Raw genomic sequence first — 115,343 nt, 5'->3', positions numbered from 1 at the left:
GACCGGCTGCCGGGCGCGGAAGCGAGCGAGGAAACGCTGCACGAGGAACTGCAACGCAACCTGATCGTTACCCATGCCGTGTGCGTCGGCGAACCGTTCGCGCCGGAAGTCGTGCGCGCGATGCTGTGCATCCGCATCAACACGCTGATGCGCGGGCACTCCGGCATCCGCGTGGAAATCCTGCAGGCGCTCACGGCGATGCTCAATGCGGGCGTGGTGCCGGTGGTGCCGCAACTCGGCTCGGTCGGCGCCAGCGGCGACCTGGCGCCGCTTTCGCACCTGGCGATCGTGCTGCTGGGCGGTGGCGAGGCCTTCTTCGGAGGCGAACGCCTGCCTGGCGGCGACGCATTGGCGCGCGCCGGACTGTCGCCCGTGAAGCTGTCGTACAAGGAAGGCCTCGCGCTCAACAACGGCACCGCGCAGATGCTCGCCACCGGCGTGCTGGCGCTCGCCAAACTCGAGGCGCTGGTGGAGACCGCGGATCTGGCCGCGGCCATGACCATCGATGCCTTCGCCGGCCGCCTGGGCGCTTTCGCGGAAGAAGTGCACGCACTGCGCCCGCATCCGGGCCAGGTCGAAACCGCCGCGAACCTGCGCTGCCTGCTCGAAGGTTCGACCCTCAGCGACATCGCCTACCACCTCGTGCCGCGTTTCCGCGCCTGGCAGCCGGAAAGCTGGGACACCGCCGAGGCGCAACGACTGCGCTTCGATATCGGCTGGGACTGGGTGCCGTTCACCCAGCGTCACGGTCGCGAGAAGTTCTACCAGCGTTTCCGCCCGTTCCGCGGCGGCAAGAAGCACCAGCCGCAGGACAGCTATTCGCTGCGCTGCATTCCGCAGGTGCACGGCGCGGTGCGCGATGCGCTGGCGCAAGCGGCGCGCGTGCTCGACATCGAGCTCAATGCACTGACCGACAATCCGATCGTGTTCCCGGACGCGAAGGCCGAGCACGTCGAACAGCAGGTGATCTCCGCCGGCCACTTCCACGGCATGCCGCTCGCGCTGGCGATGAGCTACGTGAAGGCCGCAATCCCGGTGCTGGCGAGCATTTCCGAACGCCGCCTCAACAAGCTCGTGGACAGCGCGACGAACGACGGCCTGCCGGGATTCCTGATCGGCAACGAGGACGGCACCGAGTCGGGCTTCATGATCGTGCAATACACGGCGGCGGCGATCGTCAACGACCTGGCCAGCCGGGCCATGCCGGCGTCGGTGTACTCGATTCCGACCAGCGCCAACGCCGAGGACCACGTGTCGATGGGCGCCAACGAGGCACGCCACGTGCTGGCCATGGCCGAGGACCTGGGCAAAGTGCTGGCGCTCGAGCTCTACACCGCCGCGCAGGCGCTGGACCTGCGTCGCGACATGATCAACGCCGCGCGCGCACTGGCGGCGCGCACCGATGCCGAAGGCCTCGCCGCGAAGGTGGCGGGCGCACCGACGCCGGATTCGGCGGATCGCAGCGGTTTCCTCGCCGAAGTCGAAGGACTGCGTGCGGAACTCGCGCAGGCCGAGGCCTTCCATCCGGGCAAGGCAGTGGCGCGCGCCCATGCGGCGATCCGCGAGCAGCTGCCGTTCCTGGCGCGCGACCGCGCGCTCGATGGCGAAGTGGCGACCGCGGTCCGGCTGGTCCGCGACGGCATCGTGCTCGCCGCTGCGCGCGGCTGAGTCAGCGCAGGGCAGGGCGGCTCAGGCCGCCATCACCGCCGACGTCCGCACACAGTCGCGGCCGTCGGCCTTGGCGCGGTACAGCGCGTCGTCGGCGACCTGCAGGACGGCCTCGGCGCCGCCCTTCATGCGCGTATCCACGGCGTGGACGCCGAAACTCGCGGTCACCGCAATGGTGATGCCCTGGTGGCGGAACGGCTCGGCCCGCAACCGCATGCGCAGTTCCTCGGCCACGTGCGCAGCCGCTTCCAGATCCATGCCCGGCAGGGCGACCACGAACTCCTCGCCGCCGAAGCGCGCCAGCAACGCGTTGTGCTGGCGCAATGTCTGCCCGATCACGCCGGCGGCCCAGCGCAGGCACTGGTCGCCGATCAGGTGGCCGTGCCGGTCGTTGATCTGCTTGAAGTGGTCGAGGTCGATCATCAGCAGCGACAGGCTGCGGCCGCTGCGCGCCTGCGACAGAAGGCTCTCGAAACCTTCGTGGAAATAGGTCCGATTGTGCAGTCCGGTCAGGCTGTCGCGCTGGCTGGATTCGCGCAGGCGCGCATGGGCATCGGCCAGCTGGTTCAACGCATTGCTCAGTTCCGAGGTGCGTTGCGCGACCTTCTGCTCGAGCTGGTCACGGGACTCGCGGATGATGCGCTCGTTCTCGCTGCGCAGCGCCGAATAGCGGTAGCCCAGGCCGATCGACAGCAGCAGCATTTCCATCGCCGAGCCGATTTCCTTGCCGTACTCCGTGAAGAAGACCTTGGGCATCAGTCCGAAGGCGACCGCGGCGAACATGCCGGTGCCGAGCAGGAACATCGCCCACGCCAGCAGGAAGATCACCGCCGGCTTGTAGCCCCTGCGCGTGATGACCAGGCCGAGCGTCGCGACCCAGGTGATGCTCAGGAACACCGACGCCGAGGCGATCGGCGTGGAGACATGGTAAGGCAGGCGCGCCGATGCAAATCCGAGAATCAGGTAGAACGCGATGATGCCCAGGCTGATGCGATCGCCCATCCGCCAGCGTTCGTTCAACCCGAGGAAGGTTCGGGTGAACTGCTGCATGCCGATTTGCGACAGGCAGATCGACAGCGGCACTGATTTGTCCGCCAGCCACGTCGACCTCGGCCAGAGATATTCGAAGCCCAGGCCGTTGAGCGTGAACAGCACCAGTCCGAACGCGCTGATGTGCAGCAGATACCAGAAATAGCTGGCATCGCGCAGCGTCAGCCACAGCACCATGTTGTAGAAGAACAGCGCCAGCAGGATGCCGTAATAGACACCCATCCCCAGCTGCGCGTCGCGCGACATCTCGGTGAAGGCCGACTGCGTGTACAGCGTCAGTGGCACCTGCATCGAGCTCTGGCTCTGCACGCGCACGAAGACGTCGACCGGCTGGTCGCGCGGCAGTTCGATGCGGAAGTTGGGATGGCGGTAACGGATGCTGCGTCCTTGCGCGAACGGCATGGCATCGCCGCCCTGCCAGTGTTCGATCCGGCCATCGGCGAAGTGCGCGTAGACGTCGATGTGGTCGCTGAGCGCGTACTGCTGGATGAGCAGCCAGCGTCGTTCGTGCAGCGAGCGATTGAGCAGACGCACGGAAAACCAGTAGGCGCCGCTCTGGAATCCGAACGCCGCGCTTTCGTCGGGCAGGCGCGCGAAGCGGTTGTTCGCGAGCTTGTGCGCCGCGTCCTGCAGCGAATCGCGGGCCGCGGCGTCGTGGTAGTAGAGGACGTAGGGGGTGAGGGCGACCCGGGGCGTCGCGTCGGTCAGCACGACCATCTCGCTCGCCCACGCCGGAAGGGCCGCCAGCAACAACAGCCAGCCGAGGCAGATTCCAGGCAGCGATCGCGCGATCCCCATTCGAGCCCCTCGGCAGCCGCCGCGCGGCTGCGTCCGGCGAGTGTACTTCAGCCGGGGAGGCCGGCCGGGCACGGGCCGGCCGCCTGCACCGCCGGTTGACGCCCTTCGCCCGCGACTGCTAACGTATTAGCGCATTAATACATTAAGAGATCCGACTACCGTGAAACGCCGACCTGCCGATGCCGAACACGCCGGAGACGACCTCGACGAGCTCGCCGCCGTTCTGGTGCGCCTGAATTCGGTCGCGCAGATGCGTGCCTTCCTCGAAGATCTGTGCACACCGGCGGAGCTGGAGGCGATGAGCGATCGCTGGAAGGTCGTGCCGCTGGTGGCCGAGGGCGTGCCGTACCGCGAGATCCACGACCGGACCCTGGTCAGCGTCACGACCATCGGCCGGGTCGCGCGCACGCTGGAGCGCGGCGCTGGCGGTTATGCGGCCGCGCTCAAGCGCCGCGGGTCGCGCTGATATGGCGAAGCTGAATCCCGTGACGCCCGCGCCCGGGCGTGACCGCCTGCGCATCGCGATCCAGAAGTCCGGCCGCCTGGCCGAACCGGCGCGCGCACTGCTGGCTTCGTGCGGCCTGAGCTGGCGCGAGAGCCGCGACCGCCTGTTCTGCTACGGCGAAAGCCTGCCGATCGACCTGCTGCTGGTGCGCGACGACGATATCCCGGGCCTGATCGCCGATGGCGTCTGCGACCTGGGCATCGTCGGTCGCAACGTCCTCGCCGAGCAGGATCTGGCGGGCCGCGCTGACACCGACGGGCCGCGTTTCCGCGAACTGCGCCCGCTCGGCTTCGGTGGCTGCCGCCTGGCCATCGCCGTGCCCGATGCCTGGCAGTGGCGCGAGCCGTCGCAGCTGGCGGGGACGCGCATCGCCACGAGTTACCCGCAACTGCTGTCGCAATGGCTGCAGGGGCAGGGCATCGCGGCGCAGGTCGTGCTGCTCTCCGGATCGGTCGAGATCGCCCCGCGCCTGGGGCAGGCCGATGCGATCTGCGACCTGGTGTCCAGCGGCGCGACGCTCGCCGCCAACCAGCTCAAGCCCGTGCAGACGCTGCTCGACAGCGAGGCCGTGCTCGCCGGCCCCGCGGTCGACTTCGACGACGTGCGCGCCGAACTCATGGAGTTGCTGCTGCGTCGCCTCGACGGCGCGTTGCGCATCCGACGCAGCAAGCTGCTGATGTTCCAGGCCTCGCGCGAATTGCTGCCCACGCTGTTGCCGTTGCTGCCGGATGCGGAGGAGCCGACGGTGATGCGGATCGACGGCGCCGAGCGGCTGGCGTTGCAGGCGCTGTGCCACGGCGCGCTCACCTGGCAGCGGCTGGAGGAACTCAAGCGTGCCGGCGCGCGCGGATTGATGGTGTTGCCGGTCGAGGGGCTGCTCGCATGAGGCGCGTGATCTGGAATGCGATCGGCGCGGATGAGCGCGCCCGCCTGCTGCAACGGCCGTCGCAGGCGACCGCGCCGGAAACCCGCGCGGCCGTGGCGCTCGTGCTCGAAGCCGTGCGGCAGGACGGCGATCGTGCGCTGCGCGACTGCACGCGCCGCTTCGATGCGGTGGAACTCGACGACTTCGCGGTTTCGCGCGCGGAATTCGCCGCGGCCGAAGCGGGCCTGGCCCCTTCGCTGCGCGCCGCGATCGACGAAGCGGCGGTTCGCATCCGCGCCTTCCACGCTGCCGGCATGGCGCGCGAATTCAGCATCGACACGGCCGAAGGCGTGCGCTGCGGCCGCATCCTGCGGCCGATTCCGCGCGTCGGCCTGTACGTGCCGGCCGGTTCCGCGCCGCTGCCGTCTACCGCGCTGATGCTGGGCATTCCCGCCATGCTCGCCGGCTGCGACGACATCGTACTGTGCACGCCGCCGCGTCGCGATGGCACGGCGGATCCTGCGGTCCTGTTCGCGGCGCAGCGCAGCGGCATCGCGCGCGTGTTCAAGCTGGGCGGCGCGCAGGCGATCGCGGCGATGGCGTTCGGCACGGCCTCGGTGCCGCGCTGCGACAAGCTGTTCGGGCCGGGCAATGCCTACGTGACCGAAGCCAAGCGCCAGGTCGCGATGATGGACGGCGGCGCCGGCATCGACATGCCCGCCGGGCCGTCCGAAGTGCTGGTGATCGCCGACGCCGGCGCCACTCCGGCATTCGTGGCCGCGGACCTGCTGTCGCAGGCCGAACACGGACCGGATTCGCAGGTCGTGTTGATCAGCGACGACGCCGCGATGCTCGATGCCGTGGCGGATGCGATGTGGCGTCAGCTGGAAACCCTGCCGCGCGGAAACGTCGCCAGGGCCGCATTGACCGCGTCGCTCGCGATCCGCGCCGATTCGCTGGAACAGGCCTTCGCGATCAGCAACGCGTATGCCCCCGAACACCTCATCCTCGCGCTGCGCGATGCCCGCGCCTGGTTGCCGCGCGTGCGCAGTGCCGGATCGGTGTTCGTCGGCGACTGGGCGCCGGAAGCGCTCGGCGATTACTGCAGCGGCACCAATCACGTGCTGCCGACGAGTGGCGCCGCGCGCTGGTGCAGCGGCCTGGGCGTGTCGAGCTTCCAGACCGCGATCACGGTGCAGGAAGTGGCGCGCGAAGGCATTGCGGGCATCGGCCCGTGCGCAGTCGAACTGGCGAGCGCGGAAGGACTCGATGCGCACCGGTTGGCCGTGCAGTGTCGCCTGGAGGCGCTTGCGGCATGAACGTGCTCGATCTGGTCCGCCCGGACCTGCGCGATTTCGCCGGTTACCGCTCGGCGCGCAGCGACACGCTGCAGGGCACGGTGTGGCTCAACGCCAACGAATCGCCATGGCCCAATCCCGCGGATGCCGATGCGCTGTTGCGCCGCTATCCCGATCCGCAGCCCGCGCGCCTGCGCGAAACACTCGCCGACCTGTACGGATGCCAGCCATCGCAGCTGCTGGCCGGCCGCGGCAGCGACGAGGGCATCGACCTGTTGCTGCGCGCGCTGTGCCGCCCTGGCCTGGACACGGTGATCATCACGACACCGACCTTCGGGATGTACGCGGTCTGCGCGCGGTTGCATGGCACGCGCGTCATCGACGTTCCGCTGCGCGAGGACGATGGCGGCTTCAGTTGCGACTTCGATGCGGTGGCAGACGCGGCGGAGCGGGCGGACGCCAGGATCGTGTTCCTGTGTTCGCCCGGCAACCCCGGCGGCAACCTGTTGCCACTGGAAGCCATCGCCAGCCTGGCCCGACGACTGGCGGGCCGCGCGGCAGTCGTGGTCGACGAGGCCTACATCGAATTCGCCGACGCGCCTTCGGCAACGACGCTGCTCGCATCGCTGCCGAACATCGCCGTGCTGCGCACCCTGTCCAAGGCGCACGCGCTGGCGGCGGCGCGGATCGGTGCGGTGATCGCCGATGCGAAACTGATCGCGGTGCTGCGCCGCTGCCAGGCGCCATATCCCTTGCCCGCGCCGTGCGTCGAAGCCGCGATGGAGGCCTTGGCGCCACCCGCACGCGCCCGCACGAAGGATCGCATCGCCCGAACCATCGGCGAGCGTTCGCGCCTGCAGGATGCGTTGACGAAACTGCCCACGGTGAAGCGCGTGCTGCCCTCGCACGCCAACTTCGTCCTGATCCGCTGCGTCGATGCCGAGAGCGCATTCGCGGCGCTGCTCGCCGCCGGCATCGTCGTCCGCGACCTGCGCGCGCAGCCCGGGCTCGGCGATGCCTTGCGCATCAGCATCGGCACGCCGGAACAGAACGACCGCGTGCTGGCGGCGCTGACTGCGTTGTCCGCGCGCTGCGGAGCGGCGGCATGAGCGCGATCCTGTTCGTCGATCGCGACGGCACGCTGATCGAGGAGCCGGCCGGTTTCCAGGTCGATCGCTTCGACAAGCTGCGCTTCGTGCCGGGCGTGATTCCCGCGATGCTGCGCCTGCGCGATGCCGGCTATGCATTCGTGATGGTCACCAACCAGGACGGCCTGGGCACCGACGCCTTTCCACGCGCGGATTTCGACGGCCCGCACGGGCTGATGCTGCAGGTGTTCGAAAGCCAGGGCATCGTGTTCCGCGACATCCTGATCGACACCAGCTTTCCCGCCGACAACGCGCCCACCCGCAAGCCGGGTCTCGGACTGGTGCAGCCCTACCTGCGCGATCGCGGCATCGACTGGGCGCGCTCGGCGATGGTTGGCGATCGCGATACCGACGTGCAGTTCGCCTGCAACCTGGGCATACGCGCGTTCCAGCTGAAGACCGCACAGTTCGGCGGCGAATGGGATTGGGCCGGCATCGCGCGCGAGCTGCTCACCTCGCCGCGTACCGCGGAGGTGCGTCGCGACACGAAGGAAACGCGCGTCGTCGTCCGCGTCGATCTCGATGCGCACGGCGAGCCCGTCGTCGCCACCGGCCTGGGCTTCTTCGACCACATGCTCGAACAGCTCGGCAAGCACGGCGGCTTCGGCCTGGCGTTGCAGTGCGAGGGCGACCTGCACGTCGACGAACACCACACGGTCGAGGACAGCGGGCTCGCGCTGGGCCAGGCGCTGCGGGAAGCGCTCGGCGACAAGCGTGGCATCGGGCGGTACGGATTCACGCTGCCGATGGATGAAACGCTGGCGAGCGCGGCGCTGGATTTTTCCGGACGCCCGTACTTCGTTTTCGACGGCAGCTTCCGTCGCGAACGGGTCGGCGAACTTCCGACCGAACTGGTCCCGCACTTCTTCCGCTCGCTGTGCGAAGCGGCGGGCCTGAACCTGCATCTGAAGGTCGACGGCGACAACGACCACCACAAGGTCGAGGCCTGTTTCAAGGTCGTGGCGCGTGCGTTGCGCGACGCGGTGCGTCGCGATGGCGTTGCGCTGCCGAGCACCAAGGGCGTGCTGTGATGGAGGCGTCCTGATGGAAGTGGCGCTCATCGATGCGGGCGGGGCGAACATCGGCTCGGTGTGCTACGCGCTCGAACGCCTGGGCGTCGATGCCCGGCTCACCGCTGATGTCGAGGCCATCCGCCGCGCCGATCGCGTGATTCTCCCCGGCGTCGGCGCGGCCGGCGCAGGGATGGCGCGGTTGCGTGCGCTCGGACTGGTCGATGTCGTGCGCGAACTGACGCAGCCGCTCCTGGGGATCTGCCTGGGCATGCAGTTGCTGTTCGAGTCCTCCGAGGAAAACGACACGCAGTGCCTCGGCCTGATGCCCGGACGCGTGCGCCGCTTGTCGGCGGGCGAAGGCGTGCGCGTGCCGCACATGGGCTGGAACCGGCTGCAGTCGCGTCGCGACGATGCGCTGCTGGCGGGGCTGGAAAGCGGCGCGCACGCGTACTTCGTGCACAGCTACGCCGCACCGGTCGGCGAGGACACGCTGGCGACGACGACCCACGGCGAGGAATTCAGCGCGGTGGTGCGGCGCGGACGCTGTTGGGGCGCGCAGTTCCATCCGGAACGCTCGGCCTCGGCGGGCGCGCGCCTGCTGGAGAACTTCCTGTCGGAGCGGCTGGCGTGAGCGGCTTCGCGTTGTATCCGGCGATCGACATGCGCGCAGGCCGCGTGGTGCGACTGCGCCAGGGCGACTACGCCACGGAGACGCAGTACGCCGATGCTCCGCTGGCATTGGCGCAGCGTTATGCCGAAGCCGGCGCGACGTGGCTGCATCTGGTCGATCTCGACGCGGCACGGGAGGGCGGTTACACGCTGGCGCCGCTGCTGGCTCAGATCGCAGCACACACCGCGCTGCGCGTGCAGACCGGCGGTGGCGTGCGCAGTGCGGACGATGTCCGGCGCATCCTCGATGGGGGCGCGACGCGCGTGGTCGTGGGCTCGCTGGCCGTACGCGAACCCGACACGGTGCTGGCCTGGCTGGAGCGCTTCGGCGCCGAGCGCATCACGGTCGCCCTCGACACGCGCCGCGCGGACGGCCAATGGCAGTTGCCAACGGAAGGCTGGACGCAACGCAGCGCCAGCGGGCTCGAAACGCTTCTGCGCCGCTACGCCGCAGCCGGATTGCGCCACTTCCTGTGCACCGACATCGCCCGTGACGGGATGCTGGCGGGCCCCAATCTGGCGCTCTATCGCGACATCGCGACCTTGGCGCCGAACCTGCGCGTGCAAGCCTCCGGTGGCATACGTGACATCGACGACATCGACGCCGCGCGCGCCGCCGGTTGCGCCGGCGCGGTGCTGGGCAAGGCCCTGCTCGAAGGCCGCTTCGACCTGGCGCAGGCCGTGCGCGGAGCCTGCGCATGCTGAGCCGTCGCATCATTCCCTGCCTGGACGTGCGCGACGGTCGCGTCGTGAAAGGCATTCGCTTCCGCGACCACGTCGACATGGGCGACATCCTCGCGCTGGCCCTGCATTATCGCGACTCAGGCGCAGACGAGCTGGTGTTCTACGACATCACGGCCAGCCCGGAAGGACGTCGCGCCGATAGCGCCTGGGTGGAGCGCGTCGCCCGCGCCATCGACATTCCGTTCTGCGTCGCTGGCGGCGTCCGCAGCGTCGAGGACGCACGCGTGCTGCTGCATGCGGGCGCCGACAAGGTGTCGATCAACACGCCTGCGCTGGAGCGGCCTCAGCTCATCACGGAACTGGCCGAGGTCTTCGGCGAGCAGTGCGTCGTCGTCGGCATCGACAGCCTGCGCGACGCGGACGGCGAATGGCGCGTGCGCCAGTACACCGGCGATCCCGATCGCATGCGCGCGGTTCCCCTGCGCACGCTGGATTGGGTGGTCGAAGCACAGCGACGCGGCGCCGGCGAGATCGTGCTCAACTGCATGGGAAGCGACGGCGTGCGCAACGGCTACGACATCGACCAGCTGCGCGCGGTGCGCGCCGTCTGCCGCGTGCCGCTGGTCGCTTCGGGCGGAGCGGGCACCGCCGCGCATTTCGTCGAGGTCTTCGCGCAGGCCGATGTGGACGGTGCGCTGGCCGCGTCGATTTTCCATTCGGGCGCCGTGGCCATTCCGGAACTCAAGCGCGTCCTGCGTGGGCAGGGCATCGAGGTTCGCGATGCAGCCTAGTACCACCCGCCTGCTGCAGGTCGATGCGCTCGCCTGGGAGAAGCAGGACGGCCTGTTGCCGGCCATCGTCCAGGATGCGACCACGCTGCGCGTGCTGATGCTGGGCTACATGGACCGGGCCGCCCTGGATACGACGCTGGCCGAGGGCAAGGTCACCTTCTTCAGCCGCAGTCGGCAGCGACTATGGACCAAGGGCGAGCAGTCCGGCCACGTTCTCCAGCTGGTGTCCATCGAAGCCGATTGCGATGGCGACACGCTGCTGGTGCTCGCGCGTCCGCAGGGCCCGACCTGCCACCTGCAGCGAGTGAGCTGCTTCCCGCAGGCGCCGGGCGGCTTCCTCGCCGAACTCGACGCGCTGGTCGCGACGCGCGAACGCGAGCGACCGGCCGACAGCTACACCACGCGCCTGTTCGAGGGCGGCGTGCGCCGGATCGCGCAGAAGGTGGGCGAGGAGGGCGTCGAAACCGCGCTGGCCGCCGTCGCCCAGGGCGATGCGGAACTGGCGGGCGAGGCGGCCGACCTGCTGTACCACCTGCTGGTGTTGCTGCGGGCGCGTGGCCTGTCGCTGGCCGATGCGCTCGCGGTGCTGCAGGAGCGCCATCGCTGAGCTCGCGCTGGCGCGGCGCCTTGCCGGAAGACGGCATTGGTCCATCGCCTCGTTGCACGGCCATCGCGGCATCGGATAATCCCCGCGACCCGCGGAGACTCCCATGCGTGCATTGATCGCTTCATTCCTGCTGCTGCTCACCACGCCGGCTTTTGCCGCGCCGCCGGAATCCTGCAGCGGCGTCGTGTTCGAGGACCGCAACGGCGACGGGATGCGGAATCCGGGCGAACGCGGACTGCCCGGCATCCGGCTGCATGACGGCGCGCAGTTGCTCGTGACCGGAGCAGACGGTGCCTACACCGCTGCGCTGGTCGAGGGGGAGACGCTGTTCGTGATCAAGCCGGCGGGCTTCCGCTTCCGCGCGCGCGGCGACGGGCTCCCGGACTTCTGGCGCAACACGCGCATCGGAGAAGGACCGGCGCTGAAGTACGGCGGCATCCCGGTGCAGGCGCCGCAATGCCGCGACTTCGCGCTCGTGCCCGATGCCCGGACGCGCACCGACGGACTCGACGTGCTGGTCTTCACCGATCCCCAGGTCAAATCTTCGGTCGATGTCGGCTACTACGAACGCGACATCGTCGACTCCGTGCTCGGCACGCCGTTGCAGCAGGCCGCGCTGGGCATCAGCCTGGGGGACATCGCCCACGACGATCTTTCGCTGTATCCGGCCCTGAACCGCGCCACCGCGCGCATGGGTGTGCCGTGGCTGCATGTCGCCGGCAACCACGACCTGGACTTCGACGCGACGCGCGACGAGGACTCGCTGCTGACGTTCCGCAACAGCTACGGGCCGGACACGTTCGCGTGGGAGGAAGCGGAGGCCGTCTTCATCGGCCTGGACGACGTGGTGTATCGCCCGGGAACGACGCCGGCCTACATCGGCGGATTGCGCGCGGACCAGTTCGCCTTCCTCGAGCAGTACCTGCCGACGGTGCCGCGCGATCGCCTGCTGGTCATCGGCGTGCACATTCCGTTCTTCGACGCGGCGCCCGGCCGCGAGACGTTCCGCCATGCCGATCGCGAACGGCTGTTCGCGTTGCTGCGCGACTTCCCGCACGTGCTGCTGCTCAGTGGCCACAGCCATGCCCAACGCCATGTCTTCCACGACGCCTCGACCGGCTGGCACGGCGCGAAGCCACTGCATGAGTACAACGTGGGCGCGGCATGCGGTTCGTTCTGGTCCGGCGTGAAGGACGCCGATGGCATCCCGGACGCCACGATGGCCGACGGCACGCCCAACGGTTTCGCGACGCTGCATGTCGCGCCGGATCGCGGCTACGCGCTGGCGTGGCATCCGGCGCGCGATGTCGATGCGCAGATTGCCCTGCACGCCCCGCGCGTGCTGCGCCACGGCGCGTGGCCCGGCAACGGCGTCTACGCGAACGTGTTCATGGGGCGCAGCGAAACGCGCGTCGAGTACCGCATCGACGAAGGCGAATGGAAGCCGATGCAGCGCACCGAGCAGGCCGATCCGCGCGTGCTCGCCGAGAACCTGCGGGACGACGAAGCCGGCAACCTGCGCGGCTACGACCGCCTGCCCGAGGCCGCGCCGTCCCCGCATCTGTGGCGCGGAACGCTGCCGACGAACCTCGCACCGGGCGAACATCGCGTGAGCGTGCGTGCGTTTGCCGTCACGCCTGGGTGGCCGTACGACGAAACGAGCACGACGTATCGGCTGGTCGATGCGGAGCCCTGAAGCCGGGCCGTCACGTTGCTTCGGCGACCGGTGAACACGGGCCGCGACCGGCGCGCGCGCTGTGCCGTCGTATCGATGCCACCGGGCCGCTTCGCCTGACGGGCGGTCGCGGCCCGTGGCACCCGCAATGTATTTCTCGCGATTGTCGATCCGGCGCACCCCCATTCGTCGCTTGTGCAAGAGGCCGCCGATCGCGGCTCTCGCCACCACCATCGGAGAACCGCCATGTCCCTGATCCGCCATGCCGCCGCCGCCTTTGCCCTCTTCGCCGCACTGCCGGCCCTGGCCGCGCCGGTGAACTACGAGATCGATCCCGATCACACCTTTCCGAGCTTCGAGGCCGACCACATGGGCATGTCGGTGTGGCGCGGCAAGTTCAACCGCACCACGGGCACGGTGAGCCTGGACAGGGAAGCCGGCACGGGCACGCTGGCGGTCGAGATCGACATGGACAGCATCGATTTCGGCCTGGACGCGCTCAACAAGGAAATGCCGAAGCCGGAATTCTTCGACACCGCCCGTCATCCCAAGGCGACCTACAAGGGCAGGCTCGACGGCTTCGTCGACGGCAAGCCCACGAAAGTCGTGGGCGAACTGACCCTGCGCGGCGTGACCCGGCCGGTCACGCTCGATCTCAAGTCGTTCAAGTGCATGCAACATCCGATGTTCAAGCGCGACTGGTGCGGCGCCGATGCCTACGCGACGATCGACCGCTCTCAGTTCGGCATCGTCGCCGGCAAGGATTGGGGCTTCTCGATGGACGTCGGCCTGCGCATCCAGGTGGAAGCGCTCGCGGCGAAGTAATCCGCAGATGGCGAACCGGAGCGCCCATTGGAGCGCTCCGGATTCGCACGACGAAGTCAGCGATTGACCGCCGGCCCGTTCACGCCCGCATAGCCATTGGCGCAGCCGGTGGTGCAGGTGGTCGCGAGCATGTTGTAGACGATGCGGCCGGCGTTGCTCTTGGAGCGGAAGTGTCCCACGCCGCTGCTGGTGTCGCCGCCGCCCTGGTTGTACGGACTGCCGTCCGACCAGTCCCAGTCGTAGCCGTAGGCACTGCTGCCGAAGCCGATGTCGACCTGCGCCTTCACGTTGCTGCCACCGTTGAAGAGCGCGCCGCTGCTGCAGCCGCCGACGTAGCTGGTGGTGAAGCAGTGGACCTGGTCGTACAGGCCGGCGGTGATCGTGTAGAAGCTGATGGTGGAAAACAGCGCCGGCATCGCCCGCAGGCTGTTGCTGCCGCTGCCGGTCCAGCGATTGTAGCCGTAGTAGACGACCCCGGTGCTCGGGTAGAAGCCGAACGTGTAGTAGTCGTACGGCCACACGTAGGCCTCGGCATTGCAGGTGGGCGCGTACGGCGACTGGTAGCCGGTGGCGTAGCAGGTGTTGAGTCCGCGCAGGCCGCCGCCGATGTTGACGAAGCGGCGCACGCTGCCCTGGTAGCCGTAATAGCGCAGCATGGCCATCGCCATGCTCGAACCCATCGAGTGCGCCACGATGTCCACCTGGCTGCGCCCGGTATACGCCTTCACCTTGTCGATGAAGGTCTTGAGGATCTGGTACTTCGTCGGCTCGTGGTAGTTGAACTGCGGCGTGGCCCGCTCGTCGGCATCGAGGTAGGTGATGCCGAACAGTTCGCAATCGTTGTAGCCGCGGGCCTTGAGTTCGTCGTACACCGAAGCCGTGGGCGTGGTATAGCCGCCGCCCACGCTGCCCGGCGGCATGTCGAAGCTGATCGCGCTGTCGCCGTTTCCGGGGATGAACACGACAGGCGTGCGCGTGGCCGTGCAGTTGCCGCCGCCGAATCCGCCGCTGCCCACGCCGGGATTGAAGCCGCCGGCGTACTGCGTCGCCGTGCCCGTGCACGTGAAGCCGTTGTTGCTGCCGCAAGTGAGCGCGTGCGCGTCGCCCGGCAGCAGCAGGAAGACCGCGCCCAGCGCCGGCAGCGCGAGAGCGAAAGCGGCCGAAGCGATCGTTGCCAGTAAAGCCGGTACCCCTTTGAGCGTGCTGCGGAACATGGCTGCCCCTCCCGGGTGTCAGTTCGACCAGAACGAAGAACGATCGGGGCGATGCTGGTCCCGCTTTTCGGTCGCGGCCATTGCACGAAAGGGCATGACGCGCCGCATCATCCGGGCGTCGCGGTCATCCGTGTTCGTTCGCCGGCCTGTGAGCAGCGTCGGCGCACCCGCTGGCAGAATGGCCGGATGAATGAACTGCGTATGCTGCTGGAGGCGATCGAAGGCGACGCCGCGCTCGCCGCGGCCGAACGCTTCCGCGAGCGGATCGAGGCCCTGGATCGCCTCGATGCGTATCTCCCGCTGATCGATCGCGCCGATACGGAACTCGCGCGTCGCATGCAGGACGCCTGCGCGCAGCTGGAGGCACTCAACGCGGCGCTGTATCGCCGCATCCGCGAGGACATCCGCGCCGACCACGATGGCGGACGCGTCCTCGAGCGCTTTACGGATGTGGACGTGCTGCAGGCGTACGGCCAGGACTACGACCATCTCGACGAGCTCGTCGCCGGCGTCCTGCAGCTCCCCGAGCCCACGCTGCCCACACGCGAACTCGGCGCGGAGATGGTTTTCTACCAGCCCACGCCGGCACGCCACGTTTTCGCGATGATCGCGCGCAGCGGACTGGAGGAGGGCGACGCACTGGTGGACCTGGGCGCGGGCCTCGGCCATGTGCCATTGCTCGCGGCGATCTGCACGCGCACCCGGGCGGTCGGCATCGAACTCGAACCGGCGTACGTGGCCTGCGCGACACAGGCGGCATCGGCCCTGGGACTCGCCAACGCGGCCTTCCTGCAGCAGGACGCGCGCGACGCGGATTTCGCCATCGGCACGGTGTTCTATCTGTACACGCCGTTCCGGGGCACGATCCTGCGCGAGGTACTCGACCGTCTGCGGCACGAGGCGATGTGCCGCGACATCCGCATCTGCACGTTCGGTCCGTGCACGCCGGTCGTCGCTCAGGAGGACTGGCTGGTCGCGGATGTCGCGCCGCAGACGGACCGCGTCGTCGTGTTCCGCCGGCAAATCGCCCAGTCGTGATCAGCGCCGGATCGCGAAGACACCGTCCAGCGCCAGTTCCGCCTTCAGCCCGGCCTTTTCCAGCCGGCGCGCGACTTCGCGCGGCACGTCGCGTCCGCTGGTGAGCGTGTTCGGACTGCCGGTGTAGTGGAACATCCGGCCGCCCTTGCGCAGCACGCGCGCGAGCTGGTCGTAGAACACCTGCGAATACAGCTCGCCGGCGATGCCGAAGCGGGGCGGATCGTGCAGCAGCGCATCCACCGATGCGGACGCAATTCCCGCGATCGCTTCGGACACGTCGCCATGGGCGAGCTGCAGGCGACCGCCGCTCGCGTCGGGATCGGGCGACCATGGGTTGAGCGTGCGCAGCCACAGCACGTCGGCGTTCTTCTCGAACGACCGGATGCGCGCCGCGCCCGCTTCAAGGCAACACGCGGCGAAATATCCCAGGCCGCCGCAGGTATCCAGCACCTGCTTGCCCTGCGGCTGCACCAGCGCGACCTTGCGACGCGCGTCCTCGACGGGCGAAGTCTTCGCCGTGGGCAGCATCTTGATGCCGTCGATCTCGAAAGTGGGCGCGCCCCATTCGGTAGGCACCAGCTTGATCAGCGCGCCGGAATAACGCGATACCGGTTCGAACGCGTCGCCGTCCCAGTAATAGATCGTGCGGTCCCTGAGTTTTTCCGGCCAGGGATAGCGCGCGTTCCGCCATTCCCATGCGTCCGCGTGCAGCCGCGCCTCGCCGCTCGAACGGCCCAGATCGAACGAACTCATGCATGTTTGCGCGCCATCGTTGCGGGCGGCGAGCAACGCTTCGGCAAGCGGTCGGGTAAGCAGTGGACCCTGGTAGTGCGACACGGCGAGCCATCCTTCGGGGGACGGGCAGGGTAAACGCAGCCGGGAGGAATTGCTCGCGCAGCTCGACAGTGGCAGCTGACTCGGGCTATCGATGCCGGCGCGAAACGCCGCCGACGACTGTTTCACCCCGAGTGACGTCTACTGGCCGCGGCCCATACAGGAGGCCGACAGATGATCACTCACCTTCGTTCAACCAAACCGGTGCTGGCGTTCGCGCTGGCATTTGCCTGCGGCGCCGCCGGCCTCGTCACGCCGTCGGCCACCACGCTCGCGGCGGATGCGAGTCCTGCCGTAGCTGGCGTGCCGGCCGCCCCACGCGTCGGCGAGCTGCGCGTCGCCATGCGCACGCTGTGGGAGGACCACATCACCTACACGCGCAACTACATCATCAGCGCCCTGGCCGATCTGCCGGACAAGGACGCCGTCGCCGCGCGCCTGCTCGCCAACCAGGATGCGATCGGCGCCGCCATCAAGCCCTATTACGGCGAAGCGGCAGGCGACAAACTGGCCGGGTTGTTGCGCGATCACATCCTGATCGCGACCAAGGTCGTGGACGCGGCGAAGACCGGCGACGGCGACGCGCTGAGCACGAGGCAGGCCGAGTGGTCCGCCAACGGCAAGGACATTGCCGCGTTCCTGAGCGGCGCCAACCCGAACTGGTCGCGCGCGGAACTGGAAGCCGCATTGCAGAAGCACCTGGACCTCACGACCGGGGAAGTGGTCGCCCGCCTCAACAAGGACTGGGAAGCGGACATCCATTCCTACGACCTCGGACACCAGCACATGCTGATGTTCGCGGACACGCTGACAACCGGCATCGCGAAGCAATTCCCGTCGAAGGTCGGAAAATAGCGGTCGGAATTGCGTAGACCGGGCGACTGGCCCGGCAGCCGGTCGCGTGCGAAGCGCCAAGCATTCCAAAGAGTCCGAAGGACGCGCTGCCTAAACTCCTCCACTGGCCGGGGTTCCGTCGTCTGGAGGTGTCGCGATGTTCTTGCGCGCGATCGTATTGGCCGGAGCGCTTCTGTTGCAGAGCGGCGTCGCCATCGCAGCAGACGCGACTGAAACCGCGAACGTGCCGAAAGCGGGCGCCGCCCACGATGGGCGCCACGACTTCGACTTCGAGTTCGGCACCTGGAACACGCACCTGCGGCGTTTGCGCAGCCCGTTGAGCGGCTCCACGGAATGGGTGGAGTACGAAGGCACGACGGTCGTGCGGAAAGTGCTGGATGGCCGCGCCAACCTGGTGGAACTCGAGGTCGAAGGACCCGCCGGTCGGATCGAGGGGCTGTCGCTGCGCCTGTACAACGTCGAGGCGCGTCAGTGGACGCTCAACTTCGCCAACATCGCCGACGGCCTGCTCACCGTGCCCATGGTGGGCGAATTCCGTGGCGGCCATGGCGAGTTCTACGCGCAGGACACCTTCAAGGGGCGCGCGATCCTGGTGCGCTTCCTGATCGATCCGGTCGGAACCGACGCCTACCGCTTCGAACAGGCCTTCTCGGCCGACGGCGGCAAGAGCTGGGAAGTGAACTGGATCGCCACCGACACCCGGCGTGCCGATCCGGCGCCGTAGCCGCCGGCACTCGCGGTCCACTGACGGGCATCGGAATGTGGGGCGCGACGAAGGCATCCCGTAGCAAGCCCGCGATAGCGTGATCGAGGGCTTCGTGCGCGGCATTCGCGCGGTGAGCAGGAAGTAGCCATGCATCGCAGGGTCCGATGCTAGAGTGCGTATCCCCTTGACCCCGGACGACGAGCAACGCGATGAACGACGACGCCTTTTATCCCATCGGTACGCCGGGTCGCCCCTGGGGCGATGCGGAGAAGGCGGAATGGTTGTCGCGACAGGTCAGACACCGCAGCTACCAGTCCGAAGTGCTCGATACGATCGAGCGCCTGCGCGCGCGCTTCGACGTCGTGGAGTACGGCCGGCTCGAATACGGCGCCGACCGCTATCCGCTGCTGGCGCTCCGCAGCCGCGTCTGGAACGACGCGCTGCCGACCGTGCTGGTGACCGGCGGCGTGCACGGCTACGAAACCAGCGGCGTGCAGGGCGCCCTGCAGTTCGCCGAACAGCGCGCGGCGGACTATGCCGATCGCGTCAACCTGCTCATCGCGCCCTGCGTCAGTCCCTGGGCGTACGAACGCATCCATCGCTGGAACATGCACGCGGTCGATCCCAACCGATCGTTCCGCGAGAACAGCCCCGCGGAAGAATCGGCGGCGCTGCTGCGCCTGGTCGCACCCTTGCGCGATCGCGTGCTCGTGCACATCGACCTGCACGAGACCACCGACAGCGACGAATCCGAATTCCGGCCGGCCCTGGCCGCGCGCGACGGCAAGCCGTTCGAGCCGGACTCGATCCCCGACGGTTTCTACCTCGTCGACGACAGCGAAAATCCGCAGCCTGCCTTCCAGCAGGCGGTGATCGCGGCCGTGGCCAAGGTCACCCACATCGCGCCCGCCGACGCCAACGGCGAAATCATCGGTTCGCCCGTGGTCGCCCCCGGCGTCATCGAATACCCGCTGCGCCAGCTCGGTCTGTGCGCAGGCGTCACCAGCGCGCGTTACAAGACCACCACCGAGGTCTATCCCGACAGTCCGCGCGCCACGCCCGAGCAATGCAACGCTGCGCAGGTTGCCGCGGTGTGCGCCGCGATCGATTACGCATTGGCGCACGAGTAGGCCCCACGTCACCGGCATCGTCATGCGTAGGGTGGGCTCTAGCCCACCCTTGGTGCGAAACGGCGTTGCGCCCACTTCGCGCATCACATGACGCCTCCACCGCCCGGCGGTAAAGTGGCGCCCATGAAAAACCTCCGTGTCTCCCTGATCCAGGGCGAAACCCGCTGGCACGATCCGGCGGGCAACCGCGATTACTACGCGGGTCTGATCGAACCCCTGCACAACACCACCGACCTGGTGATCCTGCCCGAGACCTTCACCAGCGGCTTCAGCAACGACGCCATCGCCGATGCCGAAACGATGGAGGGCCCGACGATCGACTGGCTGCGCCGCCAGGCCGACAGCGTCGATGCGGCGATCTGCGGCAGCGTGCAGATCCGCGACGGGCAGGGCGTGTACAACCGCATGCTGTTCGTCACGCCCGACGGCGAGGTGCGCAGCTACGACAAGCGCCACCTGTTCCGCTACGCGAAGGAACACGAGCGCTACGCCGCCGGCCGCGAGCGCCTGACCGTGGAGTGGAAGGGCTGGCGGATCTGCCCGCTGGTCTGCTACGACCTGCGCTTCCCGGTGTATTCGCGCAACCGCTTCAACGTCGAGCGCGAAGGCGGGCTCGACTACGACCTCCTGATCTACGTCGCCAACTGGCCGTCGGCCCGCAGCTATCCGTGGAAGACGCTGCTGCGCGCGCGTGCGATCGAGAACCTGTGCTACGTCGCCGGCGTCAACCGCGTCGGCACCGATGGCAATGGGCTGCATTATTCGGGCGACAGCGCGATCGTGGATTTCCTCGGCCATCCGCTGACCGAGGCCGCGGACGAGGAAGTGGTGTCGACGATGCTGCTGCAGGCCGCGCCGCTGCTGGAGCACCGCGAGCGGTTCCCGGCGATGCTGGATGGGGACAGCTTCCAGATCCTCTGAGGGCATGGCGACGAGGTGTGCGGCGGGTGAAATCCGCCTTGCGGGCCCAGGCATGCCAGGCGATGGAGGTGCCTACCTCTCGTGGGCGAAACCCGCATCAGGTCTGTGAAGTTCACGGTCTGCGCGAGAGCGCTATCTTGGGGAGGTCGACTGCTCACCTGATCGGGGCGGTGTGTGCCGATCAGGTTGTGAGCGTCCGATCAAGAGCTGTGGGCTCTTTTTGTGCACGGGTTTGCGGATTCGAGTCGAAACTCACACGAGTGCCCGCAATTTCACAACCTATTTACGTCTTCCCACGTCAGCTAGTGGGCGCGGTCATGAGACCGAAGATGAAGGAGGATTGGCATGTTTCCGACCAAGCAACATCTGACGAAGGCGCGTACGCTCATGGCGGTCGTTGCCGCCCTGGGTCTGGCCAGTTGCGCCACTTACGATGACGACTTTGCAAGAGTCAACTCGCGCCTCGATCAGCTCGACATGAAAGTGCAGAACGCGGCGCAGAGCGCCGAGTCCGCCAATCAGTCGGCGCAGCAGGCCAACCAGCGCCTGGATCAACTGGAAGGTCGCGTCCAGCAGCTGGAAACTGCACCGAGTCGCAAGCCGCGCGGCTAGTCGCTTTGCATGGTCGTGAGGAACGGCTTGGGGCCCGGTGGCCTTCGCTGACTGCCGGTCTCCTTTCTTCACCCATTTTTTGTTCGAGGATTCATCCCATCTGCACGTGCAAGTATTCCGCGATCCGGATCACTCCCAAGGCGCTGGTGTTGGCGATCGCGTTCGCGAGCTTCGGCGTGGCCCACGCGGGAGAGCCCGCCGCGCAACCAGTGGCTGCCGTCGATGAACTTCCGCCAGGCCAGGAAGTGTCGCCCACGGTGATCGAACTCGCGGGTTGGGTGGTCGCAAGCAGGGACAGCGAAGGCTACCCCTTCGCGATCATGGACAAGGCCGCCGCACAGATCCTGGTGTTCGGCGGTGACGGTCGGCTTCGCGGCGCGGCGCCTGCGCTCTTTGGCTCGGCGGTTGGCGATCACGTCGCCCCCGGCATCGCCGGTCTTGCGCTTCGCGAGATTCCGGGCCGGGATCGCACGACGCCTGCCGGTCGCTTCGTGGGTGGTTTCGGTCCGTCGATCGATGCCGGGCGCGTGCTGTGGGTGGACTACGACTCCGCGGTTTCCATCCACCCCACCGCTACGGGTGTCCCGGCCGAGCGGCGCGCCGAACGCCTCGCATCGCCTACGCCCGACGACAACCGCATCTCCCATGGCTGCATCAACGTCTCGCCCGAGTTTTACGAGCAGATCATGAGTCCGACGTTCGAACGGGGCGGGGTGTTCTACATCCTGCCGGATGAGATGCCGCTGGCGGAGGTGTTTCCGGAGTTTGCGCAGAGTCGCGCGCATGCGAAGCGTGGTGGAAGGGAGGCACGGGCCGCCCGGAAGTGATGTGCACTGGTGAGTTGTCTCGCGTGCGCGAGGCTGCGCCACGGATTTGATGTTGCTTGTTGGTGCGTGCCAGCGGCGCGCGCCCCTCATCCGCGCTGCCCTCAGCGGGCTATAGCCCGCTTCGACCTTCTCCCCACTCGCGGGGAGAAGGGAAGCTCTGCTGCAGTGGAGAGCTCAACACCGCCGCTTGTGGAAATACACCTGCTCCGCCGCCCAGCGCATCGGCGGCGAATACAGCAGCAGGTCGAACGGCCAGTCGAACTGCAGCCGGTCGTAGGCCCAGCGCAACGCGCGCTTGGTGCGGAAGCGCGGTGCGGCTTCGACGGCGATGCGTTCGGGTGGCGGGCCGCCGTCGCGCAGGTGTGCGGCGATGGCGCGGCCGACGGTCCAGCCGTGTTCCCAGGCCGAATGGATGCCGCCGGCGGTCACCGGCGAGACGATGCCGGCGGCGTCGCCGGTGAGGATCACGCGATCGGCCGCCATGGCATGCATCGGTCCGCTGCACGGAATCAGCCCCGCACGCGTATGCCCGGGCTTCAGGTGGCGCGGCAATCCGCCGGCCACGCCGACGCGCAGGAGGAAGCCGTCGATGTCCGGCACCCGCGCATGCGCCGGATCATGCCGTAATGCCAGGCCCGCCTGGATGCCGGTCGGACTCTGCGCGATCCAGCCGATGTAACCGGGTGCGTAACGCTTGCTGATGAAACAGTGCAGGGCCTCGTCGGCGGTGAGGCGTGCACCGGGGAATTCGTATTCGATGCCGTAGAGGAACTGCCGGACCTGGCCGAGGCCGCAGCGCTCGGCGACGCGCGAACGCGCGCCGTCGGCACCGATGAGGTAACGCGTGCGACCGACGCCCTCCACGCTCCAGCCGCCGTCGATGCGCTCACAGTGGGTGAATGCGGTGCCCAGGCGCAGGTCGACGCCGTGCGTGCGCAGTTGCTCCGCAAGCCAGCGCATCACGCCGGGCGTGTCGGTGGTGAGGAAGTAGTAGCCCGGTGCGGCCAGCGCCACTTGCCGCAGGCTCGGCGCGTACAGGCGCACCTGTTCGATGCGGCGCGTGAGGTGCGCGGGCAGCTGGTTGAGCAGGGTCTGCTCGGCGGCTTCCTTCACGATGATGCCGGTGGTGCGCAGCTTGTCGCCGGCATCGCGCTTGCGTTCGAGCACGCACACGCGCAGGCCGCGCTGCGCCGCGGCGAGCGCGGTGGCCGCGCCTGCGAAGCTCGCGCCCACGATGACGACGTCGAAGTCGAAGAACCCTGCTGTCATGACGCACCCTGTCCGCTGAGGTGCGCAGCTTGGCCCGTCGCGGCGAAGCGGCGAGGGCGTGAATGTGAAGCGGGTGCGAAGCCGCGATGCCGGCGTCAGTGATCGCTTGCAGTGCGGGGTTTGGCCGGACTTCGTCTGGCGCGATCACGACGCCGCCTGCGCGCGGCCCCAGCGCGAGCGTTCCAGCCACCACAGCACCACCGAGACCAGCAGCCATCCGAGGAACCACGGCCACCGTGCGCCCGGTGCCGTGGCGCGTGGTTCGCTTGTGCGCGGCGGTCGCAGGGCGAGGCGGCGCGTGGCTTCGCGATCGGCGTGAGTGGCAACACCCGGCAGTTCATCGCTGTCGCGCACGAAGAAGGTGGCCGTCGCCTTGCCGCTGCGCAGCGTGTGCCAGCCCGTGGTCGCAGGCCAGAAACCCGCGCAATGCGCGGTACCGGTCGCGGGATCGATCGGCAGCGATCTGGCCGCACCGCCTGCGGGCGCAACGGCCGCCTGCGGATCCAGTCCGCACAGCGTCATCCGCGTGCCGCGACGGCCATCGTCGGGAACCGCGAGCTTCGCTGTGGCAACGGGACGCGCGATCTGCGCGATCGCGTCGCTCCACAGGCCCGCATGCAAATCCTCGCGGCCGACCAGCACCAGCTGGTACGTATCCCGCGGCAGCCATGCGGCGACGCGACCCTCGCCGGCGGAATGCCACGCGGCCAGCGCGCGGCCCGCGTCGTCGCGCAGCCACGCGTGCACCTGTGCGCCTTCGATGCGCAGCGACTGTCGCGACAGTTCCGGCAGCCTGGCCGCCGCCACCGTGCTTGCGGTGGGGGCATCGGGGGAACCGGGGCCGAGACGGACGGCCGCGAATTCGTCGTCCGCGCGCGTGGCGAGCCTGAAGGTCGGCGGCAGCGGCGCGCTGGCGATGCGCAGCCCCAATGTTTCCAGCCCCGCGCGCACGCTGGCCGGAACCGGGCCGGTGATGCGCACGAGCAGGCCCAAACCCTTGCGCACGGCATCGGTCAGTGCACGGCGACGTGCGCTGCCCAGCGCATCCCACGTGCGTTCGTCGACGATCACGGCGTCGTACTTCGCAAGCGTGGCGGCGTCGAACGCCACCGGCGCATCGCCCAGCTGCACGCCACCGCCGACCTGGATCTGCGAGGTCAGGCGCACGCCGCTGTCGAGCGCCCAGCGACGCAGGTACTTGAGTTCGGCATCGGGTGCGCCGGCCAGCACCAGCACGCGCAACGGTGTGGGTTCGGCGATGGCGACCGGCAGGTTCGCGTCTTCGACGCGTTCGCCGCGTGGATCGCGCACGCGGACATGGAACGTGGCCAGGCCCGGGCCGCGTGCCGCGCCGGTGAGCCGGAAGCGGCCGTCGGAAGTGAGCGGCTGTCGATCGACGCGTTCTCCGGCCGGATCGAGCAATTCGACGCTGCCTTCGTTCACGGCGTTGACGCGTCCGGTCACGACGAATTCCGCGCCCGCACGCGCCTCGATCCAAGAGGGCAATTCGACCAGACCACGCGGCAGGGGCGCGGCTGCGAAATTGAACGGCAGGCCCTGCACGCTGTCGCGATCGCGTGCGGTGAGGCCGCGGCCGACGATGCGCAGGCGTGCGGTTTGCGGATGGCGGCGCAAGGCGGTGGCGAGATCCGGCACGCGTTCCGCACCGGATACGGCGCCGGCTTCGGGCAGCGCGATCAGGGTTTCGTCCGCTGCCAGTGTCGTCGCGAGTCCACCGGGCGCCTGCGCCGTCGCCACCACGAGCGCGCCGTCGCCGATCGCCACCGGCGGGGGAAACAGCGTGCGATACAGCAGCAGCGCCGAAGCCATCTGCAGCGATAGCAACACGACGATGCGCCACGCGCGCGCACGCGGAACGCGACGCCGCGCGAACCACACCATGCGTGCACTGGCGACGACGACCGCGATCGCGAGCAACGCGATGACCATGTTCTGCAGGTCGCTCATCGCGCCTGCTCCTGCAACGCTTCGAGGTAGGCCTGGCCGCCGCGGTCCGGCTTCGCCCGCGGCGTGGGCGGTGCCGGTGGGCGGCGCAGCAGCGGCCACAGGCGGCTGCGCAGCGTTTCGCGGCACGGCACACATTCGGCATCGTTACGTACGCCGTCGATGGCGGCGATGACGCCGAGCGCATCGGGCACGCGGCGTTCGTTGGCGCGCAGCCAGCGTTCGACGCCGTCGAGATCGAGCGCGGGTGCATCGCGGCCGGGAGGCACTTCCAACGCGCGCCACAGCGTTTCCAGCGGCGGCGAGGACGGCGTGGCGGTGAGGAAGTCGTCGCGCGGGGCGAGGTTGGCGCGCTCGCCGCTGAGCCGGCGGCTCTCGTCGATCGGCGGCAATTCCGAACCCACGCGTGCGAGGTACACGCGGTCGGCCTGCTGCACCTGCTTGATGTAGTCGAGCGCCTTGTACTCGAAGGGCAGGGCCTGGTCGGGACGACCCTGGCGCAGATGCAATTCCGCCTGCCACATCTGGTCGAGCGCGGCCTTGAGCGTGCGCCGCGTTTCCGGATCGAGCAGCGTGGCGGCTTCCGCATCGTCGTGCGTGTGACCGAATTCGCTGAGCACGTCGCCGGCTTCGCCGAACGCCGGCGCCGTGGCGGACTCGCCGTGATCGTGTTCGTCCTGCGGCTTCTGCGTCTGTGCCTGCGCGCGTGCCGCATCGGCTTCGTCCTGCGCATCGGCGGTGGGCAGCAGCGGTTGCGCCGGCGCGTGGTCCTCCTCTTCCGCGATCGGCAGCGCGCGCTTGGGCGAACCTTCGGATTCCTCGCCGAGGAACTGGCCGTAGCGCAGGCGCAGCAGGCGCTGGTCGACGCCGATGCCGTCGGAGCGTTCCAGGAACTTGTCGGTCGACAGTTTGCTGCGCTGAGCGATCAGTGCTTCGCTGTCGATGATGATCTGGCGCTGGCTGCGGAAGTACGCGGGCAGCGCCTTCTTCACCAGGCCGTCGAGGCCGCTGGTTTCGGTCGCTTCCGGTGGCGGCCAGCGCAGGATGTAGCTCGCGCTGCGCGTCGTCTGTGGCCCGGCGGCGCGGTTGTCGGTGACGGCGAGCTGGACGACGAAGTCGCTGCCCGGCGTCAGTCCCAATGCGCCCAGATCGAAGCTGTGCGCGTAACGCCTGCGCGTCGCGTCGCCGGTGCCCGCCAGGGTCAGGCTGCGTTCCTCGAAGCGGATGCTTTCGCCTTCGCCCTGCGCGAGGGTGATGCGCAGGGGTGCGGAAGCCGCGAGCCCGTAATCGTCCTCGGCCTCGAACGACACCGTCCACGCGCGCTGGCCCTCGCGCCGCAAGGTCAGCGTGTCCTCGGGTGCGATGCCGCGCACCTGCGGCGGCTGGTCGGCGACGGCGCCGATGCGATACAGGCGGTCGGGATGCAGCGGCGGCGCATCGTCGAGCACGATGCGATACAGCAGTGGCTTGTCGATGCGGCGCGAAGCGATCCAGCGATCGCCTTCGCGCACGAGCGGCACGCGACGACCATCATGGAAGGCGAGGGCGGCGGAAGCGGGCGCGGGCGACAGCTGCAGCGTCCAGCGGACCTGCGCGCCTTCGGGCACCTTCGCTTCGAAGCCGTTCTCGCCATGTGCCGGCAACCGCGTATAGCCGGGTGGGGCGATGTCGAGGCGCACGCCCGTGACCTGCGTGTGTCCGGGGCGCGACGGCATCGCAGTGGCCTGCAGTTGCACGCGTTGCGCGGCAGGAGCGGCGACACGTTGCGGCCACAACGCGGTGGCCGCGACGACGGCGATGGCGAGCACGCCGCAGGTGATGAATGCGCGCGTGGGCCACGGGGGGCGCAACCCGGGCGGTGTGGCGTGCTGCAGGCGTTGTTCGAGGCGTTGCCGTTGCAACTGCTGCAGCGGCGAGCAATGCGCCGGATCGGCGAACAGCAGCGCGGCGCTGTCTTCCATGCGCGGATCGCGTGCGTCCAGGCGACGCGCGAGCCATGCGGTGTCGATCCTGCGCAGTGCCGTGACGACGGCGAGGGCGCTCGCGACGAAACACAGCGCGAGGACGGCCCAACTCCACGGCGCGCCGCCGAGTCGCGCCGCCAGCGCGGTGGCCGCGATGCCGGCGGGCAGCGCGAACGCGAGTACGCGCGCGAGCACGCGCAGGCGCGACGCACGCAGGAGTCTGGCGAGCAGCGCGTTCATGCCGCGGCCACCTCGCGTCGCCCGCTGGCCAGGCACCGTTCGATGAGGAACAGCGCGGCGATCAGCACCAGCAGCCACGGCTGCAGGTCACGCGGCTGCGGCGGCCAGGCGGGTGCACCGGTGCGCGGCGCGTAGTCGTTCGCATCGATGCGGGTGGGCGCGGGCACGGGCGGCGCGAACAGTGACCACACGTGTTCGGGGAAGTCGGGCTGCAGCAGTTGCGGCGTCGCTTCCGGTGTGAGCGGACGTGTCCACTGGAGGATGCGGCCGCGGCCCTGCCGCAGACCACGGACCAGCACCACGCCATCGTCGTCGCGCCACAGCGGTACGCCTTCGCGCGCCATCGCCGGCACCCGTGCACCGGCATCGACCAGCACGCTGCCGCCGTTGTTCACCCAGTCGAGCAGCGCGGCGGGTAGCGGACCTGTGGCGATCCAGGCGAGAGCACGGTCGGCGGAAGGCAGCGACGCGTCGAGCGGAGCGATGTCGCCTGCAGCGGTGTGCTTCGCGTCAGGCGATGCCGCGCGCCACGCGGCGGCCACGGCGCGCAGGTAACGCAGGCCGGACGCGTCCTTCGCGTCGTGGCGAATCGCGAGCGGCGGCCTTGGTGTAACGGTCTCTGAAGCGATGCCGTTGGTTGCTTCCGCATTGGCGACCACCTGCCACCGCACGCGATGCCGCAACACCGGAGCGGTGGCATCGGCGCCATCGAGTTGTTCGGGAACGATGACGATCAGTTGCGTGTCGTCCGGCAGCGACGCGTCGAGTTCGCGCAGAAGGCTGCCCACGCGCTGCGGTTGCGTGGGCTGGGGCTGCGCGAGTGCGGGAAAACCGGCGGCCAGCCAGCGGCGTTCTTCCGATCGCTTTGGTGGCGGCAGCGACGACAGGTCCGCACCGGGTGCCACCACGAGCCATCGCCGCGTATGCGGCGCGCCGAACAGCAGCGGCTGCGCCAGCAACAGCGCGAACAGCGCGAGCAACAGCAGACGGACGACCAGCAGCGGCCATTCCTCGAAACGCTGACGCGTGCGCGGCTTCGCGCGCGCCGGCAGCCAGTGCAGAGCCGCGAACACGGTGCGCTGCTGCTCGCTGCGCCGGCGCAGGTGGATCAGCAACGGAACCAGCAGCGCGGCGAGTGCGGTCAGGCCGAGGGGCAGTGCGAACACCAGGCTCATGCCGACTCCGTGTCGCCGTGCATTGCAAACAGGCGTCGCAGCGGCGCGTCCAGCGCCTCGTCCAGCACGTATTCGACCTGGCGGATGCCGTTGGCGGCGAGCTGCAGATTCAACGCACGCCGCGCGGCGGTGAAGCGGGCGAGGAAATCGCTGCGCACCGCTGCAGCATCCGCCAGCAGCTCCGCGCCGCTTTCGGCATCGACGAAACGATGACCGCCGCGGAAGGGAAAATCGCGCTCCTCGGTGGTCAGGATGCGGATCGACAGAACCTCGCGGCGCGCCGCGGACAGGCGTTGCGCGAAGGCGGTGGCGTTGTCGTCGAAACCGTCGCCCAGCATCACCACCAGCGCGCCGGGCACGATGCGTTCCCACAGCGGACGGAGCGTCGCTTCCGCGGGCCACGCGCCTTCGGCGTGGATGCCGCGCAGTGCGAGGAGGCAGCGATCGCGGTGTCGCAATCCCGCGCTCGCGGGCACCACGTCCAGGCCGTGGCCGCCGAGCGTGGCGATGCCGAAAGCGTCGCCCTGGCGCAGCGCGACTTCGATCAGGCAGGCGGCGAGGCTGCGTGCGGCATCCAGGCGCGTCCACTGCTTGCGCGCGGCATCGGCCTGCGTCATCGAGGCGGTGGCGTCGATGAGCAGCCACACCGGGATCGGACTCTCGCGTTCGGATTCGCGCACGAAGAAGCGATCGGAGCGCGCGTAGAGCTTCCAGTCGATCTGGCGCAGTTCGTCGCCGGGCTCGTACGCCCGGTACTGCGCGAACTCCAGCCCGGCGCCGCGGCTGGTGCTGCGATGCAGGCCGAAGCCGTGCGTGCCCGCGGCGCGGCGCGGGATCAGGCGCACGTCCTTGAGGCGGGCGCGCACGTCGCGGGGGATGAAGTCGGGAGCCGACATCGCGCAGGATTGCTCGTCAGCGGGATCGTCAGGCGTTGAACGGAACGCTGCGCAGCAGCGCGGCGACGACATCATCGGTGGTCTTCTGCTCGGCCTCCGCTGCGAACGACAGCAGGATGCGATGGCGCAGCACCGGCGCGGCAAGCGCGATGACGTCGTCGCGCGTCGCTGCCAGGCGTCCGTGCAGCAACGCGCGCGCCTTCGACGCGAGCACCAGGGACTGCCCGGCGCGCGGGCCGGCGCCCCATTTCACCCACTGGCGGATATCGGCGGGCGCATCGCTGCCCGGACGCGTGGCGCGCACCACGCGCGTGATCCACGCCAGCAGGTCGTCGCCCAGATGGATGTGGCGCACCAGTGCCTGCAGTTCGAGCACGTCGTCGCCGCTCATCACGCGCGGCACGTCGGCGCTGCGCGTGCCGGTGGTCTGGGCGAGGATGTCGCGCTCCTGCGCTTCGTCCGGATAATCGACGCGCACATGCAAAAGGAAGCGGTCGAGCTGCGCCTCGGGCAGCGGATAGGTGCCGGCCTGTTCGATCGGGTTCTGCGTGGCGAGCACGAAGAACGGCGCGGGCAGGGTATGGGTGACGCCGGCATAGCTCACGGTGCGTTCCTGCATCGCTTCGAGCAGCGCGGCCTGCGTCTTGGGCGGCGTGCGATTGAGCTCGTCGGCCAGCAGCAGGTTGGTGAAGATCGGGCCGGGCTGGAACTTGAAGAGGCGCCGGCCGGTGCCGTGGTCTTCTTCCAGGATCTCGGTGCCGAGGATGTCGCTGGGCATCAGGTCGGGTGTGAACTGCACGCGGCGGAACTGCAGCTCCAGCGCCTGGCCCAGCGAGCGCACCAGCAGCGTCTTGCCCAGGCCGGGAACGCCTTCGAGCAGGCAGTGGCCGCCGGCGAGCAGGCCGATCAGCAGCTGCTCGACCACGGCTTCCTGGCCGACTATGGCCTGCGCGATGGCTTGGCGCAGCGTGGTGATGCGCGCGAGGCGGTCGCGGATGCCGGATTCGGTGAGGGTGTCGTTCATGGGGGTGCCTGGCTCTGCCTTGTTCGTGCCTTGTCTTCTTGCCCGTCATTCCCGCGCAGGCGGGAATCCAGTGTCTTCAAAGCGGAAAGTCGCCGGATCCCCGCCTGCGCGGGGATGACGGCCGGGGACCCGGACCAGATCCGGCGAGCCGAGTCGACCGGAATGTCCGGATCAGTTGTTCAACGCATACATCACGATATTCACCGCGAACTTCGTGTTGTCCTCGGCCAGGAACCGCTTGTTGCGCCAGTCGTAGTCCCACTCGCAACCGTAGTCCTTGTTGCTGTAGAGCACGCCCAGGCGGCCGTCGATATCGATGCCCTTGAGGTATTCGTGGACGAGGTCGTCGCCCCAGCCGTTCAATTCGAGCGCGGTCGCGGGCGGACCGTCGAACTTGAAGAAGCTTCGGTACAGCGGGTGATTACCGGGCAACTTGCGCAACGCCGCGTCTCCGAAGATCGAGCGCATCTGCGCCTCGAACGAGCGTGCGAACATGCCGTCGATGTCGTGGTTGCAGTCGTCGACGAGGACAAAGCCGCCGTTGCGCACGTAGCGTTCGAAATTGCGCCGTTCGGCCGGATTGAACTCGACCAGCTTGTGCCCGGCGAGGTAGCAGAACGGCGCGGCGAAGATCTTCGGATCCGACAGTGCGAGGACGTGTTCCTTCGGATCCACGCGCAGGTTGGTGTAGTCGATCAGCGCGGTGATCAGGTTCGACGGCATGCGCTGGTCGACGTCCCAGTCGCCGGACTCGTATTTCAGCCGCGTGAACCAGAAGTCGAACGCACCTGCGGCGCGGGCAGGGCGGGGCAGCTGCGCCAGCGCCGCGCCGGCGATGCCGCCGGCGAGGAGCCTGAGGAAGGCGGCCCGGTTCATGGCCGCGTCCGACCGCGCGGGGACGCCTCGTGCGACGTTGCGTCCCCGCGTACCGCCATCGTCACACCGCGTCGGAGAGTGAGGTGAAGGTGAAGTCGCGCAGCTTCATCGGCGGGATCATCATCACGAACGGCGATTCGTCGTCGCCCACGCGCACCGGCTTGCCCAGCTCTTCGATGTTGTTGAGCATGATCACCGGCGATTCGTTGAAGCGCATGTTCTTGATCGGATGCTTGATCTCGCCGTTCTCGATGTAGAACGTGCCGTCGCGGGTCAGGCCGGTGAGCAGCACGGTCTGCGGATCGACCATGCGGATGTACCAGGTGCGCGTGACGAGGATGCCCTTCTCCGTGCCGCGGATCAGGTCCGCCGTCGACTTGTTGCCGCCGGCCATGATCAGGTTGCCGGGCTGGCCGACGGCCTTCTTGCCTTTTTGCTGCGCCCAGTAGCGCGAGTACTGCAGGTAGGCGACCTTGCCGTCCTGGATGATCGGCGTCTTCTCGCGCGGCAGGCCGTCCTCGTCCCACGGATACACAGCGGCCTCTTCGTCCCACGGATCGGCCCAGATGTTGACGCGCTTGTCGTAGACCTGCTCGCCGAGCTTGTTGCCGCCGCCCTTCTTCGACAGGAAGCTGCGGCCTTCGTCGGCCTGGCGCGCGTCGAAGGAGAACATCATGAAGGAGATCAGGCCGGCGGACGCCGCCGGTTCCAGGATCACCGTGTACTTGCCCGGCTCGATGGCCTTGGCGTCGGCCGAATCCTTGGCCTTGCGGATCGCCGTGCGGATTTCGCGGTTGGCGTCGAAGCGCTCGACGTCGCGCAGGTTGCGGGCGACCCAACCCGAGCCGCGACCATCCTCGGTGCGCACGGTGCAGGTGTAGTCCATGCCCGTCGCCTGCTGGTAGCAGAAGTTGCCGTTGCTGTTGGCGGAGGCGAAGAAGTTGACGTTGTCGCTGAGGAAGCCGGCCGCGACCAGCTTGTCGGCCTTGCACGGCGCGATCGAATCGGCGGCGACCTTGGCGCGGTAGTCGGCGGTGATCGCGGCGTTGGCTGCGCCGAAGGTCGGCGTCGGCTTGTAGGTCTGCTTCGGAATGGCCGGCATGAACTCGGGGTTCTCCGGCGCCAGGCGGGCGAGGTCCTCGGCGCGGCGGACCACGCGTTCGAGCGAGGCGTCGTCGAAGGAATTGATCGTCGCCACGCCCACGCGCTTGCCGAACGCGACCTGCACGGCGAGGTCGACGTTGTCGACGATGCCGCTGGTGGTGACGTTGTTGAGCGCGAAACGTACGTTGCCGTTGGTCGAACCGGTCAGCGTGGCGGTGCACTCGTCGGCCTTGGACAGCTTGACGACCTTCTCGAGGATGGCCTTGGCTTCGGCTTCGGTGAAGATGCTCATCGGGTTCTCCTAAAGTCGATCAGCCGAGCGAACGGGCCGTGTTGATGACGTTGATGCCGTTGAAGCGCGCCGTGGCCGAGCCATGCGACACCGCCGACACCTGGCCGGGCTGGCCCTTGCCGTCGAAGAACGAACCACCGAGGCGGTAGTCGCTTTCGTCGCACACCGCGACGCACGCGTTCCAGAACTCCGGCGTGCGGATCTGGTAGGCGACGTCCTCGATCTGCTGGGTGATTTTTCCGTCCTTGATCTCGAAGAACAGCTGGCCGCCGAACTGGGCGTTGTAGCGCTGCTGGTCGATCGAGAACGAACCGTCGCCGATGATGTAGATACCGTTCTCGACGTCCTTGATCATGTCGGCGACGCTGAGCTTCTGCTTGCCCGGCGCGAGCGAGACGTTCGCCATGCGCTGGAACTGCACGCTCGACCACGAGTCGGCGTAGCAGCAGCCGTCGGATTCGGTCTTGCCGAGGATGTGGGCCTGGTCGCGGATGGCCTGGTAGTCGACCAGCGTGCCGTCCTTGATCAGGTCCCACTTCTTGGTCTTCACGCCTTCGTCGTCGTAACCGACGGCGCCGAGGCTGCCCGGCTGCACCTTGTCGGCGAAAATGTTCACCTTGTCGCTGCCGTACTTGAACTTGTCCTTGAGCTTGTCGAGCGTGGCGAAGCTGGTGCCGGCGTAGTTCGCCTCGTAGCCCAGCACGCGGTCGAGTTCGAGCGGGTGGCCGATCGACTCGTGGATCGTGAGCCAGGTGTGCGACGGGTCGAGCACGAGGTCGTACTTGCCCGGCTTCACCGATGGCGCGTTGAGCTTGGCGCGCGCGTGCTTCGCCGCGGCGACGATGTCCTCGCGCAGGTCGTAGGACTTGCCGTAGTTGGTGACGCCGTTGGGCGAGACGAACTTCTGCGCGGGATCGGCATCGAGGTATTCGAAGCCCATGCCCATCGGCGCCGACAGTTCGGCGCGGGTGCGGAACTTGCCGCTTTCCTTGTCCACCGCGGTGACGGTGAACGGTGTCCAGATGCGGTGCACGTCCTGGTCGATGTACGAGCCGTCGGTGGAGGCGAAGTACTTCTGCTCGTTCACCAGGAACAGCATCGAGTTGACGAAGTCAGCGCCGGCCTTGATGGCGTCGGCATTGGCGCCGAGCAGCAGGTCGACCTTCTCCTTCAGCGGCACCGCCATCGAGTTCTTCCTGATCGGCGTCTTCCACGAGACTTCGCCGACGCCGGGCGCCTTGGCCAGTTGCACAGGCTCGGTGCGCGTGCCGGCATTGGCCTTGGCGATCGCGGCGGCCTGCTGCGCCGCCTTCACCACGCTCTTGGGCGAGAGGTCGTTGGTGGCGGCGAAGCCCCACGCGCCGTTGGCGATCACACGGATGCCGACGCCGGTGGATTCGGTGTTGACGACGTTCTGCACCTTGTCTTCACGCGTGATCACGAACTGGCGCAGATAGCGCCCGATGCGCACGTCACAGTAGGTGGCGCCGGCATCGCGCGCGGCCTGCATGGCGGCATCGGCGATGGACTTCTTCATGCCGACGTCGAGGCTGCTGAGCAGGTCCTCGGCCGCGATGGCATTGCCGTAGAACGGAAGCGTCAGGCCTGCGAGGCCGAAGCCCGAAGCCTTGAGGAAATCACGTCGTTGCATCGCGATGCTCCGCTGTTGTGGGCCCGACGGCGTCATGCCTCAGGCGTACAGAAGGAAGAGGTGCTCCGCGACTTTCGCCGCCGTTGCGCGAAGGCGTCAAGGGTGACTAATGGGCTATCGGGCCGCGTGCGAATGAAACGGCTATTGCTGCAAATGAATGCGTGATGCTTTGCAGCAAATCGGTGGATGGAGGGCGAGGGCGTCGAGTGCGCTTGATCTTCCTTCTCCCCGCTTGCGGGGAGAAGGTGGCGCATAGCGCCGGATGAGGGGGCGAGCGAAGCGAGTGCTCTTGCTCCTACTTGGAAGAAGCCAGGAGCAACAGCAACTCGCTGCGCTCGCCGCCCCTCATCTGCCCTCCGGGCATCTTCTCCCCGCAAGCGGGGAGAAGAAGAGGCAACCGCCGCTCGACCCGGCTCGCCAATCCGGGATGAATCCCCCTTCTCCCGCTTGCGGGGAAAAGTGCGGAAGGGGATGCGAGCGCAGCGAGCTGTTTGATGTTCCTTCTCCCCGCTTGCGGGGAGAAGGTGGCGCGTAGCGCCGGATGAGGGGGAGCGAGCGTAGCGAGCTGCTCTTGCTCCTTCCTGGAAGAAGCCAGAAGCAACAGCAACTCGCTGCGCTCGCCGCCCCTCATCTGCCCTCCGGGCATATCTTCTCCCCGCAAGCGGGGAGAAGAAGAGGCAACCGCCGCTCGACCCGGCTCGCCAATCCGGGATGAATCCCCCTTCTCCCGCTTGCGGGGAAAAGTGCGGAAAGGGGATGCGATGCGCAGCGAGCTGTTTGATGTTCCTTCTCCCCGCTTGCGGGGAGAAGGTGGCGCGTAGCGCCGGATGAGGGGGGCGAGCGAAGCGAGTGCTCTTGCTCCTACTTGGAAGAAGCCAGAAGCAACAGCAACTCGCTGCGCTCGTCGCCCCTCATCTGCCCTCCGGGCATCTTCTCCCCGCAAGCGGGGAGAAGAAGAAGCAACAGCCGCTCGCCCGGCCCGACGATCCGGCAAAAGCAAAGGGCGCCCAAGGCGCCCTTCACAAAAACCACATTCATCGCATCGGGCGATCAACCGCCCGAATGACGACCGCCACCCGGCCGGCCACCGCCGCGGGGACCGCCCGGACGCGGGCCACCAGGACGCGGCCCACTCGGGCGGGGACCCTTGCCCGCAGGGCGATTGCCGGGGGGTCGATTGCCGCCCGGACGCGGACCGCGCGGCTTGTCGCCGTACGGATTGAAGCTGCCGGGATTGGCGTGATCGGACGGGAAGCTCGGGGCGTTGCCCGGATGGCCGTAAGGCTTGGGCGCACGGCCCTGGCCGCCACCGGCGCCGCGCGGACCGCGGGCATTGCCGCGCTCGCCCTGGCCACCGAAACCGCCACCGCTGCGCTCGCCGCCAAATCCGCCGCTGCGTTCGCCGCCGAAGCCGCCTTCACGGCGCGGGCCGCGACCTTCGCCGCGTGCACCGCCGAAGCCACCGCCGCGATCGCCGTAGGCACCTTGTCCGCCACCGCCCGACTTTCCGCCGCCCTTGTTGCCGTAGGGCTTCCTGGGACCGCGGTTCTCCGGATTGCGATGACCGCTCGGGCCGGTATCGACGCCTTCCGGCACGTACCAGGTGCGGAACGCGGCGGGATTGCCTTCCGGCAACGGTTTCGGACCCTTTTCCTTGCGCTGCTTGAACGGCTTCTGCGACTGCTTGGCCGCCATTTCGCCGCTGACGGTGAGGCCGCCGTGCGGCTTCTTGCCGCCACGGCCGCGACGGTCTTCGCGCACATGATCGAAACGGCGCAGTTCGCGGCCTTCGTCGGCGGTGTTGTGTCCGCCGACGTAACCGTGCGAACGCTCGTGGCTGCGCAGGTCGATCGTCGACTTTGCGGCCTTGCGCTGGCCGATCACCGGCTGCAACGTCAGTGCGGAGGGCGTGTCGCTGTCCAGGCCCAGTTCGTTGCGCAGCGCCTCGACCTTGTCGGAGGCCAGTTCCTGCGATTGCCCGCGCAGCAGTTCGCGCGGCAGCGCGACCTTGCCGTAGCGGATGCGCTTGAGGCGGCTCACCTGGCAGCCCTGCGATTCCCACAGGCGGCGCACTTCGCGGTTGCGGCCTTCCTTCACCACGACGCGGAACCAGTCGTGCCGGCTCTCATGAGGCATGTTGCTGCCGCCGATGCGTTCGATCTCGTCGAACTTCGCCGGACCGTCTTCCAGCGCGACGCCGCGGGCGAGGCGGTCGATGATGTTGTCGGGCACCACTTCCTGGCCTTCGGGGGCACGCACGCGGCAGACGTATTCGCGTTCGACTTCGAACGAGGGATGCATCAGCGCGTTGGCGAGTTCACCGTCAGTGGTGAGCAGCAGCAGGCCGGTGGTGTTGATGTCGAGGCGGCCGATCGCGATCCAGCGCGCGCCCTTGAGCATGGGCAGCGATTCGAACACGGTCGGGCGACCTTCGGGGTCCTCGCGCGTGGTCACTTCGCCTTCGGGCTTGTTGTACATCAGCACGCGCGCCGGTTCGGTCAGCGCGGTCGCGACGAAGACCTTGCCGTCGATCTCGATCTTGTCGCCGCCGGTGACGCTCTGGCCGACCTGGGCGGTCTCGCCGTTGATCTTCACCAGTCCGTCGGCGATGCGCTGTTCGAGCGCGCGACGCGAGCCGAGGCCAGCCTGGGCCAGCACCTTGTGCAGGCGTTCTTCGAGCTTGGGAGCGGCCGCGGCTTCGGTGCCCGGGCGCTTGAGGGTGAGCTTGCGGCTCTTGGGTTCAGTCATTTTTCTCTTGCTCCGACGATGCCGGCTCCAGGTCGGAGGGTTCGGCGTCGTCACCGGTCATGGGAACGGTCGTCGTCTCGACGGCGTTGTCCAGGGCGTCTTCGTATCCGTCGCCCGGGCTGTCATCGTGTACAGGGTCGTTCTCGTCCGCCGCGTAGTCGCCCGTCGCGGCTTCGGGTTCGCCATCGCTGGCGGTGTCTTCGTCGGTGCCGAGGTCATCGGTACCGTGGTCGTCGTCGTTGTCGGCTTCGTCGGCGTCGACGGTGTTTTCGTTGCCGGCTTGCACAGTGTCCTGCGCATCGGCGTCGTCATTGCCCGCATCGGCTTCCACTCCGGGCTCCGCACCGATGCCGCCGGCTTCGATTGGCGTCGGGTCGATCACGTTGTCGAACTGCAGCTGCGGCTCGAGCTCGCCGATGTCCTTCAGTTCCGACAGCGGCGGCAGTTCGTCCAGGCGCTTGAGGCCGAAGTAATCGAGGAAGGCCTTGGTGGTGCCGAACAGCGCCGGTTTGCCCGGCACGTCGCGATGGCCGACGACGCGGATCCATTCGCGCTCTTCCAGCGCCTGGATGATGTTGCTGCTGACCGCGACGCCGCGGACCTGCTCGATCTCGCCGCGCGTGATCGGCTGGCGATAGGCGATCAGGGCGAGCGTCTCCAGGGTCGCGCGCGTGTACTTGGTCTTGCGCTCGGTCCACAGGCGCGACACCCAGGCGTGCACGTCGGCCTTGACCTGGTAGCGGAAGCCGGAAGCCAGTTCGACCAGTTCCACGCCGCGGCCGGCGCAGTCTTCACGCAGGAATTCCAGCGCCTGTTCGACCGCGCCGTTGGGCGCCGGCTGGTCCTCGGGAAACAGCGAATGCAGCTGCGCCAGCGTCAGCGGCTGGTTGGCCGCCAGCAGGGCGGCTTCCACGATGCGGTTGATGAGGTCTTGTTCCATCAGGATCGGATTGCGGTGTGATGGGTTGGGTGGTTCGAGTTCGAATTCGGGAAGCGGCTGGTCCAGCTGGTCCATGGCGTTTCGCTTCGTCAGTGCGGTTGTCTTGTGGTCGTCATTCCCGCGAAAGCGGGAGTGCGGTCCTGCGGTTCGATCCGGTCGGGCGAAGGACGAGGTTCCCGCGTTCGCGGGAACGACGGACGAGCGCGTTCACACCTGCGAATCGTCATTCGCCGCCGGCTCGTCGAATTCGCTGCTGAGCTCGATTTCGCCTTCCTTGTCGATCGCCAGCGACTTCACGTAGATCGGCTGCAGCGGGCCTTCCTGCACGATCTCGACCAGTTGCTCCTTGGCCAGCGTCAGCAGGCCGAGGAAGGTCACCACCACCCCGAGCTTGCCTTCCTCCGCAGTGAACAGCGATTCGAAGCGGTGGAACACGCCGTCCTTCAGCGATTCGAGCAGTTCGCCCATGCGCTGGCGCACGCTCAGCGCATCGCGCTTGATCGCATGCTGGGTGAACAGTTCGGCGCGCTTGAGCACGTCGTGCAGCGCCAGCAGCATTTCCTTGAGCTCGACCGGCGGCGGCAGCTTGATGCTGGCGCGATCGGGCACGAAGGCAGTGGCCGGCGTCGTGTCGCGGTCCTGGCGGGGCAGGGCGTCGATGTCCTCGGCGGCCTTCTTGAAGCGCTCGTACTCCTGCAGTCGGCGGACGAGTTCGGCACGCGGGTCGTCTTCCTCGCCTTCCTCGGTCTGCGAACGCGGCAGCAGCATGCGCGACTTGATCTCGGCCAGCATCGCGGCCATCACCAGGTATTCGGCGGCCAGTTCGAAGCGCATCTCGTGCATCGTCTGGATGTACTCGACGTACTGGCGGGTGATCTCCGCGACCGGGATGTCGAGGATGTCCAGGTTCTGGCGGCGGATCAGGTACAGCAGCAGGTCGAGCGGCCCTTCGAAGGCCTCGAGGATGACCTCGAGCGCATCCGGCGGGATGTACAGGTCCTGCGGAATCTGCAGCACCGGCTGGCCGAGCACCACCGCCAGCGGCATTTCCTGCTGCTGCGGACGGCTTGCCCCCGGGCTGGTCCCGTTATGGTTGTTCTGCGGCGCGGCGGGTGCGCCGCCATCGCTGGGGGCGTCGCCGCTGTTCACTTCATCGGTCATTCGAAGCCGGCCCCTCCGGGCCCTGGCATGGCTACGGCATCGGACGTGCCGGCAACGGGCGAGGGCCCGGTCTGCGAACACGACCGCAAGGTGCTACGGACAGCAAGGTTGGAAGCTGCTCGAAAATCGCCCCATTGCCCGAATGGACTTCAGCCTGCGCGCCCACCGGAGCGGGGCGATGAGGATGAAATGGATTGCGGGCTTGGACCGGGGAGGCGCAGCGATGCACGTCTTGTGCGCGTGGCGACGGCGTGGGAGACCTGTCGCGACAGCCGCTGGTTCCGGCCTCAGGTAGTTGTGCCAAGGGTACGGGGTGGGGCCGGGCGTGTCCAGCCAGCGGGGCCGCGAAACGGGCCGGCTGTGCGCTGCGGCTACAATCGGCGCCCCCTTGCGCAGGAAATACGAAGGCATGTGGTACGTGATCGAAGGCTACGACGGCCAGGACGTCCTTTCGAAGCGGCTCGCCGCGCGCGCGGAGCATCTGGCGCGGCTGACGGCGTTGCGCGATGAGGGCCGCCTGATGCTGGCCGGACCGTGCCCGGCCATCGACGCGGAAGATCCCGGTCCGGCCGGCTTCAGCGGCAGCCTGGTGGTGGCCGAGTTCGGATCGCTGGAAGCGGCCCGCGCCTGGGCGGACGCCGATCCGTATCTCGCGGCCGGCGTGTACCAGCGCGTCGAGGTGCGTCCCTTCCGACGGGTGCTCCCATGATGGGCACGGCGACCGGTCCGGCGCTCGGACTGCCGCGCGAGCAGCGCGTCGGTGCGATCCGTGCCGCCATCGAGTCGGCGCTGCGCCCGGCCTCGCTGGAAATCGAGGACGAGAGCCACAGGCACGCGGGCCATGCGGGTGCGCGCGATGGCCGCGGGCACTTCCGGGTGGACATCGTCAGCGAGGCCTTTGCGGGGATGACGCCGATCGCCCGGCACCGCGCCGTGTACGCTGCGGTGGGGGAACTGATGGCGACCGACATCCACGCGCTGGCGATCCGTGCCCGGACGCCCGGGGAAGTCCGGTCGGGGTGAGTTTCCGCGTTGCAGCAAACGCCTGCTTGCAGAAAAAGCCTTGTAGAACAACCATATAAAGCGCGTTTTGAGCCTGCCTTACGACAAATTTACAGGCTTGGCTGAAAACGTTTACATTTGCTACCGCGTCCAGGGATGAGAACCGGCAGATGGCAGGTGGAGTCACGATCAGAGACGTAGCGACGGCCGCCCAGGTCTCGGTGGCGACCGTGTCCCGCGCGCTCAACGGCCAGGCCAACGTGACCGCCGAAGTGCGCCAGCGCGTGCTCGAAGCCGCCAAGCGTCTGCAGTATTCGCCGCACGCCGCCGCGCGCAGTCTGAGCAGTCGCCGCACCCACGCCATCGGCGTTGTGTTGCCGGACCTGTACGGCGAATTCTTTTCCGAACTGATGCGAGGCATCGACCAGGTCGCGCGCGAGCACGGCATGCACCTGCTGGTGTCGAGCTATCACGGCCACCGCGACGAGCAGGGCATGGCGATGCGCGCAATGCGCGGACGCGTCGACGGACTGCTGGTCATGTCTCCCTACGCCGCGCTGCCGGCGAGTTCCGACGACATCGCACCCGGACTGCCGGTCGTGCTGATCAACAGCCAGTACGCGGGCGAGAACTTCCTCTCGCTCGGCGTGGCCAACTACGAGGGTGCGCGCGCGATGATGGCGCACCTGATTGCGAGGGGATATCGACGCATCGCCTTCATCGCCGGCCCCGAAGACAACTTCGATGCCTACCAGCGCCTGCGCGGCTACCAGGACGCGATGGCCGAACTCGGCGTCGAGGAATGGGTGTTGCCCGGCGCATTCGACGAGGCCTCCGGGCATCGTGCGGGGCGTGCGGTGCTCGTGGCGAAGGATCGGCCCGAAGCCGTATTCGCGGCCAACGACATGATGGCGCTCGGCTGCCTGTTCGCGTTCTCGCAGGCGGGGGTGCGCGTGCCGGACGAGATCGCCGTCGCCGGCTTCGACGACATTCCGCTGGCGCGCTTCGTCTATCCCGGCCTGACGACGATGCAGGTCGATATCAGCGGGCTGGGCGCCTCCGCCGCGCGGATGCTGCTGGCGCGACTCAGCAAGCAGACGCCGCTGCCGGCCCCGACGCCCCTGCTTCCACAACTGGTCGTGCGTGAATCCAGCGGCCGCCAGTCCGGGTCCGACAGTTCCTGACGGCGGCTTCTTCCAATAGCGATGTAACCGTTTACATGTCTGCAGCCCTGGGAGGGGAAGACACATGAAACACCGCACCGCAAAGGGCTTTCGCCCCATGCCGAAACTGCTGGCGTGCGCACTGGCGAGCTGCCTGTTCGCCGTCGCGACACCGGCGCTGGCCCAGAGCACGGCAGCGACCGTGCGCGGCCAGGCGCCTGCCCAGGCGCGGGTGACCGCGACTAACGTGGCCACGGGACTGAGCCGCAGCGTCGAGGCCTCATCGAGCGGCAACTATTCGGTCGCCGGCCTGCCGCCGGGCACGTACCGCATCGACGTCGCGGCCGCGGGCCAGACCACATCCAGGGTGGTCACGCTGCAGGTGGGGCAGACGGCGACGCTGGACCTTGCAGCGGGTGGGGCCGCCGAAACGCCGGCGACGGGGCCGGTGACGGAACTGGGAGCGGTGACGGTGACGGGGACGTTGCTGGCCGAGACCAAGACGTCGGAGGTTGCGACCTATGTGACGCAAAAGCAGATCGAAGCGTTGCCTCAGGCCTCGCGCAATTTCCTTGCCTTCGCCGATACCGTGCCGGGCATGATCTTCGAACAGGGGCAGGACGGTTCGACGAAGCTGCGCAGCGGTGCGCAGAGCTCCAACGGCATCAATGTGTTCATCGATGGCGTAGGGCAGAAGAACTATGTGCTCAAAGGCGGCGTCAGCGGCCAGGATTCCACCAGTGGCAACCCGTTCCCGCAGCTGGCGATCGGCGAGTACAAGGTCATCACGTCCAACTACAGCGCCGAATACGATCAGATCAGCAGCGCCGCGGTGACGGCGGTGACCAAGTCCGGCACCAACGAATTCGAGGGCAGCTTCTTCTGGGACTACACCTCCGACCAGTGGCGCAGCCCGACATTCCGGGAAGAACGCAACGGATCCAAGGTGGACTCCAAGGAAGAGCAGTACGGCGCCGCTTTCGGCGGACCCATCATCCGCGACAAATTGTTCTTCTTCGTGACCTACGAAGCGAAGGAAATCGATCGTCCGCGCGACATCCGGATCGGTGACGGGGCCTTCAATCCTGCCGGCCTGACGTCGGAGCTGGCGTCGTTGATCGGGTCAAGTGGCGCGCCGTTCGATCAGGACATGTACTTCGGCAAGCTGACCTGGCAGCTCAACGACAACCATTTGATCGAGCTGTCTGCCAAGCGTCGCGACGAAGAGGAAATCACCAACATCGGTGATGGACCGAACACGAATTCCTATGGAACCAGCAAGACCAACAACAGCACGCGCGTCGACCTGCGCTGGCAGTGGAACGGCGAAAGCTGGCTTAACGACATGCACCTCACGTCCGAGGACGATGAGTGGAGCCCGCGACCGATCACCATTGGCCCCGGTTACCAGATCACCAACAATCTGGTGAACCAGGGCGAAGGCAACGTCATCCTCAACGTGGGAGGCGGGCAGGACTTCCAGGACAAGGGGCAGAAGGGCTATTCGTTCCAGGACGATTTCACGTTTACCGGGTTCGAGAACCACACGATCAAGGTCGGCTTCAAATACAAGTCGATCGAGGTGAACGCGTTCGAGCAGCAGCCGTTCAATCCGCAGTACCGCGTGGATTACTACGAGAACCTGCTGGAAGGCCGCGGAACGCTGGCTACCTTCGTGCCTTACCGGGTTGACTTCGGCGCGCCGCTGCCGGGCGCCGTCGACCGCAACATCACCTCAACCAACAAGCAGTACGGCATCTATTTCCAGGACGACTGGGATGTCACCGACAAGCTCACGCTCAACCTGGGTATTCGCTATGACTACGAGCGCACCCCCGGCTACGAGGATTTCGTGACGCCCGCTGCGCTGGTCGATGCATTGCGGAACTGGAGCAACATCCATGGCCCGAATGTCGACTACGACATCGAGGACTACATCAGCACGGGTAACAATCGCGATGCCTACGACGGGCAATGGGCGCCGCGCCTGGGCTTCTCCTACGATCTCTTCGGTAACCAGCGGCACGTAATTTTCGGCGGCGCAGGTCGTGCGTACGACCGGAACCTGTTCGACTACCTCGCGCTGGAACAATCGAAGAGCACGTTCCCGCGCTACCGCTTCCAGTTCAACACCACTTTCCATCCGTGCACGGTCGGGGTCGACAACTGCCTGGCCTGGGATCCTGCGTTCCTCGATCCCGAAAACCTGTTCGCGCTGGTAGCGGCCAACCCGAACCTTGGTGCCGAAGTGAACCTGATGAACAACCATCTCAAGGTCCCGTATTCCGACCAGTTCAGCCTCGGCATGCGCAACATCTTCACCGTATGGGGGCACGACTGGAATTCGTCGGCGACGATCGTCCATGTGCGAAGCAAGGACGGCATCCAGTTTGCGCTGGGCAACCGGTGGCCGGATGGCAGCTACCGTGATCCGGCCTTCCCGGATGCGACGTGGGGGCATCAACCGTTCGGTTTCCCGATCCCCGGCTTCGGGACGCTTCTTCTCGCCGACAACGGCATCGAGACCCGGCTCAACCAGTTGCTCCTCTCGCTCGAGAAGCCGTACACGACCAGTTCGCCATGGGGCTTCACCATCGCCTACACCTACAGCGATGCGGAAGAGAACCGGAACAACGCCGCCAATTCGGACGAACATTACCTGTTCGACTATTCGGGCCAGGTGGGGCAGCCGTTCACGACCTCGCTGGGCATCCCCAAGCATCGCCTCGTCGCGACGGGAATCTACGAGTACAAGGGCCTGACGTTCTCCAGCAAGTTGACGCTCGCCAGCCCGACGCCGAAGGAAGCCGTGAACTGCCACGACACGGTGAGCTTCGACAACTGCTTCTTCGATCCCTTCACGCCGGACGACACGATCGGTTTCAAGCAGTTCGACCTCGCCGTACAGAAGGAATGGGATACGGGCACGGATCTGAAGTTCCGCGTGCGCGGCGACGTGTTCAACGTCTTCAACTGGAAGAACTTCCTCGACTACGACACCTGGCGCGGCGATCCGGTGAACGCGAACCCGACCTTCGGCCGTCGCAACGGTGATTCGACGGTCTGGCCACCGCGCATGTTCAAGCTGTCATTCGGCCTGAGCTGGTAAGCGGATGGAGGCGCCGGCCACCGGAGCGGTGGCCGACGCCACGTATTCCCCGTCTGGAGTTGCTGATGCTGCAGCAGTCCCGTCGCAAGGCACTGTCTTCTTTCATGCTCGCCTGTTTCGTTCTGGCGATCGGGGCGTGCCAGCGTGCGCAGGCGCCGGCGGCGGTACAGGAAAAGCCCGACGCTGCTCTTGCGCCGCCATCCACGGAAGCAAACCGCGCGCCGCTTCCGCCGCTCTTCGACGACATCGAAAAGCGCACCTTCCAGTTCTTCTGGGACACCACCAACGAGAAGAACGGGCTGACGCCGGACCGCTATCCGTCGCGGCCGTTCTCGAGCATCGCGTCGGTGGGGTTCGCGTTGACGGCGTATCCGATCGGCATCGAGAACGGCTGGGTGAGCCGCACGCAGGCGGTCGATCGCACGCTGACGACGCTGAAATTCTTCCGCGACCTGCCGTCGGGTCCGGAAGCGACGGGGAAGGGGGCTTACCAGGGCTTCTACTACCACTTCCTCGACATGCAGAGCGGCCAGCGGTTCGACAAGTGGGTCGAGTTGTCGAGCGTCGACACGACGCTGCTGATGATGGGCGTGCTGTTCGTGCGCGAGTACTACACCGGCGAGGATCCGCGCGAGCAGCAGATCCGCGCGCTGGCCGACGAGCTCTACCGACGCGTCGACTGGACCTGGATGCAGCGCCGGTCGCCGCTGATCTCGATGGGCTGGGACCCGGAAAAGGGCTTCATCGAGCACGACTGGCAGGGCTTCAACGAAGCGATGATGGTGTACGTGCTGGCCCTGGGTTCCCCGACGCATCCGGTCGGGCCCGACGCCTGGACCGCATGGGCGAGCACCTACGATCGCACGTGGGGGAAATTCCAGGGGCAGGAATATCTCGCGTTCGCGCCGCTGTTCGGCCACCAGTACAGCCACGTCTGGATCGATTTCAGCGGGATCCAGGACGATTACATGCGCAAGCGCGGCATCGACTACTTCGAGAACAGTCGTCGTGCCGTGCTCGCGCAACGCGCGTATGCCATCGCCAATCCGATGCGATGGAAGGGCTACAGCGCGAATGCCTGGGGGCTCACCGCCTGCGACGGGCCGGTCAACACGCGCCAGGTCTACGAAGGCGAGCAGCGCGAATTCCACGGCTACTCGGCACGCGGCGCAGGACTGGGCCACAGCTTCGATGACGGCACGATCGCACCCACGGCAGCCGTCGCTTCGCTGCCGTTCGCGCCCGAAGTGGTGGTGCCGGCGACGCTGGAGATGCACGAGCGCTACGGCGACTTCCTGTATTCGAGCTACGGGTTCCTGGACTCGTTCAATCCCAGCTTCCACTACGACGTGCCGCTGGTGACCGGTCGCCTGGTGCCCGGGAAAGGCTGGGTGGCGAGCGATTACCTTGGCATCGACCAGGGGCCGATCGTCACGATGATCGCGAACTACCGCAACGGGTTCGTCTGGAACGTGATGAAGCGCAGTCCCTATATCCGCGCCGGCCTGAAGAAGGCGGGCTTCCGCGGCGGCTGGCTCGACGCGACGCCATCGGCGCCGGATGCCGCGCCGGTGCAGAATGCGGGCGAATCGCCAACGGGGAAGTGAGTCGATGCGGATGCGGTGGCCGGGCCAGCTTCATGCCATGCGCATCGCCTGCAGGGTGGCGGGTGCGGTCCTGCTGGTGTTGACGCTGGTCACGTGCGCGAAGACCACCGACCGGCGCGAAGTCGTGCGCTTCTGGGCGATGGGCTTCGAGGGCGAAATGGTCGTCCGCCTGATCCCGGAGTTCGAGCGCCGGCATCCCGGCATCCACATCGTCGTGCAGCAGATGCCGTTGATCTCCTCGCACGAGAAATTGCTGACGGCTTTCGCGGGCGATGCGCTGCCGGACGTGTGCGCGATCGGCAACACCTGGGTGTCCGAATTCGCCCTGCTCGGCGCACTGGCGCCGCTCGACCGTCGCATCGCCGCGACGCCGTCGATGCAGGTGTCCGACTATTTCCCCGGCGCCTGGGATACCGGCGTCATCGACGGCGCGACCTACGCGGTGCCGTGGTACGTCGAGACGCGCCTGCCGTTCTACCGCCGCGACCTCGCCGAACAAGCCGGCATCCGCACACCGCCGCGCACCTGGGATGAGTGGAAGCGGGCGCTGGCCGCGGTCAAGCGCGAAGTCGGCCCGCGGCGTTACGCGATCCTGCTGCCGCTCAACGAGCACGAGCCGTTGTTGAACCTCGGGATCCAGGCCGAGGAGCCGCTGCTGCGCGACAACGGCCGTTACGGCAATTTCCGCAGTCCGGGCTTCAAGCGCGCGCTGGCGTTCTATCGCGAGATCTTCGACCGGCACTGGGCGCCGCTGGCGAGCAATACGCAGATCGCGAACGTGTGGGACGAGTTCGGTCGCGGCTATTTCAGCTATTACATCAACGGGCCCTGGAACATCGCCGAATTCCGCAAGCGCCTGCCGCCGCAGGTGCAGTCGGCGTGGATGACGATGCCGCTGCCCGGTGAGAAAGGGCCGGGGGCCTCGGTCGCGGGCGGTGCGAGTTTCGTGCTGTTCAATCATTCGCCGCACCAGGACGCGGCGTGGAAGTTCGTCGCGTATTTGTCCGAGCCGGCGACGCAGCTGCGCTTCCACACCGTGACCGGCAATCTGCCGCCGCGACGCAGCGCGTGGGAAGCGCGCGCGTTCACCGCCGATCCGTATGCGCGCGCGTTCCGCGACCAGCTCGAACGCGCAAAGCCCGCACCGAAGGTGCCCGAATGGGAGCGCATCGCCAACGAGATCAAGCTCGTCGGCGAGCAACTCGCGAACGGCCGCCTGAGCGTCGACGAAGCTGCGGCCGAACTAGACCGGCGTGCCGACCGCATCCTCGAGAAGCGGCGCTGGATGCTCGATCGCCAGGCGGCAGGTGCGCCATGAAGACCGCGACTGCCGGCTGGATCTTCGCCGCGCCCGCATTGACGGTGATCGCGGTGTTCTTCGGATTGCCGGTGCTGGCGGCGCTGGCCCTGAGCCTGACCGACTTCGACATCTACGCGCTCGCCAACAGCGACAACCTGCGCTTCGTCGGCCTGGACAACTACCTGGGCCTGCTGCGCAATCCGCTGTTCTGGAAGGCGCTGGGCAACACGCTGTACTTCGTCATCGTCGGCGTTCCGCTGTCGATTGCGGCTTCGCTCGGCGCTGCGCTGCTGCTGCATTCGCGGCTCGGCCGGTTCAAGCCGTTTTTCCGCACCGCGTTCTTCGCGCCGGTGGTGACCACGGTGGTCGCGGTGGCGGTGATCTGGCGCTACCTGTTCCACACCAGTTACGGCCTGGTGAACTGGGGCCTGTCGTGGCTGGGCATCGATCCGGTCGACTGGCTCGGCGATCCCCACTGGGCGATGCCCGCGATCATCCTGTTCGCGGTGTGGAAGAACTTCGGCTACAACATGATCATCCTGCTGGCCGGCCTGCAGTCGATTCCCGAAGACCTGTACGAGGCCGCGCGCATCGATGGCGCGTCGGCGCCGCGGCAGTTCTGGCACGTGACGCTACCCATGCTGGGGCCGGTGCTGCTGATGGTCGCCATCCTGACCATGGCCGGCTACTTCCAGCTGTTCGCGGAACCCTATGTGATCACGCAGGGCGGGCCGCTGCAGAGCACGGTGAGCGTGCTCTACCTGATGTACGACGAAGGCTTCAAGTGGTGGAACCTCGGCAATGCATCGGCCGTGGCCTTCCTGCTGTTCGTGCTGATGAGCGTTACGACCTCGGCGATGCTGTGGTACGCCCGCAGGAAAGGCGCGGAGTGAGGCGACGATGAATCCACGCCTGGCCAAGGCCATCATCAACGGCTTGCTGATCGGACTGGCTGCGCTCAGCCTGGCGCCGTTGCTGTGGATGCTGGCGGTGTCGTTCATGCAGCCGGGCGAGGCGAGCCATTTCCCGCCGCCGCTGTGGCCGGATGCGCCGACCCTGCACAACTACCGCGAACTGTTCGCCAAGGCCGGCATGGGGCGCTACCTGCTCAACAGCGCGCTGATTGCCGGGCTCACCACGCTGATCGCGCTGTTGCTCAACACGATGGCGGGCTACGCCTTCGCCAAGCTGCGCTTCGCCGGTCGCGAACGCGTGTTCCGGCTGTTGCTGGCGGCGCTGGTGATCCCCGCGCAGGTGACGATGATGCCGCTGTTCCTGATGCTCAAGCAGATGGGGCTGATCAACACGTACGGCGGCGCGATCGTTCCCGGCATGGCCGGCGTGTTCGGGATCTTCCTGGTCCGCCAGTACGCGCGCTCCATTCCCGATGAACTCCTGGAAGCCGCGCGTATCGATGGCGCGGGCGAGGGCCACATCTTCTTCCAGATCGTGCTGCCGCTGCTCAAGCCGATCCTGGTGACGCTGGCGATCTTCGTGTTCCTGGCCTCGTGGAACGACTTCATGTGGCCATTGATCGTGCTCAGCGACAACAGCATGTACACGCTGCCGGTGGCGCTGGCCTCGCTCTCGCGCGAGCACGTGCAGGACATCGAAATGATGATGGCCGGCTCCGTGGTGACGGTGCTGCCGGTGCTGCTGCTGTTCCTGGTGCTGCAGCGCTACTACCTGCAGGGCCTGCTGGTGGGGAGCGTGAAGGGATGAGGTTGCTGCGTCCGTTCGTGCTGCTGGCGGCGTTGGGACCGGGCATGCCCACCGCGGCGGGAGCGACGGTGCTGGACGACTTCGGGGACGGATCGCCCTGGCGCGTGATCGCCTCCAACCAGGTGACGGGCCGACTGCGCGCAACCGACGGCGTCGAAGGGCGCGCCTTGTGCCTGGATTACGACTTCAACGGCGTCTCCGGCTATGTCGGCCTGCAGCGCGAGCTGCCGCTGGCGTATCCGGCGGATTACGAATTCGCCTTCCAGTTGCGCGGCGATTCGCCGGCCAATGACCTGCAGTTCAAGCTGATCGACGCCAGCGGCGACAACGTCTGGTGGGTGAACAGGCCGCGCTACGACTTCCCCGTGCAATGGACGCGCGTGGTCTACAAGAAGCGGCACATCGCGAAGGCGTGGGGACCGTCGCCGGATCCGGTGCTTCACGAGAGCCGGAAGGTGGAGTTCACGATCTCCAACAGCGTGGGCGGCCAGGGTTCGGTGTGCTTCGATTCGCTCGAATTCCGCGAGCGCGCGGTGGAGACTTCGCCGCCGCCGCGCCCGGTCGCCACGGCGACGGGTTCCATCGGCGGAAACCCGGCGGCCAACGCCGTGGATGGCCGTACCGATACGGCGTGGCGCGCAACGGCGGAGCGTCCCGCAAGCATCGATCTGGACCTGGGACGCCAGCGCGAGTTCGGTGGAGTGCGGCTGCGCTGGATGGAAGGCGAGGGGGCGACGGTCTACGACATCGCGCTCTCGCAGGACGGCAAGGACTGGCGGACTGTGCGCCAGGTTACCCAGGGCAATGGCGGCATCGACCCTATCGCATTGCCCGAGTCGGAAGCGCGTTACCTGCGGCTGAGCCTGCACGAAGGGCAGGGCCGGCGCTACGGGCTGGCCGAAGTCGCCATCGAGCCGCTGTCCTTCGGCGCGACGCCCAACGATTTCCTGCGCGCCATCGCCGCGGATGCACCGCGCGGGATTTTTCCGCGCGGCCTCCAGGGCGAGCAGCCGTACTGGACCATCGTCGGCATCGATGGCGGGACGGACCAGGGCCTGATCGGCGAGGACGGCGCCGTCGAGCTCGGGCGCGGCGGCATCAGCCTGACGCCGTTCGTGCGCGTCGACGACCGGCTGGTGACCTGGGCCGACGTGCAGCTGTCGCAATCGTTGCAGGACGGCTACCTGCCGATCCCCTCGGTCGAGTGGACGCATCCGCAATTCCATCTGCGCGTCACGGCCTTCGCGCAGGGCGACCGCAAGCAGGCGCGGATGCTGGTCCGCTACGCGCTGACCAATACGGGCGATTCAGCCCGCGACTACGTGCTGGCGCTGGCCGTGCAGCCGTGGCAGGTGAATCCGCCCACGCAGTTCCTCAGCACGCCGGGCGGGTTCTCGCCGATCCACGAGCTGGCCATGGACGGCAGCAACGTCACGGTCGCCCGCAGGCCCGTCGACGGACGGGGGGATGCGCGCGTCGTGCTGACGAACCTGCAGCGACCCGACGTCACGTTCGCGACGTCGTTCGATGGCGGACTGGTCGCCGAACACCTGCGGAAAGGCGAAATCTTCGACAACTCCGGATCGCTGCAGCGCGCCGCCGTGGTGGACGAGACCGGCATGGCCTCCGGCGCGATGCTGTACCGCATGCGCCTGCAGCCCGGCGAGCGCCGGGAAGTTGCGTACTACGTTCCATTGAGTGCGACGAGCGGCGGCGCCAGGGCCGAATCGAACGACCCTTCCGCCAATCCGTTCCCGGATGCATCGGATTCCGACCTCGTCGCCGCGCAGCAGGAAGTCGCCGCGCAGTGGCGTGCGAAGCTCGATGCGGCCGCGATCCGCGTGCCGCCGCAGGGCCAGCATCTCGTCGACACGCTGCGCACCGCGCTCGCCCACATGCTCATCAGCCGCACCGGGCCGCGCCTGCAGCCGGGTACGCGTTCGTACGCACGCGCCTGGATCCGCGACGGCGCGATGATTGCCGAAGGCCTGCTGCGGCTTGGACGCGAAGACGTGGCGGAGGAATTCCTGCGCTGGTACGCGCCGTACCAGTTCGACAACGGCAAGGTGCCGTGCTGCGTGGACGACCGCGGCAGCGATCCGGTCCCGGAAAACGACAGCCACGGCGAACTGATCTTCGCCGTCGCGGAGCTGTACCGCTACACACGCGATCGCGAGCTGCTGGATGCCATGTGGCCGCACGTGGCCGGTGCGGTGAAGTACATGGACGAACTGCGCCTGAGCGAACGCACGGCGGACAATCGCGCCGTGAATGCCGCGTTCTACGGAATGATGCCGGCCTCGATCAGCCACGAGGGCTACTCGGCCAAGCCGATGCACTCGTACTGGGACAACTTCTGGGCGCTGCGCGGTTACAAGGACGCGGTCGAGATCGCGCAGTGGCTCGGAAAGCGCAAGGAAGCGGCGGCGTTTGCAGCCTCGCGCGACCAGTTCCGCGCCGATCTGCATGCCTCGCTTGTGGCGGCTACGAAACAGCGCGGCATCGATTTCCTGCCCGGGTCGGCGGAACTGGGCGACTTCGATGCGACGTCGACCACGATCGCGCTTGCGCCCGGCGGTGAGCAGGATGCGCTGCCGCAGGACCTGCTGCACAACACCTTCGAACGCTACTGGCGCGAGTTCGTGGCCCGCCGCGACGGCACGCGCGAGTGGAAGGATTACACGCCTTACGAGTTGCGCACGGTGGGAACGTTCGTGCGCCTGGGTGAGAGGGAACGCGCGCACGCGGCGCTGGATTTCTTCTTCGGGGACCAGCAGCCGCGCGGCTGGAACCAGTGGGCCGAAGTGGTGTCGCGCACGCCGCGCCAACCGTTCTTCGTCGGCGACCTGCCGCACGCGTGGGTGGAGTCGGACTACGTGCGCTCGGTGCTCGACATGTTCGCGTACACGCGGGAATCGGACGATGCGCTGGTGATCGGCGCAGGTTTGCCGGCGGACTGGCTGGAGGGCGAGGGCGTATCGGTTTCAGGCCTGCGCACGCCGCAGGGCGCGCTGTCGTACGCGCTGAAGGCCGACGGGGATACGCTGCATCTCGCGTTGCGGGAAGGCGTGACGGTGCCAAAGGGTGGTGTCGTGCTTGCGTTGCCGCCAGAGTGGCGGAGCGCGACTGCCCGCAGCGGAGGCGGGGTGAGGAACGGAGAATTGCGCGTCAATCGCGTCCCGGTCGAGATCGTGATCAAACGCTGATTCGGGCGGCTGGCCTGCGACGGAACTTCTTCTCCCCGCTTGCGGGGAGAAGATGCCCGAAGAGCCTGCCCCCGAATGCTTTAATCGGGGGGCAGATGAGGGGGGCGAGCGCAGCGAGTTGCTCTTGCTTTTCTTCTCAACGGCGAAAGCAAAGCCAAGGCAGCTCGCTCCGCTCGCCCCCTCATCCGCCTTCGGCACCTTCTCCCCGCAAGCGGGGAGAAGGGAGTAGGCCCGGCGCAACGTGGAGAAGGAGTAGGCCCGACACGACGTGGAGAAGGGCGCAAAGCCCCGGCACAAGGAACGGCGGCCAGATCCCGGCGCAAGCTCAATACGGCAACGGCTCCGCCAGCGACCGCCCATGCGTCGCGATCACCTTCGAGTACCACCGCGCGCTGTCCTTCGGCGTGCGTTCCTGCGTCACGTAGTTCACGTGCACCATGCCGAAGCGCTTGGAGTAACCCAGCGACCACTCCAGGTTGTCCATCAGCGACCACAGCATGTAGCCACGGATGTCCACGCCTTGCCGGATCGCCTCGTGCACCGCGCCGATGTGCTTGCGCAGGTAGTCGATGCGCAGCGGATCGCGCACGCGGCGATTGCCGGCCTCGTCGACCATAGCCGCCGGCGGATCGAAAAACGCGGCGCCGTTCTCGGTGATGTAGACCGGTAGGTCGCCGTAGGTCTGCTTGAACCACAGCAGCAGGTCGGTGAGGCCCTGCGGGAAGACTTCCCAGCCGGTTTCCGTGTAGGTGCCCAGCGGCTGCTTCACCACGCCGGTGTTGAGCGGATAGCTTTCCGCCGCCTTGGTAACGCTGCGCGTGTAGTAATTGATGCCGACGAAATCCAGCGGCTGGCGGATCAGGCGGAAGTCGTCTTCCGGCCATTCCGGCCAGGCGTCGCCGAAGATCTCCTTCAGCTCGGGCGGGTAGCGGCCGAGCAGGGCGGGGTGAAGGTACTGCTCGTTCATGTAGGCGTGCGCACGCCGCACCGCCGCGGCGTCTTCCGCCGAATCCGAGGCCGGGTACTTCGGCTCGATGTTCACCACCAGGCCGATCTCGTGCTTGCCCAACTCGCGATACGCCTTCACCGCCGCGCCGTGCGCGCGCATCAGGTTGTGCGAAGCGATGGGCGCCTCGTACCTGCTGCGATGACCCGGAGCGAGCGCGCCATGGAGATAGCCGCCGTCGGTGACGACCCACGGTTCGTTGTGCGTGACCCATTTCTTCACCCGTCCGTCGAGCGCGCGGAACAGCACGCTGCCGTATTCGGCGAACCAGTCGGCGATGTCGCGGTTGAGCCAGCCGCCGCGATCGTCGAGCGCCGCGGGCAAGTCCCAGTGATAGAGCGTCAACAGCGGCTCGATGCCGTTGGCGAGCAGCTCGTCCACCAGGCGCGAGTAGAAGTCCAGGCCCTTCTGGTTCACCCGGCCGGTGCCCTCCGGGAGGATGCGCGACCACGACACGCTGAAGCGATAGGCCTGCAGGCCCAGCTCGCGTATCAGCTTCACGTCGTCCTTCCAGCGGTTGTAGTGGTCGCAGGCCACGTCGCCGGTGTCGCCGTTGAGCATCATCCCCGGCGTATGTGCGAAGCGCGTCCAGATGCTGGGGCCGGCGCCGTCGGCGAGTGGCGAGCCTTCGATCTGATGCGCGGCCGTGGCCGCGCCCCACAGAAAACCCTCGGGAAAGACTGGCGCCTGGTTCATCTGGGTCTCGCCTCCGTGGCCGGGTCGTTGATTACTGAGTATGAAAACGGTTACATGGCGCAGGATAGCCCACGATCCAGCCGGATGCATGTCCGGGGGCGCGGCTCCCTCGCCCGGGGTGGAAAAGGAACCGGAGAACCATGGCCAAGGTCTCGCTCGATCGCTTGCGCAAGGTCTACCCGAACGGCTTCGTCGGCGTGGCCGACGCGACCTTCGAAATCGCCGACGGCGAGCTGATGGTGCTGGTCGGCCCGTCGGGCTGCGGCAAGTCGACCCTGCTGCGGATGATTGCCGGGCTGGAAGCGATCAGCGACGGCGAGTTGCGCATCGGCGACCGGCGGGTCAATGACCTGCCGCCGAAGGAACGCGATATCGCGATGGTCTTCCAGAACTACGCGCTGTACCCGCACATGACGGTGGCCGAGAACCTCGGCTTCGCGCTGAAGCTGCGCGGGATGCCGAAGGCCGACATCGCCGCCCGCGTCGCGGAAGCGGCGGCGATGCTGGAACTGGACCGCCTGCTCGAGCGCAAGCCGGGCGCGCTGTCTGGCGGCCAGCGCCAGCGCGTGGCGCTGGGGCGGGCGCTGGTGCGGCATCCGCAGGTGTTCCTGCTGGACGAGCCGCTCTCGAACCTGGATGCCAAGCTGCGCAGCGGCATGCGCGTGGAGATCGCGCGCCTGCACCGCCGGCTCGGCGCGACCATGGTCTACGTCACCCACGACCAGATCGAGGCGATGACGCTGGGCCAGCGCATCGTCGTGCTGAAGGACGGGCAGATCCAGCAGATCGACACGCCCATGGCCCTGTACGCGCGACCGGCGAACCTGTTCGTCGCGACCTTCCTCGGCAGCCCCGCGATGAACATCGTGCACGGCCGCCTGGTTCGTGCCGACGGCCTGGCACTGAGCCTGGGCGAGGGGCGCCGCATCGGCCTGGACGGCGTCGACGTGCCGGTGTCGTGGCTGGATCGCGAGCTGGCGGTCGGCGTGCGGCCCGAGCACCTGCTGCCGGCAGGTCCGCAGCGTGCCGCCGCGCTCAACGCCGAAGTCGAAGTGGTCGAACCCGTGGGCAGCGAGACCTTCGTCAACCTGCGTTATGGGCCTGACGCGCTGGTGGCGCGGCTGGCTCCCGATGTGAGCGTCGAGGTCGGCCAGGCCCTGCCGCTGGACCTCGCTGCCGGCGCGCTGCACTTCTTCGACGCCGCTACCGGACAGCGGCTGGAAGCGGGCGCCTGAGCAAGGCACGGACGGCCGCTTGCCGCGCCGCGGCAGCCGGTATACTCCCGGGAAGCTCGTGCCGGATGGTGCGAGACAGCCTAATCCAATCAAAGGCTTAGGCAATAATTCTAATTGGTTTTGTCACTTAGCGGCGCTGCCTGCCGGCAGCGTCAGGGGCTGTTCTGCCGCATGCGTCTTTCCACCATCAAGCTGTCCGGCTTCAAGTCCTTCGTCGACCCGACCACGCTGCACCTGCCGACCAACATGACCGGCGTGGTCGGCCCGAACGGCTGCGGCAAGTCCAACATCATCGACGCCGTGCGCTGGGTGATGGGCGAAAGCTCCGCCAGCCGCCTGCGCGGCGATTCGCTGACGGACGTGATCTTCGCGGGTTCCTCGGCGCGCAAGCCGGTGTCGCAGGCGATGGTCGAGCTGATCTTCGACAACTCCGACCACACCATCAGCGGCGAATTCGCCGCGTTCAACGAAATCTCGGTCAAGCGCACCGTCAGCCGCGACGGCCAGAACCAGTACTACCTCAACGGCGCCAAGTGCCGCCGACGCGACATCACCGATCTCTTCCTCGGCACCGGCCTGGGCCCGCGCAGCTACTCGATCATCGAGCAGGGCATGATTTCCCAGGTCATCGAGGCCAAGCCCGAGGAACTGCGCGTCTACCTCGAGGAAGCCGCCGGCATCTCCAAGTACAAGGAGCGCCGCAAGGAAACCGAAACGCGCATCCGCCACACGCGCGAAAACCTCGACCGCCTCAACGACCTGCGTGAGGAAGTCGGCAAGCAACTCGAGCACCTCAAGCGCCAGGCGCGCCAGGCCGAGCAGTACCAGGCGATCCAGGCCGAACGCAAGGTCAAGGACGCCGAGTGGAAGGCGCTGGAACACCGCGCCCTCGACCAGAAGCTGCAGGCGCAGCGCGAGAAGCTCAGCCAGCAGGAAACCCGCCTGCAACAGCTCATCGCCGAACAGCGCGAAGCCGAGCGCCTGATCGAAACCGGCCGCGTCCGCCGCGAGGAAGCCGCCGAGAACCTCAACAAGGCGCAGGCCGCCAGCTACGAAGTCGGTGGCGCGCTCGCCCGCATCGAGCAGCAGATCCAGCACCAGCGCGAGATGTCCACGCGCCTGCAGCGTGCCCGCGACGAAGCGATGAACCAGCTGGCGGAGATCGCCCAGCACATCGGCAGCGACCAGTCGCGGCTGGACGTGCTGCGCGCCTCGATCGAGGAATCCGAGCCGCGCCTGGAACAGCTGCGCGCCGAGGACGAGGCACGCCAGGAAGCGCTGCGCGATGCCGAAGCCCGGCTCAACGACTGGCAGCAGCGCTGGGACACGCATACGCGTGCGCAGTCCGAAGCCGCGCGTGCGGCGGATGTCGAACGCACCCGCATCGAACACCTCGACCGCCAGGCCCTCGATGCCGATCGCCGTCGCGAAGCGCTGAGCGCCGAACGCGCCGGGCTCGACCTGACCGCGTTGACGGATGCGTTCGCCGGCATCCAGGACCAGCACGACACGCAGAAAGCCTCGCTGGAAACGCTCACCAGCGAGCTGGAACAGCGCAAGCACACGCTCACCGAGCTGCAGGACCAGCAGCGCGCCGCGCAGACCGAACTGGCCGAGGTGCGCAAGCAGGCGCAGACCTCGCGCGGCCGCCTGGCCTCGCTGGAAACCCTGCAGCACGCCGCACTCGGGCAGGAGCAGGGCGCCGCGACCGAATGGCTGCGCCAGCGCGGCCTGGATAACGCCGCTCGCGTGGGCGAGAAGCTCGTCGTCGAACAGGGCTGGGAAAACGCCGTCGAAAGCGCGCTCGGCCAGCTGATCGAGGGCGTACTGGTCGAAGCACCGGAAGCGCTGGTCGATGCGATCGGCGACCTCGGTGAGGGCCGCCTCGCGCTGGTCGATCCGCACAACGATGCCGTCGCGTTCGCTCCGACGTCGCTCGCTTCGAAAGTCACCGGCCCGATCGCGATCCGCCGCATCCTCGCCAAGCTGCACACGGCCGAGACTCTGGCCGAGGCACGCGCGCTGCTGCCGCAACTGGGCGAGGGCGAATCGGTCATCACCCGCAACGGCGAGCGCCTCGGTGCCGGCTGGGTGCGCGTGCTGCGTTCGGGCGCCGCCAGGCAGGGCGCGCTGCTGCGCGAACGCGAGATCCAGGAGCTGCGCGCGCAGATCGAGGAACTGCAGAATCGCGAGCACGAACTCGAGCGCGGCATCACCGCCTGGCGCGATCGCCTGCTTGCCGCCGAGCAGCAGCGCGAAGACGCCCAGCGTGCGCTGTACATGGCGCACCGCGGCGTGTCCGAACTGGCCGGCCAGCTGCAGAGCCAGCAGGGACGCCTGGACAACGCGCGAAACCGCATCGAGAAGATCGACGCCGAACTCGCCCAGCTCGCTTCGATGCTGGACGGTTCGCGTGAACAGGCCGCCGAAGCCCGCGCCCGCCAGGAAGAGGCGGTCATGCGCATGGCCGAACTCGAAGACGCGCGCCAGCAGCTGGACGCCGAACGCCGCAGCCTCACCGAGGCCCGCGAACAGGCGCGCACCATGGCGCGCGAATCGCGCGATGCCGCGCAGGCGTTGCTGCTGAGCGTGGAAACCCAGCGTGCGCAGATCGCCGGCCTGATGCAGGCGCTGGAACGCATGGGGGGGCAGCGCGGTCAGCTGGATTCGCGCCTGGGCGAACTGGCCGAGCAGCTCGCCGACGGCGACGAGCCGGTGCACCAGCTCGAACAGCAGCGTCAGGTCGCGCTCGAACAGCGCGTCACCGTCGAGCACAACCTCACCGCCGCGCGCACCGCGCTCGACGGCATCGACAACGAACTGCGCCAGTACGAACAGACCCGCCACGCCCGCGACGAGCAGGCGATCGCGCAGCGCGAGGCCATCGGCCAGCGTCGCCTGGAGCAGCAGGCCCTCGTGCTCAAGGCCGAGACCCTCAGCGCCGCGATCGTGGAAGCGGGTTTCGTGATCGAGGACGTGGTCAATACGCTGCCCGACGATGCCGACGCGTCGGCGTGGGAGCGCATCGTCAACGACCTGGACGGCAGGCTGCGTCGCCTGGAGCCGGTCAACCTGGCCGCGATCCAGGAACACGCCGAAGCCGCCGAACGCAAGGAATACCTCGACTCGCAGTTCGCCGACCTCACCACGGCGCTGGAAACGCTGGAAGAGGCCATCCGCAAGATCGACCGCGAGACCCGCGGCCGCTTCAAGGACACCTTCGACCGGGTCAATTCCAGCGTGCAGGAGCTGTATCCGCGCCTGTTCGGTGGCGGTCATGCCTATCTCGAACTCACCGGCGAGGACCTGCTCGACACCGGCGTCACGATCATGGCGCGCCCGCCGGGCAAGCGCGTGTCCAACATCTCGCTGCTGTCCGGCGGCGAGAAGGCGATGACCGCGGTGGCGCTGGTGTTCGCGATCTTCCGCCTGAATCCGGCGCCGTTCTGCCTGCTGGACGAGGTGGACGCGCCGCTCGACGAAGCCAACGTCGGCCGACTGGCAAACATGGTCAGCGAGATGAGCGAGCAGGTACAGTTCCTGTTCGTCACGCACAACAAGGCGACCATGGAAGCCGCCCACCAGCTGTCGGGCGTGACCATGCGCGAACCGGGCGTCAGCCGCCTGGTGTCCGTGGACCTCGCCGAGGCGACGCGCCTGGCGGGCGCGGCGTAAGCCGAGAGAGAACGAGGAGCCGACGCACGATGTCAGACACCACCCTGCTGCGCATTGGTATCGTCATTGCCGGCGCGATCCTGGTCGCCGCGATCATTTTCTTCGGCAAGCCACGCAAGCAGGAGCAGGGCAAGCGCGCGTCGGCCAGGCAGGCTCCCCGGCCCAGCATCGCGGACGCCTTCGCCCCGCGCATGGAGCCCACCATGGGCGTGGTCGGCGACGAACAGGCGGTCGACGACCAGGACGAGCCGGTGACCCAGCCCGAACTCGCACTGGACGCTCCCGCAGCCAGCGCCGCGTCCAGCGATCTGGGCAAGCGCAACGACGAGACCTTCGAGAAGATCGTCACGCTGTACCTCGCCGCCCGTGCCGGCGCGAAGCTGCACGGCCCGGACATCGTCGTCGCCGCGGAGAAGGCCGGCCTGACCTACGGGCACATGGGCGTGTTCCACCGCCTGATCGACAATCATCCCGAGCGTGGCCCGGTCTTCAGCGTCGCCAACATCATGAAGCCCGGCAGCTTCGACATGGCCAGCATCCAGGCGATGGAAACGCCCGCGATCGCGTTCTTCCTTACGTTGCCGGCGCCGGTCGCGGCGCTGGACGCGTGGGAAACCATGCTGCCCACCGCGCAGCGCATGGCCGAGCTGCTGGACGGCGTAGTGCTGGACGAATCGCGCAATGCCCTGGGCCGCCAGCGCATCGCCCACATCCGCGACGAACTACGCGCCTACGACCGCCAGCGCGAAGCGCCGCCGCTGACCAAGCCGGGACGCTGGTAACCGAAGCGCAAACCCCGCGTCGGCAATTGCCTTTGGCTCGTCATTCCCGCGAAGGCGGGAATCCAGCGACTTTTGCTTTCGTTCAAGCCGCTGCCAGCCCAAGCCAACCCACGCTTGCTTTTGCTCGTCGTTCCCGTGCAAGCGGGAACCCAGTCACTTTCGCTTGTGACCACGTCGCGTTGGCAACCAAGCGCAACCCGCGGTCGGTTTTGCTCGGCGTTCCCGCGCAGGCGGGAACCCGGCGAGTTTGCTTCTAACCAAGCTGTGTTGGCCTCCAACGCAGCCACAGTTGCGTCCGCTCGTCGTTCCCGTGAAGGCAGGCTCGGCGAGTTGTTACTCGCTGGGCTAAAAGGCACTGGATCCTCGCCTACGCGGGGATGACAACCCTAAAGGCCTCCGTTTCGCGGGGATGACGGACCAACCTTGATCGTCGTTCCCGGCGCAAGGGAACCCGGCGACTTTGCTTCTGACCAGGCGGCGTTTGGCGAGACCCGCCCTCGGTCGTTTTGCTTCCCCCCTCGCGTCCACCCCGGCAGAATCCCGTACCTGGATTCCCGCCTCCGCGGGAACGACGAGCAAGGCGAACCCCGAAGAACATGACGCCGAAGTCGCCATCCCCCGCGCGCCGAATCGACGAGCTGCGCCGGCAGATCGAAGACGCCAACTACCGCTACCACGTCCTCGACGATCCGGACATTCCGGACATCGAATACGACCGCCTGATGCGCGAGCTGGAAGCACTGGAGGCCGCGCATCCCGAACTGGCCAGCCCGGACTCGCCGACCCAGCGTGTCGGCGACGCGCCCTCGGGCAAGTTCGCCGAAGTGCGCCACACCGTGCCCATGCTGTCGCTGGCCAACGCCTTCACGCCCGAGGAAATCCACGAATTCGTCGCGCGCATCGGCAAGGAAACCGGCGACTTCGAGCCCGTGTTTTCCGCCGAACCCAAGCTCGATGGCCTGGCGATCAGCCTGCGCTACGAAAACGGCGCGTTCGTGCGCGGCGCCACGCGCGGCGACGGTGCGACCGGCGAGGACGTGACCGCGAACCTGCGCACGATCAAGGCGATCCCGCTGCGCCTGCGCGGCACGGCACCCGCCGTGCTGGAAGTGCGCGGCGAGGTGTACATGCCGCGGGCGGCGTTCGAGAAGTACAACGCCTGGGCACGCGAGCACGGCGAGAAGACCCTGGCCAATCCGCGCAACGGCGCGGCCGGCTCGCTGCGCCAGCTCGATCCGCGCATCACCGCGCAGCGGCCGCTGGCGTTCTTCGCCTATTCGCTGGGCGAAGTGGAAGGCCCGCCCTTGCCGCCGACGCATTCGCAGACGCTGGCGCTGTTGCGCGAATTCGGCCTGCCGGTAAGCCCGCAAGTGACGACCGCGCGCGGCGCCGAAGGCCTGCTCGCGTACTTCGCGAAGATCGGCAGCGTGCGCGACGAGTTGCCGTACGACATCGACGGCGTCGTCTACAAGCTGGACCGCTACGACCAGCAGCGGGCGATGGGCTTCGTCTCGCGCGCACCGCGCTGGGCGATCGCGCACAAGTTCCCGGCGCAGGAAGAAGCCACCACGGTCGAATCGATCGAAGTGAGCGTCGGCCGCACCGGCGCGGTGACGCCCTTCGCCGTGTTCACGCCGACGCACGTGGGTGGCGTGACGGTGGTGAAGGCGACGCTGCACAACGCCGACCAGGTCGCGCGCCTGGACGTGCGCAAGGGCGACATGGTGATCATCCGCCGCGCCGGCGACGTGATTCCGGAAGTGGTGCGCGTGATCCCCGAGCGCAGGCCGACGGACGCGAAGGGCAACCCGCTGCACCCGCCGTTCGTGATGCCCACGCATTGCCCCGCGTGCGGATCGGCGGTGGAACGCGAGGAGGGCGAGGTCGTCGCGCGCTGCACCGGCGGCCTGTACTGTCCGGCGCAGCGCGTGCAGGCGCTGTTCCACTTCGCCTCGCGCCGCGCGATGGACATCGAGGGCCTGGGCGAGCAGTTCATCGCCGCACTGGTCGAATTCGACTACGTCCACACCGTAGCGGACCTCTATGGGCTGACCCTCGATGATTTCCTCGAGATGAAGCGCCGCGCCGACGAGCAGTCCGGTGCGACGCCGGCCACGGTGAAGTCCGGCAAGGTCGCCACGCGCTGGGCCGAGAACCTGATCGCCGCGATCGACGCCAGCCGCAGCACGACGCTCGAGAGACTGCTGTACGCGCTGGGTATCCGCGACGTCGGCGAGTCCACCGCAAAGACGCTCGCCAAGCACTTTGGCGCACTCGCTCCGATCATGGCCGCCGACGTCGATACCCTGAAGACCGTGCCCGACATCGGCCCGATCGTTGCCTCACGCATCGCGCATTTCTTCGCCGAGCCACACAACCGCGAGGTCATCGCCGCGTTGCGAGCCAATGGCGTGCACTGGAAGGAAGGGGCGCCGCAACGCGCGAGCGAGGGGCCGCTGTCGGGGCAGACCGTGGTGCTGACCGGCGGTCTGGCGTCGATGTCGCGCGACGAGGCAGGCGACAGGCTCGAGGCGCTGGGGGCGAAGGTGTCGGGCAGCGTGTCGAAGAAGACCTCGTTCGTCGTTGCGGGCGAAGCGGCCGGCTCCAAGCTCGCCAAGGCGCAGGAACTGGGCATCGAGATCTGGGACGAGGAGCGGCTGCTCGCGTTCCTCGCCGGGCACGCCTCGTGACGCAGGACTGGCAGCCTTCGGCTTCGTTCGAGGCGCTGCGCCTGCGCGCGCGCCTCAATGCCGCGATCCGCGGGTTCTTCGCCGAACGCGGCGTGTTCGAGGTGGAAACGCCGGTGCTGTCGCATGCCGGCAACACCGATCCGAACATCGCGTCCTTCTCGCTGGAATTCAGCGGCCGCACCGACGGCGCCCCGCGCACGCGCTGGCTGCGCACTTCGCCGGAATACCCGCTCAAGCGACTGCTCGCGGCGGGTTTCGGCGACTGCTACGAGCTGGGCCGCGTCTTCCGCGACGGTGAGGCTGGGGGCCGCCACAACCCGGAATTCACCATGCTGGAGTGGTATCGGGCGGGCTGGGACCATCGCCGGCTGATCCACGAAACCGCGGCTTTGGTGAACGCCGCGTTGGAACTCGTCGGCCGCAGTGCGCAACTACACGAAATCAGCTATCACGCGCTCTATCGCGAACGGCTCGGCATCGACCCGGCGACTGCCACGGACGAGGAACTGCGTGCCGCGCTCGGCGACGTGGTCATCGATCCCGCAGGGCTGACGCGAGACGACTGGCTCGATCTCCTGATGACGCACCGCCTGCAGCCGTCGTTCCCGGCCGACCAGCTGCTTGCGCTTTACGACTATCCGGCGTCGCAATGCGCTTTGGCGCGGATCCGCGAAGACAGCGCGGACGGCGTGCCGGTGGCCGAACGCTTCGAGCTCTACCTGGGACCGCTGGAACTGGCGAACGGGTACCACGAACTCGCCGACGCGGCGGAACAGGGCGCGCGCTTCGACAACGACCGGCGGCGTCGCGCAGAGCGTGGTGATGCCTTGCCGCCGCGCGACGAGAGCCTGTTGGCGGCACTGGCTGCCGGCTTTCCGGCTTGCGCAGGTGTCGCGATGGGCGTCGACCGTTTGATGATGGCGATGCTGGAGACGACGCGCATTGCCGATGTGCTGGCGTTCGACTTCGCCCGCGCCTGAAGCACTCTTGATCGTTGCCGTCCCCCGCGAGGCAGGTTCGCCCTCGATCCTTTTGCCGTCATCGCCGCAAAGCGCCCCGGATCCTTTGCCGACATCCCGCGAACGCGGGGCGTCTCTCGATTCTTCGCCGTCATCCCCGCGAAGGCGGGGATCCAGTGACTTTGCTCCTGAACTGTCCTGCAAACGCTGCCTGAGCCCGATGGCGCCCTCCCCAGCCTGGCTTCGAGTGCACCTGCGCCGCTCCTGCCAGCAGCTAAAATGCCTGTATGACCGACACCATCGACTTCGACCGCTACGACCGCATCCGCCCCATCCGCTGGACCGGCGATGCGCTGGAACTGCTGGACCAGCGCAAGCTGCCGTTCGAAGTCGGATACGTGAGCTGCGACACCAGCGACGAAGTCGCCGCCGCCATCCACTCGCTGACCGTCCGCGGCGCGCCCGCCATCGGCATCGCCGCGGCCTGGGGTGTGGTGCTGGCGGCGCGCACCATCGAAGCGGTCGACGGCGCCGAAGCCGTGCGCAAGCTCGAACCCGCCATGCAGCGCCTCAACGACGCGCGGCCCACCGCGGTTAATCTCGCCTGGGCGCTGACGCGCATGCGCCGCGTCGTCGGCGAAGCCGGCCCGGACTGGCGCGAGGTGATGGAGCGCGAAGCGCAGGCCATCGCCGACGAGGACCTCGCCGCGAACCGCCGCATGGGCGCGCTCGGTGCGGCGCTGATCGAACCCGAAAGCGGCGTGCTGACCCACTGCAACACCGGCTCGCTGGCCACCGCCGGCTTCGGCACCGCGCTGGGGGTGATCCGCGCTGGCGTCGCGCAGGGTCGCATCGGCAAGGTCTATGCCGGCGAGACCCGCCCGTGGCTGCAGGGCGCGCGCCTGACCGTGTGGGAGCTGCAACAGGACGGCATCCAGCCGACCCTGATCGCCGACGCCGCTGCCTCGCACCTGATGAAGACCGGTGCCGTGCAGTGGGTGGTCGTGGGCGCCGACCGCATCTGCGCCAACGGCGATACCGCCAACAAGATCGGCACCTACCAGCTCGCCATCGCCGCGCGCCACCACGGGGTGAAGTTCATGGTCGCCGCGCCCTCGTCGACGGTGGATATGGCCACGCCTACCGGCGCTGACATCCACATCGAGGAGCGTGACCCGGGCGAGATGTTCGCCATCGGCGGTGTGCGCACCGCGGCGCACGACATCGGCGCCTGGAACCCGGTCTTCGACGTCACCCCGCACGAGCTGATCGACGCGATCGTGACCGAGAAGGGCGTGATCGAGCGGCCCGACGAGGCCGCCATGCGGGCTGCTTTCGGCGCCTGAATTCCCGGCCCGCGGACCGGCTCGCGGGCCCCTTCTCCCGGTGCCTGCCAGCGCCGTGAACACTGGGTCAGGCGGCGTCCACAAAAAGTTTCGTAACCCATTGTTTCTGCGTGGGAATCGGGGTGTCTTGGGGCCCGGTTCTGTGCTACGATTTCACGTCTTTTGAAGCCGCGCCGAGCGAGCCGCAAAACACGCCCGCTCCGGGCAGGTTTTGCGTCGGCATTTCGCCTCGGTCCCGCGGTCGTTGAACACAGCCGCTAACGCAAGCAGACGGAACCCGAATGGCAGAACTCGCCAAGGAAATCATCCCGGTCAACCTCGAAGACGAGATGCGCCGCAGCTACCTCGATTACGCCATGAGCGTGATCGTGGGCCGCGCGCTCCCCGACGTCCGCGATGGTCTCAAGCCCGTGCATCGCCGTGTCCTGTACGCGATGAACGAGCTCGGCGCGCACAGCAACAAGCCGTACTACAAGTCGGCGCGCATCGTCGGTGACGTCATCGGTAAGTACCACCCGCACGGCGACACCGCGGTCTACGACACGCTGGTGCGCATGGCGCAGCCGTTCTCGCTGCGCTACATGCTGGTCGACGGGCAGGGCAACTTCGGCTCGATCGACGGCGACTCCGCGGCGGCGATGCGATACACCGAAGCGCGCATGTCGCGCCTCTCGCACGAGCTGATGGCGGACATCGACAAGGAAACCGTCGACTTCCAGCCCAACTACGACGAAAAGGAACTCGAGCCCACCGTCATGCCGACGCGTGTGCCGAACCTGCTCGTCAACGGCTCGGCCGGCATCGCGGTCGGCATGGCGACCAACATCCCGCCGCACAACCTCGGCGAAGTCGTCGACGCCACCATCGCGCTGATTGACGATCCGGCCATCGATATCGACGGCCTGATGCAGTACATCCCGGGCCCGGACTTCCCGACCGCGGGCATCATCAACGGTGTCGGCGGCATCCAGCTCGCCTACCGCACCGGCCGCGGCCGCGTGCGCATGCGCGCCAAGGCCGAGATCGAGGTGAACGAGGACACCGGCCGCGAAGCCATCGCGGTGACGGAAATCCCGTACATGGTCAACAAGGCCCGGCTGATCGAGAAGATCGCCGAGCTGGTGAAGGAAAAGAAGCTCGAAGGCATCTCGGAGCTGCGCGACGAGTCCGACAAGGACGGCATGCGCATCTACATCGAGGTCAAGCGCGGCGAATCCGCCGAAGTGGTGCTCAACAACCTCTATCAGCAGACGCAGATGGAGTCGGTGTTCGGCATCAACATGGTGGCGCTGGTCGACGGCCGACCGCAGCTGCTGAACCTCAAGCAGATCCTCGAAGCCTTCGTGCGCCACCGCCGCGAGGTGGTGACCCGCCGCACCATCTTCGAACTGCGCAAGGCGCGCCAGCGTGCGCACATTTTGGAAGGCCTGACGGTTGCGCTCGCCAACATCGACGAGATGATCGAGCTGATCAAGACCTCGGCGAATCCGAACGAGGCGCGCGATCGCATGCTGTCGCGCACCTGGGAGCCGGGCCTGGTCGCCTCGCTGCTCGCCGCCGCGGGCGCCGATGCCTCGCGTCCCGAAGACCTGCCGCAGGGCGTGGGCCTGATCGACGGCCCGGATTCAAAACGGTATTACCAGCTGACGGAAACGCAGGCGCAGCAGATCCTCGAGATGCGCCTGCACCGCCTGACCGGCCTGGAGCAGGACAAGCTCACCGACGAATACAAGGAACTGCTGCAGACCATCGCCGGCCTGATCGAGATCCTCGAGAATCCGGCCGTGCTGCTCGAAGTGATCCGCACCGAGCTGCGCAACCTCAAGGAAGAATTCAACGATCCGCGCCGCAGCGAGATCCGCGCTTCGGAAGAAGACCTCGACATTCTCGACCTGATCGCGCCGGAAGACGTGGTCGTGACGCTCTCGCACGCCGGTTACGCCAAGCGCCAGCCGGTCAGCACGTACCGCGCGCAGAAGCGTGGCGGCAAGGGCCGCAGCGCGGCGGCGACCAAGGACGAAGACTTCATCGACAAGCTGTGGCTGGTCAACACGCACGACACGCTGCTGACCTTCACCAGCGCCGGTCGCGTGTTCTGGCTGTCCGTGCACCAGTTGCCGGATGCCGGCCCGAATGCGCGCGGCCGTCCGATCGTCAACTGGATCCCGCTGGAAGCCGACGAGCAGGTCCAGGCGGTGGTGCCGGTGCGCGAGTACGAGGAAGGCAAGTACGTCTTCTTCGCGACCCGCAACGGCACGGTCAAGAAGACGCCGCTCACCGAGTTCGCCTTCCGCCTGCAGAAGGGCAAGATCGCGATCAACCTCGACGAGGGCGATGCGCTGGTCAACGCCGAACTGACCGACGGCAGCCGCGACATCATGCTGTTCGCCAGCAACGGCAAGGCGGTGCGCTTCTCCGAAACCGAAGTGCGTTCGATGGGCCGTACCGCCACGGGCGTGCGCGGCATCCGTCTCGCAGCGGGTGATGCCGAAGCGGCCGACACGGACGGCGAGGGCGACGAGCAGCCGGTGAACACGGGCGGTGCGAAGGTCGTCAGCCTGATCGTCATCGACGGCGAGGGCGACATCCTCACCGCCAGCGAACGCGGTTACGGCAAGCGCACGCCGGTGGCCGAGTACCCGCGCAAGGGCCGTGGCACGCAGGGCGTGATCGCCCTGAAGACCACCGAACGCAACGGCTCGCTGGTGGGCGCGGTGCAGCTGTCCGACCACCACGAGGTCCTGCTGATCTCCGACGGCGGCACGCTGGTGCGCACCCGCGCGGCGGAGATCTCGCAGGTCAGCCGCAACACCCAGGGCGTCACCCTGATGCGCCTGGCGGCGGACGAGTCGCTGCAGGCGATCGAACGCCTGGACGCGTCCCTGGACGACGAGTCCGAGGCCGAAGCGGGTGTCGCCGCAGTGGTTGCGCCCGCCGTGACCGACGAACTGCCGGCCGGTTCCGCCGACTGATCGGCGCCTTCCGTCAGGCATGAAAAACGCCGCCTTCGGGCGGCGTTTTTCTTTCCGGACCATGCAGCGGGCGGATGAAAGTCGCGCTGACCGTCGCCGCCGCCAAACCGCGTAAAGCTGCCTTTCTCCTGCGCATCCTTTCTTCGCGGCGTCGATGCTAAACGCCAGTTCACTGGCGTGCTTCCTGCACTCGGTTGCCGCCATTGTGTGACGGCGCTCCGGTTCTATACGCTTGCGCGCAAACCTGGGGAGAGTCGCATGAAGCGCGTTACGTGTTCGGATGGATCCGTGCAGTCCCGTCTGCTGTCCGCAAAACCGTCGCCCGGCCGATGGCTGTGGGTTGGCGCGGTGATCGTCGCCCTGTCGGTGGTATTCGGCCTGGGTGGCTGCAAGCGCGATGCCGATGGCCAGCTGCCGGAAGTCAGCGGCGAAAAGATCGCGGTCAAGCGCGACGCCATCAAGGGCTTCGGGCTGGTCGCGGCCTATCCCGATCAGGCCGGCGACGATGAACTGGCGCTCGCGCTCGAATTCAGCCGGCCGCTGGTGGGCACGCAGGAATTCGACTCGCTGATCGTGGTGACCAAGGACGGCGCGCCGGTCAAGGGAAGCTGGGTGCTCGACGACGACGGCGCGGACGAAGCCAAAGTGCTGCGCTTCCCGCACGTGGAAGCCAGCAAGGAATACGTCGTCACCATCAAGGCCGGCCTGACCGGCGCCGACGGCAACCGCCTCGGCAAGGAAGAGCGGCGCACGGTCTACACCGGCCCGCTCGAACCCGTCGTCGGTTTCGCCTCGCAGGGCAGCGTGCTGCCGGCGCGCGAAAGTCGCGGACTGCCGGTGGTATCGGTGAACGTTCCGGAAGTCGACGTCGAATTCCTGCGGGTCAAGGACACGGAGCTGCCCCGGTTCTTCGCCGAGTTCCAGCGTGGCGGCCGCCGCAGCGCCTGGGACCTGGAACGCGAATATTCGTGGGACGACGACGAGGGCATCAGCCACGGCCGTACGCCGCTGTCGAAGCTCGCCGAGCCCGTGTACGTGAATCGCTTCGTTCTGGGTGGCAAGAAGAACGAACGCGTCCTGACCTACCTCCCGCTGCAGGATATCGAGGAGTTGCAGGAGCCCGGTTTGTACTTCGCGGTGATGAAGCGTTCCGGCACGTTCAAGGAGGAATTCGACACCGCCTTCTTCACCGTCAGCGACCTGGGCCTGCACGCCCGCGCGTACAAGGACAAGGTGTTCGTGCATGCCGCATCACTGCAAAGCGGCGGTGCCGTCAGCGGAGTGGAGCTGAAGATCCTCAACGGCGCCGGCGAACCGGTGCTGAAGTCGGCCACCGACCGCAACGGCAATGCGATGCTGGCCTACAAGCTGGATGCCGCGCACGTGCTCGTCGCCCAACGCGGCAGCGACGTGTCGCTGCTGCCGTTCAACCAGCCGGCGCTGGATCTTTCCGAGTTCGCCGTTGCCGGACGCGAGCAGGCCTGGTTCGATGTCTTCGCGTGGTCGGGGCGCGATCTGTACCGCCCCGGCGAGACCGTGCGCCTGTCCGCGCTGCTGCGCGACCAGGATGGGCAGCCACTTCCCGCCAAGGGGAAGAAGGGTTTGCAGCCGGTCTTCGTCCGCTACGTGCAGCCGGACGGCAAGACGTTCCTCGAAACCAGCCTGCAACCGGATGCGCAGGGCTATGTCCGGCACACGCAGGTGATTCCGGTCGATGCGGCGACGGGCCGCTGGCGTGTTGAGTTCCGCACCGATCCGGCGAGCAAGGAAGCCGTGCAGGGCATGACCCTGCGCGTCGAGGAGTTCCTCCCCGAACGCATGAAACTGGATCTGACCGCGCAGGACGTCATCAAGCCCGGCGAGCCGTTGCGTCTGCAGGCGACGGGTGCTTATCTCTATGGTGCGCCTGCCGCGTCGAATCGCTTTACCGCCAAGCTCACCGTCGCCGTCGAGCAGCATCCGCTCGAGCAGCTGCCGGGCTGGTTCTTCGGCGACCCCACGCTCGATCTGCCGAAGGAGGCCAAGGACGTCATCGATACGGCGCTCGATGCCGACGGCAAGCTGCAACAGGACATCCCGTTGCCGGCCGAGGCGAAGCCGGTGAGCACGATCGCCGCGATGGTGACGGGCAGCGTGTTCGAAACCGGCGGTCGCAGCGTCAACCGCAGCCTCAAGCGCGTGCTGTGGCCGGCGGAAGCCCTGGTCGCGGTGCGGCCCCTGTTCGATGACAAGGAAGGCACGGATGCCAATGCCAACGCCGCCTTCCAGATCGCCCGCTACGGCAGCGACGGCAAGTTGCGTCCCGGCAACGGACTGCGCGTGACGCTGGTCCGCGAACACCGCGATTACCACTGGAACTGGGAAGACGACGGTTGGGATTACGACTTCACGCGGCGCTACCAGGACATAGCGACGCGCACGGTCGATGCCGGCGCCGCGCCGACGAAGATCGACTTTCCGGTCGAGTGGGGCGAATACCGCCTCGACGTCTTCGATCCGGCGACGAAGCTCACGACGCGCTATCCGTTCAAGGCCGGCTGGAGCTGGAGCGACGAGAACCGTGGCCTCGATGCGCGCCCCGACAAGGTCAAGCTCGCGCTCGACAAGACCGGCTACCGGGCCGGCGACCTGCTCAAGGTCACGCTGACGCCGCCGCACGAGGGCAAGGGGCTGCTGATGGTCGAGAGCGACCACATGCTCTACGTGCAGGACATCGACGCGAAGGCGGGCAGCACCTTCGAGATTCCGGTCACCAAGGACTGGGAGCGGCATGACGTCTACGTCACCGCGCTGGTCTTCCGCGGCGGCACTGCCGCCGACAGGATCACGCCGGCGCGCGCGGTCGGTGTCGCGCACGTGCCGATGGATCGTCGCGATCGCACCGTGGCGGTGGGCCTGGCTGTGCCGAAACAGATGCGGCCGGAGCGCGACCTGCCGGTCACGGTCAGCGCGCCCGCACTGGCGGGGCAGGAGGCCTTCGTGACCGTGTCCGCGGTGGACGTGGGCATCCTGAACATCACCCGTTTCCCGGTGCCGGACGCCGCCAAGCACTTCTTCGCCCAACGCCGCCTGGGCGTCGACGCGTACGACGTGTACGGCCGGGTGATCGAGAGCTTCGAAGGCGGCACCGCGAAGATACGCTTCGGTGGCGACATGGCCCCGTTGGCATTGCCGCAGGCACGGCGCCCGACCGCGCACGTGCAGACCGTGGACCTGTTCAGCGGCCCGGTAAAGCTCGATGCGAAGGGCCTCGCCCGCGTGAAGCTCGCCGTCCCGGATTTCAACGGCACGCTGCGCGTATCGGCGCTGGTGTACGCGGGCAATCGCTACGGCAGCAAGGACAACGAAACCATCGTGCGCGCGCCGGTGCTCGCCGAAGCCAGTCTTCCGCGCGTGCTGGCGCCCGGCGACCGCAGCAGCGTGACCCTGGACGTGCAGAACTTCACGGGCAAGGCCGGCGAATTCAAGGTCCGTCTGGATGGCATCGGGCCGCTGTCGCTCGCCGACGGTTCGCGCACCGCGAAGCTCGGCGTCGATGGCAAGACGACGTACACCTTCCCGCTGGTAGCGCGCGAAGGGTATGGCACGGCACAGGTACGCGTTCGCGTGGACGGCAACGGGTTCAGCGTCGACCGTCGGTACGACGTGCCGGTGCGGCCCGCCTGGTCGGCGGTGATGCGCTCGCGCACGCGGGTGCTCGCCGAACCCGGTGCCGTGCCGCTGGGCACCGATCTGGCCGACGGACTGATGCCGGCTTCGGTGCGGGCGCGCATGGTCGTCAGTGCGCTGCCGCCGATTCCCTTCGCCGCTGCGCTCGAAGATGCGCTGAAGTATCCGTACGGCTGCGCGGAACAGACCACCAGCAAGGGTTACGCCGCGCTGGAACTCGACGAGGCCACGGCGAACATGCTCGGCGTCGCGGGGCTGACCGCGAAGCAGCGGCGCGAGCGCATGGAAGGCGCCTTCGGACGCCTCGCCTCGATGCAGGTCAGTTCGGGCCATTTCTCGATGTGGGGCGACGGTGACTACGTAAACCAGACGCTGACGCCGTACATCGTCGAGTTCCTGCTGGATGCGCGCGACGCCGGCTTCGCAGTCCCGGAGAGCATGCTGCAGAAGGCATTGAAGGCGCTCAACGAGGACCTGCTCGCCGGTGGCGCGCCGTTCTACGGCTACGACAACCGCGACCACATCAAATTCGCCTACCAGGCGCATGCCGGTTACGTGCTCGCGCGCGTCAATCGCGCCCCGCTGGGTACGCTGCGCGCGCTGTACGACAACAACCGCAAGCAGAGCATGACCGGGTTGCCGCTCGTGCACCTGGGCCTGGCGCTGTCGCTGCAGGGCGACAAGACGCGCGGCGGAAAAGCGATCGCTGCCGGTTTTGCCATGGACCCGAAGCAGCGGCCGGTGTACCTCGCCGACTACGGCACGCGCCTGCGCGACGATGCCCTCATGATCGCGTTGCTGCACGAACGCGGTTACGCGAAGCCGGAATACGACGCGCGTGCGGTGTCGCTGGGACGCGAGCTGGACGCGCGTCGCAACCAGCGCTGGTTCTGGCTCAGCACGCAGGAGCAGGTCGCGCTGGCGCGACTGGGCAAGGCGTTGATGGCCGACCAGAAGAAGATGGTGGAGGGCCAGTGGAAGGTCGCGGGAGAGACCCAGGACGTTGCCGCCACGCGCATCACCGGACGCACCTTCGATTACGAGGCACTCTCGCGCGGCGTGAGCTTCGTGCCGCAGGGACAGCCTCCGCTGTACGCGAGCCTGGAAGTGGCCGGCGTGCCGCGCACGGCGCCGGAACCCGACGTGAGTGTCGTCACCGTGACGCGCAGGTACTACAACACCGACGGCACGGAATGGAGCGGCGGCACGCTGGAGGAGGGCGACAGCCTGATCGTGCAGCTGACCATCAAGAGCAGCGTCGACATGCCTGATGCGCTCGTGACCGACCTGCTGCCGGCAGGCCTGGAGATCGAGAACTTCAACCTCGGCGATGCCAAGCAGTGGGCCGGCGTGGTCGTCGACGGCATCGAGATCGCCGATCGCGACGAAGCGGCCGAGACGCGCCACGAGGAATATCGCGACGACCGCTACGTGGCGGCGCTCAAGCTCAGCACGTACGACACGGCGAAGCTTTTCTATCTCGTGCGCGCGGTGACACCCGGCACCTACACGGTTCCTCCATCGCTGGTCGAGGACATGTATCGGCCCGACATGCGTGGCGTCGGCAAGGCGACTCCGGCCACGCTGACGGTGAAGCAGCCGGGCAAGTGAGCATGTGCCCGGGCGTCGTCCAACCGGCGCCCGGGTGAAAGCTCCCTGGTCGTGTGCGATCCGCGTCTGCTCCGATCTGCCTGCCGCTTCCCACGTGAACACTGTCCAGCCCAACCCGAAGCCACCGTCGATCGACCCTGCGTTGGTCTGCGGAGGCGAGCATCGCCATTGGCATCGGGTCAGGTTCCACCGGCGTTTCCCACTGCAGGCCGCACTGTTGGTGCTGACGATCGCGATCTTCGCGATGCTGCTGGACCTGGCGTTTCCGCTGCCGTTGCCCCGGGCGACCGATGCCGGGGCCGTGGTGCTTTCGCGCGAAGCGAGGCCGCTGCGCGCGTTCGCGGATCGCGGCGGGATCTGGCGCTACCCGGTGACCGCCGATCAGGTGTCGCCGTTGTACCTGGAGGCGCTGCTCACCTACGAAGACCGCTGGTTCTGGCGCCACCGAGGCGTGAACCCGTTCGCGCTGGCGCGTGCCGGCGCGCAGTGGCTGCGCCACGGGCGCGTGGTGTCTGGCGGCTCGACGTTGACCATGCAGGTCGCGCGCATTCTCGACATGCCCGCCGAGCGCCGGCATACGCGCTCGCCGTGGAGCAAGCTCAAGCAGCTTGCACGCGCCGTGCAGCTCGAAGTGCATCTCGACAAGCGTGAAATCCTGGCGCTGTACCTCAATCGCGCGCCCTTCGGCGGCACCGTCGAGGGCATCGAAGCCGCAAGCTGGGCCTACCTCGGCAAGCCCGCCGCGCGGCTGTCGCATGCGGAGGCCGCGCTGCTGGCCGTGCTGCCGCAATTGCCCAGCCGCTTGCGGCCCGATCGTGAACCCGAGCGCGCGCGCGTTGCCCGCGACAAGGTTCTGGCCCGCATGCAGGCGCTGGGCGTGTGGTCCGAAGCGGAGGTCCGCGATGCGCGGATCGAACCCGTGGTCGCGCGCTCCCTGCAACCGCCGCAGCACGCTTCGCTGCTGGCCCAGCGCCTGCGTTCGCTGGAGCCGGCGTCGCCGCGCATCGAATCCACGATCGACCTCGACCTGCAACGCACGCTGGAAGATCGCGTATCCGCGTACTTCTCCGATCTTCCGGAGCGCACGTCCGCCGCCGTGCTCGTGGTGGACAACGCTTCGCTGGAAGCGCGCGCATACGTGGGATCGGTCGAATTCGCGGACAAGGCGCGGCTGGGGCACGTCGACATGGTCAAGGCCTGGCGCTCGCCGGGCTCCACGCTCAAGCCGTTCCTCTACGGCCTGGCGCTGGACGACGGTCTGATCCATTCCGAAAGCCTGCTGGTCGACGCGCCACAGGCGTTCGGCGACTACCGCCCGGGCAATTTCGACATGGCCTTCAATGGCCCGATCGGTGCCGCCGAGGCATTGCGCCTGTCGCTCAACGTGCCGGCCGTGGATCTGCTCGACCGGGTCGGGCCCGCGCGATTTGCCGCGCGCCTGGCCAACGCCGGGATGGTGCTGAAATGGCCCAACGGCGCCCAGCCCAACCTCGCCATGATCCTGGGTGGCACCGGCGCGCGCCTGGAGGATCTGGTCGGCGCCTACACCGCGCTCAACCGCGAGGGCGTCGCCGGCCGCGTGCGTTACCGGCCCGGCGATCCGCGGATCGACCGCCGGCTGTTGTCGCCGGGCGCCGCCTGGATCATCCGCGAGACGCTGGAGGCGAACCCGCGTCCGGGCAGCGTCGCCGATACGTTCGATCCGGGCGGCCGTCCACGCGTCGCGTGGAAAACCGGCACCAGCTACGGGTTCCGCGATGCATGGGCGCTGGGCACCACGCGCCGGTACACCGTGGGCGTCTGGGTGGGACGCCCCGATGGCACGCCCTTGCCCGGCCAGTACGGCGCGGTCACCGCACTGCCGTTGCTGTTCCAGATCATCGACAGCCTGCCGATGCCGACCAGCGACGCGGCACCACGGCCGCCGCCGCCGGGTGTCGCGCAGATCGAAATCTGCTGGCCGCTGGGCCTGCCGCCCGACCCGGAGGCGCCTCAGTTGTGTCGCCGCCGGATGAAGGCGTGGACCCTCGATGGCGTGGTGCCGCCGACGTTCGCCGAGCGTGACGCACGGCTGTGGAGTGCGGGACGGCAGCGTTTCGACATCGACGCGCATACCGGGTTGCGTCTTTCTGCCGACTGCACGCAGCCGCATGAGCGTCGAAGCACCGAAATCGCGCGCTGGCCGGCGCTGGCTTCACCGTGGTTGTCGCAGGAAGCGCGCATGGCGGCGCGGCTGCCCGCACTCGCGCCAGACTGCGCGGCCGACGGGCGCGATGCCACCGAGGAACTGCGCATCGAAGGCATCAACGACAGGGCCACGCTGGCGCGCGCGTCCAACAGCACGGCGCCGCTGCGCATTTCCGTGCGCGCCATCGGCAGCGAGGCCCGCATTCGCTGGTTGCTCGACGGTCGTCTCATCGGAGAGACGCAGGGCGCGGGCAATTTCCTCCACGACTTCGGCGAAGCCGGCTCGCACACGCTGACGGCGCTGGCGGAGAGCGGCGCGTGGTCGCGCGTGCAGTTTCGAGTGTTGCGCTGACGCTCAAGCGCGTCGCTGGTTCCTTGGCGGTGTAAGCGATAAAGAACAACGCCCGCTAGAGGCGGGCGTTGTCGCAATCCGTTACATGCTTCTTCAATCCATCGCCGCCAGTTCGTCGAGCATGTACTCGGCCGACGACACCTTGAATTCGCCCGGCGCCTCCACGAACAGCTTCTTCACCGAACCGTTGTCCGCGTACAGGGCGAAGCGGCGCGAACGCGTGCCCATGCCGTAGGCGCTGGCGTCGAGTTCCAGCCCGAGCGCACGGGTGAAGTCCGCGTTGCCGTCCGCCAGCATCTGCAATCCTTCCGGGACGTGCTGGCTCTGTCCCCAGGCCTGCATCACGAAGGGGTCGTTGACCGACATGCACAGCACTTCGATGCCGCGCGCGCGGAACTGGTCGAAGTGCTGCACGTAGCCGGGCAGGTGGCGTTCCGAGCAGGTCGGAGTGAAGGCGCCCGGCACGGCGAACAGTACGACCTTCTTGCCGTCGAACAGCGTGGGAGTGTCGACGATTTCGACGCCGTCGCGGATGCGCTGCAGGTTCGCTTCGGGAATGCGGTCGCCTACCTTGATGGTCATGGAGCGGTCTCGATATTGGAAGTCTTCACGCAGTCTAGACGCCGCGGCGAAAGGAAGCGTCAATTCCCCCGGAATGCGGCATTCCCCACACGAGGCGGACAGGCGGCGCAAACGCTCCGCGTCCTCGGTAGTGGCACCGGGCCGGCAAGCACGGCCCGATGCGTTAACCTCGTCAACTGCAGCGGCCCCCTGTCGGGCCTTCGACGGTACCCATGCAATTCAAGGACTACTACGAAACGCTCGGCGTCGAACCGGGCGCCGGCGAAGCCGAGATCAAGAGCGCGTACCGGCGCCTGGCGCGCAAGTACCACCCGGACGTCAGCAAGGAGCCCGGGGCGGAGGAAAAATTCAAGGCGGTCAACGAAGCGTACGAAGCCTTGCGCGATCCGCAGAAGCGCGCCGCCTACGACCAGCTGCGGGCGCGCGGTTATCGGCCGGGCGACGACGTGCAGCCACCGCCCGGCGGATTCGCGGGCGGCTACGGCGGTGTCGATTTCGACGAGATCTTCGCAGGCGGCGGAGCCGGCGGCGGCTTTAGCGACTTCTTCGAGAACCTGTTCGGCCGCGGTCGTGCCGGCGGGTTCGGAAGCGGTGGACCGCACGCGCGCGGCGATACCCGCGCCAAGCTCGCGGTGTCCCTGGAGTCGGTCTACAACGGCAGCCTCGCGCGGATCGGCGTGGGTAACCGGACGCTGGACGTGCGCGTTCCCAAGGGCATCAAGCCCGGACAGGTGATCCGGCTCGCCGGGCAGGGCAGCGCCGGCGGCGACCTGCTGCTCGAGATCGAGTACGCGGCGCATCCGCAGTTCGAGGTGGACGGACGCAACATCATCCACGTGCTGCCGGTGGCGCCCTGGGAAGCGGCACTGGGCGCGACGGTCAGCGTGCCCACGCTGGGCGGTCCGGTCGAACTCAAGATCCCGCCGCGTTCGGAGAGCGGCCGCAAGCTGCGACTGCGCGGCCGCGGGCTGCCCGGCATGCCGGCGGGCGACCAGATCGTCGAACTGGAAATCCTCTCCCCGCGGCCGGAGACGCCCGCGCAGCAGGCCGCGTACGAAGCGTTGCGCGATGCCTTCGGGGACGAGTGGCGTCGCGCCTGATGCAAAAAGAAAAAAGCGGCCCAAGGCCGCTTTTTCGCTTCGTCGCCCCGCGATCCGCTACTTGATGACCTGGGTGATGATGTCCGCCAGGTCGGTTTCGCTGAAGGGCTTGGTGATGTAGGCCTTGGCGCCCTGGCGCATGCCCCAGACCCGGTCGGTGTCCTGATCCTTGGTGGTGACCAGGATCACGGGAATGTGCGCGGTCGCCGGGTCCTTGCTGATCGAGCGGGTGGCCTGGAAACCGTTGAGGTTGGGCATCACCACGTCCATCAGCACCAGGTCGGGCAGTTCGCGCTTGCAGACTTCGACGCCGGCGGCGCCGTCCTCGGCGGTGAGGGCCTCATGACCCAGCTTTTCCACGATGCGGCGGATGCCCATCAGCTGCGAAGGCGAATCGTCGACGATCAGGATGCGGGCCATCAGGTGTTCCCCAGTAAGTCCGGGCGATTGTAACGGGGCGGAGTGGGGCCGCAACCCGCTACAGGGCGACCAGGGTGCGCCCGAAAGAGCCACCTGTGAGCATCGTCGCAAACACGTCCGGCAGGCCCGGCAAGGTGATTTCGCGAGTGCAGATGCGATCCAGGTGACGCGGTTTCCAGTCGCTGGCGAGGTGCTCCCAGACCGCCTCGCGGATATCGCGCGCCGTGCCCGCCGACGCCACGCCGACCAGCGACACGCCGCGGATGATGAACGGCATTACCGTGGTCGGCAGGTCCGCGGTCGCGGCGAGGCCGGCGCTGGCGACGTTGCCGTAGGGCGCGGTCTGGGCGAGCAGGCTGGCGAGCATCGCGCCACCCACGTTGTCGAGGCCGCCGCCGAAGCGGGCGGACTCCATTGGCCGCGTGGTCGCGAGCGCGTCGCGGCCCAGCACCTGGCTGGCGCCGATCGCCTTGAGGTAGTCGGCGTGCTCGGGCTTGCCGCTGATCGCATGCACCTCGAAACCCGCGCGGCTGAAGATGTCGACCGCGAGCGAACCCACGCCACCGGTGGCGCCGGTGACCGCCAGCGGCCCCAGTTCCGGCGTCTGCCGGTTGTCGCGCATGCGGTAGAGCGCCAATGCGGCGGTGAAGCCGGCCGTGCCGAGGATCATGCTTTCGCGCAGGCTCAATCCCTTGGGCAGGGGGATCACCCATCGCGATTCCAGGCGCGCGTATTCGCCATAGCCGCCGTCGCGCGTTTCGCTCAGGCCGCAGCCGGTGACCAGCACTTCATCGCCTTCCCGGAACGCCGGATCCGCGGACGCCACCACATGGCCGGCGACGTCGATGCCACCGACCAGCGGGAATTTCCGCAGGATCTTGCCCTGGCCGGTGCCGGCAAGCGCGTCCTTGAAGTTGACGGAGGAGTAGGCCGTCTTGATGACGACTTCGCCGGGCGCGAGGTCATCCAGCGTGACCGATTCGATGCCGCTGCGATAACCATTGGCATCGTTGTGGATGCGGAAGGCGGTAAAGGTGTTCGGGATGCTCATTGCTTCGCTCGTCATCCCAGCGAAAGCTGGGATCCATTTTGCCTTTGGCTGGTGCTTCAAATGATATCCGGATAAGGATCACGCCATTCCGGATTCGGCTTCTCGATCAGCTCGATCTTCCAAAGCCGCTTCCAGGCCTTGATCGCCTTCTCGCGAGCGATCGCGGATTCCATCGTGGCGTGCTGCTCGAACCAGGCTAGGAGATGCACTTTGTGCTTTCTGGTGAATCCATCGGCAGCGTCGGTGCGGTGCTGCCAGACACGCTTGATCAGGTCGGAAGTGACGCCTGTGCACAGGGTGTCTCTTGCGCTGCTGGCGAGCAGGTAGACACAGGGTTGAAGGCCTCGCATCCGTGCGATTCTCCATTGCGTTGATCGGGATTCGTCATCCCAGCGAAAGCTGGGATCCATTTGCTTTTGCTGTTTGCCTGGCAAAGCAACAGCAAAATGGATTCCAGCTTTCGCTGGATGACGAGCAAAAACAGACGAGCAAGAGCGGACGAGCAAGAGCGGACGAGCAAGAGCGGACGAGCAAAAGCGGACGAGCAAAAGCGGACGAGCAAAAGCGGACGAGCAAAAGCGGACGAGCAAAAGCGGACGAGCAAAAGCGGACGAGCAAAAGCGGACGAGCAAAAGCGGACGAGCAAAAGCGGACGAGCAAGAGCGGGCGTACAAGAACCTCAGCGCAACTGCTTCCGCCGCTTCTCGTCCATCCACTTGTTCGCATCGGCCGGGCGGTACGCACGCATCCATTCGACCATCGCACCGATGTCGTCGCCGTGCCACAGGTCGCGGCGCTGGTCGGGATGCAGGAAACGCTCTTCGACCATGCGATCCAGCATCGACATCAGCGGCGCATAGAAGCCATCGACGTCGAGGAAGGCGCAGGGCTTGTCGCCGATGCCCAGCTGGCGCCAGGTCAGCATCTCGAACATCTCGTCCAGCGTGCCGAAGCCGCCGGGCAGGGCGACGAAGCCATCGGCGAGGTCGAACATGCGCGCCTTGCGCTCGTGCATGTTGGCGACGACTTCCAGCCGCGTCAGGCCCTTGTGCGCCACTTCCCATTCGACCAGTTGTTCCGGAATGACGCCGATCACTTCGCCGCCGGCTTCGAGTACGGCATCGGCGACGGTGCCCATCAGGCCGACGTTGCCGCCGCCGTACACCAGCGCCAGACCTTCCTTCGCGAGGCGGTTGCCCAGCGCGATCGCGCGTTCGGCATAGGCGGGTTTGCTGCCGGCATTGGAGCCGCAATAGACACAGACAGAACGCATATCGCTCTAAGGGTGATCAGTGGACTGAAGCAGCATGATGCCGGAAAAACGCTTCATCGCCTCGCGGCGCTCCCTCGGTTGCAGCCAGCGCACCAGGTTCCAGAACCATGCGAACGGCATGGCCCGCTTCAAGCGCAGGGATTCTTCCCAATGCGGTCGGAACTCGATTTCCCGCCAGCCGAAGGGCGCAAAGAAGGCGGTGTTTTCCGCAGGCCCGAAGCGGAACGGCGCGTTGCCCTGCTGGAGCATGGGTTGCCACTGGCGCTCCAGGTATTTGAGCAGCATCGGCGAGGCGAGGTCGGACAGCCACCACTTCGCACCGGCAACATCGTGCAGATCGCGGGCAAGCGCGGCCACGTCGTCGACTTCCAGGTAGATCAGCAAGCCTTCGGTGATCGCCAGCACCGGCCCGTGTTGCGCCGCGCGGGAAAACACCTCGCGGCGGGTGTCCGCCTCGCGCAGGTCGGCGGCAACGAATTCCACCTGGCAGCGAGGCCTTTCCGCGTCCATGTGCGAACGGTAGTAATCGATCATGTCGGGCAGGTCGACATGCATCCACCGCAGCGAACCCGGCAGGTCCAGCCGGTAAGGGCGTGTGTCCAGGCCGGCAGCGAGGTTGAGCACAGTTGCCGCACCCTGTCGCACGCAGCGCTGGATGATTTCGTCCATGACCGCGGTGCGCACCACCATTGGCCAGCTCATCGTTCGGCCGCGCGGCATCGCATCGACGATGGCCTGGCCACGCGTGCCGCCCAGGCGGCGGGCATACGGGTCGTGGAAGATCGCGTCCGGGCGTTCGCTTTCCATCGCGCGGTAGATCGCTACCCAGAGCGCGGTATCGGACACGTTGCGGATGGGGTTGGCGGTAGTCATGGGTGAACTCCTTGTCCGAAAAGCAGAACGGCGCACCGAGGTGCGCCGTTCAGTGTGCCGCAGTCGATCGCCGCGCCTCAGTTGGCCTTGTGGATCGAGCGCTTGTGCACGGCCATCGCGGCGTCGTGCACGGCTTCCGACAGCGACGGATGCGCGTGGCAGATGCGGGCGAGGTCGTCGGCCGAGCCCTTGAACTCCATCGTCAGAACGCCTTCGTGCACGAGTTCGGACACGTTGGCGCCAACCAGGTGCATGCCGAGCACGGTATCGGTTTCGGCGTGCGCCAGCACCTTCACGAAACCCGCCGGTTCGGCCATCGCCACCGCGCGGCCCACGGCCGCGAACGGGAAGCTGCCGGCCTTGTACGGGATGCCTTCCGCCTTGAGCTGCTCCTCGGTCTTGCCGACCCAGGCGATTTCCGGCTCGGTGTAGATCACCCACGGAATCGTGTCGAGGTTGACATGGCCCGGGAGGCCGGCGATCAGTTCGGCCACCGCGATGCCTTCCTCGAAGCCCTTGTGCGCGAGCATCGGGCCGCGCACGCAGTCGCCCACGGCCCACACGCCGTCGACGCCGGTGTGGCAGTGCGCGTCGACCTCGATCATGCCGCGCTCGTTGAGCTTCACGCCGGTGCCTTCAGCCAGGAGGCCCTTGGTCGCGGCGCGGCGGCCGACGGCCACCAGCAGTTTGTCGACGACGATTTCCTGCTCGCCCTTGTCGTCGGTGTAGAAGACATGCACGCCGTCCTTCTTCACCTCGGTGTTGCTGACCTTGCAGCCCAGGCGGATGTCGAGGCCCTGCTTCTTGAACTCGCGCGCGGCGACCTTGCCGACTTCCGCGTCGGCGGCGGCGAGGAAGTTCGGCAGGCCCTCGAGCACCGTGACTTCGGCGCCGAGGCGGTTCCACACGCTGCCCAGCTCCAGGCCGATCACGCCGGCGCCGATCACGCCCAGGCGCTTGGGCACCTTGTCGAAATCGAGCGCGCCGACGTTGTCGACGATGTGCTCGCCGAACTTCGCGAACGGCAGTTCGATGGAATCCGAACCGGCGGCGATGATGACGTTGGTGCCCTTCAGCTCGACTTCGCTGCCGTCGTGCTGCTTCACCTTCACCACGTTACCCGGCTGCAGCTGGCCGAAACCGTAGAACGGCGTGACCTTGTTGGCCTTGAACAGCTGCGCGATGCCGCCGGTGAACTGCTTAACGATCTTGTCCTTGCGGCCGATCATCGTCGGCACGTCGATCTTCGGCTTGTCGAAGCTGATGCCGTGGTCGCCGAAGAGGTGGCCCATGTTCCAGAACTGGCGCGAGCTGTCGAGCAGCGCCTTGGACGGGATGCAACCCACGCGCAGGCAGGTGCCGCCCAGGGCCGGCTTGCCGTCCTTGCCGAGCGCGGCGTCGATGCACGCGGTCTTCAGGCCGAGCTGCGCGGCGCGGATGGCGGCGTGGTAGCCGGCGGGGCCGGCGCCGATGACGACGACGTCGAACTGTTCTGCCATTGGAGGAATTCCGGAATAGGAGTGAGTGGTTAGGAGTGAGAAACGAGCAAGAGCACGGGCCTTCGTCTCGTAGCTTGGATCACTCTCTGCCGTAGGATCCTGGGAAGAGCGGAGAAGATGCGAGGAGAGCTGCTTTCTCTCTTTTCTCACTCCTCTCCACTCTTTGCCCGCTCTTACATGCCCAGCAGCATCCGATGCGGATTCTCGAGCTGGTTCTTGATGTCGACCAGGAACAGCACCGCGTCCTTGCCGTCGATGATGCGGTGGTCATAGGACAGCGCGATGTACATCATCGGCGCGGCGATGACCTGGCCGTTCTCGACGATGGCGCGTTCCTTGATGGCGTGCATGCCGAGGATCGCCGACTGCGGCGGATTGACGATCGGCGTCGACATCAGCGAACCGAAGGTGCCGCCGTTGGTGATGGTGAAGGTGCCGCCCTGCAGGTCTTCCAGACCGATCTTGCCGTCGCGGGCCTTCTTGGCGTACTCGGCGATCTGCGCTTCGACGTCGGCGAAGCTCATGCGCTCGACGTTGCGCAGCACCGGCGTGACCAGGCCCTTGTCGGTAGAAACGGCGATCGAGATGTCGGCGTAGCCGTGGTAGATGATGTCGTTGCCATCGACCGAGGCGTTGATCACCGGGTACTTCTGCAGCGCGTTCGCGGCGGCCTTGGCGAAGAAGCTCATGAAGCCAAGCTTGATGCCGTTGGCCTTCTCGAACTGTTCGCCGAGTTCCTTGCGCATGGCCATGACCTTGCCCAGGTTCACTTCGTTGAACGAGGTGAGCATGGCGATCGAGTTCTTCGACTGCATCAGGCGCTCGGCGATGCGGGCGCGCATGCGGGTCATCGGCACGCGCTCTTCCGGACGCGCGCCGCCGCCGACGCCGGCGGTCTTGCCGCTGGCGTAGTTGACGATGTCTTCCTTGGTGACCATGCCGCGGCGGCCGGTGCCTTCGACCTGCGAGGCATCGACGCCGGAAGTGGCGGCGGCGAAGCGCGCACCGGGCGGCAGCTCGACGCCGGCGGCCTTGGCGGCGGCCGGAGCGGCGGCGGCAGCGGCCTTCGACACGACCGGCTGCGCTTCGGCGGTGGTGGCGGCCTTGTTCTTGGCGTCGTCGGACGCGGCGGGCTTCGCCGGTTCCGCGGCGGCCACTGCACCGGCCTCGATCACGCCGATCACCTGCTGGCTGTTGACCGTCGCGCCTTCGGCGAACTTGATTTCCTTGAGCACGCCGTCGACGGGCGAGGGGACTTCCAGCACGACCTTGTCGGTTTCCAGGTCGACCAGGTTCTCGTCGCGCTTGACCGCGTCGCCGACCTTCTTGTGCCAGGTGGCAATGGTGGCGTCGGAAACCGACTCGGGCAGGACAGGGACTTTGATTTCGGTGCTCATGGATGAGTCCTTGGAGAAAGAGTGCGTTGCGGGTTACGCGATTTTATTCGGGGCTGGCTTCGCCGCGCAGCGGGTTGACCAGCGCGTCGGCGACCAGGGCGTTCTGCTCGATCACGTGATCGGCGAAATGGCCCGCGGCCGGCGACGGCGAGCGCTGGCGGCCGGCGTAGTGCAACGACTGCTTCGGCGCGAGGCACGCGGCCAGGTGATGGCGGATCTGGTACCAGGCGCCCTGGTTCTGCGGCTCTTCCTGGCACCACACCACGTCGGTCGCGGCGCCAAAGCGCTTGAGCTCGGCGACGAGTTCGGTGCGCGGGAACGGATACAGCTGTTCGACGCGGACGATGGCGACGTCGGCGAGGTTCTGCTTCTGCGCCTCTTCCAGCAGGTCGTAATAGACCTTGCCGCCACACACGACGACGCGCTTGACCTTCTTCGCGTCGCTCACGTTGCTGGCGGGAATCAGCGTCTGGAAGCTGCCCTTCGACAGTTCGTCCATCGTCGACACCGCGAGCTTGTGGCGCAGCAGCGACTTGGGCGTCATCACCACCAGCGGCTTGCGCGTGGTCATGCGCATCTGGCGGCGGATCATGTGGTAGGCCTGCGCCGGCGTGGTCGGCGTGCAGACGATCATGTTGTCCAGCGCGCACAGCTGCAGGAAGCGCTCCAGGCGCGCCGAGCTGTGCTCGGGGCCCTGGCCTTCGTAACCGTGCGGCAGGAACAGCGCCAGACCGCACAGGCGGCCCCACTTGGCCTCGCCCGACGACAGGAACTGGTCGATGACCACCTGCGCGCCGTTGGCGAAGTCGCCGAACTGCGCTTCCCAGATGTCGAGCGTCTGCGGATCGGCGGTGGAGTAGCCGTATTCGAACGCCATCACCGCCTCCTCGCTCAGCAGCGAGTCGATGATGGTGACGTCGGACGGCTTCTGCACCAGGCGGCGCAGCGGCAGCACGTATTCGTCCGTGGTCTGCTCGTGCAGGATCGCGTGGCGATGGAAGAACGTGCCGCGGCCGCAGTCCTGGCCGACCAGGCGCAGCTTGTAGCCTTCGTCCAGCAGGGTGGCGTAGGCGAGGTTCTCGGCGAAGCCCCAGTCGCCCGGGAGCTCGCCGGCCGTCATCTTGCGGCGGTCTTCGTAGATCTTGGCGACGCGCGGATGCAGCTTGAGCGTGTCGGGCACGTCGTTGATGGTTTCGGCAAGCTTCTTCAGCTTCTTGCCATCGAACTTCGTGTCGACCTTGTCGGTGAGCTTGCCCTTGAGGTAGCCCGACCAGTCGATGGCGAATTCGTCCGGCGTGACGGCCACCAGCTCGGTGGTGACCACGCCGTCGTCGAGCTTCTGGCGGTAGCTGTCGAACAGCGCCTGCGCATCGGTGTCCTTGATCACGCCTTCGGACACCAGTCGCGCGGCGTAGAGTTCGCGCGGCGTCCTGTGCTTGCGGATGACCTGGTACATCAGCGGCTGCGTCGCCGCCGGCTCGTCGGCTTCGTTATGGCCGTGGCGGCGGTAGCAGACGAGGTCGATGACCACGTCCTTGCCGAAGCGGTTGCGGAAGTCGAGGGCGAGTTCCGCGCAGAACACCACCGCTTCCGGGTCGTCGCCGTTCACGTGAAGGATCGGCACGTTGATCATCTTCGCGACGTCGGTGCAGTACAGCGTCGAACGCGCGTCCTGGCGGTCGCTGGTGGTGAAGCCGACCTGGTTGTTGATCACGATGTGGATGGTGCCGCCGACGGCGAAACCGCGCGCCTGCGACATCTGGAACAGCTCCATCACCACTCCCTGGCCTGCGAAGGCCGCGTCGCCGTGGATCAGCACCGGCAGGACCTGCTGGCGGCCCTTGTCGCCGCGGCGGCTCTGGCGCGAACGCACGGAACCGGCGACCACCGGGTCGACGATTTCCAGGTGCGAGGGATTGAACGCGAGGGCGAGGTGCACCGGGCCGCCGGGCGTGGCGACGTCGGCGCTGAAGCCCATGTGGTACTTCACGTCGCCCTGGTGGGCGAGGTCGTTGTGGACGTGCTCGAACTTGCCTTCGAACTCGTCGAACAGCTGGCGCGGCGGCTTGCCGAGCGTGTTGACCAGGACGTTGAGGCGGCCGCGATGGGCCATGCCGATGATCACGTCCTTCGCGCCCTGTTCGCCGGCGCGGCGGATCGTGGTGTCCATCAGCGGAATCAGCGCATCGCCGCCTTCCAGCGAGAAGCGCTTCTGGCCGACGTACTTGGTGCCGAGGTAGCGCTCCAGGCCATCGGCCGCGGTGAGGCGCTCGAGGATGCGCTTCTTGTCGTCGGCGGTGCGGCCGAACCTGCCGCCGGCGGTTTCCATGCGCTCCTGCATCCAGCGACGCTGTTCGACGTCGGTGATGTGCATGTACTCGGCGCCGATCGGACCGGTGTAGGTCGCCTTGAGCAGGGCGACGAGGTCGCCGAGCTTCATGCGGTCCTTGCCCGCGACGCCGCCGGTGCTGAATTCCACCGACAGGTCGCTTTCGGAGAGATGGTGGAAGCCGATCGCCAGGTCCGGTGCCTCGGGCTTGGCCAGCATGCCCAGCGGGTCGATGTTCGCCTGCAGGTGGCCGCGCGAGCGGTAGGCGGTGATCAGCTTGCCGACGGCGCGTTCGCGCTCGTCGCCGCCGCCCGTTGCCGTGGCCAGCTTGCCGGCCGCGGCGAGCTTGCCCGCGACGGCGATCTGCCCGATGACGGCGGAATGCGGGACATCGCCGGATTCGCGGCCCTTGAGGCCGTCGAAATAGGTCTTCCACTTCGCCCCGACGCTGTCGGGGTCGACCAGGTACTGCTCGTACAGGTCTTCGATATAGGCGGCGTTGGCGCCGAGCTGCGAGGACTGGGCAAACTGCTTGAGAAGACTGTCCACGATGATGTCGGGGAGATCCGAGTTGTAGGCAAGCGGTTGATCCGGCAGGCTTTTTTGCGAAGTGCCGGTGCGACGGGCTGCAGGTGACGCGAAAGGGCCAAAATTATAGCCGCAGCCCATGTCGCGCTGCATCATGCGGTTGCGGCATGAGCGGGCGGCCGTCATGTGCCGAGGTGCGGGCCTGGGGGCGTGTGGAGTAGCCGCCAGCGGGGAACGAAGCGTTTTCCTCGCCAGGGCCGGCCGAAAACGTCCGGCGTTGCCGCTTGGGCTGGGGCGTCTGCGACTCAGATGCCCAGTGCGCGGAACTCGCTGCAGGGGCGGGCCCGCTCCCACACGGGTTCGAACACGTTCTGCAGTTGCCGCGCTCGGGCGGGCTGGTCGATGCGGGTTTCGCCTTCCGGGCGATGGCCCAGGGTGCGGAAGTACCAGCCGCCACGGTCGTTGACGGCGAATGCCGAGGCGTAGGCGCGGTCGATCGGCTCTTCGATCACGCGGAAGAGCAAGGCGCTGGGCAGCCGCTGCGCGAGACCCAGCAGCGGCGCATGCGAGGACTGCGGAGCCACGGCGTCCTGCAGGAGGATGTGGGCGACGCCGCGGTGGGTGCCGAACTGGCGCAGGGCTGTGACCACGTCGGGGTGGTCGAGCAGGCCCGGGTCGAGTTCGCGGCTGTAGATCCACAGTTCGCGCCGCGCGGTGCCGATCACGCCGAGCAGGGCGGCGATGGCGGCCTCGTGCGTTTCCACGGGATTGGCGGCATCCAGCAACCGTCGCATGGCCTGGTGCTCGATGCCGGCTTCGACGAAGCGTTCGCCGTATGGCAGGAAGCCATGCCGGGCGTAGAAGCCGATCGCGCTGGCCTGCGCGTGCAGGGACACTTCGTGCCAGCCCAGTTCGCGCGCCTTGTCGAGCAGGGCCAGCAGCAGCGCGTCGCCCACACCGCGGCCACGCCAAGCGGCGAGGACGGCCATGCGGCCGATCTTGCGCTCCGGGGTCAGGCGGACGGTGCCGATCGGTTCGCCCTGCGCATCCAGGGCGAGCACGTGATGGCACTGCGGATCGAGTTCGTCCAGCTCCAGTTCCAGCGGCACGCCCTGTTCGCGCACGAAGACGGTTTCGCGCACCGTCCGTAATTGCGCCAGCGCGGTCTGGTAATCGACGCCCTGCACGGTGAAGGCCGGTTCGGGAGCGGTGACGACGCTCATTCCTCTTCCTCGCTTCCGGTCGCCAGGCTGTAGTGCCCGGCCTGCAGCAACTCGTGGACGCAGTCGCGTCCCCTGTCGGAGAGCGCCGCATACGCCGCGCCATCGATCCCCTTGGCATTGGCAACGGATTTGGCGTCGCGAACCGGCAAGTCGTAGCCCTGGCCGTTGACGTAGAGTCGGGCCGCGCGGCCGGCCTTGCGCCAGGCCATGCGCGAGTAGGGATGCCGCTCGAGCGTCGCGCCGTGTTGCAGGTCCCATTCGACCTCGATGCGCGAACGTGCCGCGTCACCGGCGCCTTCGGGTGGCGCCAGCACTTCGCCCGCGTTGCGGTACAGCGTGACGAAGCGGCCGAACCAGTCGCCCAGGCGCTCCGGATCGTTCATGCGCAACGCGTTCAGCGCTTCGATCGCACGCCGCATGGCGTCGTCGTCGATCTGCGCCGGATCCTTCGCCGGAGCGAGGTCGGGGTCGCGATAACGCAGCGACTCGTCGGCGTCCGCCGCGAGCGTGTCGACGAAATCGCCCAGCAGTTCGGCAGCGCTGGGCGCGCGCATCCCGACCGAGAACGTCAGGCAGGCGTCCTCGGCCACGCCGTGATGGGGAACGCCCGGCGGTAGGTACAGCATGTCGCCCGGCCGCAGCAGCCACTCGTGGGTGGGATGGAACTCGCGCAGCAGCTTCAGCTCGACGTCGTTGCGGAATTCCGGGGACGGATTCTCCGAAGCGTCGATCTGCCAGCGTCGGTGCCCGAGCGCCTGCAGCAGGAACACGTCGTACTGATCGACATGCGCGCCAACCGATCCGCCCGGCGCGGCGAACGACACCATGATGTCGTCGATGCGCCAGCGCGGCAGGAAATCGAAGGCCTCGAGCAGCGCCGCGACATCGCTGTCCCACTTGTCCACGTCCTGCACCAGCAGCGTCCAGTCGTGGTGCGGCATGTCGGGGAACAGCGCTTCGTCGAAAGGCCCGTGGCGCAGCATCCAGCCGTCGCGTTCGCGGTCGTGGGCGACGATGCGCGACAGCGTGCCTTCCTCACAGGCCAGACCGGCCAGGTCTTCGGGCTGGATCGGCGATTCGAAGCCGGGGAACGCGTTGCGGATCAGCAGCGGACGCTTCTGCCAGTAATCCCGCAGGAACCGCGCCGCGGGCATGCCCAGCGGGGGCAAGGCAGATGCGTCGATCTCGATCGGTGGTGCTGCGTTCTTCGCGGTGCCGCTGCGCTGCTTGCCGGGCTGTCGTGCCATGGATGCTCGTCGGTAATGTGGGAATTCAGTTGGTGGCGATTTCGTCGTAGCCGCGGCCGCGAAACTCGATCAGACACCAGCCGTGGCCGTAGGGATCGGCCAGCTGCACGAGGCGTCCCCACCGGGTTTCCCGCGTGGCGCCTTCCTGCACCGCGCCCGCGGCGATGGCGCGTGCCAGCGCCGCATCGAGATCCTCCACGGCCAGGTCGCAGTGGAGCGGGGTCCAGTGCCGCGCGTAGGTGCGGGGGGAATCGTCCGCGCCGATGCTGCCTTCCGGCTTGGCCAGCAGGTATAGCGGGGCTTCCAACCCGAGCAACTCCACGGCGTCGGCGCCGAAGCGGCGGCCGGCGTGCAGGCCGAATGCGGCGGTGTAGAAGGCCTCGGCGGTCGCGATCTCGGGGACGTCGATGTTGAGCAGCAGGTTCGCGGCTTTCATGTGGCGTGCGCCCGTCGTGCGGGGCGCGCATTCTACTTCGCCGCAGGTTTGCGTCGCGTTGGCGGGGGCGTTTGCCGGCTTCATGCGGATGTAGGCGATCGCCACCTCAGGGGATCCGACCTGCCGGCGAGTGATGCCCGGGCGATGAAGAAAAAGGGCCGCATGCAGCGGCCCGTTTCCATCGTCGTCCGGTCGCTCAGATCTCGCCGGCCAGGCGCTCGGCCAGGCCGATGTAGCTCCCCGGCGTCATGTCGAGCAGCCGCTGCTTCGCATCGGCGGGCAGATCCAGCGAGGCGATGAATTCGCGCATGGAAACCTCGGTAATGCCCTGGCCCCGGGTCAGCGCCTTGAGCTGTTCGTACGGATTGGGCATGCCGTGGCGGCGCATCACCGTCTGCACCGCTTCGGCCAGCACTTCCCAGGCGGCGTCGAGGTCGGCGGCGAGGCGTTCCGGGTTGACGCTGAGCTTGCCCAGGCCGCGCTGCAGCGACTCGAAGCCGATCAGCATGTGGCCGAAGGCGGTGCCCAGCGCGCGCAACACCGTCGAGTCGGTGAGGTCGCGCTGCCAGCGGCTGATCGGCAGCTTGGCAGCGAAGTGTTCGAACAATGCGCTGGCGATGCCGAAGTTGCCTTCGGCGTTCTCGAAGTCGATCGGGTTGACCTTGTGCGGCATGGTCGAGCTGCCGACCTCACCCGCTTTCACCGCCTGCCTGAAGTAGCCCTGCGAGATGTAGCCCCAGATGTCGCGGCACAGGTCGATGGCGATGGTGTCGATGCGCTTGCCGACATCGCACAGTTCGGCGACGCCGTCGTGCGGTTCGATCTGGGTGGTGTACGGCTGCCAGGTCAGATCGAGCGATTCGACGAAGCGGCGCGAGAACGTGGTCCAGTCGACATCGGGATAGGCGGCGACATGCGCGTTGTAATTGCCGACCGCGCCGTTGATCTTGCCAGGCATCGGCAGGCCCGCGAGCACTTCGCCCTGGCGCTGCAGGCGCGCGACGACGTTGGCCAGTTCCTTGCCCACGGTTGTCGGCGAGGCGGTCTGACCGTGCGTGCGCGACAGCATCGGCACGCCGGCGTACTCCTTCGCCATGGCGCGCAGCTTCTGGATCAGCTCGTCCAGCCTGGGCAGCAGCACGTCCTGCCGCGCTTCGTTGAGCATCAGCGCATAGCTGAGGTTGTTGATGTCCTCGCTGGTGCAGGCGAAGTGGACGAACTCCAGCGCCGGTCCCAGCTCGGCATCGCCCTTGAGCTTTTCCTTGATCAGGTACTCGACGGCCTTGACGTCGTGGTTGGTGGTGCGCTCGATTTCCTTCACCCGTGCCGCATCGGCCACCGACAGGTTGTCGGCCAGCGCCCGCAGGCGCGCGATGGCGTCGGCGGAGAACGGCTTTAGTTCGACGATGCCGGGTTCGGCGGCGAGCGCCAGCAGCCATTCGACCTCGACCTTCACGCGGGCCCTGATCAGGCCGAACTCCGAGAAGATCGGACGCAGCGCATCGACCTTGCCGGCGTAGCGGCCATCGAGCGGGGACAGGGCGAGGAGCTGGGTTTCGACGGACATGGCAGACAGGGCAGCGAAGGCAAACCGCGATTCTACCGCGTCCGGCCGGGCACCCCGGCCATGAGAGCTGCCCGCGGTTCTGTCGTGTCCCGGCACGGGAGGCGGCGTAAGCTGCCTGCGGCAGGCAAACAGGGAGTGTGCAATGGCGAAGAAGGCCGCTGGATTCCGCGTGGAGCACGACAGCATGGGCGAACTGCGCGTACCCGCCGATGCGCTCTGGGGGGCCCAGACCCAGCGCGCGGTGCAGAACTTTCCGGTTTCCGGGGTGCCGATGCCGCGTGAATTCATCCGCGCCCTCGGTCTGGTGAAGGCTGCGGCCGCGGAGGTCAACGGCGGCTTCGGGTTGCTCGGAAAGATGGCCGCAGCGGCCATCCGTCGCGCCGCGCTGGAAGTCGCCGAGGGCCGACACGATGCGCACTTCCCGATCGACGTGTTCCAGACCGGTTCCGGCACGTCGAGCAACATGAATGCCAACGAGGTCATCGCGACGCTGGCGAGCCGGAGCGGCCGCGCGAAGATCCACCCGAACGACCACGTCAACCTCGGCCAGAGTTCCAACGATGTCATCCCGACCGCGATCCGCGTGTCTGCGCAGCTGTCCACGACCGAACAGTTGCTGCCGGCACTCAGGCATCTGCGCAAGACCATCGAGCGCCGGGCGGCATCGCTGCGCAAGGTGACCAAGACCGGCCGCACCCACCTGATGGATGCGATGCCGTTGACCTTCGGGCAGGAATTCGGTGCATGGGCATCGCAGCTGGCGTCGGCGCAGGCGCGCATCGAGGACGCGCTGAAGCGGTTGCGCCGGTTGCCGATCGGCGGCACCGCCATCGGCACCGGCATCAACGCCGACCCGCGTTTCGGCCGCGCGATGGCACGCGCGTTGTCGACGATGACCGGGACGCGATTCGAGTCCGCGGCCGACAAGTTCGAAGGATTGGCCGCGCAGGACGATGCGGTGGAGTTGTCCGGCCAGCTCAATGCACTGGCGGTGGCGCTGATGAAGATCGCCAACGACCTGCGCTGGATGAATTCCGGTCCGCTGGCCGGCCTGGGCGAGATCGAACTGCCGGCGCTGCAACCGGGCAGCTCGATCATGCCCGGCAAGGTCAATCCGGTGATTCCCGAATCGGTGGCGATGGTGTGCGCGCAGGTGATGGGTCACCACACGGCGATAACCGTCGCCGGGCAGAGCGGCAACTTCCAGCTCAATGTGATGCTCCCGCTGATCGCCTGCGACCTGCTCGATTCGATCCGGCTGCTGGCGAGTGCGATGCGGCTGCTCGCCGACTCGACCATCGCCGGCCTGCGCGTGCGCGAGGATCGGGTCCGCCAGGCGCTGGACCGCAACCCCATCCTGGTCACGGCGCTCAATCCGATCATCGGCTACGAAAAGGCGGCAGCCATCGCCAAGCAGGCCTATAGGGAAGGTCGCCCGGTGCTGGATGTGGCGATGGAACGCAGCGGATTGTCCGCGAAGGAACTGCGGCGCCTGCTCGATGCCCACACGCTGACCAAGGGCGGCATCCACGGCGGCGGTTCCGGCGGCTGAGACAGCGTCGCCAAAAAATGAAAAGGGGCACGCCTGCGCGTGCCCCTGCGGGAAGGCAGCGAAGGATTACTTGGCGGCCTTCGCAGCGGCTTCGAGCGGATTGCTGGTCCTGGCGTTGCCGGTCTTGTACTTGTCGACGAGCAGGCCGGCCTTGTCGAACTCGAACACCGTGGACTCGTTCACGTCGCCGCCGAAGTGGCGGATCTTGGTGAAGTCGTAGTACCAGGTCTGGTGGTCGCCCAACTGTTCCTTGCGGCCGGGGTGTCCGACGGCGGCGATGACATCGTCCTTCCTGGACTTGCCGACGGTGAGGGCGTCGAACTGTTCCTGCGTGATTTCGGTACCGCTCTTGTACGCGAGGAAATCCTTGATGCCGGCATGGGCGGAGGAACATGCCAGGCAAACTGCGAGCGCAGCGATGAGCTTCTTCATTGTCGTCCTTGTGAGAGTTGGCTTGGAGCCGGGAGCATTCCGTTGGCTGCCCGCACGAGGCAGCAGCGCCCCGGCGCAAGAAGCGTAACACGCGCCTACTCGATACACAGGGACGAAGCCGGACCCGCCGACACCGGCATGCGGCGAGTCCAGCCCGTCGTACAACGCTGATCAGTGCGTCTGCGACGCGGCGTCGGCGTCGGCGTCTTCGCTCGGTTCCTTCGCTTCGTCCTGACTGTCGTCCTGACCCACGGCCTGTCGGACGGTGCCGCGAACCGAATCGCGCACGGATTCGCGGATCGTCGAGCGAATCTCTTCCCGGATCTCGGACTTGGCCTGATGCGCAGTCGCCTCGTCGCTGTCCTTCATGCACTCGTCGATGTCTTCCTGGGTCATCGTCGCGTAAGGCTTGAACTCGGGCAGGGCGGCAGCGAGCTTCTGCTGCGTCGCCATCATGGCCGGCAGGCGGCCGCAGAGCCTCGCCGCTGCCTCCTTGATTCCGGCGGCTTCGGCTTCGACGGTTTTCTCGATGTCCTGCTCCGACTTGCCCGAGAAGATGCCCTTGAAGGCTTCACCCACTGCCTTGGCGGCAAGGTCGGCGCCCTGCACGCCGATTTCCATGCCGCTCTCGGCAACACCGATGACGTGCGCACGGTACTCCAGCAACACCGCGCGTTGTTCGGCATTGATCGCAACGGCCTTGCCGTCGATCAATAGATCGCCCTTGGGCGTGATCTCCGCTTTCGGGCGATCGTCCTTGCCGTCCTTGTCGCCACTGAAAATGCTGACACCGCCGTGCTTGTCGGAATTGATGTGGACCGTGTCGTTGAGGCCGATGTTCTCCGTAGCGAGCTTCTCGCGGGCTTCCTGGATTTCCTTGTTGACGAGCTTGCCCAGGGAACTGGTGGGCTGTGTCGTCGACGACGTGGCCGCGGGTTGCGCGGGCGTCTTGCCGGAGTCGCTGCACGCGGCCAGCGCGGCGACCAGAACGAGGGTGCCCATGGTGCGGATGCGGTTGTTCATTTGTCGTCCTTTCTCGGCGTCGGCGCTCAGCGCGTGGCCAGGTCTTTGCGGAGGTCGCGCTCGCAATTCCCGACGTCGTCGCTGTCGAGCGTCGCGTACGGCCGGAACTCGGGCACGCTCGCAGCCAGTGCCTGCTGCGAGTCGCGCAACTGCGGCAGGCGGTGGCAGATCTGCAACACCATCGGCTGGAGTTCCCGCTGCACCGTCGCTTCCACGCGGCGCTCGAGGCTGCCGGTAAGACCTCCCACGATGAGCCGGAACAGCGAGACGTCGGTGGCCTCGATGGCGAGCATCGCCGCCCGCTCGCCGGCATCGAGGCCGGTCTTGGCGATGCCGATGACCTGCGTGCGATAGTCCAGCATCTGCTGGCGTTGTCCGGCGTCGAGGGCGACCGCCTTGCCGTCGATCAGCAGGTCGCCGCGCGGAGTGATCTCGCCCTTCGGCAGATTGGCTTCCGTGCGCTCATGCTTGCCGAACTTCAGACCGTCGAGGGACAGGTTTTCACTGTCCAGATCTGCGCGCGCCTGCGCCATTTCCATCCTGACTTCCTGCCGGGCCTCGTCGAGATCCTGCTCGACTTCGCTCTTCACCGTCGCCGCCTGGGCAGCCAGCGGCGACAGGGCCATGGCGAGGGCGAGGGTTGTGATGTGCTTGCGGTTCATGGACATCCTCGTTTGTGGGGCCAGTGGTCAGAGGAGGGCTCAGCCCTCCTCCCTCCAGCGGCGCAGGCGGATCGCACCGTAGATCATCGCGACGCCGAGGATCGCGCCGATCCAGACATCGGCATGGGCCAGGACCTGCCAGCTCGAGCCGATGTGCAGCAGATTGGGAAGCTGGTCCGGGCCATGAACGTTCTCGAGTTCGGAACTGAAGGTCGGAGGAATCCAGCTGCCCGGCACCACGCTCAGCAGGCCGCGATACACCACCGTGTACCAGAGCCAGTCATGCGGGATATCCACCTGCGGGAAGATGCCCATGAAGCTGACCATCGTGCAGAACAGGATCGGAACCATCGTTGCCCACAGGAAGGGCACGCGGCGCGACCAGGCGGAACACAGCATCAGCCAGCCGAGGGTGGGGAGCGACCACAGCATCTGGACGGGCAGCGATACCAGGATGTTCGCCACGATGCGGAACGGGTGCGAGTTCACGATGATCCCGCCGGCACCGGGCACGCTGTTGACGGTCGTGGTCAGTGCGACGATCAGCCAGAACGCGAGTCCGATGATCAGGCCGATGGCCACGGCGACCAGCGGAGCGAGCACCAGTGCCCATGCGGCCTTGGACAGCACGATCTGGGCATCGGAGACCGGCATCGATTTCCAGAACAGGATGCTGCGGTCGCGGCGATCGTCGTAAAGCGATCCGAGCGCGTAGAAGAACACCACGAAAGCCAGTACCGCCATCGCCAGGCCGACGCCGGCGAGCAGCGCACCATCTCCGACGGCACCAAGGACCCTCGCTACTTCGGCGACATCGTCAGCATCGACGGAGTCGCCCATGCCATGCCGCCGGCCCATGATGGTGCCCGCGATGGCGGCGAGCGCGGCGAAGGTCGTGGCAATGCCGCCGACGATGATCGGCGCCCACAGGAAGCCGCCCTTGTTCTCCCAGAATTCGCGCTTGATCAGCAGCTTGAGCTTGTGGGTCGCGTGAGGCGGGGCCACCGCGTGGACATGAGTTTCAGCTACGGCGTTCATGCGTAAGTCCCCTTCATGGTGGCGACGAACAGGTCGGCCAGGCCCGGAGTGCGGGTTTCGCCCAGCGTGCTGAGCCGGCCTTTCTCGACGCCGTCGAACAACATGACGGTCTTGCCGAAGGGCAGGGCGCGTTCGTCGATGGGTTTGAGGCTGCGCGCTTCGGCGGCCTTGTCGCTGGCGACCAGCACTTCGACGTAGCGATCGGCGATGGTGTCCATGGGTGAATCGATGACGATCTTGCCGTCGCGGATGAACATCACGTCGGTAAGAATGTGTTCGATCTCCTCGACCTGGTGGGTGGTGACGATGATCGTCTTCTCCTCGTCGAAGTAATCCTCCAGCAGGCGCTGGTAGAACTGCTTGCGGTAGAGGATGTCGAGGCCGAGCGTAGGTTCGTCGAGCACCAGAAGCTTGGCGTCGATCGCCATCACCAGTGCCAGGTGCAGCTGCACGATCATGCCCTTCGACATTTCGCGCACGCGCAGTTCGGAGGTGAGCTGGGTATTGGCGAGGAAGCGCTCGCATTTGGCGCGGTCGAAGCGCGGATGCACGCCGGCGACGAACTCGATGGCTTCCTTCACCTTGATCCAGCGCGGCAGCACGGCCACGTCGGCAATGAAGCAGACATCGCGCATCAGGTCGTCGCGCTGGGTGCGCGGATCGCGGCCCAGGACCGACAGATCGCCTTCGAACGGGATCAGGCCGAGCATGGCCTTCAGCGCGGTGGTCTTGCCGGCGCCGTTGGGTCCGATCAGGCCGACGATTCGGCCGGTGGCAATCTGGAAGTTGGTGCCGTCCAGCGCGAGCTTGTTCTTGTAATGCTTGCGCAGGCCGCGGGCGAGGACGACAGGACGGCTTTCGGTGGCGCGGCTATCGGGCGCGCGGCTTTCGGCGGACAGGGATTCGGCGATGACGTTCATTGCGCACCACCCGTAGCTTCGGTCGCCAGCAACTCTTCGATCTTCAGCCCAAGGCGCTTGATGCGCTCGACGACCTGCGGCCATTCCTCGCGCAGGAACCGGTCACGCTCGTTGAACAGCAACTTCCTTGCGGCTTCTTCTGTGACGTACATGCCCAGACCTCTGCGCTTCTCGACGAGAGCCTCGTCCGCCAGTTCCTGGTAGGCGCGCGAGACGGTGATTGGATTGAGCTGATACTCGGCTGCGACCTGCCGTACGGAAGGCAGGGCGTCGCCGGGCTTGAGCAGGCCATCGAGCATCATGGCGATGACGCGCTCCTTCAGCTGGCGGTAGATGGGAGCGCTGTCGCTCCATTGGATTGCGGTCATGTCAGCCCCGCGGCAGGAAGGAGAAATACGGCATGACGACGGTCTGCCGGCGATGACGCAGGCCCTTGTGGGGCGCGCGCTGTTGGGGGTGGGCATCCATGCCTCCGTCCGCTTCGAGCGCCAGCGCGGAAGCGGCGGCGATTTCGGCGGACAGGGCGACGGCCTGGGTCAGCGAACCGAGATCGGCGCGCTGCATGGTCGAAGCGGTGATGCGGTCCTGCGTCGTCACGGGGGAAGTGCCGGCAGGCACCGCGACCATCAGGGCAATGGCCAGCGCGGAGCCGGAGGCAGTGACGGCGGAGAGCGAGTTGCGGAGCTTGCGGTTCATGGCGAACGTCCTGCTCGTTGGTAGACCGGTGTTGTATGCAACTATAACACCTAAACACACCCCGTCAACCGGCCGTGTACCCAACTGAAGGCATATCCCGGCGCGGGTCGCTGGAACCGGGGGAAATACCCTTTTGAATCAATTGCTTGGGTGATGACGCAGCCACGGCCCAGCTCGGGGCGGGGCCGCCTTGCCGGTCACTCCAGTGCCGCGGCACCCGCGAAAACTGCGCCGAAGGCCGCTTGCCAGTTTCGGGCGACATGCGGAGACAGCGACGGGATGTTCTGCGGGTAGCCGACGCCGGCCGTCGACGTCCGGCGAACCAATGCCTGTTGTGTGGCCGGCTCGGGCCTGGCGATGCGCCACTTGCGCATCCCGTCGCAATCCATGCTTTCGCATGAAGGCGGCACTGCTGCTGCATTGCCCATGTCGCGGTGGCTCGCGACAATAGCCGCTTCGCGCCGCGATCGTGGTGCGTCCCATCAGGAGTTTCCATGAAGCCCTTTCTGCGCGGCGTCGTCGCGCTGTTGACCACGGTGGCCGCCATGTCGGCCGTCACCGCTTCTGCCCAGGACAAGACCGTGCTGACTACCGATCGCGACAAAGCCAGCTACATGGTCGGCTCCGACATTGGACATTCGATCGCACCGGTGGGTCCGGACCTGGACATGGCCGCATTCGAGAAGGCCATCCGCAACGCTTTCGCCGGCGGCAAGCCGATGCTGACGCCCGACGAAGCCAGGAACACCGGACAGGCGCTGATGGCGCGCATCGCCGCGCGCAATGGTCAGCCTGCTCCCGACGGAAAGACTCCTGAAGTGGGCAAGGACAAGGTCGGCCTGCTGGTCGGCAGCGACGTCGGCCGCTCGCTCGCTCCAATCCAGGACGAAATCGACATGCCGGTGTTCCTGCAGGCCGTGCGCACGACCATGGCCAACGGCAAGGCGCTGCTGAGCGAGGAAGAGCTCAACGCCATCCGTGCGACGTTCTCGCAGAAGATGCAGTCGAAGCTGCAGGCGCGCGCCGCGGCGGCAGCGGAAAAGAACAAGGCGGAAGGCGCCGAGTTCCTTGCAAAGAACAAGGCGGAGAAGGGCGTGTTCACCACGCCGTCCGGCCTGCAGTACATGGTGCTGCGCCAGGGCGCCGGCCAGCGCCCGCGCGCGACCGATCGCGTGCGCGTGAACTACCACGGCACCCTGCTCAACGGCACCGTGTTCGACAGCTCCTACGATCGCGGCGGACAGCCGGTCGAATTCGGCCTGAACCAGGTGATCGCCGGCTGGACCGAAGGCCTGTCGCTGATGCCGGTGGGCGCCAAGTACCGCTTCTGGATTCCGGGCGATCTCGCCTATGGCGCGAAGGGAACCCCGGACGGCACCATCGGTCCGAACTCCACCCTCGTCTTCGATGTCGAACTGCTGGCGATCCTGCCGCAGTAAACCTTTCACGCACGAGCGGATCGCGCGCTGACGCGACGTTCAGCCGGGCATCGCCACGGTGCCCGGCTTCGCCCTTCGATATTCCAGGAGTTCCCCAATGACCCGTTTCAACCGCCGCGCTTCCGCGGTTCTCGCCGCGGCCGCCCTGGCTGTCACTGTCGCCGCCTGCAACAAGCCCGCCGACAAGCCCGCCGCCGATTCCAAGGCGGAGCAGGGCGCGCAGGATTTCGGTCCCAAGATCGCCGGCCTGCCGACCAAGAAGGACAAGGTCAGCTACATGATCGGCATGCAGATGGGCAAGTCGCTCGAGCAGGTGAAGGACGAGATCGACGTCGAGACCATCACCAAGGCGATCAAGTCGTCGGTGGCGGGCGAGAAGATGCTCATGGACGACAAGCAGGCGCAGGAAATCGCCGAAGCCTTTGGCCAGGAAATGCAGGCCAAGCAGATCGCGAAGATGATGGCCGAGGCAAAGAAGAACAGGGAAGACGGCGTGAAATTCCTCGCCGAGAACGCCAAGAAGCCCGGCGTGAAGACGACGCCGTCGGGACTGCAGTATCAGGTGATCACGGAAGGCACCGGTCCGAAGCCGAAGGACAGCGATGTCGTGAAGGTGCACTACAAGGGCACGCTGCTCGACGGCAAGACCTTCGACAGCTCCTACGACCGTGGCACGCCGGCGACCTTCCCGCTCGGCGGCGTCATTCCGGGCTGGCGCGAAGGCCTCGCGCTGATGCCGGTGGGCAGCAAGTACAAGCTGTGGATCCCCGGATCGCTGGCCTATGGCGAAGCTGGCACGCAGGGCGGCCCGATCGGTCCGAACGCGACGCTGGTTTTCGAGGTCGAGCTGCTCGAGATCGTGAAGGAAGCGCAGGCGAAGTAAGCCGCGGCGTGCCGTGCAGGCGACTGCGCGGCTTCACCGGGAGTGGAGCCGCCATTGCGTAAGGTCGCGGGCCGCGTCGGCCCGCGACGAAACAGGCGGAGCGCCCTGGCGCGTTTCGCACGTCCCACCTGCAAGAGCAAGGTAAGGAAAACGACTTCATGCGCGTCACCATTTTCGGAACCGGTTACGTCGGCCTCGTCACCGGAACCTGCCTGGCCGAAGTCGGCCACGACGTCGTCTGCGTCGACATCGATGCGGCGAAGGTCGAAGGGCTGAACAACGGGATCATCCCGATCTACGAGCCGGGGCTCGAACCGATGGTCAAGGCTAACCACGCTGCGGGACGCCTGAACTTCACCACCGACGCCGCCCGCGCGATCCAGCATGGCAACACGATCTTCATCGCCGTGGGCACGCCGCCGGACGAGGACGGCAGCGCCGACCTCAAGTACGTGCTGGCGGTGGCCAGGACGATCGGCCAGAACCTGTCGCGTCCCGCGGTGATCGTCGACAAATCGACGGTTCCGGTCGGCACTGCCGACAAGGTGCGCGCGGTGATTGCGGCCGAACTTGCGGCGCGCGGTGAAAACATCGAGTTCGATGTCGCCTCCAATCCCGAATTCCTGAAGGAGGGCGATGCGGTCAACGACTGCATGCGCCCCGATCGTATTGTCATCGGTGCCGGCAACCCGGCGTCCATCGAGCAGCTCAAGCGCCTGTATGCGCCGTTCAACCGCAACCACGAACGCATCGTGGCCATGGACGTGCGTTCGGCGGAGCTGACCAAGTACGCGGCGAACGCGATGCTGGCGACGAAGATCAGCTTCATGAACGAGATGGCGAACATCGCCGAACGCGTGGGCGCCGATATCGAGCATGTCCGCCACGGCATCGGCTCGGATCCGCGCATCGGTTACAGCTTCATCTATCCCGGCGCCGGCTACGGCGGCTCCTGCTTCCCCAAGGACGTGCAGGCACTGGAACGCACGGCGCGGCAGCATGGCTACGTGGCGCAGATCCTCGAAGCCGTCGAAGCGGTGAACGGGCGCCAGAAGCATCGCCTGTTCGAGCTGATGATGGATCACTACGAAGGCGACCTCGCAGGCAAGACGGTCGCCGTGTGGGGCCTGGCGTTCAAGCCGAATACCGACGACATGCGCGAGGCGTCCAGCCGGACGCTGCTCGCGCGCCTGTGGGAAGCCGGCGCCAGGGTCCGTGCCTACGATCCCGAGGCCCGCGACGAGGCCCGGCGCATTTTCGGCGAGCGCGACGACCTGCTGCTGTGCGATACCGCCCGACAGGCGCTGGAAGGCGCGCATGCACTGGCCGTGGTCACCGAGTGGAAGCAGTTCCGCAGCCCCGATTTCAACCGCCTGGAGGCCACGCTGGCCGACAAGGTGATCTTCGACGGGCGCAACCTGTACGAGCCGCACGAAGTGGAACAGTCGGGCCTGGCCTACTACGGTATCGGCCGCGGCCGCTCCGTCCGCGGCAACGGGATGGACTGAACGGGTTCGAACATGATTCCCGAAGAACTCCAGCAACGCCTCGCCGACCTGGAAACGCGCCTGGCTTTCCAGGAGCAGGCGCTGATCGAGCTCAGCGACGCGCTCGCGGCCGCGCGCGACGAGGAAGCGCGCACCGCGCTGCTGCTGCATCGCGCGCTCGAAGAGCTCAAGGCCATGCGCGCTACGCTTTCCTCGGCACCGGTGACGGGCGATGCTTCGCTGGAACCGCCGCCGCCGCACTACTGAACCATCCGCGAGAACGTAACAAGCAATGAGCGACAGCCTCCGCGATCAGCTGCTCGGCCTCGGTTTCAAGCCGTCACCCAAGCCCGAGCGCCCCCAGGACAGGAAGTCCGGTGCACCGCAGGCCCGACCACACGGCAAGCCGGCGGGCGGGCGCCAGCAGGAGCGCGCCGCTGGCAAGCCGCAGCAGCGTTCCGGGCACAAGCCGGGCGCGAGACCGGCCGGTCGCCGCGACGAGATGGACCTGGCCAAGGCCTACGCCCTGCGCGCGCAGCGCGAAAAGGACGAGCGCATCGCCGCGGAAGCGGCGAAGCAGGAAGAAGCGCGCAAGCGTCGCGAAGCGCGCGCGAAGCTGGCAGAACTGGTGAAGGACAAGGTCCTCAACGTCGCCGATGCGGACATCGCGCGCCATTTTCCCTACGGCGGCAAGATCAAGCGCATCTACGTCACTGCCGAACAACTCAAGGCGCTCAATGCCGGCGAACTGGGCGTGCTGCAGCTGGACGGGCGTTACCTGCTGGTGTCGGCTGAGCTCGTCGCACAGGCGCAGGAAATCTTTCCTGCCGCCATTGCGCTCAAGGTCGATCCGGACGCACCGGCTGAAGACGATCCCTACGCGGATCCGAAGTACCAGGTACCCGACGACCTGGTCTGGTAACGCGCGCGCGTAGGCTGCAGCACGGCTGCATCAGGGTGTGATTGCGCGTAAGGCGCGCCGTACCTTCGATATTCCCAGGTCGCGGATCAGGCGATGCGAGGCGTGCGGCAGGGGCGACTCGTCGATGTCGTGCGGGGCCACGTTCTTGCCGTGCACGCCGGGCAGGAACTGGATGCCGGCGGCGGCATAGCAGTGCTGGACCATCGCCGAACAGTACAGAGCCCCTTCCCGCGCAAGCAGGTTGTCGCGCATGCGCAGGCGCGTGCTGTGCATCGCCAGCAACGTGCCGGCCAGCTCGCGCAGCGAATAGCTCGCCAGGCCCGATAGCAGATCCAGCGCGGCGACCTGCACCTTCTGCGTCTGTCCCTCGTCGAGATGGAAGTCGAGGATCGCCAGGTTCGGGAACGCTTCGGCATCGAAGTACCTGGACGCGCGGTTCTCCTGCACGCCCAGGCGCACCTGGCGGAAGCGCACGTCCAGGTCGGATTCGATCACCCACCACTGGCCGTCGCGGCGCCGCTCGCTGAAAAGGAACGCATGCGACCACAGGCTGCGATGGCCGTCCGCGGTCAACGGTGCCTGGGCCTTGCGAATCAGCTTGTTGATCGGATCGGTGCCGCCGCACAGGCCGATGCGACCCGGTGCCGCGTGCTGTTCGATGAAGTCGGCGTTGCTCGATTCCGTCATGTCGGTGGCAATGGGCTGGGTGGCTGACGGTTCCCTGGGCGGCAACCGGTGTCCGGGATCCTAGTCGAGAGCGCGCTGGCGCGACACCAGCGGGAACCCGGCTCGGTGCCGGGACTCAGGCCGTCACTCGGGGTCGTAATCCAGATTGGACGCCAGCCAGCGTTCGGCCTGGGCGAGCGATACGCCCTTGCGCCGGGCGTAGTCCTCCACCTGCTCCTTCGACACCCGGCCGACGACGAAATACTGGCTGCGCGGATGACTGAAGTAGTAGCCCGACACGGCGGCGGCGGGATACATCGCGAAGCTCTCGGTGAGTTTCACTCCCGCGTTGCGTTCGGCGTCGAGCAACCGGAACAGCGTGGCCTTCTCGCTGTGCTCCGGACAGGCGGGATAACCCGGTGCCGGGCGAATGCCGCTGTATCGCTCGTCGATCAGGGCATCGTTGTCGAGCGCCTCGTCGGGGGCGTAGCCCCAGAACTCGCGGCGCACGCGTTCGTGCAGGCGTTCCGCGAAGGCTTCGGCGAAGCGGTCGGCGAGCGCCTTGAGCAGGATCGCGTTGTAGTCGTCGTGCTCGGCCTCGAAGCGCGCGACATGCTCTTCGATGCCTATGCCCGCGGTGACCGCGAATCCGCCGATCCAGTCCTGCCGGCCGGACTCCTTCGGCGCGATGAAGTCGGCCAGGCAGAAGTCCGGCCGATCCGCCGGCTTGTCCGCCTGCTGGCGCAGGAAGCAGAACGTGGCAGGGCCCACGTCGGTTTCGACTACGACATCGTCGCCGACCGAATTCGCCGGCCACAGCGCGAACACCGCCTTCGCCCGCAACCACTTTTCATTGACGATCCGCCGAAGCATCGCCTTCGCGTCGCGATACAGCTCGCTCGCCTGCGCGCCGACGATCTCGTCGCCGAGAATCGCCGGGAATTTGCCCGCCAGCTCCCAGGTGTTGAAGAACGGCGTCCAGTCGATGTAGCCGACAAGTTCGGCCAGTGGATAGTCGTCGAACACGTGCAGCCCGGGCTGCTTCGGCATCGGCGGGGTGTACGCGTTCCAGTCGCCGTCGAACTTCTGGCCGCGCGCCTTCTCCAGCGACACCAGGCGTTTGCCGTCGCCGCGCTGCCTGTGGCGCAGGCGGATCTCCGCGTAGTCGGCGTCGTTGGCGGCCACGAACGGTCCGCGCAGATCCGCGCTGATCAGCGACTGGGCCACGCCGACCGCCCGCGAGGCGTCCTTCACCCACACGGTCGGCGCCTGGTAGTGCGGATCGATCTTCAGCGCGGTGTGCGCGCGCGAGGTCGTCGCGCCGCCGATCAGCAGCGGCATCTCGAATCCCTGCCGCTGCATCTCGCGCGCGACGTGGCTCATTTCTTCCAGCGATGGCGTGATCAGGCCGGACAGGCCGATCAGGTCGGCGTTTTCAGCTTTCGCTCGATCGAGGATGACCTGCGCCGGCACCATCACGCCCAGGTCGATGACCTCGAAGTTGTTGCAGGCGAGCACCACGCCGACGATGTTCTTGCCGATGTCGTGCACGTCGCCCTTGACCGTGGCCATGACGATCTTGCCGTTCGACTTGCCGGAGTCGCCCGTGCGCTGCTTTTCGGCCTCGATGAAGGGCAGCAGGTAGGCCACGGCCTTCTTCATCACCCGCGCCGACTTCACCACCTGCGGCAGGAACATCTTGCCGGCGCCGAACAGGTCGCCGACGACGTTCATGCCGTCCATCAACGGGCCTTCGATGACGTCGAGCGGGCGGGCGGATTGAAGTCGGGCCTCCTCGGCGTCGGTCTCGATGTACTGGTCGATGCCGTGGACCAACGAATGGCTGAGGCGTTCGCGCACCGGCTTCCCACGCCAGGCCAGGTCCTCCGCCTTCTTTTCCCCTTTCTTTCCCTTGTAGCGGTCGGCGATCTCGAGGAGCCGCTCGGTGGCATCCGCGCGACGGTTGAGGACGACGTCCTCCACACGCTCGCGTAGCAGCGGATCCAGGTCGTCGTACAGGGGCAGGGCGCCTGCGTTGACGATCCCCATGTCCATGCCGGCCCGGATCGCGTGGTACAGGAACACGACGTGGATCGCCTGGCGCACCGGCTCGTTGCCGCGGAACGAGAACGAGACGTTGGAGACGCCACCGGACACGTGGCTGTACGGATGCCGCCGCTTCAGTTCGCGGCAGGCTTCGATGAAGGCGACCGCGTAGTCGTTGTGCTCCTCGATGCCGGTGGCGATCGCGAACACGTTGGGATCGAAGATGATGTCCTCGGGCGGGAAGCCGACCTGTCCGGTCAGCAGGCGATAGGCGCGCGAGCAGATTTCGACCTTGCGTGCGACCGTGTCGGCCTGGCCTTCCTCGTCGAAGGCCATGACCACTACTGCCGCGCCATAGCGCCGCACGAGCCGTGCCTGGCGCAGGAACTCGGCTTCGCCTTCCTTCATCGAGATCGAATTGACGATGCCCTTGCCCTGCAGGCATTTCAGGCCGGCTTCGATCACGCTCCACTTCGAACTGTCGACCATCACCGGAACGCGGGCGATGTCCGGCTCGGCCGCGATCAGGTTGAGGAAGGTCACCATCGCCTGCTCGGAATCGAGCAGACCCTCGTCCATGTTGACGTCGATGACCTGCGCGCCGTTTTCGACCTGCTGGCGCGCGACGACGATGGCTTCGTCGTAGCGGCCTTCGAGGATCAGCTTCTTGAATTGCGCGCTGCCGGTGACGTTGGTGCGCTCGCCGACATTGATGAAGTTCGACTCGGGCGTGATTTGCAGCGGCTCCAGACCGCTGAGGCGGGTCTGGCGGGAGAGGGTGGCGGTCATCGGCTGGTTCTTGCCCTCATCCCTGCGACAGCAGGGATCCGGCCGTTTGCCTCGCGGGCACGCGGACGAAAGGCGCCGGGTTCCTGCGTGCGCGGCAACGAAGCGAACGATGGCGCGAGGGCACTCATGCCGCGGACTCCAGCCGTGGCAACGCCCGCGGCGGCAGTCCGCGCACCGCATCGGCGATGGCCGCGATGTGTTCCGGCGTGGTGCCGCAGCAACCGCCGACCAGGTTGAGCAAACCGCCCTCGGCGAAGCCGCGCAGGTCGGCCGCCATGTCGGCCGGCGTCTCGTCGTAGCCGCCGAAGGCGTTGGGCAGGCCGGCGTTGGGATGCGCGCTGACGTGGACGTCGGCGACCTGCGCCAGCACGTCGATGTGCGCGCGCAGTTCCTTCGCGCCCAGCGCGCAGTTCAGGCCGATCGACAAGGGCTGGGCATGGCGCAGCGAATACCAGAACGCCTCCGCGGTCTGGCCCGAGAGCGTGCGGCCCGAGGCGTCCGTGATCGTGCCGGAGATCATCACCGGCAGGCGCGCGCCGCGGGCCTCGAAGGCCTCCTCGATCGCGAACAGCGCGGCCTTCGCATTGAGCGTGTCGAAAATCGTCTCGACCATGATCACGTCCGCGCCGCCGTCGATCAGTCCTTCAACGGCTTCGCGGTAGGCCATGCGCAGTTCGTCGAAGGTGATGGCGCGGAAGCCGGGGCGGTTCACGTCCGGGCTCAGGGAAGCCGTGCGGCTGGTGGGGCCGAGCACGCCGATCACGAAGCGGGGCCTGGCGGGATCCCTGGCCTCCATCGCGTCGCAGGCCTGTCGCGCCAGTCGCGCGCCGGCCTCGTTGAGCTCGCGAGCCAGATGCTGCAGGCCGTAGTCCTCCAGAGAGATTGCGGTGGAATTGAAAGTGTTGGTCTCGATCAGGTCGGCCCCGGCTTCGAGGTACTGCGTGTGGATGGCGCTGATGATTTCGGGGCGGGTGAGACTCAGCAGGTCGTTGTTGCCGCGCTGGTCGCGCGTGCAGCCGCAGCCGTCGCCGTGGGCATGGTCATGCTTCGGGCGGTGCTGGTCATAGCCGTTGGCGAATCGCGCGCCGCGGAAGTCGGCTTCCTGCAGGTCGTGCTGTTGGATCATCGTGCCCATCGCACCGTCGATGACGAGGATGCGCTCGCGCAGCAGGCGCTGGAGCAGGTCGACGCGGTCGGGATGGAGCCACGGAAGTACGTTCATTTCAGTTCTTCTTCGCCTTGCGGGTTACGCCGGCCTCTGCTGCCTTGCGCGCCATCAGTGCGATGACCTCGAAATGCGGCGGGCGGCGCTCGCGCGTGACCGCTTCGCTGCTGATGATGTCGAGGCCGGCCTTGGCGACGAATTTCTGCAATTCCTTCTCTGTGAAGCCCAGGTTGACGTGGCCATAGGCCTCGACCACCTGGCGGTGCTCGTGCCGGGCGAGGCTGGTCAGCAGCAGCCGGCCGCCCGGGCGGAGCACGCGTGCGGCTTCGAGCACGGCCTGGGCGGGATGTTCGGAATAGGTGAGCGCGTGCATCAGCACGACCAGGTCGAACTGCGCGGCGCCGAACGGCAGTGCGTGCATGTCGCCCTCGCGCACTTCGACGTTTTCCAGCTTGCGCAGCCGTTCCGACGCGGCCAGCACGACCTTGGTGCTGGAATCCAGGCAGACGTACCGGTTGGCGTGCGGGGCCAGCAGTTCGGCGAGCACGCCGTCGCCCGAGGCGATGTCCAGCACGTCGCCCGGTTGCAGCAGCGGCAGCGCCGAGCGCGCGAGCGCCTCCCAGGTGCGTCCGGGCGAGTAGTGGCGTTCCATGTCGCCGGCGACCGAGTCGGCCCAGTTCTGCTCGCTGGCGCGCGCCGCCAGCACCGCGGCCACGCGATCGCGGTCCTGGCGCAGCAGCGGATCGTCGCTGCCTTCGCGCAGCGTCTGCCACAGGGCGAGTTGGGCGGCGTCGAGGGCGCCCTCGTCGAACCGGTAGTAGGCGGAGACCCCGGAGCGGCGGTCGCGGACGAGTCCCGCCTCCTTCAGCTTGGACAGGTGGGTGGAGACGCGCGGTTGCGCCAGCCGCGTGATCGCCGAGAGTTCGGCGACGGTGAGCTCCTCGCGTTCGAGCAGCGCGAGCAGACGCACCCGGGTGGCGTCGGCGAAAACCTTGAGGCGGGAGGACCAGCCTTCGAGATCCATGGGAAATGTCCTTTTATCGACGTATCGCGATATAGCGATAAGTGTGCGGCCGCGGGCGTGGGCGGGTCAAGCGAGGGCAGCCGAAAAGGTGGGGTTATTTCGCCGCGGCGGCTACAATTCGCGTCTTCGCCGAGTCACAGAAGGGTACCGACGTGGATTTCCGCTTCACCGAAGAGCAGTTGATGATCCAGGACGTGGCGCGCCGCATCGCGCAGGAGAAGATCGCGCCGAGCGCCGAGCACCACGACCAGACCGGCGAATTCCCGCTGGAGAACATCCGTACCCTCGGTGAGAACGGCCTGATGGGCATCGAAGTGCCGGCCGAATACGGCGGCGCGGGCATGGATCCGATCAGCTACGTGCTGGCCATGATCGAGATCGCCGCCGGCGACGCCGCGCATTCGACGATCATGTCGGTCAACAACTCGCTGTTCTGCAACGGCATCCTGAAGTTCGGCACCGAGGCGCAGAAGCAGCTGTACGTCCGGGCCATCGCCGAAGGCCGCGAGATCGGCGCCTTCGCCCTGACCGAGCCGCAGTCGGGCTCGGATGCCACCGCCATGCGCTGCAAGGCGGTGAAGCAGGCCGACGGCACCTACGTCGTCAATGGCAAGAAGAGCTGGATCACGTCCGGCCCGGTCGCCAAGTACATCGTGCTGTTCGCCATGACGGACCCGGACAAGGGGGCACGCGGCATCACGGCGTTCCTGATCGACACCGCCAAGCCCGGTTTCCACCGCGGCAAGACCGAGCCCAAGCTGGGCATCCGCGCCTCGGCCACCTGCGAAATCGAATTCGCCGATTACGTCGTGCAGCCGGACGAGGTGCTCGGCCAGGAAGGCGAGGGCTTCAAGATCGCGATGGGCGTGCTCGACGCCGGCCGCATCGGCATCGCCTCGCAGGCGCTCGGCATCGCCCGCGCCGCCTACGAGAAGACCATCGAATACGTGAAGGAGCGCAAGGCCTTCGGCGCGCCAATCGGCACGTTCCAGATGACCCAGGCCAAGATCGCCGACATGAAGTGCAAGCTCGACGCGGCCACGCTGCTGACCTTGCGTGCGGCCTGGCAGAAGGGCGAGTTCGAAAAGGGCGGCGCGCGCTTCAGCAACGAAGCCGCCATCGCCAAGCTGATGGCGTCCGAAGCGGCCATGTGGATCACCCACCAGGCCGTGCAGATCCACGGCGGCATGGGTTATTCGAAGGAAATGCCGCTGGAGCGCTACTTCCGCGACGCCAAGATCACGGAAATCTACGAAGGCACCAGCGAGATCCAGCGCCTGGTGATCGCGCGCAACGAAACAGGATTGCGCTGATCCAGTTGTCCCGAGGGCCCGCGGTAGCACCGCGGGCCCGATTGCTTTGCATCGTCATTTGCGTATTTGCACTAACCCACATCTAACGGATCGGATTCCCACGTCCCCATGAGCACCGTACCCAAAGCTCCGCGCAAGGCCGCCGGCAAGGCGACCGCCAAGACCGTCGATGCCAGACAGGCGCCCGCCAGCGGGAGCCAGGCCGTTTCGCTCGAGCCCATCCTCGCTGCCATGCGCAAGCGCCTGCCCAAGGCGCGCCATGCCGAGGGCGAGGCGTTCATCAACGCGTTCTACCGCCGCATGAGCGACGACGAGATGCCGCAGCACAGCGCCGATGGCTGGGCCGCGCTGGCAGTGGATTTCCTCGACTTCGCGCGCGCGCGCAAGCCCGGTACCGCGCTGGTGCGCCTGTTCAACTCGACGATCAAGAGCCACGGCTGGGAATCCGCGCACACCGTGCTGCAGATCGCCAACGACGACATGCCGTTCCTGGTCGACACCGTGATCATGGCGCTCGCCGAACTGGGCATCGGCGTGCACGTGCTGGGCCACCCGGTGGTCACGTTCCAGCGCGACAAGGGCGGCAAGCTCGTCGCCGTGGGTGACGGCACGCCGGAGTCGCTGATGCACCTGGAAATCGATCGCCAGGCGCCGGACGCGATGCCGAAGATCCAGAAGGCGGTGGAAACCGCGCTGGCCGACGTGCGTGCCATCGTGCGCGACTGGGCGCAGATGCGCGGACGCATGCAGCAGATCGCCGAAGAATTCGGCTCGCGCAAGTTCCCGGCCGATGAGGCCGCCCGTCGCGAATCGCAGGAATTCCTGCGCTGGGCTGCGGACAACCATTTCACCTTCCTCGGTTATCGCGAGTACGAAGTGGTGAAGCAGGGCGACGACGAAGTCCTGCGCGCGGTCGACGGCACCGGCCTGGGGCTGATGCGCGGCCACGATGCCGGCAAGCCGCGTTCGGTGAAGTCGCTGCCCGCGCACAGCGTCAACAGGAAGGAAGGCGCCGAAGCGCTGATCCTGACCAAGACCAACGCGCGATCGACCGTGCACCGCCCCGGCTACATGGATTACATCGGCGTGCTCGACTTCGACGCGAAGGGCAAGCCGATCGGCGAGAAGCGCTTCGTCGGCCTGTACACCTCCAGCGCGTACAACCGCCGCCCGTGGGACATCCCGCTGGTGCGCCAGCGCCACGAATACGTGATGCAGCAGTCCGGCCTGACGCCGACCAGCCACAGCGGCAAGGCGCTGCGCCACATCCTGGAAACCCTCCCGCGCGACGAGCTGTTCCAGGCGACGGGTCCCGAGCTGCTGCGCACCGCGAGCGGCATCCTCGGCCTGCAGGAACGCGTGCGCAGCAAGCTGTTCCTGCGTCGCGACCGTTATGGCCGCTTCTTCTCCGGCCTGGTCTACATCCCGCGCGACCGCTTCAACACTGACGTGCGCCTGCGCATCGAGGCGATGCTGAAGGAGATGCTGCACGGCGAGTTCGTCGACACCAACGTGCAGCTCAGCGAATCGCCGCTGGCGCAGCTGCACCTGGTGATCCGGCCGAAGTCGGGCGACGTGGTCGAGGTCGACAACGCCGCGATCGAGTCGGCCCTGGCGAAGATCATCCGCAACTGGCAGGACGACCTGCGCGAACGCCTGGTCGAGCGTCATGGCGAACACGAAGGCCTGATCCTCGCCAACCGTTACGGCCGCGCGCTGCCGCCGGGTTACATCGAGGAGGTGGGCGCCGAAGTCGCCGCGCAGGACATCGCCAACCTCGCCGCGCTCACCGGCCCGGACGACCTGCGCCTGAGCCTGCATCGCGCCCACAAGGGCACGGGCGGCCTGCGCTTCAAGTTCTATCGCCAGAACGACGACATCCCGCTGTCGGACGCGCTGCCGATGATGGAGAACATGGGCCTGCGGGTGATATCCGAGCACCCGTACCGGCTCGCGGCCAATGGCCAGGTGTTCTACGTCCAGGACTTCGAGGTCGAGACCATCGGCGCCGAGCTCGATCTGGCCAATATCGACGAGAACTTCGAGGACGCCTTCGCCCAGATCTGGCGCGGCAACGCCGAGAACGACGGCTTCAACCGCCTGATCCTCGGCGCCAGCCTGTCCTGGCGCCAGGTCGCGATGCTGCGCGGCTACTGCAAGTACCTGCTGCAGGTCGGCGTGCCGTTCTCGCAGAGCTACGTCGAAGCGACGTTCGCGCGTTATCCGATCCTTGCCCGCCTGCTGGTGGAAGTGTTCGAAGCCAAGTTCGATCCGGCCACCGGCAGCGAAAGCAAGGCCGACATCAAGGCGGGCATGGAGCGATTCCGTGCCCAGCTCGCCGCGCTGGCCGGCGACGATGCCGCGCTGATGGCGGCGGTGTCGCCGGTGATCGAAGCGCGCGCCGGCAAGCGCGAGCAGCAGGTCGATGCGACGCGTGCTGCGTTCAAGTCGCTGCTCGACCGCGTTTCCAGCCTCGACGAAGACCGCATCTTCCGCAGCTTCCTCGGCGTGATCGACGCCACGCTGCGCACCAGCTACTACATCCAGTACGCGAACGGCCTGCGCAAGGATGGCGGCCCGGCCGATTACGTCAGCTTCAAGTTCGATCCGTCCCGCGTGCCCGACCTGCCCAAGCCGCGTCCGTACCGCGAGATCTTCGTCTACGGCCCGCGCGTGGAAGGCGTGCACCTGCGCTTCGGCCCCGTCGCGCGTGGCGGCCTGCGCTGGTCGGACCGCCGCGAAGACTTCCGCACCGAGGTGCTGGGCCTGGTGAAGGCGCAGATGGTGAAGAACACCGTCATCGTGCCGGTCGGCTCGAAGGGCGGTTTCTACTGTAAGCAGCTGCCGAATCCGGCCGTCGACCGCGATGGGTGGTTCAACGAAGGCGTGGCCTGCTACAAGCGCTTCATCAACGGCCTGCTGGACATCACCGACAACATCACGCCGGACGGCAAGATCGTGAATCCGGCCAACGTTGTGCGCCATGACGCGGACGATCCGTACCTGGTCGTCGCGGCGGACAAGGGCACGGCGACGTTCTCCGACATCGCCAACGGCATCGCCGCCGCGCACAAGTACTGGCTCGACGACGCGTTCGCCTCGGGCGGCTCGGTCGGTTACGACCACAAGGGCATGGGCATCACCGCGCGCGGCGGCTGGGAGTCGGTCAAGCGCCACTTCCGCGCCATGGGCCGCGACAGCCAGAAGGAAGACTTCACCTGCGTGGGCGTGGGCGACATGTCCGGCGACGTGTTCGGCAACGGCATGCTGCTGTCGAAGCACATCCGCCTGGTCGCGGCGTTCGACCACCGCCACATCTTCCTCGACCCGAACCCGGACGCCGCGATCTCGTTCAAGGAACGCGACCGCATGTTCAAGCTGCCGCGCTCGTCGTGGGAGGACTACGACAAGAAGCTGATCAGCAAGGGCGGCGGCGTGTTCCCGCGTTCGGCCAAGTCGATCCCGGTCTCCGCGGAAACCCGTGCCGCGCTCGGTATCGAGAACGGCGTGACGGCGATGAGCCCGAACGAGCTGATGAACGCCATCCTCAAGGCACCGGTCGATCTGCTGTGGAACGGCGGCATCGGCACCTACGTGAAGGCGACCAGCGAAACCCACCAGCAGGTCGGCGACCGCGCCAACAACACCCTGCGCGTCAACGGCAGCGAACTGCGCTGCAAGGTGGTGGGCGAGGGCGGCAACCTGGGCCTGACCCAGCTCGGCCGCGTGGAAGCGGCCATGCACGGCGTGCTGCTCAACACCGACTTCATCGACAACTCCGCCGGCGTGGACACCTCGGACCACGAGGTCAACATCAAGATCCTGCTCAACGGCGAGGTGCAGAAGAAGAAGCTGACCTTCGACGCGCGCAACAAGCTGCTCGCGTCGATGACCGATGAGGTCGCGCAACTGGTGCTGGCCGACAACTACCGCCAGAACCAGGCGATCAGCCTGATGGAGCGGATGAGCGTGTCGCGCATGGGCTCCAAGCGCCACTTCATCAGCACACTGGAATCGCAGGGGCTGCTCGATCGCCAGATCGAATTCCTGCCCAGCGACGCCGAACTGGTCGAGCGCAAGTCGCGCGGCGTGGGTCTGACGCGTCCGGAGCTGGCGATCCTGCTGTCGTATTCGAAGATCGTGCTGTTCCAGCAGCTGGTCGAGTCCGACGTGCCGGAAGACCCGTACCTGTCGAAGGAACTGGTCCGCTACTTCCCCAAGCCGCTGCAGGACAAGTACGCCAAGGCGATGGAAGGCCACCGGCTGAAGCGCGAGATCATCGCGACCGCGGTGACCAACTCGATGGTCAACCGCATGGGCGCGACCTTCACCCTGCGCATGACCGAGGACAGCGGCCGCACGCCGGGCGAGGTGGCCAAGGCGTTCACCATCACGCGCGAGACGCTGGATGCGCGCGCGCTGTGGGCGCAGATCGACGGCCTCGACGGCAAGGTGCACGAGTCGGTGCAGATCGACGCCCTGCAGGTGATCTGGAACCTGCAGCGCTCGTTCACGCGCTGGCTGCTGTCGCGTCCGGGTGCGATCCCCGACATCGCCACCGCGGTGAGCCGCTACTTCGACGGTTACAAGGACATCCGCGCCGGCGAGAACATTCTGGGTCCGCTGCAACGTCCGGGCTATGAGGCCTCGCTGGCCGAGTGGAAGGCGAAGGGCGTGCCGAACGATCTCGCCCTGCAGCTGGCCGCGCTGCCGTACCTGGAGCCGGCCTGCGACATCATCGAGATCGCGCGCGAACGCAAGCTCAAGGTGGTCGAAGTCGCCAAGGCCCACTTCCGCCTGGGCGAAGCGCTGAACCTGCCGTGGCTCAGCGGCCAGATCGACAACCTCGCCGTCGAGGGCCGCTGGCACGCCGTCGCCCGCGGCGTCCTGCGCGAAGAGCTGGCCACGCAGCAGCGTGCGCTGGTGCAGCAGGTGCTGTCGATGCCGGGCGGGAATGCCGACGCCAGGGTGCAGGCCTGGTTGAAGCGCGACGATGCGACGCTGCGCTTCACCATGGCGATGCTCAACGAGCTGGCCGCGCAGAAGACGCTGGATTACCCGACGGTGTCGGTGGCGGTGCAGCGCCTGTCGCAGCTGGCGTCCCGCGGGTAAGCGGATACCTGAGCCCCTCTCCCGTCGGGAGAGGGGTTTGGGGTGCGGCGAAGCGGGGTAGGCCAGGCTCGCACTGTATTGGCGACGCCGAGGCAGTTTGCCGATATCGCTTCGCCGAACCCTCATCCGGCGCTTCGCGCCACCTTCTCCCGGCGGGAGAAGGAAGGAGCCCCTCTCCCTCTGGGAGAGGGGTTGGGGTGAGGGTTCGGCGGAGCGGTGACGGTGAACAAGCGAGGAGCGATTCGCGCTCCTGCCGTTTTCTTCACCGCGCCAGCAACAACGCCCCGTCGCACCCTCATCCGGCGCTTCGCGCCACCTTCTCCCGGAGGGAGAAGGGGAAAGACGCAGCTACCGCTTCGTTCCGCAGCCATTGCATCACCGCTTCGCCGTATCCTCATCCGGCGCTTCGCGCCACCTTCTCCCGGAGGGAGAAGGGAAGGAGCCCCTCTCCCTCTGGGAGAGGGGTTGGGGTGAGGATTCGGCGGAGCGGTGACGGTGAACAAGCGAGGAGCGATTCGCGCTCCTGCCGTTTTCTTCATCGCGCCAGCAACAACGCCCCGTCGCACCCTCATCCGGCGCTTCGCGCCATCTTCTCCCGGAGGGAGAAGGGGACTCGGGTACCGCTTCATCCCGCAGCAAACGCACCACTGCTTCGCCGCACCCTCATCCGGCGCTTCGCGCCACCTTCTCCCGGAGGGAGAAGGGGACAGGCGTTGAATCAATCGAGGCCAACGGCGTGACTTGCCACGTCACGCCTCCGCGTTATGCTCGCGCCATCGCAACGGAGCCGCCGATGACCGCGACGCCACGCCTTGCCTTCCTCGCCAGTCCCGCCGAAGAGGCGCAGGCCGTGCTGGCGCAGATGACCGCGCGTTACGGCGATCATCCGCCGCAGGAGGCGGACGTGCTCGTCGCGCTGGGCGGCGATGGCTTCATGCTGCAGACCCTGCATCGCCATGCCGGCCTCGCCAAGCCGGTGTACGGCATGAAGCTCGGCACGGTCGGCTTCATGATGAACCACCAGCGCAGCGAGGACCTGATCGAGCGCATCCACGCCGCCGAACCCGCGATGTTGCGGCCGCTGGAGATGGTCGCGCAGACCGAATCCGGCGCGACCGTCGGCTCGCTGGCCTACAACGAAGTCTCGCTGCTGCGACAGACCCGCCAGGCCGCGCACCTGTCGATCGATCTCAATGGCCAGACCCGGCTGGACGAACTCATCTGCGACGGCGTGCTGGTCGCGACGCCGGCCGGCAGCACCGCCTACAACTTCTCCGCGCACGGTCCGATCCTGCCGCTGGGGGCGAACGTGATCGCGCTGA

Annotated in this window: 87 protein-coding genes and 1 pseudogene (2 of these 88 running past the window's edge); 47 read left to right on the top strand and 41 right to left on the bottom strand. The window is 67.2% G+C overall.

Going from position 1 to position 115,343, the window contains the following annotated elements; genetic code table 11:
- Positions 1-1,668, top strand: partial view of an HAL/PAL/TAL family ammonia-lyase gene (locus tag ACFPN1_RS04245; protein WP_386753272.1) — the 3' portion only. Its footprint begins 219 nt before the window's first position; the window shows 1,668 of its 1,887 coding nt (coding positions 220-1,887); the start codon falls outside the window, past its left edge; it ends in the stop codon at positions 1,666-1,668.
- Positions 1,669-1,689: 21 nt separating this feature from the next.
- Here the strand turns inward: ACFPN1_RS04245 and ACFPN1_RS04240 are convergent, their stop codons facing one another.
- Complete coding sequence (locus tag ACFPN1_RS04240; protein ID WP_386753270.1) at positions 1,690-3,516, bottom strand: sensor domain-containing diguanylate cyclase; 1,827 nt, start codon at positions 3,514-3,516, stop codon at positions 1,690-1,692.
- Positions 3,517-3,676: 160 nt separating this feature from the next.
- On the opposite strand from ACFPN1_RS04240, the gene ACFPN1_RS04235 reads away from it, so the two are divergent.
- The 11 genes from ACFPN1_RS04235 to ACFPN1_RS04185 all read left to right on the top strand — a co-directional run bounded on the left by ACFPN1_RS04235 (position 3,677) and on the right by ACFPN1_RS04185 (position 13,596).
- On the top strand, positions 3,677-3,982 hold the full coding sequence (locus ACFPN1_RS04235; RefSeq protein WP_386753268.1) for a YerC/YecD family TrpR-related protein: 306 nt from the start codon (positions 3,677-3,679) through the stop codon (positions 3,980-3,982).
- Positions 3,983-3,992: 10 nt separating this feature from the next.
- Entirely contained in the window at positions 3,993-4,907 is a 915-nt protein-coding gene (gene hisG, locus ACFPN1_RS04230) for an ATP phosphoribosyltransferase (protein WP_386754031.1), read from the top strand.
- Positions 4,904-6,205, top strand: a complete 1,302-nt coding sequence (hisD, locus tag ACFPN1_RS04225) for a histidinol dehydrogenase (RefSeq protein ID WP_386753266.1) — start codon at positions 4,904-4,906, stop codon at positions 6,203-6,205. Before hisG ends, hisD begins: the two co-directional genes overlap by 4 nt.
- On the top strand, positions 6,202-7,293 hold the full coding sequence (gene hisC / locus ACFPN1_RS04220; protein WP_386753264.1) for a histidinol-phosphate transaminase: 1,092 nt from the start codon (positions 6,202-6,204) through the stop codon (positions 7,291-7,293). The genes hisD and hisC overlap by 4 nt, the downstream gene beginning before the upstream one ends.
- Positions 7,290-8,363, top strand: a complete 1,074-nt coding sequence (gene hisB / locus ACFPN1_RS04215) for a bifunctional histidinol-phosphatase/imidazoleglycerol-phosphate dehydratase HisB (protein ID WP_386753263.1) — start codon at positions 7,290-7,292, stop codon at positions 8,361-8,363. The genes hisC and hisB overlap by 4 nt, the downstream gene beginning before the upstream one ends.
- 13 nt (positions 8,364-8,376) lie before the next feature.
- Positions 8,377-8,976 (top strand): imidazole glycerol phosphate synthase subunit HisH, encoded by a 600-nt coding sequence (hisH, locus tag ACFPN1_RS04210; protein WP_386753261.1) that lies wholly within the window; start codon positions 8,377-8,379, stop codon positions 8,974-8,976.
- A complete protein-coding gene (gene hisA / locus ACFPN1_RS04205) occupies positions 8,973-9,719 on the top strand; it encodes a 1-(5-phosphoribosyl)-5-[(5-phosphoribosylamino)methylideneamino]imidazole-4-carboxamide isomerase (RefSeq protein ID WP_386753259.1) in 747 nt (248 codons plus the stop codon). The genes hisH and hisA overlap by 4 nt, the downstream gene beginning before the upstream one ends.
- Positions 9,713-10,489: an imidazole glycerol phosphate synthase subunit HisF gene (gene hisF, locus ACFPN1_RS04200; RefSeq protein ID WP_386753258.1), complete on the top strand. Its 777-nt coding sequence runs from the start codon at positions 9,713-9,715 to the stop codon at positions 10,487-10,489. Before hisA ends, hisF begins: the two co-directional genes overlap by 7 nt.
- Positions 10,479-11,096, top strand: a complete 618-nt coding sequence (gene hisIE / locus ACFPN1_RS04195) for a bifunctional phosphoribosyl-AMP cyclohydrolase/phosphoribosyl-ATP diphosphatase HisIE (RefSeq protein ID WP_386753256.1) — start codon at positions 10,479-10,481, stop codon at positions 11,094-11,096. The genes hisF and hisIE overlap by 11 nt, the downstream gene beginning before the upstream one ends.
- Before the next feature lie 103 nt (positions 11,097-11,199).
- Entirely contained in the window at positions 11,200-12,792 is a 1,593-nt protein-coding gene (locus tag ACFPN1_RS04190; RefSeq protein WP_386753255.1) for a calcineurin-like phosphoesterase C-terminal domain-containing protein, read from the top strand.
- 225 nt (positions 12,793-13,017) lie between these two features.
- Complete coding sequence (locus ACFPN1_RS04185) at positions 13,018-13,596, top strand: YceI family protein (protein ID WP_386753254.1); 579 nt, start codon at positions 13,018-13,020, stop codon at positions 13,594-13,596.
- 56 nt (positions 13,597-13,652) lie between these two features.
- Here ACFPN1_RS04185 and phaZ7 read toward each other — a convergent pair whose 3' ends face one another.
- The gene (gene phaZ7 / locus ACFPN1_RS04180) at positions 13,653-14,810 is read right to left on the bottom strand and encodes an extracellular native short-chain-length polyhydroxyalkanoate depolymerase PhaZ7 (RefSeq protein WP_386753252.1); all 1,158 of its coding nucleotides are present in this window, start codon (positions 14,808-14,810) and stop codon (positions 13,653-13,655) included.
- A gap of 186 nt (positions 14,811-14,996) precedes the next feature.
- Between phaZ7 and ACFPN1_RS04175 the strand changes: the two genes are divergently transcribed.
- Entirely contained in the window at positions 14,997-15,848 is an 852-nt protein-coding gene (locus tag ACFPN1_RS04175; RefSeq protein ID WP_386753250.1) for an SAM-dependent methyltransferase, read from the top strand.
- Here the strand turns inward: ACFPN1_RS04175 and ACFPN1_RS04170 are convergent, their stop codons facing one another.
- Positions 15,849-16,685 (bottom strand): class I SAM-dependent methyltransferase, encoded by an 837-nt coding sequence (locus tag ACFPN1_RS04170; RefSeq protein WP_386753248.1) that lies wholly within the window; start codon positions 16,683-16,685, stop codon positions 15,849-15,851.
- 171 nt (positions 16,686-16,856) lie between these two features.
- On the opposite strand from ACFPN1_RS04170, the gene ACFPN1_RS04165 reads away from it, so the two are divergent.
- From ACFPN1_RS04165 to ACFPN1_RS04140, 6 genes are all read left to right on the top strand, one after another.
- Positions 16,857-17,537: a hypothetical protein gene (locus tag ACFPN1_RS04165; protein WP_386753246.1), complete on the top strand. Its 681-nt coding sequence runs from the start codon at positions 16,857-16,859 to the stop codon at positions 17,535-17,537.
- Positions 17,538-17,673: 136 nt separating this feature from the next.
- Positions 17,674-18,261 (top strand): hypothetical protein, encoded by a 588-nt coding sequence (locus ACFPN1_RS04160; RefSeq protein WP_386753245.1) that lies wholly within the window; start codon positions 17,674-17,676, stop codon positions 18,259-18,261.
- A 191-nt stretch (positions 18,262-18,452) separates the two neighbouring features.
- The gene (locus tag ACFPN1_RS04155; protein WP_386753244.1) at positions 18,453-19,373 is read left to right on the top strand and encodes a M14 family metallopeptidase; all 921 of its coding nucleotides are present in this window, start codon (positions 18,453-18,455) and stop codon (positions 19,371-19,373) included.
- Positions 19,374-19,496: 123 nt separating this feature from the next.
- Positions 19,497-20,294 (top strand): amidohydrolase, encoded by a 798-nt coding sequence (locus ACFPN1_RS04150; protein WP_386753242.1) that lies wholly within the window; start codon positions 19,497-19,499, stop codon positions 20,292-20,294.
- Positions 20,295-20,639: 345 nt separating this feature from the next.
- Entirely contained in the window at positions 20,640-20,906 is a 267-nt protein-coding gene (locus tag ACFPN1_RS04145; protein WP_386753240.1) for a hypothetical protein, read from the top strand.
- A 149-nt stretch (positions 20,907-21,055) separates the two neighbouring features.
- Positions 21,056-21,733, top strand: coding sequence for a hypothetical protein (locus tag ACFPN1_RS04140; RefSeq protein ID WP_386753239.1), 678 nt, complete (start codon positions 21,056-21,058; stop codon positions 21,731-21,733).
- Positions 21,734-21,907: 174 nt separating this feature from the next.
- Here ACFPN1_RS04140 and ACFPN1_RS04135 read toward each other — a convergent pair whose 3' ends face one another.
- The 12 genes from ACFPN1_RS04135 to ACFPN1_RS04080 all read right to left on the bottom strand — a co-directional run bounded on the left by ACFPN1_RS04135 (position 21,908) and on the right by ACFPN1_RS04080 (position 39,038).
- Entirely contained in the window at positions 21,908-23,002 is a 1,095-nt protein-coding gene (locus ACFPN1_RS04135) for an NAD(P)/FAD-dependent oxidoreductase (RefSeq protein ID WP_386753237.1), read from the bottom strand.
- A gap of 144 nt (positions 23,003-23,146) precedes the next feature.
- Positions 23,147-24,970 (bottom strand): carboxypeptidase regulatory-like domain-containing protein, encoded by a 1,824-nt coding sequence (locus ACFPN1_RS04130; protein ID WP_386753235.1) that lies wholly within the window; start codon positions 24,968-24,970, stop codon positions 23,147-23,149.
- Positions 24,967-27,171, bottom strand: a complete 2,205-nt coding sequence (locus ACFPN1_RS04125) for a hypothetical protein (protein WP_386753233.1) — start codon at positions 27,169-27,171, stop codon at positions 24,967-24,969. Before ACFPN1_RS04125 ends, ACFPN1_RS04130 begins: the two co-directional genes overlap by 4 nt.
- Positions 27,168-28,346 carry a BatA domain-containing protein gene (locus ACFPN1_RS04120; RefSeq protein ID WP_386753231.1) on the bottom strand — a complete coding sequence of 393 codons (1,179 nt, stop codon included), beginning with the start codon at positions 28,344-28,346 and terminating at the stop codon, positions 27,168-27,170. The genes ACFPN1_RS04125 and ACFPN1_RS04120 overlap by 4 nt, the downstream gene beginning before the upstream one ends.
- Positions 28,343-29,242 carry a DUF58 domain-containing protein gene (locus ACFPN1_RS04115; protein WP_386753229.1) on the bottom strand — a complete coding sequence of 300 codons (900 nt, stop codon included), beginning with the start codon at positions 29,240-29,242 and terminating at the stop codon, positions 28,343-28,345. Before ACFPN1_RS04115 ends, ACFPN1_RS04120 begins: the two co-directional genes overlap by 4 nt.
- Before the next feature lie 28 nt (positions 29,243-29,270).
- A complete protein-coding gene (locus ACFPN1_RS04110; RefSeq protein WP_386753227.1) occupies positions 29,271-30,266 on the bottom strand; it encodes an AAA family ATPase in 996 nt (331 codons plus the stop codon).
- 171 nt (positions 30,267-30,437) lie between these two features.
- Entirely contained in the window at positions 30,438-31,142 is a 705-nt protein-coding gene (locus ACFPN1_RS04105) for a DUF4159 domain-containing protein (protein WP_386753225.1), read from the bottom strand.
- A 61-nt stretch (positions 31,143-31,203) separates the two neighbouring features.
- Complete coding sequence (locus tag ACFPN1_RS04100) at positions 31,204-32,538, bottom strand: TldD/PmbA family protein (RefSeq protein ID WP_386753223.1); 1,335 nt, start codon at positions 32,536-32,538, stop codon at positions 31,204-31,206.
- A 19-nt stretch (positions 32,539-32,557) separates the two neighbouring features.
- Positions 32,558-34,189, bottom strand: a complete 1,632-nt coding sequence (locus tag ACFPN1_RS04095) for a TldD/PmbA family protein (RefSeq protein ID WP_386753221.1) — start codon at positions 34,187-34,189, stop codon at positions 32,558-32,560.
- A gap of 1,050 nt (positions 34,190-35,239) precedes the next feature.
- Positions 35,240-36,937: a pseudouridine synthase gene (locus ACFPN1_RS04090; RefSeq protein ID WP_386753219.1), complete on the bottom strand. Its 1,698-nt coding sequence runs from the start codon at positions 36,935-36,937 to the stop codon at positions 35,240-35,242.
- Positions 36,930-37,877, bottom strand: a complete 948-nt coding sequence (scpB, locus tag ACFPN1_RS04085; protein WP_386754030.1) for an SMC-Scp complex subunit ScpB — start codon at positions 37,875-37,877, stop codon at positions 36,930-36,932. Before scpB ends, ACFPN1_RS04090 begins: the two co-directional genes overlap by 8 nt.
- Positions 37,878-38,084: 207 nt before the next feature.
- Positions 38,085-39,038 carry a segregation and condensation protein A gene (locus ACFPN1_RS04080; protein ID WP_386753217.1) on the bottom strand — a complete coding sequence of 318 codons (954 nt, stop codon included), beginning with the start codon at positions 39,036-39,038 and terminating at the stop codon, positions 38,085-38,087.
- A gap of 409 nt (positions 39,039-39,447) precedes the next feature.
- Between ACFPN1_RS04080 and ACFPN1_RS04075 the strand changes: the two genes are divergently transcribed.
- From ACFPN1_RS04075 to ACFPN1_RS04035, 9 genes and pseudogenes are all read left to right on the top strand, one after another.
- Positions 39,448-39,747, top strand: coding sequence for a YciI family protein (locus ACFPN1_RS04075; RefSeq protein WP_386754029.1), 300 nt, complete (start codon positions 39,448-39,450; stop codon positions 39,745-39,747).
- A complete protein-coding gene (locus tag ACFPN1_RS04070) occupies positions 39,747-40,061 on the top strand; it encodes a BolA family protein (protein ID WP_386753216.1) in 315 nt (104 codons plus the stop codon). The genes ACFPN1_RS04075 and ACFPN1_RS04070 overlap by 1 nt, the downstream gene beginning before the upstream one ends.
- A gap of 149 nt (positions 40,062-40,210) precedes the next feature.
- Positions 40,211-41,224, top strand: coding sequence for a LacI family DNA-binding transcriptional regulator (locus ACFPN1_RS04065; RefSeq protein ID WP_386753215.1), 1,014 nt, complete (start codon positions 40,211-40,213; stop codon positions 41,222-41,224).
- Between the two features lie 64 nt (positions 41,225-41,288).
- On the top strand, positions 41,289-44,312 hold the full coding sequence (locus tag ACFPN1_RS04060) for a TonB-dependent receptor domain-containing protein (RefSeq protein WP_386753214.1): 3,024 nt from the start codon (positions 41,289-41,291) through the stop codon (positions 44,310-44,312).
- Positions 44,313-44,377: 65 nt separating this feature from the next.
- Positions 44,378-45,883 (top strand): annotated as a pseudogene (locus ACFPN1_RS04055) (glucoamylase family protein); the annotation flags it as partial.
- A gap of 73 nt (positions 45,884-45,956) precedes the next feature.
- A complete protein-coding gene (locus ACFPN1_RS04050) occupies positions 45,957-47,237 on the top strand; it encodes a sugar ABC transporter substrate-binding protein (protein ID WP_386753213.1) in 1,281 nt (426 codons plus the stop codon).
- Positions 47,234-48,112 (top strand): carbohydrate ABC transporter permease, encoded by an 879-nt coding sequence (locus ACFPN1_RS04045; RefSeq protein WP_386753212.1) that lies wholly within the window; start codon positions 47,234-47,236, stop codon positions 48,110-48,112. Before ACFPN1_RS04050 ends, ACFPN1_RS04045 begins: the two co-directional genes overlap by 4 nt.
- 7 nt (positions 48,113-48,119) lie before the next feature.
- Positions 48,120-48,941 carry a carbohydrate ABC transporter permease gene (locus ACFPN1_RS04040; RefSeq protein WP_386753210.1) on the top strand — a complete coding sequence of 274 codons (822 nt, stop codon included), beginning with the start codon at positions 48,120-48,122 and terminating at the stop codon, positions 48,939-48,941.
- Entirely contained in the window at positions 48,938-52,147 is a 3,210-nt protein-coding gene (locus ACFPN1_RS04035; RefSeq protein WP_386753208.1) for a discoidin domain-containing protein, read from the top strand. The genes ACFPN1_RS04040 and ACFPN1_RS04035 overlap by 4 nt, the downstream gene beginning before the upstream one ends.
- Before the next feature lie 325 nt (positions 52,148-52,472).
- Here the strand turns inward: ACFPN1_RS04035 and ACFPN1_RS04030 are convergent, their stop codons facing one another.
- Positions 52,473-53,849, bottom strand: coding sequence for a GH1 family beta-glucosidase (locus ACFPN1_RS04030; protein WP_386753206.1), 1,377 nt, complete (start codon positions 53,847-53,849; stop codon positions 52,473-52,475).
- Between the two features lie 140 nt (positions 53,850-53,989).
- Here ACFPN1_RS04030 and ACFPN1_RS04025 point away from each other — a divergent pair, with 140 nt between their 5' ends.
- From ACFPN1_RS04025 to pbpC, 9 genes are all read left to right on the top strand, one after another.
- Positions 53,990-55,084: an ABC transporter ATP-binding protein gene (locus ACFPN1_RS04025; protein ID WP_386753204.1), complete on the top strand. Its 1,095-nt coding sequence runs from the start codon at positions 53,990-53,992 to the stop codon at positions 55,082-55,084.
- A 171-nt stretch (positions 55,085-55,255) separates the two neighbouring features.
- Entirely contained in the window at positions 55,256-58,759 is a 3,504-nt protein-coding gene (gene smc, locus ACFPN1_RS04020; protein WP_386753203.1) for a chromosome segregation protein SMC, read from the top strand.
- Between the two features lie 29 nt (positions 58,760-58,788).
- Positions 58,789-59,541, top strand: a complete 753-nt coding sequence (gene zipA / locus ACFPN1_RS04015) for a cell division protein ZipA (protein WP_386753201.1) — start codon at positions 58,789-58,791, stop codon at positions 59,539-59,541.
- Positions 59,542-60,137: 596 nt separating this feature from the next.
- On the top strand, positions 60,138-62,231 hold the full coding sequence (ligA, locus tag ACFPN1_RS04010) for an NAD-dependent DNA ligase LigA (protein WP_386753199.1): 2,094 nt from the start codon (positions 60,138-60,140) through the stop codon (positions 62,229-62,231).
- Entirely contained in the window at positions 62,228-63,211 is a 984-nt protein-coding gene (gene epmA, locus ACFPN1_RS04005; protein WP_386753197.1) for an EF-P lysine aminoacylase EpmA, read from the top strand. Before ligA ends, epmA begins: the two co-directional genes overlap by 4 nt.
- Positions 63,212-63,477: 266 nt before the next feature.
- Positions 63,478-64,536: an S-methyl-5-thioribose-1-phosphate isomerase gene (gene mtnA, locus ACFPN1_RS04000; protein ID WP_386753196.1), complete on the top strand. Its 1,059-nt coding sequence runs from the start codon at positions 63,478-63,480 to the stop codon at positions 64,534-64,536.
- Positions 64,537-64,817: 281 nt separating this feature from the next.
- Positions 64,818-67,508, top strand: coding sequence for a DNA gyrase subunit A (gene gyrA, locus ACFPN1_RS03995; RefSeq protein WP_386753195.1), 2,691 nt, complete (start codon positions 64,818-64,820; stop codon positions 67,506-67,508).
- A gap of 303 nt (positions 67,509-67,811) precedes the next feature.
- Complete coding sequence (locus tag ACFPN1_RS03990) at positions 67,812-72,788, top strand: alpha-2-macroglobulin family protein (protein ID WP_386754028.1); 4,977 nt, start codon at positions 67,812-67,814, stop codon at positions 72,786-72,788.
- Between the two features lie 142 nt (positions 72,789-72,930).
- Positions 72,931-75,327, top strand: coding sequence for a penicillin-binding protein 1C (gene pbpC, locus ACFPN1_RS03985; RefSeq protein WP_386754027.1), 2,397 nt, complete (start codon positions 72,931-72,933; stop codon positions 75,325-75,327).
- A gap of 93 nt (positions 75,328-75,420) precedes the next feature.
- Here the strand turns inward: pbpC and ACFPN1_RS03980 are convergent, their stop codons facing one another.
- On the bottom strand, positions 75,421-75,909 hold the full coding sequence (locus ACFPN1_RS03980; RefSeq protein ID WP_386753194.1) for a peroxiredoxin: 489 nt from the start codon (positions 75,907-75,909) through the stop codon (positions 75,421-75,423).
- A 212-nt stretch (positions 75,910-76,121) separates the two neighbouring features.
- Here ACFPN1_RS03980 and ACFPN1_RS03975 point away from each other — a divergent pair, with 212 nt between their 5' ends.
- Positions 76,122-77,009 carry a DnaJ C-terminal domain-containing protein gene (locus tag ACFPN1_RS03975; RefSeq protein WP_386753192.1) on the top strand — a complete coding sequence of 296 codons (888 nt, stop codon included), beginning with the start codon at positions 76,122-76,124 and terminating at the stop codon, positions 77,007-77,009.
- A 57-nt stretch (positions 77,010-77,066) separates the two neighbouring features.
- Here ACFPN1_RS03975 and pilH read toward each other — a convergent pair whose 3' ends face one another.
- The 12 genes from pilH to purB form a co-directional block, all read right to left on the bottom strand.
- Positions 77,067-77,429: a twitching motility response regulator PilH gene (gene pilH, locus ACFPN1_RS03970; RefSeq protein ID WP_386753191.1), complete on the bottom strand. Its 363-nt coding sequence runs from the start codon at positions 77,427-77,429 to the stop codon at positions 77,067-77,069.
- A gap of 58 nt (positions 77,430-77,487) precedes the next feature.
- Complete coding sequence (locus ACFPN1_RS03965; RefSeq protein WP_386753189.1) at positions 77,488-78,480, bottom strand: YhdH/YhfP family quinone oxidoreductase; 993 nt, start codon at positions 78,478-78,480, stop codon at positions 77,488-77,490.
- A gap of 56 nt (positions 78,481-78,536) precedes the next feature.
- Positions 78,537-78,830, bottom strand: a complete 294-nt coding sequence (locus ACFPN1_RS03960; protein WP_386754026.1) for a GIY-YIG nuclease family protein — start codon at positions 78,828-78,830, stop codon at positions 78,537-78,539.
- Positions 78,831-79,159: 329 nt separating this feature from the next.
- Positions 79,160-79,753, bottom strand: coding sequence for an LOG family protein (locus ACFPN1_RS03955; RefSeq protein ID WP_386753188.1), 594 nt, complete (start codon positions 79,751-79,753; stop codon positions 79,160-79,162).
- A 6-nt stretch (positions 79,754-79,759) separates the two neighbouring features.
- A complete protein-coding gene (locus ACFPN1_RS03950) occupies positions 79,760-80,599 on the bottom strand; it encodes a class I SAM-dependent methyltransferase (protein ID WP_386753186.1) in 840 nt (279 codons plus the stop codon).
- 104 nt (positions 80,600-80,703) lie between these two features.
- Positions 80,704-82,125: a dihydrolipoyl dehydrogenase gene (gene lpdA / locus ACFPN1_RS03945; protein WP_386753184.1), complete on the bottom strand. Its 1,422-nt coding sequence runs from the start codon at positions 82,123-82,125 to the stop codon at positions 80,704-80,706.
- Between the two features lie 173 nt (positions 82,126-82,298).
- Positions 82,299-83,522 (bottom strand): dihydrolipoyllysine-residue succinyltransferase, encoded by a 1,224-nt coding sequence (gene sucB, locus ACFPN1_RS03940; RefSeq protein ID WP_386753182.1) that lies wholly within the window; start codon positions 83,520-83,522, stop codon positions 82,299-82,301.
- 43 nt (positions 83,523-83,565) lie between these two features.
- The gene (locus tag ACFPN1_RS03935) at positions 83,566-86,400 is read right to left on the bottom strand and encodes a 2-oxoglutarate dehydrogenase E1 component (protein ID WP_386753180.1); all 2,835 of its coding nucleotides are present in this window, start codon (positions 86,398-86,400) and stop codon (positions 83,566-83,568) included.
- 284 nt (positions 86,401-86,684) lie between these two features.
- On the bottom strand, positions 86,685-87,602 hold the full coding sequence (locus tag ACFPN1_RS03930) for a GNAT family N-acetyltransferase (protein ID WP_386753178.1): 918 nt from the start codon (positions 87,600-87,602) through the stop codon (positions 86,685-86,687).
- Entirely contained in the window at positions 87,599-88,849 is a 1,251-nt protein-coding gene (locus tag ACFPN1_RS03925; protein ID WP_386753177.1) for a JmjC domain-containing protein, read from the bottom strand. Before ACFPN1_RS03925 ends, ACFPN1_RS03930 begins: the two co-directional genes overlap by 4 nt.
- A 25-nt stretch (positions 88,850-88,874) precedes the next feature.
- Positions 88,875-89,390 (bottom strand): VOC family protein, encoded by a 516-nt coding sequence (locus ACFPN1_RS03920; protein ID WP_386753175.1) that lies wholly within the window; start codon positions 89,388-89,390, stop codon positions 88,875-88,877.
- A 91-nt stretch (positions 89,391-89,481) separates the two neighbouring features.
- Positions 89,482-90,852 (bottom strand): adenylosuccinate lyase, encoded by a 1,371-nt coding sequence (gene purB / locus ACFPN1_RS03915; protein WP_386753174.1) that lies wholly within the window; start codon positions 90,850-90,852, stop codon positions 89,482-89,484.
- A 142-nt stretch (positions 90,853-90,994) separates the two neighbouring features.
- On the opposite strand from purB, the gene ACFPN1_RS03910 reads away from it, so the two are divergent.
- Positions 90,995-92,404 carry a class II fumarate hydratase gene (locus ACFPN1_RS03910; protein ID WP_386753172.1) on the top strand — a complete coding sequence of 470 codons (1,410 nt, stop codon included), beginning with the start codon at positions 90,995-90,997 and terminating at the stop codon, positions 92,402-92,404.
- A 66-nt stretch (positions 92,405-92,470) separates the two neighbouring features.
- Here the strand turns inward: ACFPN1_RS03910 and bamE are convergent, their stop codons facing one another.
- The 8 genes from bamE to ACFPN1_RS03870 all read right to left on the bottom strand — a co-directional run bounded on the left by bamE (position 92,471) and on the right by ACFPN1_RS03870 (position 97,549).
- Positions 92,471-92,836 carry an outer membrane protein assembly factor BamE domain-containing protein gene (gene bamE, locus ACFPN1_RS03905; protein WP_386753171.1) on the bottom strand — a complete coding sequence of 122 codons (366 nt, stop codon included), beginning with the start codon at positions 92,834-92,836 and terminating at the stop codon, positions 92,471-92,473.
- A gap of 171 nt (positions 92,837-93,007) precedes the next feature.
- Positions 93,008-93,859 carry a YggN family protein gene (locus ACFPN1_RS03900; RefSeq protein WP_386753169.1) on the bottom strand — a complete coding sequence of 284 codons (852 nt, stop codon included), beginning with the start codon at positions 93,857-93,859 and terminating at the stop codon, positions 93,008-93,010.
- 26 nt (positions 93,860-93,885) lie between these two features.
- The gene (locus ACFPN1_RS03895; protein WP_386753167.1) at positions 93,886-94,521 is read right to left on the bottom strand and encodes a hypothetical protein; all 636 of its coding nucleotides are present in this window, start codon (positions 94,519-94,521) and stop codon (positions 93,886-93,888) included.
- A 39-nt stretch (positions 94,522-94,560) separates the two neighbouring features.
- Positions 94,561-95,559 carry an ABC transporter permease gene (locus tag ACFPN1_RS03890; protein WP_386753165.1) on the bottom strand — a complete coding sequence of 333 codons (999 nt, stop codon included), beginning with the start codon at positions 95,557-95,559 and terminating at the stop codon, positions 94,561-94,563.
- Positions 95,556-96,479: an ABC transporter ATP-binding protein gene (locus tag ACFPN1_RS03885; RefSeq protein ID WP_386753164.1), complete on the bottom strand. Its 924-nt coding sequence runs from the start codon at positions 96,477-96,479 to the stop codon at positions 95,556-95,558. The genes ACFPN1_RS03890 and ACFPN1_RS03885 overlap by 4 nt, the downstream gene beginning before the upstream one ends.
- Positions 96,476-96,847, bottom strand: a complete 372-nt coding sequence (locus ACFPN1_RS03880) for a GntR family transcriptional regulator (RefSeq protein ID WP_386753162.1) — start codon at positions 96,845-96,847, stop codon at positions 96,476-96,478. Before ACFPN1_RS03880 ends, ACFPN1_RS03885 begins: the two co-directional genes overlap by 4 nt.
- A gap of 1 nt (position 96,848) precedes the next feature.
- The gene (locus ACFPN1_RS03875; protein WP_386753160.1) at positions 96,849-97,175 is read right to left on the bottom strand and encodes a hypothetical protein; all 327 of its coding nucleotides are present in this window, start codon (positions 97,173-97,175) and stop codon (positions 96,849-96,851) included.
- Between the two features lie 197 nt (positions 97,176-97,372).
- Positions 97,373-97,549, bottom strand: coding sequence for a hypothetical protein (locus ACFPN1_RS03870; RefSeq protein WP_386753158.1), 177 nt, complete (start codon positions 97,547-97,549; stop codon positions 97,373-97,375).
- Between the two features lie 120 nt (positions 97,550-97,669).
- Here ACFPN1_RS03870 and ACFPN1_RS03865 point away from each other — a divergent pair, with 120 nt between their 5' ends.
- The 5 genes from ACFPN1_RS03865 to ACFPN1_RS03845 all read left to right on the top strand — a co-directional run bounded on the left by ACFPN1_RS03865 (position 97,670) and on the right by ACFPN1_RS03845 (position 101,906).
- On the top strand, positions 97,670-98,614 hold the full coding sequence (locus ACFPN1_RS03865) for an FKBP-type peptidyl-prolyl cis-trans isomerase N-terminal domain-containing protein (protein WP_386753156.1): 945 nt from the start codon (positions 97,670-97,672) through the stop codon (positions 98,612-98,614).
- 97 nt (positions 98,615-98,711) lie between these two features.
- A complete protein-coding gene (locus tag ACFPN1_RS03860; RefSeq protein WP_386753154.1) occupies positions 98,712-99,497 on the top strand; it encodes an FKBP-type peptidyl-prolyl cis-trans isomerase in 786 nt (261 codons plus the stop codon).
- A gap of 158 nt (positions 99,498-99,655) precedes the next feature.
- Positions 99,656-101,005, top strand: coding sequence for a UDP-glucose dehydrogenase family protein (locus ACFPN1_RS03855; RefSeq protein ID WP_386753153.1), 1,350 nt, complete (start codon positions 99,656-99,658; stop codon positions 101,003-101,005).
- A 12-nt stretch (positions 101,006-101,017) separates the two neighbouring features.
- Positions 101,018-101,251: a SlyX family protein gene (locus tag ACFPN1_RS03850; protein ID WP_386753152.1), complete on the top strand. Its 234-nt coding sequence runs from the start codon at positions 101,018-101,020 to the stop codon at positions 101,249-101,251.
- Positions 101,252-101,276: 25 nt separating this feature from the next.
- Entirely contained in the window at positions 101,277-101,906 is a 630-nt protein-coding gene (locus ACFPN1_RS03845; RefSeq protein WP_386753150.1) for a DUF2058 domain-containing protein, read from the top strand.
- Between the two features lie 30 nt (positions 101,907-101,936).
- Here the strand turns inward: ACFPN1_RS03845 and ACFPN1_RS03840 are convergent, their stop codons facing one another.
- From ACFPN1_RS03840 to ACFPN1_RS03825, 4 genes are all read right to left on the bottom strand, one after another.
- Positions 101,937-102,593: a hypothetical protein gene (locus ACFPN1_RS03840; RefSeq protein WP_386753148.1), complete on the bottom strand. Its 657-nt coding sequence runs from the start codon at positions 102,591-102,593 to the stop codon at positions 101,937-101,939.
- Between the two features lie 123 nt (positions 102,594-102,716).
- Positions 102,717-105,407 carry a methionine synthase gene (gene metH, locus ACFPN1_RS03835; protein ID WP_386753146.1) on the bottom strand — a complete coding sequence of 897 codons (2,691 nt, stop codon included), beginning with the start codon at positions 105,405-105,407 and terminating at the stop codon, positions 102,717-102,719.
- Between the two features lie 124 nt (positions 105,408-105,531).
- The gene (locus tag ACFPN1_RS03830) at positions 105,532-106,629 is read right to left on the bottom strand and encodes a homocysteine S-methyltransferase family protein (protein ID WP_386753145.1); all 1,098 of its coding nucleotides are present in this window, start codon (positions 106,627-106,629) and stop codon (positions 105,532-105,534) included.
- Position 106,630: 1 nt separating this feature from the next.
- Positions 106,631-107,596 (bottom strand): ArsR/SmtB family transcription factor, encoded by a 966-nt coding sequence (locus ACFPN1_RS03825; protein ID WP_386753143.1) that lies wholly within the window; start codon positions 107,594-107,596, stop codon positions 106,631-106,633.
- Positions 107,597-107,712: 116 nt separating this feature from the next.
- Here ACFPN1_RS03825 and ACFPN1_RS03820 point away from each other — a divergent pair, with 116 nt between their 5' ends.
- The 3 genes from ACFPN1_RS03820 to ACFPN1_RS03810 all read left to right on the top strand — a co-directional run.
- On the top strand, positions 107,713-108,909 hold the full coding sequence (locus ACFPN1_RS03820; RefSeq protein WP_386754024.1) for an acyl-CoA dehydrogenase family protein: 1,197 nt from the start codon (positions 107,713-107,715) through the stop codon (positions 108,907-108,909).
- A 108-nt stretch (positions 108,910-109,017) separates the two neighbouring features.
- Complete coding sequence (locus ACFPN1_RS03815; RefSeq protein WP_386753141.1) at positions 109,018-114,021, top strand: NAD-glutamate dehydrogenase; 5,004 nt, start codon at positions 109,018-109,020, stop codon at positions 114,019-114,021.
- A 793-nt stretch (positions 114,022-114,814) separates the two neighbouring features.
- On the top strand, positions 114,815-115,343 hold the 5' portion of the coding sequence (locus tag ACFPN1_RS03810) for an NAD kinase (RefSeq protein WP_386753140.1). 245 nt of this gene lie beyond the right edge of the window; the window shows 529 of its 774 coding nt (coding positions 1-529); its start codon is at positions 114,815-114,817; the stop codon falls past the right edge of the window.

The organism is Lysobacter yangpyeongensis (assembly GCF_042655745.1).
Taxonomy (GTDB): domain Bacteria; phylum Pseudomonadota; class Gammaproteobacteria; order Xanthomonadales; family Xanthomonadaceae; genus Agrilutibacter; species Agrilutibacter yangpyeongensis.
This window is presented reverse-complemented; position numbering and strand designations above follow the sequence as displayed.

Excerpts from the sequence above, each read along its gene's own strand:
- ACFPN1_RS04190 (WP_386753255.1), top strand. The coding sequence starts at position 11,200 with ATGCGTGCATTGATCGCTTCATTCCTGCTGCTGCTCACCACGCCGGCT.
- ACFPN1_RS04165 (WP_386753246.1), top strand. The coding sequence starts at position 16,857 with ATGATCACTCACCTTCGTTCAACCAAACCGGTGCTGGCGTTCGCGCTG.
- ACFPN1_RS03900 (WP_386753169.1), bottom strand. The coding sequence starts at position 93,859 with ATGAACAACCGCATCCGCACCATGGGCACCCTCGTTCTGGTCGCCGCG.
- ACFPN1_RS03890 (WP_386753165.1), bottom strand. The coding sequence starts at position 95,559 with ATGAACGCCGTAGCTGAAACTCATGTCCACGCGGTGGCCCCGCCTCAC.
- ACFPN1_RS04105 (WP_386753225.1), bottom strand. The coding sequence starts at position 31,142 with ATGAACCGGGCCGCCTTCCTCAGGCTCCTCGCCGGCGGCATCGCCGGC.
- ACFPN1_RS04145 (WP_386753240.1), top strand. The coding sequence starts at position 20,640 with ATGTTTCCGACCAAGCAACATCTGACGAAGGCGCGTACGCTCATGGCG.
- mtnA (WP_386753196.1), top strand. The coding sequence starts at position 63,478 with ATGACCGACACCATCGACTTCGACCGCTACGACCGCATCCGCCCCATC.
- purB (WP_386753174.1), bottom strand. The coding sequence starts at position 90,852 with ATGTCCGTCGAAACCCAGCTCCTCGCCCTGTCCCCGCTCGATGGCCGC.
- ACFPN1_RS04075 (WP_386754029.1), top strand. The coding sequence starts at position 39,448 with ATGTGGTACGTGATCGAAGGCTACGACGGCCAGGACGTCCTTTCGAAG.
- ACFPN1_RS03930 (WP_386753178.1), bottom strand. The coding sequence starts at position 87,602 with ATGAGCGTCGTCACCGCTCCCGAACCGGCCTTCACCGTGCAGGGCGTC.
- ACFPN1_RS04070 (WP_386753216.1), top strand. The coding sequence starts at position 39,747 with ATGGGCACGGCGACCGGTCCGGCGCTCGGACTGCCGCGCGAGCAGCGC.
- lpdA (WP_386753184.1), bottom strand. The coding sequence starts at position 82,125 with ATGGCAGAACAGTTCGACGTCGTCGTCATCGGCGCCGGCCCCGCCGGC.
- gyrA (WP_386753195.1), top strand. The coding sequence starts at position 64,818 with ATGGCAGAACTCGCCAAGGAAATCATCCCGGTCAACCTCGAAGACGAG.
- hisH (WP_386753261.1), top strand. The coding sequence starts at position 8,377 with ATGGAAGTGGCGCTCATCGATGCGGGCGGGGCGAACATCGGCTCGGTG.
- sucB (WP_386753182.1), bottom strand. The coding sequence starts at position 83,522 with ATGAGCACCGAAATCAAAGTCCCTGTCCTGCCCGAGTCGGTTTCCGAC.
- ACFPN1_RS04125 (WP_386753233.1), bottom strand. The coding sequence starts at position 27,171 with ATGAACGCGCTGCTCGCCAGACTCCTGCGTGCGTCGCGCCTGCGCGTG.
- ACFPN1_RS04035 (WP_386753208.1), top strand. The coding sequence starts at position 48,938 with ATGAGGTTGCTGCGTCCGTTCGTGCTGCTGGCGGCGTTGGGACCGGGC.
- ACFPN1_RS04045 (WP_386753212.1), top strand. The coding sequence starts at position 47,234 with ATGAAGACCGCGACTGCCGGCTGGATCTTCGCCGCGCCCGCATTGACG.
- ACFPN1_RS04100 (WP_386753223.1), bottom strand. The coding sequence starts at position 32,538 with ATGAGCATCTTCACCGAAGCCGAAGCCAAGGCCATCCTCGAGAAGGTC.
- ACFPN1_RS03815 (WP_386753141.1), top strand. The coding sequence starts at position 109,018 with ATGAGCACCGTACCCAAAGCTCCGCGCAAGGCCGCCGGCAAGGCGACC.
- ACFPN1_RS04130 (WP_386753235.1), bottom strand. The coding sequence starts at position 24,970 with ATGAGCGACCTGCAGAACATGGTCATCGCGTTGCTCGCGATCGCGGTC.
- ACFPN1_RS03845 (WP_386753150.1), top strand. The coding sequence starts at position 101,277 with ATGAGCGACAGCCTCCGCGATCAGCTGCTCGGCCTCGGTTTCAAGCCG.
- ACFPN1_RS04025 (WP_386753204.1), top strand. The coding sequence starts at position 53,990 with ATGGCCAAGGTCTCGCTCGATCGCTTGCGCAAGGTCTACCCGAACGGC.
- ACFPN1_RS04110 (WP_386753227.1), bottom strand. The coding sequence starts at position 30,266 with ATGAACGACACCCTCACCGAATCCGGCATCCGCGACCGCCTCGCGCGC.
- ACFPN1_RS03925 (WP_386753177.1), bottom strand. The coding sequence starts at position 88,849 with ATGGCACGACAGCCCGGCAAGCAGCGCAGCGGCACCGCGAAGAACGCA.
- ACFPN1_RS04040 (WP_386753210.1), top strand. The coding sequence starts at position 48,120 with ATGAATCCACGCCTGGCCAAGGCCATCATCAACGGCTTGCTGATCGGA.
- ACFPN1_RS03880 (WP_386753162.1), bottom strand. The coding sequence starts at position 96,847 with ATGACCGCAATCCAATGGAGCGACAGCGCTCCCATCTACCGCCAGCTG.
- ACFPN1_RS04060 (WP_386753214.1), top strand. The coding sequence starts at position 41,289 with ATGAAACACCGCACCGCAAAGGGCTTTCGCCCCATGCCGAAACTGCTG.
- ACFPN1_RS03875 (WP_386753160.1), bottom strand. The coding sequence starts at position 97,175 with ATGAACCGCAAGCTCCGCAACTCGCTCTCCGCCGTCACTGCCTCCGGC.
- hisB (WP_386753263.1), top strand. The coding sequence starts at position 7,290 with ATGAGCGCGATCCTGTTCGTCGATCGCGACGGCACGCTGATCGAGGAG.
- pilH (WP_386753191.1), bottom strand. The coding sequence starts at position 77,429 with ATGGCCCGCATCCTGATCGTCGACGATTCGCCTTCGCAGCTGATGGGC.
- ACFPN1_RS03955 (WP_386753188.1), bottom strand. The coding sequence starts at position 79,753 with ATGCGTTCTGTCTGTGTCTATTGCGGCTCCAATGCCGGCAGCAAACCC.
- ACFPN1_RS04240 (WP_386753270.1), bottom strand. The coding sequence starts at position 3,516 with ATGGGGATCGCGCGATCGCTGCCTGGAATCTGCCTCGGCTGGCTGTTG.
- ACFPN1_RS03965 (WP_386753189.1), bottom strand. The coding sequence starts at position 78,480 with ATGAGCATCCCGAACACCTTTACCGCCTTCCGCATCCACAACGATGCC.
- ACFPN1_RS04080 (WP_386753217.1), bottom strand. The coding sequence starts at position 39,038 with ATGACCGATGAAGTGAACAGCGGCGACGCCCCCAGCGATGGCGGCGCA.
- ACFPN1_RS04135 (WP_386753237.1), bottom strand. The coding sequence starts at position 23,002 with ATGACAGCAGGGTTCTTCGACTTCGACGTCGTCATCGTGGGCGCGAGC.
- ligA (WP_386753199.1), top strand. The coding sequence starts at position 60,138 with ATGACGCCGAAGTCGCCATCCCCCGCGCGCCGAATCGACGAGCTGCGC.
- ACFPN1_RS03825 (WP_386753143.1), bottom strand. The coding sequence starts at position 107,596 with ATGGATCTCGAAGGCTGGTCCTCCCGCCTCAAGGTTTTCGCCGACGCC.
- ACFPN1_RS04120 (WP_386753231.1), bottom strand. The coding sequence starts at position 28,346 with ATGAGCCTGGTGTTCGCACTGCCCCTCGGCCTGACCGCACTCGCCGCG.
- ACFPN1_RS03855 (WP_386753153.1), top strand. The coding sequence starts at position 99,656 with ATGCGCGTCACCATTTTCGGAACCGGTTACGTCGGCCTCGTCACCGGA.
- hisD (WP_386753266.1), top strand. The coding sequence starts at position 4,904 with ATGAGGCGCGTGATCTGGAATGCGATCGGCGCGGATGAGCGCGCCCGC.
- ACFPN1_RS04090 (WP_386753219.1), bottom strand. The coding sequence starts at position 36,937 with ATGACTGAACCCAAGAGCCGCAAGCTCACCCTCAAGCGCCCGGGCACC.
- ACFPN1_RS03895 (WP_386753167.1), bottom strand. The coding sequence starts at position 94,521 with ATGAACCGCAAGCACATCACAACCCTCGCCCTCGCCATGGCCCTGTCG.
- ACFPN1_RS04160 (WP_386753245.1), top strand. The coding sequence starts at position 17,674 with ATGTTCTTGCGCGCGATCGTATTGGCCGGAGCGCTTCTGTTGCAGAGC.
- ACFPN1_RS04095 (WP_386753221.1), bottom strand. The coding sequence starts at position 34,189 with ATGCAACGACGTGATTTCCTCAAGGCTTCGGGCTTCGGCCTCGCAGGC.
- ACFPN1_RS03840 (WP_386753148.1), bottom strand. The coding sequence starts at position 102,593 with ATGACGGAATCGAGCAACGCCGACTTCATCGAACAGCACGCGGCACCG.
- ACFPN1_RS03850 (WP_386753152.1), top strand. The coding sequence starts at position 101,018 with ATGATTCCCGAAGAACTCCAGCAACGCCTCGCCGACCTGGAAACGCGC.
- bamE (WP_386753171.1), bottom strand. The coding sequence starts at position 92,836 with ATGAAGAAGCTCATCGCTGCGCTCGCAGTTTGCCTGGCATGTTCCTCC.
- zipA (WP_386753201.1), top strand. The coding sequence starts at position 58,789 with ATGTCAGACACCACCCTGCTGCGCATTGGTATCGTCATTGCCGGCGCG.
- smc (WP_386753203.1), top strand. The coding sequence starts at position 55,256 with ATGCGTCTTTCCACCATCAAGCTGTCCGGCTTCAAGTCCTTCGTCGAC.
- metH (WP_386753146.1), bottom strand. The coding sequence starts at position 105,407 with ATGACCGCCACCCTCTCCCGCCAGACCCGCCTCAGCGGTCTGGAGCCG.
- ACFPN1_RS03885 (WP_386753164.1), bottom strand. The coding sequence starts at position 96,479 with ATGAACGTCATCGCCGAATCCCTGTCCGCCGAAAGCCGCGCGCCCGAT.
- hisC (WP_386753264.1), top strand. The coding sequence starts at position 6,202 with ATGAACGTGCTCGATCTGGTCCGCCCGGACCTGCGCGATTTCGCCGGT.
- hisIE (WP_386753256.1), top strand. The coding sequence starts at position 10,479 with ATGCAGCCTAGTACCACCCGCCTGCTGCAGGTCGATGCGCTCGCCTGG.
- ACFPN1_RS03960 (WP_386754026.1), bottom strand. The coding sequence starts at position 78,830 with ATGCGAGGCCTTCAACCCTGTGTCTACCTGCTCGCCAGCAGCGCAAGA.
- ACFPN1_RS03975 (WP_386753192.1), top strand. The coding sequence starts at position 76,122 with ATGCAATTCAAGGACTACTACGAAACGCTCGGCGTCGAACCGGGCGCC.
- phaZ7 (WP_386753252.1), bottom strand. The coding sequence starts at position 14,810 with ATGTTCCGCAGCACGCTCAAAGGGGTACCGGCTTTACTGGCAACGATC.
- ACFPN1_RS03870 (WP_386753158.1), bottom strand. The coding sequence starts at position 97,549 with ATGCGCAAGTGGCGCATCGCCAGGCCCGAGCCGGCCACACAACAGGCA.
- ACFPN1_RS03865 (WP_386753156.1), top strand. The coding sequence starts at position 97,670 with ATGAAGCCCTTTCTGCGCGGCGTCGTCGCGCTGTTGACCACGGTGGCC.
- hisF (WP_386753258.1), top strand. The coding sequence starts at position 9,713 with ATGCTGAGCCGTCGCATCATTCCCTGCCTGGACGTGCGCGACGGTCGC.
- scpB (WP_386754030.1), bottom strand. The coding sequence starts at position 37,877 with ATGGAACAAGACCTCATCAACCGCATCGTGGAAGCCGCCCTGCTGGCG.
- ACFPN1_RS04185 (WP_386753254.1), top strand. The coding sequence starts at position 13,018 with ATGTCCCTGATCCGCCATGCCGCCGCCGCCTTTGCCCTCTTCGCCGCA.
- ACFPN1_RS04155 (WP_386753244.1), top strand. The coding sequence starts at position 18,453 with ATGAACGACGACGCCTTTTATCCCATCGGTACGCCGGGTCGCCCCTGG.
- ACFPN1_RS03860 (WP_386753154.1), top strand. The coding sequence starts at position 98,712 with ATGACCCGTTTCAACCGCCGCGCTTCCGCGGTTCTCGCCGCGGCCGCC.
- ACFPN1_RS04065 (WP_386753215.1), top strand. The coding sequence starts at position 40,211 with ATGGCAGGTGGAGTCACGATCAGAGACGTAGCGACGGCCGCCCAGGTC.
- ACFPN1_RS03830 (WP_386753145.1), bottom strand. The coding sequence starts at position 106,629 with ATGAACGTACTTCCGTGGCTCCATCCCGACCGCGTCGACCTGCTCCAG.
- ACFPN1_RS04030 (WP_386753206.1), bottom strand. The coding sequence starts at position 53,849 with ATGAACCAGGCGCCAGTCTTTCCCGAGGGTTTTCTGTGGGGCGCGGCC.
- ACFPN1_RS03910 (WP_386753172.1), top strand. The coding sequence starts at position 90,995 with ATGGCGAAGAAGGCCGCTGGATTCCGCGTGGAGCACGACAGCATGGGC.
- ACFPN1_RS04050 (WP_386753213.1), top strand. The coding sequence starts at position 45,957 with ATGCGCATCGCCTGCAGGGTGGCGGGTGCGGTCCTGCTGGTGTTGACG.
- ACFPN1_RS03980 (WP_386753194.1), bottom strand. The coding sequence starts at position 75,909 with ATGACCATCAAGGTAGGCGACCGCATTCCCGAAGCGAACCTGCAGCGC.
- ACFPN1_RS04175 (WP_386753250.1), top strand. The coding sequence starts at position 14,997 with ATGAATGAACTGCGTATGCTGCTGGAGGCGATCGAAGGCGACGCCGCG.
- ACFPN1_RS04150 (WP_386753242.1), top strand. The coding sequence starts at position 19,497 with ATGAAAAACCTCCGTGTCTCCCTGATCCAGGGCGAAACCCGCTGGCAC.
- ACFPN1_RS04115 (WP_386753229.1), bottom strand. The coding sequence starts at position 29,242 with ATGTCGGCTCCCGACTTCATCCCCCGCGACGTGCGCGCCCGCCTCAAG.